Origin of the sequence: Agrobacterium leguminum (assembly GCF_015704895.1) — a bacterium.
Taxonomy (GTDB): Bacteria; Pseudomonadota; Alphaproteobacteria; order Rhizobiales; family Rhizobiaceae; genus Agrobacterium; species Agrobacterium leguminum.
Genome location: NZ_JADQWB010000005.1, coordinates 221131 through 328164, shown reverse-complemented (window position 1 = coordinate 328164; position 107034 = coordinate 221131). Strand labels below are relative to the sequence as shown.

Below are 107034 nucleotides of genomic sequence, written 5' to 3'. Positions count from 1 at the left end.
CAACTGGCGCAGCCGCGCGAGCTGCCCATGCTGCGCTCGCAACTGCCGCAGCCGCCCGAGCCGGAAGGCATGAGCGTCGAGGATGTCATTGCCGCCGCCGTCAACGGTTCCAAGCCGGGTGCGACGCTTGGTGCGGCCACCAAAAAGAAATCACCGCCGGCGGGTCAGATTGCCGTCAACGGCACTCCGGTTCCGACACCTCGGGCGCGTGTTTCCCGTCCCACAGCGGCTCCGGCCGTCTCCGCCGTCGCGGGCGATGAAACCGACGACATGGATGACACGATAACAGGATCGGTGAACCGCTGATGTCTTTTCTCTCCCGCGTCATGGTTTTGAAGAGCAAGGCTCATTTTTCCGCCAGCACCACCGGCGTCTATACCGATCATGCGGCCTTTGAAGGCGCGCGCAAGAAGCGCGCCGCCCAGGCGAAAAGCCGCGTCGGCCTGATCATTTTCGGTTTCGTGGCCTTTTACGCCGTCGTTGGCGGGCGTCTCGTGCAATATGGCATGGCGGAGCAGGAAACGGTGTCGAGCATCGCACCCGCCGACCGCTTGATGGCGTCGCGCCCCGATCTTCTCGACCGCAATGGCGAGGTTCTGGCCACCGATATTCGCACTGTCTCGCTGTTTGCCGAACCGCATCGCATCGTCGATATCGATGAGGCTATCGAGAAGCTGCGGACGGTTCTGCCGGATCTCGACCAGCGCAGCACCTATCAGAAACTCTCCTCCAATTCGCGCTTCCAGTGGCTGCGCCGCCAGCTGACGCCGAAGCAGCAGAGCCAGATTCTGGCGCTCGGCATTCCAGGCGTCGGCTTCCGCCCGGAAAAGCGCCGCTTTTATCCCGGCGGGCCGACCGCCGCGCATGTCGTCGGTCACGTCAACATCGACAATCGCGGCGTTGCCGGCATGGAACGTTACGTCGACAGCCAGGGCCTTGCCGATCTGACCGCGCTTGGCATGACCAGCGACCAGCCGCTGGAGCCGGTGAAGCTTTCCATCGATCTGCGCGTGCAGTCCATTGTCCGCGAAGTCGTGACCTCGGCCATCACCAAGTTCCAGGCGATCGGCGCCGGCGCGGTGGTTCTGGATGTGCATACCGGCGAAGTCCTCGCCATGGCCTCCGTGCCGGATTACGATCCGAACAACCCAGCGGAAGGCGCCAAGGAAGGCTGGCTCAACCGCATGTCGAACGGCACGTTCGAAATGGGGTCCACCTTCAAGTCCTTCACCATCGCCATGGGCCTCGATTCGGGCCGCGTCCGTCTCGGCGACACCTTCGATGCGCGTTATCCGATCCGCATCGGCGGTTTCACCATCAAGGACTTCCACGGCAAGGGCCGGATGCTTTCGGTGCCGGAAATCTTCCAGTATTCCTCCAACATCGGTACGGCCAAGATTGCCGACACGGTGGGAACGGAAGGCCACAAGGAATTCCTCACCCGGCTTGGCCTTTTGACCCGCATGCAGACCGAATTGCCGGAAGTGGCGCTGCCGTCGCAGCCGCGCGAATGGAAGAAGATCAACTCGATTACCATTTCCTTCGGCCACGGCGTTTCCACGACACCGCTGCAGACGGCGGTTGCCGGTGCTGCACTCGTCAATGGCGGCAAACTGATCGAGCCGACTTTCCTGCCGCGCACCCGCGAACAGGCGGATCAGGTGGCGAAGCAGGTTCTGAAACCGGGCGCCAGCAAGGACATGCGTTTCCTGTTCGAATGGAACGGTGTCAACGGTTCGGGCCGCAACGCGCGCGTCGATGGTTTCAACGTCGGCGGCAAGACCGGCACGGCCGACAAGGTCGTCAACGGCCGTTACGTGCACGACAAGAACTTCAACGCCTTCCTCTCGGCCTTTCCAATGGACGATCCGCAATATGTCGTGCTGTCTTTCATCGACGAGCCGAAGACGGACAAGGGCAATGGTGCGGCACTCGCCGGCACATCCGCAGCGCCGATGGTGCGCGATATCATCACCCGCACGGCGGCGGTGCTGGGCGTGAAGCCGAAGTTCGGCAAGGATGGCTCGGCCTTGCTCGTGTCTTATTGATTGTTAGCTTATGATGTTCCGGCGATTCGCGCCGGGGGGACAAGACGGACACAGTCGATGAATTTGCGAGATATATCCGGAAATGCGTTTCCGGAATTGAAAGAATTGCTCCTGTCTGAGATCGGGGCGATCGAAATCGGGGGGATCACCGCAGACAGCCGCAAGGCTGCGCCCGGCAGCCTGTTCGTGGCGGTTGCGGGCACCAGGGCGGATGGCGCGGCCTATGTGAAGGACGCGGTTGCCAAGGGCGCGGTCGCGGTCGTTTCCGGACACGCGCTGGATGCCGATGTGCCGGTGCTTTCCGTCACCGATCCACGCCTTTATCTCTCCCTTGCCGCTTCCCGTTTTTACGGAAAACAGCCGGAAACCATGGTCGCCGTCACCGGCACTGCGGGAAAGACGTCCGTTGCATCCTTCGTGCGGCAGATCTGGGCTTTCGCCGGCCATGCCGCTGCACAGATCGGCACGACAGGTGTGATTGCACCCGGCCGCGAGGATTACGGCGCGCTCACCACGCCCGATCCGGTGACGCTGCATGCGCTTCTGGCAGAACTTGCGGCCGAAGGTGTGACGCATGCGGCGATGGAGGCGTCCAGCCATGGTCTCGACCAGCGCCGTCTCGACGGAGTGAGGCTGGCGGCCGCCGGTTTCACCAATCTCGGCCGCGACCACATGGATTATCATCCCACCGTCGAGGACTATATGGCCGCGAAGATGCGGCTCTTCGATACGCTGATGGAAAAGGGCGCTCCCGCCGTGATCTTCGCCGACGATCCATGGTCGCAACAGGCGATCCGTGCGGCGCGCGAAGCCGGTCTCGATGTGCGCACGGTCGGTCGCAAGGGCGAATATCTGGCCCTGAAGCGTGTCGAGCACTTCCGTCACAAGCAGATGATCGAAGTGCATCATGACGGCGAGATTTATGAAGTCGACATCCCCTTGGCGGGTGACTTTCAGGTTGCGAACGCTCTCGTCGCAGCCGGTCTTGCCATGTCCACCGGCGTTCCCGCAGCAACCGCGCTGAAGGCGCTTGAAAAGCTGATCGGCGCTGCCGGCCGTCTGGAACTCGTAGGCCAGACGAAGAACGGCGCGCTTGCCTATGTGGATTATGCCCACAAGCCGGATGCGCTGGAAAATGTGCTCACCTCGGTCCGGCCCTTCACCTCGGGCCGCATCATCACCGTCTTCGGCTGCGGCGGCGACCGCGACAAGGGCAAGCGCCCGATCATGGGCGAGGTTGCGACGCGGCTTTCCGACATCGTCATCGTCACCGACGACAATCCGCGTTCGGAAGATGCTGCAACGATCCGTTCCGAAGTCATGGCGGCAGCGCCCGGCGCGTTGGAAATCGGTGACAGGGCGGACGCTATCCGCCATGCGGTGTCGCTGCTTTCGCATGGCGACACGCTGATCGTCGCGGGCAAGGGGCATGAAGAGGGGCAGATCGTCGGTTCGGTAACACTGCCGTTTTCCGATCATGAACAGGTGCGCGCTGCACTGGCAGGGCTGGAAGGATCGAAGATTTGAGCTGGTTATGGACAGTCGCCGACATGATCGCCATCACGGCAGGACGCCCCGTGGGCAACCTGCCGACCGGAATCACCGGCATTTCCATCGACAGCCGGACGGTCAAGCCGGGCGAAGCGTTCTTCGCCATCAAGGGCGACCGGGTGGACGGTCATGATTACACCAGCTTCGCCGTTGCGAACGGGGCGGGACTTCTGGTCGTCGCCGAGGCCAAGCTGCCGGCGCTCGGCCGCCTGACCGTGCCGATGATCGTCGTGGAAGACGTGCTTGCCGCACTCGGCAAGCTCGCCATCGCGGCGCGTGAAAGAACGTCGGCGCGCATCATTGCGGTGACCGGTTCGGTCGGCAAGACCACCACCAAGGAAATGCTGCGGCAGGCGCTCGCCCCTTCGGGCCGGGTGCATGCGGCGGTGGCCTCCTTCAACAACCATTGGGGCGTGCCGCTGACGCTGGCGCGCATGCCGGCGGACACGGAATTCGGTGTGTTCGAAATCGGTATGAACCATTCCGGTGAAATCCGGCCGCTGGTGAAGCTGGTGCGCCCGCATGTGGCGATCATCACGACCATTGCGCCGGCCCATCTCGGCAATTTCAAGAACATCGAAGAGATCGCCGCCGCCAAGGCGGAGATTTTCGAAGGTCTGGAGGAGGGCGGTTCCGTCATCCTCAACCGCGATAACGCCCAGTTCGAACAGCTTGAAGAAGCGGCGCAGGAACAGGGTATCGAGCATATCCTCACCTTCGGGCAGCATGCCAAGGCGGATTTCCGCCTCGCGGATTTCGAGAGCACGACGACGGGCTCGACGATCTGGGCGATCCTGAACGGCGAAACCAGCGAATTGCACATCAATATTCCCGGCCGGCACATTGCCGATAACGCCATGGCCGTGCTGGGCGCCGTTGCCGTCACCGGCGCCAATCTCGACCGCGCCTTCGAAGCGCTGGGAACGCTCGAGGCGGTAAAGGGGCGCGGCCAGCGTCATCAGTTGGCAATCAACGGCGGCACCTTCCTGCTGATCGACGAAAGCTATAATGCCAATCCGGCCTCCATGCGGGCGGCGATTGCCGTGCTGGCGGAAACGGAAACGCAGGGTCACGGTCGGCGCGTCGCCGTTCTCGGCGACATGCTGGAGATGGGCGAGTTTTCCGCGCAATTGCATGAAGAATTGGCCGGGCCGCTGCTTGCGGCCGGCATCGAACATGTCTGGCTGGCGGGGGAGGCGATGGCGGCGCTGCGCGACGCGTTGCCGGACAGCGTCACCGTCATCTGGTTCCCGACGACGGCGGAACTGACCGATTTCGCCCTGCAATGGGTGCAACCGGGAGACGCGCTGATGGTAAAATCGTCACTTGGCCTCGGTTTCGGCAAGATTGTCGCCGCCCTGCTTGACAAGTATCCGGCATTCCCCGAGACGGAACGCCAAGTCTGAAATAGCCTTTTGAAAGGGCAATTATGCTGATCTGGCTCGTCGAACTGTCGGATAAAATTCAAATCTTCAACCTGTTCCGGTACATCACCTTCCGGGCGGGTGCTGCGATGTTCACCTCTGCGTTGATCGTCTTCCTGTTCGGACCGGCGATCATCAATTCGCTGCGCGTGCGCCAGGGCAAGGGCCAGCCCATCCGCGCCGATGGTCCGCAGACGCATTTCAAGAAGGCCGGCACGCCGACCATGGGCGGGCTGATGATCCTTGCCGGTATTCTCGGCGGCTCGCTGCTGTGGGGCGATCTGTCGAACGTCTATGTCGTCGCCGTTTTGATGGTGACGCTCGGTTTCGGAGCCATCGGCTTCTACGACGATTATCTGAAGGTGACGAAGCAGAGCGACAAGGGCTTTTCCGGCAAGGCCCGTCTCGGCATCGAATTCCTGATTGCGGCGATTGCCGTGTTCTTCATGATGAAGATGGCGCTCGCTTCCGCCCCGCATGGCGGCACGCTCGGCAGCTCCATCGCCTTTCCCTTCTTCAAGGAATTCGTGATCAATCTCGGCTACTTCTTCGTACTGTTCGGTGCTTTCGTCATCGTCGGTGCGGGCAATGCCGTGAACCTGACGGATGGTCTCGACGGGCTTGCCATCGTGCCGGTCATGATCGCGGCCGCCACCTTCGGCGTGATCGCCTATCTCGCCGGCAACGCGGTTTTCGCCAATTACCTGCAGATCAACTTCGTGCCCGGCACGGGTGAACTCGCCGTCATCGTCGGCGCGGTCATCGGTGCGGGCCTCGGCTTCCTGTGGTTCAATGCGCCGCCCGCCGCCATTTTCATGGGCGATACGGGCTCGCTGGCGCTCGGCGGCCTGATCGGCTCCATCGCTGTCGCGACCAAGCACGAGATCGTCATGGTCATCGTCGGCGGTCTGTTCGTCATGGAAACCCTTTCGGTCATCATCCAGGTCTTCTGGTTCAAGCGCACCGGCAGGCGCGTCTTCCTGATGGCGCCGATCCATCACCATTTCGAGAAAAAGGGCTGGACGGAAAGCCAGGTGGTGATCCGTTTCTGGATCATCTCCGTTGGCCTCGCGCTGCTTGGCCTCGCCACCCTAAAGCTGAGGTGAGCGATGATCCCGGTCACGTCGTTCAAAGGTAAGAAGGTCGCGCTTTTCGGGCTTGGCGGTTCGGGTCTCGTCACGGCCCGGGCGCTGGTGGCCGGCGGGGCGGATGTCGTTGCTTTCGACGACAATCCCGACAGTGTCGCGAAGGCTGAGGCCGAAGGCATCAAGACGGCGGATCTTCGGACGATTGACTGGCCGAGCTTCTCTTCCTTCGTTCTGGCGCCCGGCGTGCCGCTGACGCATCCGAAACCGCATTGGTCGGTCGACCTTGCGAAAGCTGCGGGCGTCGAGATCATCGGCGATATCGAGCTTTTCATCCGCGAGCGCCGTGCGCACGCGCCGGATTGCCCTTTCATCGCGATTACCGGCACCAACGGCAAGTCCACGACGACGGCGCTGATCGCGCATATTCTCAAGGCGTCCGGCCGCGATACGCAGCTCGGCGGCAATATCGGTACGGCGGTGCTGAGCCTCGATCCGCCGAAGGCGCAGCGCTTCTATGTTGTCGAGTGCTCGTCCTACCAGATCGATCTCGCACCGACGATCAATCCGACCGCCGGCATTCTGCTCAATCTGACGCCCGATCATCTCGACCGTCACGGCACGATGCAGCACTATGCCGATGTCAAGGAACGGCTGGTGGCTGGCAGTCAAACGGCCATCGTCGGTGTTGATGACAGCCATTCGACGCTGATCGCTGACCGTATCGAACGCGCCGGCGTGAAGGTGGAGCGCATTTCCAAGCGCAATGTCGTTTCCGAAGGTCTCTATGCCGAAGGCAGCCGCATTTTCCGTGCGCATGGCGGCACTTCTTCGCTGCTCACCGATCTCGACGGTATCCAGACCCTTCGCGGCAGCCACAATGCGCAGAATGCTGCGGCGGCAATCGCCGCCTGCCTTGCCGTCGGGGTTTCCGAAGAGGAAGTTCGCGCGGGCCTGAAATCCTTCCCCGGCCTCAAGCACCGTATGCAGCCGGTCGGCCGACGTGGCAATGTCACCTTCGTCAACGACAGCAAGGCCACCAATGCCGATGCTGCGGCACCGGCGCTTTCAAGTTTCGACCGTATCTACTGGATCGCCGGCGGTCTGCCCAAGGCAGGCGGCATCACCAGCCTTTCGCCGCTGTTTCCGCGCATCGCCAAGGCCTATCTGATCGGCGAAGCGGCAGCGGAATTTGCGGCGACACTGGGCGAAGCCGTGCCTTACGAAATATCCGGCACGCTTGACAAGGCCGTGCAACATGCGGCGGCGGATGCGGAAAAAGATGCGACGGCCGGCAATATCGTGATGTTATCCCCGGCTTGCGCAAGCTTCGATCAATATAAGAACTTTGAGATCAGAGGTGATTCGTTCGTCGCGCAGGTCGCGGCGCTCGATGGCATGACGATGCTGGTTGACTCTGGAAAAGGGGGCTGAAGGCCATGGTAAGCCGAGTTGATCGCGGTCCGGTCGCGGAGTGGTTCTGGACCATCGACCGTTTCTTTCTGGCGGCGTTCATCGCATTGATGGGCATCGGTCTGATGCTGTCGTTCGCGGCCTCGCCTGCGGTTGCCGAGCGCATCGGCCTCAACAGTTTCTTCTTCGTCGAGCGTCAGGCGATGTTCATGGTGCCGTCGCTGGCGATCATGGTCGGCCTGTCCTTCCTGTCGCCGCGTCAAGTGCGGCGCGTCGCGGTCATCATGCTGATCGCCTCGCTGCTGATGATGATCTTCGCGCTATTCTTCGGCATCGAGGTCAAGGGTGCGCGGCGCTGGATTTCCATCGGCACCTTTTCCATCCAGCCATCGGAATTCATGAAGCCGGCCTTCGTGATCGTCTGCGCCTGGCTTTTCGCCGAGCGGGCACGTCATCCGGAAATTCCGGGCAACCTCTTTGCCATCATCACCTTCGGCATCGTGGCCGCATTGCTGATCGCCCAGCCCGACTTTGGCCAGACGATCCTGACCTCCGTGGTCTGGGGCGGCATGTTCTTCATGGCCGGCGTGCCGTGGTTCTGGATCATCATGCTCGGCGGTGTCGGCGTCGGCGGCATCATCTCCGCTTATCTGATGCTGCCGCACGTGGCCGGTCGTATCGACCGTTTCTGGACCGGCGAAGGCGATACGTTCCAGGTGGATACGGCGCGTGAGGCTATCATTCGCGGTGACTGGTTCGGACGCGGACCGGGCGAGGGCATCGTCAAGCGCATCATTCCCGACAGCCATACCGACTTCATCTTCTCGGTGGCGGCGGAAGAATTCGGCATCGTCTTCTGCATGTTCCTGGTGGCGATCTTCGCCTTCATCGTGCTGCGCGGCCTCTCGCACGCCTTCAAGGAAAAGGACGATTTCTGCCGCTTTGCCGTGGCCGGCCTTGTGCTGCAGATCGGCATGCAGTCGATGATCAATATCGGCGTCAATCTGGAATTGATGCCCGCCAAGGGCATGACGCTGCCGCTGATTTCCTATGGCGGTTCGTCGATGATGGCGATCTGCGTGACCGCCGGCTTCCTTCTGGCGCTGACACGCCACAGACCCGAAAAGCGGGCGCAGGAGCGGAGTTTCTTCCGCGTCGGTTCCGGCGTTCCCGCGGAGTAAACGATCATGAGCAAGGGTATTGTTCTTCTTGCCGCCGGGGGAACCGGCGGTCATGTCTTTCCAGCCGAGGCGCTCGCGCACACGCTGAAAGCGCGCGGTTATCAGGTGCACCTTGTCACCGACAGCCGCGCCGAGCGTTATGCGGGCAAGTTCCCGGCGGACGAAATCCATGTCGTGCCGTCCGCCACCATCGGCTCGAAAAACCCGATTTCCGTGGCGCGTTCGCTCTGGAAGCTGTGGGTTGGTCTGCGCGCCGCGCGCCGGCTGGTGGCGAAACTGAAGCCGGTCGCGGTTGTCGGTTTCGGCGGTTATCCCACCGTGCCGCCGCTTCTCGCTTCCACCGGACTTGGCGTGCCCTCCATCATTCACGAGCAGAATGCGGTGATGGGCCGCGCCAACAAGGCGCTGGCAGGCCGGGTTAAGGCAATTGCCGGCGGTTTCCTGCCGCCCGCCAACGGTCAATATTCCGACAAGACCGTGGCGACCGGCAATCCCGTACGCCCGGCGGTACTGGCGGCGTCGGAGATACCCTATACGCCCTCGCAGACGGGTGAGACATTCCAGCTTGTCGTTTTCGGCGGCAGCCAGGGTGCGCAGTTCTTCTCGAGCGCGGTGCCTGCGGCGATCTGCCTGCTGAAGGATGAGCAGCGCAAGCGCATCGTTGTCACCCAGCAGGCGCGGCCGGAAGACAAGGACAGCGTAATCGCCTCCTATCAGAAGCTCGGCGTGAAGGCGGATGTTTCGCCCTTCTTCGGCGACATGGCGTCGCGCATCGGCGAGGCCGATCTGGTCATCAGTCGCTCGGGCGCTTCGACGGTATCGGAGCTTTCGGTGATCGGCCGCCCGTCTATCCTCGTTCCCTATCCGCATGCGCTCGATCACGATCAGGCCGCCAATGCGGCAGCGCTTTCGGCGGCTGGCGGGGCAAGCGTCATCAAGCAGGCGGAATTGTCGCCGCAGAAGCTTTCCGGCCTGCTGTCCTCAGCGCTTTCGGAGCCGGACCGTCTTTCGGCAACGGCGGCGGCGGCAAAAGCGACGGGCAAACCGCATGCGGCGGATGTGCTGGCCGATCTGGTGGAGGCGATTGCTTCCGGTCGGTCCGTACAGGAATTCAAGAAAAAGAATGAAGGAGTTGGGGCATGAAGATGCCGAAAGCCATAGGCCTTGTGCATTTCATCGGCATAGGCGGGATCGGCATGAGCGGCATTGCCGAAGTGCTTCACAATCTCGGCCACCGCGTTCAGGGGTCGGATCAGGCCGACAGCGCCAATGTGCAGCGGCTGCGCGACAAGGGCATCGAGGTTTTCGTCGGTCATACGGCGGATAATATCGGCGATGCCGAGGTCGTGGTCGTTTCCACCGCCATTAAGAAGAACAATCCGGAACTCATCGCGGCGCGTGAAAAGCACCTGCCGATCGTTCGCCGGGCCGAAATGCTGGCCGAGCTGATGCGTTTCCGTAACGCCATCGCCATTGGCGGCACCCATGGCAAGACCACGACCACCTCCATGGTCGCGACCCTGCTGGAAGCCGGCAATCTCGACCCGACCGTCATCAATGGCGGCATCATCAATGCTTACGGCACCAATGCCCGCATGGGCGAGGGCGAGTGGATGGTGGTGGAGGCCGACGAGTCCGACGGCACCTTCCTGAAGCTGCCGGCCGATGTGGCCGTCATCACCAATATCGATCCGGAGCATCTGGATCACTACGGCAATTTCGATGCCGTGCGCGCTGCCTTCCGTCAGTTCGTCGAGAACGTGCCTTTCTACGGTTTCGGCGTCATGTGCCTCGATCATCCGGAAGTGCAGGCTTTGGTCGGCCGCATCGAAGACCGCAAGGTCATCACCTATGGCGAGAACCCGCAGGCCGATGTGCGGTTTTCGAATGTACGCATCGACGGCACGCGCTCGGTGTTCGACGTGGAAATCCGCCGTCGTCGTACCGGCAAGATATTTTCCTTCAAGGACCTCGTCCTCCCGATGCCCGGCCGCCACAATGTGTCGAATGCGACGGCGGCGATTGCGGTTGCCAATCGTCTCGGCATTTCGGAAGCCGACATCAAGAAGGGCCTTGCCTCCTTCGGCGGCGTCAAGCGGCGCTTCACGCTGACGGGCGAAGCCAATGGGGTGCAGGTCTTCGATGACTATGGCCACCATCCGGTCGAGATCAAGGCCGTGCTGAAGGCGGCGCGGGAGGCCTGCAAGGGCCGTATCATCGCCGTGCACCAGCCGCACCGCTACAGCCGCCTTTCCAGCCTGTTCGACGATTTCGCGCATTGTTTTAACGATGCCGACACGATTATCCTTGCTCCGGTCTATGCCGCGGGCGAAGATCCGATTGAGGGCGCAAGCTCGGAAGCGCTGGTTTCGGCCATCAAGGCCGCCGGCCACCGGGACGCCCGTTTTCTCGAGAAACGGGAAGATCTCGCCTCAGTGGTTGCAGGCATTGCGAATCCGGGTGATTTCGTGGTTCTCTTGGGGGCTGGAAATATCACGCAATGGGCAGCAGTACTGCCTTCGGAATTGAAGAGCATATCAGGAAAGTCTGAATGAGACAGGTCGATGGGGTTAAATTGCTGGGGAGGCTCGGCGACGGGGTAAATGAATTGCGGGGACGTCTGACACCGGATGCACCCATGGACCGCGTGACGTGGTTCAGAGCCGGCGGTCTTGCGGAAGTCATGTTCCAGCCGCACGATACCGACGATCTGATTGCCTTTCTGAAAATTCTGCCGGAAGACGTGCCATTGACCGTTGTTGGCGTCGGCTCGAACCTTCTGGTGCGCGATGGCGGCATTCCGGGCGTCGTTGTTCGTCTGTCCGCCAAGGGCTTCGGCCAGGTGGAGCTTGCCGGTGAAAACCGCATCAAGGCGGGCGCGATCTGCCCGGACAAGCATATTGCTGCGATGGCCATGGATAATGGCATCGGCGGTTTCCATTTCTATTACGGCATTCCCGGCTCCATCGGCGGTGCGCTGCGCATGAATGCGGGCGCTAACGGCGGTGAGACGCGCGAGCGTGTCGTGGAGGTCTATGCGGTCGACCGTCAGGGCAACCAGCATGTGCTTTCGAACGCCGATATGGGCTACAGCTATCGCCATTCCGGCGCCGATGCGGGCCTGATCTTCACGGGCGCGCTGTTTGAGGGCTATCCCGAAGACAAGGCGAAAATCCGTGCCGATATGGACGCCGTGCGCCACCACCGCGAAACCGTGCAGCCGATCCGCGAGCAGACGGGCGGTTCCACCTTCAAGAATCCCGAAGGTCATTCCGCCTGGGAACTGATCGATGAGGCGGGCGGTCGCGGTCTGGTCATCGGCGGCGCGCAGATGTCGTCGCTGCATTGCAATTTCATGATCAATACCGGCCATGCGACCGGTTACGATCTGGAATATCTGGGCGAGACCATTCGCAAGCGCGTGTTCGAAAAGTCGGGCATCCGGCTGGAATGGGAAATCAAGCGGCTTGGCCTTTTCATGCCGGGCCGTGAGGTGGAGCCTTTCCTCGGAAGCTGAAATCCGGTGTTGGCCGGTATGGTTGGCGACAAAACCTTGCGTTGATGCGGCCGTTGGCGTTTATCGTAACGGTCGATCAATGGTTATGGTCTATAGCAAGATGAAAGTGGAGAGGGTGTCGGCCCTCTCCAATATTTTAGACGATTTATATTAGAGTTTTCGACGACGTTAGATGATTGGGCGCTGCTGGGGATGGTATTGGGTCTCTGGAAAAAACTGATCGAGATGATGAGTTTTTCGATTGCGACGTCGGAGCGCCGCCGGCGGCTTGAACCGCTGGAATTTGCAATCCGGGTCGCCTGTGTCGTCACGGTCATAGCTGTTCTTATCTGTTTTTTCGGTCTGCTTCTGCTGGCGGAGTTCGGGCTGGTAACGGATCTCGTCAACGGGCTTATCCTTGGCATTACCCTGTCCGCCGCAATCTCGTTTACGATAACGCTGCTGGTTTGCTGGCTGAATGCCAGGGAAGTGAAGCTTCTGGCGCAATCGCATGAGCGATTTCTGTATCTGAGCCATACGGACGCCTTGACGGGCCTCAGCAATCGCCTTGGGCTTTATGCCGGATGTATCGATCTCGGCCCGCATTATTGCGTCGCCTTCCTCGATATCGATCATTTCAAGGCCGTGAACGACAGATTCAGCCATCTGGCAGGCGATGCGGTGATTTCCAGTGTCGCACAGCGGATAAGCGCCGCCTTCGCTGCCTCCGCCAGCGTTGCCAGAATGGGCGGTGAGGAGTTCGTTGTCGTGCAGGAAACCGGGCTGCAATCGTTCCTGGACGTTTGCGAAAGGCTGCGTGCGAGTATCGAGGCGGTGCCGGTCGATTATCAGGAGATGCGGATCGGTGTCACCATATCGATTGGCGTGGCTGTCCGGAAAGATGCCGAAGTCTTCGAAAAAGTCCTGCACAATGCCGATCTGGCGCTCTATCAGGCAAAGGGAACGGGGCGTAACCGCATCTGCGTGTCAGGCCAGCGCGACATCCGCCAATCCGTCGCCTAGCGTATTTCCAAACAAGGCCGGGAAGAGATGCGCTGTTGCGCTGTCGGGCGCAGATATGAAAAGGCCCGCGAAACCTCAAGTTCCGCGGGCCTTCTTGTATTTTGAACCCTGCGTTGGCTCAGACTTCGTCCTTGCGGGACAGAAGGATGCAGGCGAGCGTGATGAGCGCCGATACGCAGAGATAATAACCGACATAACCCATGCCGTAATTCACCTGCAGCCATGTGGCGATGTAAGGCGCGAGCGATGCGCCGAAGATGCCGGCCATGTTGAAGGTGATGGATGAGCCGGTGTAGCGCACGCGGGTCGGGAAGGGGGCGGCGAGCGCCGTTCCGATCAGGCCATAGGTCATGCCCATCAGCATCATGGCCAGAGCCGCGAAGACGAAGATCGAGCCTTCGCCTCCGGACATCAGGCCGGGCAGCAGGAAGGAAAACAGGCCGATCAGCACCGTCGTCAGGATCAGGATTTCACGGCGACCGAATTTTTCGGCAAGCTTGCCGGCGATCGGAATGAAGATGCCGAAAACGATGGAGCCCAGGATCTGCACTTCCAGCGCGTCGAGGAACGGGATTTTCAGGACCTTGACGTTGTAGGACAGAAGATAGGCGGTGCCGATGTAGAAGAGCACGAAGGTGGCCAGCGCCACGAAGGTGCCGAGCACGAGGCTGCGCTTGTGGTTGCGGAACAGTTCCGCGACCGGCACGGCCACACGCTCTTCCTTTTCGATTGCCTTCTGGAAGTCGGGCGTTTCGGTGATCGACAGGCGAACCCACATGCCGACCGCGATCAGGATGATCGAAGCGACGAAGGGAATGCGCCAGCCCCAGCTCAAAAGCGCTTCCTGGGACATGAAGTGCAGCAGGATCCAGAACACGCCGGACGAAAGGAACAGGCCAACGGGTGCACCGAGCTGCGGGAACATGCCGTACCAGCTGCGCTTGCCCGGAGGTGCGTTTTCCGTGGCGAGCAGAACGGCACCGCCCCATTCGCCACCGAGGCCGAAACCCTGGCCGAAGCGGCAAAGCGCGAGCAGCAGCGGCGCCAGAACGCCGGCGGTCTCATAGGAGGGGAGGAGGCCAATCACGACCGTGGAAACGCCCATCGTGAGCAGGGCGGCGACAAGGGTAGTCTTGCGGCCGACGCGGTCGCCATAGTGGCCGAAGACCACAGCGCCCAGCGGGCGGGCGAAAAAGGCGATGGAGAAGGTGGCGAAGGACGCCAGAAGCGCCGTCATCGGGTCATTGTTCGGGAAGAACAAAGTGGGGAACACGAGCACTGCGGCCGTGGCGTAAACGTAGAAATCGAAAAACTCGATGGTCGTGCCGACCAGGCTGGCAGTGAGAACTCGTGCAGGCGAATTTGTCTTTACAACGTTCGAAGTGTCAGCGGTCGGCGATACCGGAGATATCGCGTCGGTCATGGTATTGGTTCCATTTTGGATGATTGCAATGTCATGCCTTGGGAGGCGACGACTGCGTTAACGCAATTTTTGTTCTTATGGAATGCTAAAAAAGAAATAATGCAGATAATGTGATCCATCAGTGCGACACGTGTGGTTATGCCTCTCGGGGATGCTTCGGCGATTGAGAGACTGATTCAGGCCGCGGTTTTAAAACGCTGAAACGCCAGATAATTTTCCCTGGGGAATAATCCCGTCTGTTAACGTTTCGGGCTTGCCTTTATCGCGGAGCGGCAGACGCGCGAGCGCCGTTTTATTTCCGATCATTGAAAACCTGCATGTTGCAATCCATGCAACTCTCTGATTCCAAGGAGGGAATCCGGATCGGTGCTGATTCTTTAACGAAACTCGGCACGTTGGACGCGGCGGTTAACGAAAGTAAACGATTCATTAACCTTAATGGCGTTTAACTGATCTCAAGGGTCATGTGCCAGAATCACCGTTCGTCAAATTCGGTCGGTTCGGAGCGTGGTTCGTAACGGAGAGTTGGTGTCAGAGGTATCGATGAGCGGCAAGCACGTAGCTGTTCTTTTGGGTGGATTTTCGTCGGAGCGGCCGGTCAGCCTGTCGTCGGGCAACGCTTGCGCGCAGGCTCTGGAAGACGAGGGCTACAAGGTCACCCGGGTCGATGTGGGGCGCGATGTCGCCGCCGTACTTGCCGAGCTGCGCCCGGATGTGGCTTTCAATGCGCTGCACGGTCCCTTTGGCGAAGACGGCACCATTCAGGGCATCCTCGAATATCTCGCCATTCCCTATACGCATTCCGGCGTGCTCGCTTCCGCGCTCGCCATGGACAAGGCGCAGGCCAAGAAGGTTGCCGCTGCTGCCGGCATCCCGGTGGCTGCCGAGCGCGTCATGAACCGCTTCGATTTCACCAGCGAGCATCCGCTTGCACCCCCTTATGTGGTGAAGCCGGTGCGTGAAGGTTCGAGCTTCGGTGTCGTGATCGTCAAGGAAGACCAGTCGCATCCGCCGCAGATTCTCACCTCGTCGGAATGGCGCTACGGCGATCAGGTCATGGTCGAGCGCTATATTCACGGCCGCGAACTGACCTGCGGTGTGCTCGACGGCGAGGCGCTGGGTGTCACCGAAGTGGTGCCGCTCGGTCACAATTTCTATGATTATGATGCGAAATATGCGGCTGGTGGCTCGAAACATGTCATTCCCGCAGAAATTTCACCGAAAATTTACCAAAAAATTCAAACACTGGCGGTTATGGCGCATCGGGCGATCGGATGCCGTGGCGTAAGCCGTTCAGACTTTCGTTACGACGACCGTTTCTCAGAAGATGGCGAAGTTATCTGGCTTGAAGTGAATACGCAGCCGGGCATGACGCCGACCTCCCTGGTGCCGGAAATGGCGGCTCATGCTGGCCGCTCCTTTGGTAACCTTGTCAGCTGGATGGTGGAGGACGCTTCGTGTTTGCGGTGATCGGCAAAAAGTCGACAGCAAAAAAGCGCGAACAATTCGCGGCGGCGGCCAACGCCGACGACCGCATGGTATTGCCGCGTCCTCTGCGTCGCTTCGTGCGTTTCGGTGTCAGCCTTGCGACCGGACGCATTCACATTCCCGCCCATACCGGTACGATTTCGGCCGTCGCCTTTTACGCGGTGACCGGGCTTTACGGCATGTCTCTCGGCGGGCACACCAATATCGTCACCCAGACCACGACATCGGCAGCAGGCTTTGCGGTCGAGGACGTGAAGGTTTCCGGCAATCTGCAGACCTCCGAAATCGAAGTGTTCCAGCTTCTCGGCCTCGATGGCAGCACCTCGCTGATTGCGCTCGATATCGATGCGGCGCGCCGCAAGCTGGTGCAGCTTCCCTGGGTGGAAGATGTCGATATCCGCAAGGTGTACCCCAAGACCGTGGAAGTCCGGCTGAAGGAGCGTCAGGCCTTCGGCATCTGGCAGCATGGAACGGAACTGTCGCTGATCGAAAAAAGCGGCAGCGTGATTGCGCCGCTGCGGGACAATAAATTCGCCTCCCTGCCGCTCTTCGTTGGCCGTGACGCGGAAACGGGTGCTGCCGGTTTCGTCGAGCAGTTGGCCGACTGGCCGGAAATCCGCAACCGTGTCCGCGCCTATGTCCGCATTGCCGGCCGTCGCTGGGATCTGCATCTCGATAACGGCATCGTCGTCAAGCTGCCGGAAGAAAACCTGCCGCAGGCGCTGCAACTGCTGGCGCGGCTCGATCTCGAGGAAAAGGTGCTGTCGCGCGATGTCGCTGCCGTCGATCTCCGGCTTGCGGACCGCACCACGATCCAGCTGACCGAGGGCGCCACGGAGCGTCGCCAGGCCGCTGTCGATGCGCGCACCAAGGCTCTCAAGAAGGCGGAGAAGAACACATGAGCTTTTTCGGTTCTTCCCATTTCGGCCTGCCTCGCCTGAAGCCGCTTTCTTCCAAGCGCAGCCACATCGTTTCGGTGCTGGACATCGGCTCGACCAAGGTCGTGTGCATGATCGGCCGGCTGACGCCGCGCCAGGAAAGCGAAATCCTGCCCGGCCGCACCCATAAGGTCGAAATCATCGGCATCGGCCACCAGCGTTCGCGCGGCGTGAAATCCGGCGTGATCGCCGATCTCGACGCGCTGGAAGGCGTGATCCGTCTTTCGGTCGATGCGGCCGAGCGCATGGCGGGCCTTACCGTCGACAGCCTGATCGTCAATGTTTCGGCAGGAAGACTGGCGAGCGATATCTACACTGCGAGCATCGATCTCGGCGGCCAGGAAGTGGAAGCAAGCGATCTGCGCAAGGTTCTGGTGGCGGCAAGCCAGCAGTCCATGCGTCAGGACCGGGCGATCCTGCATTCTTTGCCGACGGGTTATTCGCTGGACGGCGAGCGCGGCATTCGCGATCCGCTTTCCATGTATGGCGATCTTCTCGGTGTCGACATGCATGTGGTCACGGTCGAGCGCACGGCGCTGAAGAACCTCGAACTCTGCGTCAACCGTGCGCATCTTTCCGTGGAAGGCATGGTGGCGACGCCCTATGCCAGCGGTCTGGCGGCGCTGGTGGACGATGAAGTCGAACTCGGCTGCGCGGCCATCGACATGGGCGGCGGCACCACGACGATCTCGGTTTTCGCCGAAGGCCGTCTCATTCACACCGACGCGATCGGCCTTGGCGGCCATCACGTTACGACAGATCTTGCACGTGGCCTCTCGACACGAATCGAAGATGCGGAGAGACTGAAGGTGGTGCATGGTTCGGCATTGCTGAATGGCGCGGATGAGCGCGACATGATTTCGATCCCGCCGATTGGCGAAGACGATCGCGATCAGCCATCGCAAGTTTCAAGAGCACTTGTAACCCGCATCGTGCGGGCGCGTATCGAAGAGACGCTGGAATTGATCCGTGATCGTATCCAGAAGTCCGGCTTCAGCCCCATCGTCGGCAAGCGCGTTGTCCTGACCGGCGGCGCAAGCCAGCTGACGGGGCTGCCGGAAACGGCACGGCGCATTCTCGCCCGCAACGTTCGTATCGGCCGCCCCATGGGTGTGGCCGGTCTTCCGGTGGCGGCGAAGGGACCGGCATTTTCAACCGCCTGCGGACTGATGATCTATCCGCAGGTGGCGGACATCGAAATTCATGCGGCGCAAGGCGGAATGTTCTCGCCGTTTGGTACGGGTAGCGGCCGGATAGCCCGGGTGGGGCAATGGCTGAAAGAGAGTTTTTGAGTGGCCTCGTGGCGTAAGCCGGAGGTTTCAGAGTTGAGTTTTCAAGAATCGGCCAGCGGGGCGATGCGGCCAGAGAAAGAAGGAATGCTAAAATGACGATACAGCTGCAAAAGCCTGATATCACCGAGCTGAAGCCACGCATCACTGTTTTCGGTGTCGGCGGTGGTGGTGGTAACGCTGTCAACAACATGATCACGGCCGGCCTCCAGGGCGTCGACTTCGTCGTCGCCAACACGGATGCGCAGGCGCTGACCATGACGAAGGCAGACCGGGTCATCCAGCTCGGCGTCAACGTCACCGAAGGCCTCGGCGCCGGTTCCCAGCCGGAAGTCGGCCGCGCCGCCGCTGAAGAATGCATCGACGAGATCATCGATCACCTGAACGGCACCCACATGTGCTTCGTCACCGCCGGCATGGGCGGCGGCACCGGCACGGGTGCTGCTCCGGTTGTCGCACAGGCCGCCCGCAACAAGGGCATCCTGACGGTCGGCGTCGTCACCAAGCCTTTCCACTTCGAAGGCGGCCGCCGCATGCGTCTTGCCGAACAGGGCATCGAGGAACTGCAGAAGTCCGTCGATACGCTGATCGTCATTCCGAACCAGAACCTCTTCCGTATTGCCAACGACAAGACGACCTTCGCCGACGCCTTCGCCATGGCCGACCAGGTTCTCTATTCGGGCGTTGCCTGCATCACCGACCTGATGGTGAAGGAAGGTCTCATCAACCTCGACTTCGCCGACGTTCGCTCGGTCATGCGTGAAATGGGCCGTGCAATGATGGGCACCGGCGAAGCTTCCGGTCCGGGCCGTGCGATGCAGGCTGCGGAAGCGGCAATCGCCAACCCGCTGCTCGACGAAACCTCGATGAAGGGCGCACAGGGCCTGCTGATCTCCATCACCGGTGGTCGCGACCTTACCCTGTTCGAAGTCGACGAGGCTGCAACCCGTATCCGCGAAGAAGTCGATCCGGACGCCAACATCATCCTCGGCGCAACCTTCGACGAAGCCCTGGAAGGTCTCATCCGCGTCTCCGTCGTGGCGACCGGCATCGACCGCGTTGCTGGCGTCGGCGAGCAGAACGTTGCCGATATGCGTGCCGCAGCAGCCGTTGCCAAGCCGCTTATCCGTCCTTCCGCGGCCGTTGCTTCCGCTCCGGCCGCAGTTCAGCCTGCTCCAGCAGTATCGCAGGCACAGAAGGCCGTAGACCCGATCGCCCAGACCATCCGTTCGGCGGAAGCCGAAATGGAACGCGAACTCGGTTTCGCCGCACACCAGCAGCCGGCTCAGGATTTCCGTCCGCAGAGCAAGCTGTTCGCATCTTCTCCGGCTGAAGCGCCGGCGGCTCTCCGTCCGGCTCAGCCGGTTCAGCAGGCCGCTCCGGCACCGGTCGCTCCGGCGCCCGTCTACCATGCTCCGGAACAGGTTGCCGCTCCGGCGCCGCGCATGCAGCAGCCGCAGGCTCCTGTTTATCAGGAACCCGCACCGGTTGCCCGCCAGCCCGAGCCGGTACGCATGCCGAAGGTCGAAGACTTTCCGCCGGTCGTGAAGGCCGAGCTGGACCACCGCACCCACGCCGCTCCTGCCGCCCAGGAAGAGCGTGGCCCGATGGGTCTTCTGAAGCGCATCACCAACTCGCTTGGCCGCCGCGAAGAAGAAGAAGTTCCGTCCGACATGATGGATGCGCCGAGCATGGCGCCGCAGCAGCGCCGCGCCCCGCTTTCGCCGGAAGCCAGCCTCTACGCACCGCGTCGTGGCCAGCTTGACGACCACGGCCGCGCAACGCCTGCATCGTCCAGCCACCACGATGACGACCAGCTGGAAATCCCGGCCTTCCTGCGCCGCCAGTCCAACTAAGGGCGATTCCATCCGCCTCTTCGAACGCCCGGGTTTCACGATCCGGGCGTTTTGTTTATTTTGCGTTATTAACACTAAATTAATTCGCATTTTCAAAGGTTTACGCGTGTAACAATCCGAAACGAACAGTGATTTGTCGTGGCACCTACATGTGCGTATGTATGAGGCTGGGTAAAGGAAAACACGGACTTGGCCGGTTGCCAAACCGGCTCGAAAACTTGAACGGCGCTCAAGCGGCGCGGTTTGCAAAACAAGGCATATTCGCATGACTATCGGACTGCTCGGATTTCAGACAACTATCGCAAATGCTGTTCAGCTCAAAGGCATTGGCGTGCATTCCGGCAATCCGGTCTCGATGACCTTCCAGCCCGCAGAAGCCGGAACGGGCATCGTCTTCCACCGCCTTCATGACAATGGCAGCGTTACCGAGTTGAAGGCGGTTTCGGCCAATGTCGGCAATACCGACCTGTGCACCGTGCTCGGCCGTTCGCTTTCCCAGTCGGTGGCGACGATCGAGCACGTCATGGCCGCCATCTACGCCATGGGCCTCGACAACCTCATCGTTGAAGTCGACGGTCCGGAAGCGCCGATCATGGACGGCAGCTCCGCACCTTTCATCGAAGCGATCGAATCGGTCGGCATCAAGAGCCTAGGCGTGAAGCGCCGTTATATTCGCGTCACCAAGCCGGTGCGCATCGATTCGGGCGCCTCCTGGGCGGAGTTCCGTCCCTATGACGGCACCCGTTTCGAGGTCGACATCGATTTCGACACGCCGCTGATCGGCAAGCAGTCCTGGAAGGGCGACCTGACGGCGGAGAGCTTCAAGAACGAACTGTCGCGCGCCCGTACCTTCGGCTTCATGCGTGATGTGGAGCGCCTGTGGGCTGCCGGTTATGCGCTCGGCTCCTCGCTTGAGAACTCGGTCGTCATCTCCGACGACAACAGCGTCATCAACATGGAAGGCCTGCGTTACGCCAAGGACGAATTCGTCCGTCACAAGACGCTGGACGCCGTGGGCGACCTGGCGCTTGCTGGCGCGCAGTTCATCGGCTGCTACCGCTCCTATCGCGGCGGCCACAAGGTCAATGCGAATGCGCTGAAGGCGCTTTTGAGCGACCGCACCGCCTATGAGATCGTCGAAGCGCCGGCTGCCCGCAACCAGATGGTGCGCGCCCGCGAATTCGTTGCGGTCAATATGCCGGAATTCGCGCCCTGGTCTGCGTGAATTCCTTTGCAGGCTATCAATTGACAGAGAAAGCCGCTCCCTTTGGGGCGGCTTTTTCGCGATGCGAACAAGAAGTTGCGTCATATCGCCTGATATTCATGCGATTGCACGGGTCGATGCCATAAAAATGCGTTAATGCGTCATCATTGCGTTGCCCTGCGGATGCTTTTATGGCTAGAACGCCAGTGCAAAGCCGATGCTTATGTATTTGCGCGGGAAGTGGGAACTGTCGAATGAAGCATGTAGGGTCTGGTGCAATGAAGGGTACGATGCGGGGGATCGCCGTCTCGTTGATGTTGGTCGGCGCGAGTGTCGCCGTCACGGCCTGCCAGTCCGATCCGGATATCGACATCACCAAGCTCGGCGTCGAGACCGATCCGCCGGATGTTCTGTACAAGCAGGGGCTTGCCAACATGAACGCCGGTAACATGACGGAAGCCTCACGCAAGTTCGAGGCGATCGACAAGCAGTACCCCTTCACCGAATGGGGCCAGAAGGCGCTGGTGATGCAGACCTTCATTGCCACGCGCACGAACAAGAACGATGTGGCCATTACCAATGGCAGCCGGTTCCTGCGCCAATATCCGCGTTCCAAGGATGCCGCTTACGTTCAGTACATGATCGGTCTTGCCTATTCGAAGCAGATTTCCGACGTGACGCAGGACCAGCGCGCCGCACAGCGCACCGTCGAGGCGATGAACAAGGTCGTCAACGACTATCCCGATTCGGAATATGTCGCCGATGCGCAGGCCAAGATCCGTTTCGCCCGCGACCAGCTCGCCGGCCGCGAAATGCAGGTCGGCCGTTATTATCTTGAGCGCAAGGAATATCTCGCCGCCGTTTCGCGTTTCCGCATCGTTGTCGAGCAGTACCAGAACACCAACCAGATCGAGGAAGCGCTGGCGCGTCTGACGGAAGCCTATTACGCAATGGGTCTGGTGGACGAAGCGCAGACCGCGGCCGCCGTTCTCGGCAACAACTATCCTGACAGCCAATGGTATTCGGATTCCTACAAGCTGCTGAAGGGCAGCGGGCTGGAGCCGCGGGAAAACAAGGGGTCCTGGATTTCGCGCGCCGGCAAGAAGCTCATCGGCGCCTGAGACGGGGCATAGGCCATGCTGGTCCAGCTCTCGATTCGCGATATCGTTCTCATCGAAAGGCTCGACCTCGGTTTCGAGGCGGGCCTTTCCGTGTTGACGGGCGAGACGGGTGCGGGCAAATCCATTCTTCTCGATAGCCTTTCGCTGGCGCTTGGCGGGCGCGGCGATGGCGGCCTTGTGCGGCACGGGGAAGAGAAGGGGCAGGTCACCGCCACTTTCGAAGTCCCGAACAGTCACCCGACACGGCTTCTCCTGCGTGAAAACGGTCTCGACGACGATGGCGACCTGATTTTCCGCCGGGTGCAATCCTCTGACGGGCGCACCAAGGCCTATATCAACGATCAGGCCATCAGCGTGCAGATGATGCGCCAGCTCGGACAATTGCTGGTCGAGATTCACGGCCAGCATGACGACCGCGCGCTTGTCGATACCGATGCACACCGCACGCTGCTGGATGCCTTTGCCGGTCTGAGCGATGAGGCTCGTGCCGTTCAGGGCCTCTATCGCACCTGGAAGGATGCTGACCGGGCCCTGAAGGCGCATCGCGCCAAAGTGGAGGCAGCGGCGCGCGAGGCGGATTACCTTCGCTCCTCGGTCGAGGAACTGGAAACGCTCTCGCCGCGCGACGGTGAAGAGGACGAGCTGGCGGAACGCCGGGCGGTGATGCAGAAATCCGAACGCATTGCCGGCGATATCGCCGAGGCAAGCGAGTTTCTGAACGGCAATGCCTCGCCTGTGCCTGTCATCGCCTCGATGATGCGGCGTCTGGAGCGCAAGAGCCATGAAGCGCCGGGATTGCTGGAAGACACCGTGCAATTGCTGGACGCCGCGCTCGACAGCCTTTCCAATGCGCAGATGGAAGTGGAGGCGGCGCTGCGCCGCACCGAATTCGATCCGCGTGAGCTGGAGCGGGTGGAGGAGCGGCTGTTCGCGCTGCGTGCCGCCGGGCGCAAATATAATGTTGCCGTGCCCGATCTGCCGGCTCTCGCCGAAAAAATGGTGGCCGATCTCGCCGATCTCGATGCCGGCGAAGAAAAGCTCGGCAAGCTCGAGGCCAATCTCGGCGTGGTGAAGGCCGATTTCGACCGTGCCGCGCAATCGCTTTCCGACAAACGCCGCCATGCGGCGGATGCGCTTTCCAATGCGGTGATGGCAGAACTGCCGGCGCTGAAGCTGGAGCGGGCGCGGTTTACCGTCGAGGTGACCTCCGATGCCGAACAGGCGACGGCCGACGGCATCGACACGGTGGAATTCCACGTCCAGACCAATCCGGGCACACGTCCCGGCCCGATCATGAAAGTGGCCTCGGGTGGTGAATTGTCCCGCTTCCTGCTGGCGCTGAAAGTGGCGCTGGCGGATCGCGGTTCGGCACCGACGCTGGTGTTCGACGAAATCGATACGGGTGTCGGTGGCGCGGTGGCGGATGCCATCGGCCAGCGGCTGCGCCGCCTGTCGAAAACCGTGCAGGTGCTGTCAGTTACCCATGCGCCGCAGGTGGCGGCACGGGCGGCGACCCATCTTCTCATTTCCAAAGGCCCATCCGGCGACGGCAGCGAGCGTATCGCCACGCGCGTAGCCACCATGGAGCCGAAACACCGCACCGAAGAGATTGCCCGCATGCTCGCCGGTGCGTCGGTGACGGACGAGGCGAGGGCTGCGGCGGCTCGCCTGCTGGCGGCCAAGGACTGACGGCTGCCCGCTGCGTCGGGCGAGCGGATTCGGCTTGTGAGTCCAGTGGCAAAACTGTTTTTAATGTTTGTTATTTCGGCTAAAAGCGTTCGGTAATTCCGAAAAGAGGCCGTCATGTCGAAAGACCAGAAATCCGTCGAAAACCTCACCGAGCTTGAAGCCTCTTCCGAGCTTGCGTTTCTGGCGGCCGAGCTTGCGCGCCATGATGCGCTTTACCATGGCAAGGATGCGCCGGAGATTTCGGATGCGGACTATGATGCGCTGAAGCGGCGTAACGATGCCATAGAAGTGGCTTTCCCGGCGCTGGTGCGGGCCGACAGCCCGTCGAGAAAAGTCGGCTTCGCGCCGCTTCCGACCTTTGCGCCCATCGTGCATGCGCGGCCGATGCTGTCGCTCGACAACACGTTTTCGGAAGAGGATTTGCGGGATTTCGTCAGTTCCGTCTATCGCTTCCTCGGGCATCTGCCGGACGATTCCATCGCCTTCACCGCCGAGCCGAAGATCGACGGGCTTTCCATGTCGATCCGCTATGAGAACCGCAGGCTGAAGACGGCGGCGACGCGCGGTGACGGCACCACCGGTGAAAATGTCACCGCCAATATCAGGACCATCAAGGAAATCCCGGACGAGCTGCCCGCCGATGCGCCCGATGTGGTGGAGGTGCGCGGCGAGGTCTATATGGCCAAGAGCGACTTTCTGGCGCTCAATGCCCAGATGGAGGCCGAAGGCAAGCAGACCTATGTGAACCCGCGCAACACGGCATCCGGTTCCCTGCGCCAGCTCGACGCCAATGTGACGGCGAAACGCAAGCTGCGGTTCTTCGCCTATGCGCTGGGTGAGGTCTCGAATGGCGGCCAGCCGGCGCGGATTGCGGATACGCAATATGGCATCGTGGAGAAATTCCGGGACTGGGGCTTTCCGGTCAACCCGCTGATGAAGCGATTCACCTCTGCCGAGCAATTGCTTGAGCATTATAATGAAATTGGCGTCGCACGGCCCGATCTCGATTATGATATCGACGGCGTGGTCTATAAGGTTGACCGGCTCGATCTGCAGGAACGGCTGGGCTTCCGCTCGCGCAGCCCGCGCTGGGCCACCGCCCATAAGTTTCCGGCCGAGCAGGCTTTCACCACGGTCGAGAATATCGAAATTCAGGTGGGCCGCACCGGTGCCTTGACGCCGGTGGCGCGTCTCACCCCGATCACCGTCGGCGGTGTCGTCGTCACCAATGCGACGCTGCACAATGCCGATTATATCGAAGGTATCGGCAATAGCGGCGAGCGCATCCGCCCGGAAGATCACGATATCCGCATCGGCGATACGGTCATCGTGCAGCGCGCCGGCGATGTCATTCCGCAGGTGTTGGATGTGCTGCTGGAAAAGCGCCCGACCGATGCGGTGAAATATGCATTCCCGGAAAAATGTCCGGTCTGCGGCAGCCATGCGGTGCGGGAGCGTAATGAAAAGACCGGCAAGCTCGATTCGGTCACGCGCTGCACGGGCGGGTTCGTTTGCCGCGCGCAGGCGGTTGAACATCTCAAACATTTCGTCTCGCGCAATGCCTTCGATATCGAAGGGCTGGGCACCAAGCAGATAGACTTCTTCTTCGAAAGCGACGATCCGGCGCTCTCGATCAAGACCGCGCCCGAGATTTTCACCCTGAAGGCGCGGCAGGAAGCCTCGCAGCTGACCAAGCTCGAGAATATCGACGGCTTCGGCAAGGTCAGCGTCAGAAAGCTGTTCGACGCGATCGATGCCCGCCGCGAGATCGATCTGCACCGGCTGATCTTCGCGCTCGGCATCCGCCATGTGGGTGAGACCACGGCGAAGCTTCTGGCGCGCTCCTATGGCACTTATGACCATTTCGAAGAGAGCATGAAGGCGGCGGCCGATCCGGCGAGCGATGCCTGGGCCGAACTCAACAGCATCGACGGCATCGGCGAGGTGGTGGCCCGCGCCATCATCGAATTCTACAAGGAGCCGCGCAATCTCGATGTCATCGACCGGCTGATACGGCAGCTTCGCCCGAAGGAAGCCGAAAAGCCCTCGACCGATGGCAGCCCGGTGGCGGGCAAGACGGTGGTATTTACCGGCTCGCTGGAAAAATTCACCCGTGACGAGGCCAAAGCGCGTGCCGAAAGCCTCGGCGCGAAAGTGGCCGGCTCGGTTTCGAAAAAGACCGATATTCTGGTGGCAGGACCGGGAGCCGGCTCCAAGCTTGCCAAGGCGACGGAACTGGGTGTGCAGACTATGGACGAGGACGAGTGGCTGGCCCTGATCGGCGGCTGATACACCGTCATGGCAATGTTGTTCTCTGCCGCTAGAGCTTTGCACCGGACACGGAGAGCACAGCATGGATGACCGCATTGTCGTCAGCACAGAGCAGGTCCGGGCGCTGGTTGACAGCCAGTTTCCGCAATGGGCGGGGTTAAATATCCGGCCGGTGGAACTGAGCGGCTGGGACAATCGCAGCTTTCGTCTTGGCGATGAGATGCTGATCCGCATGCCAAGTGCCGCCCGGTATGTTGCGCAGGTGGAGAAGGAGCATCGGTGGCTGCCGGCGCTTGCGCCGCTCCTGCCTTTTCCGATTCCTGCGCCATTGGCGCTCGGGCAGCCGGGACAGGGTTATCCGTTCCGCTGGTCCGTCTATCGCTGGCTTGAGGGCGAACCGCTTGCCCGGGATCTGGATCGCGTTGATCTTTCAACCATCGCCATCGATGTCGCCGCGTTTTTAAGGGCATTGCACGGGGTGGATGCTTCGGATGGCCCACCCGCAGGCGCGCATAACTTCCATCGCGGCGGCTCGCTTTCGGTCTATGACGGGGAGGCGAAGGCTTCGGCGGTGCGGCTTGCCGATGAGGTGGATCAGGCGCTGGCCATGGAGATATGGCAGCTTGCGCTTTCAAGCCATTGGCGGAAGCAGGGGGTGTGGGTGCATGGAGACATTGCCGAGGGCAATCTGCTGGTGAAGGACGGCCGGCTTTCAGCCGTCATCGATTTCGGCAGTTCCGGCGTCGGCGATCCGTCTTCCGATCTCATCCTCGCGTGGAATGTGCTCGATGCGGAAAGCCGTGCCGTTTTTCGCCGGGCGCTGGAGCTGGATGAGGCGACATGGCAGCGCGGGCGCGGCTGGGCGCTGTGGAAGGCTTTGATCGTGCTGGATGCGGAGCGTGGACGTAACGACAAAATGGCCGAATGGTCACGGCGGACCATTCGGGAAGTGTTTGCGGATCACTCCGCAGCCGTCTGAACCGCTATCGCAGACGCGCCATGCAATAGGCATCGATATACTCGCCGTCGCGGAAGGCGAAGGATTTGAGGTGTCCCTCGACCTCGAAGCCGAATTTGCGATAAAGCGCCAGCGCCGGTTCATTGTCCGTGAAAACGGTCAGTTCGATCCGTTTGAGGTCCAGCCAGCGATCGGCTATGGCGAGGATTTCGCCGATCATGGCGCTGCCGATACCGCGTCCCTTATAGGCGTCATGGACGCCCATGCCGATGCTGCCCGCATGCGCCCGGCGGTTGCTGTGGCGTGTCAGGCCGATATCGCCGACGATCTTGCCGTCGAGGATGGCGATCAGCGCAAAGCTGTTGGCCGGCTGGGTTTCGATCCCCTTGCGAATATCTTCCGGAGTGTGATGCGGCCAGCGCAGCGTCCCGTAGCGATATCCGGCCATATTGTGCAGTGCTGTTATCCCCGGCGCATCTGCCGGCGTGCGTGCGCGAATGCATAGGCCTTCGGGCCAGCGCGCGTCGGGGTCGAGTGGCGGGGAAATATCGAAATCCGGCATGTCTGCTCTCCTTCGTTTTTCAGCCGAGGCAGAGCGGAAACACCGCACCCTGCCAATATGCGGCAGGGTGGTGGACGGGATGACCGACTGACTAACGCGCCGATACCGCCACACGCCCTGCGGGGCGAATGGTTGCGGTGAGGTGCATATGGATAGCAGAACCGATCATGGCGGGCATAAGGCCAGAGGCGTCGCTCAGCGTCAAGACGGCAAGGCTACGTTCAGTCCCGGAAATTTCAGGACGAGGAACGTGAGGCCACCTTTTGTCGGAGCGGCCTCAGCTCTCCTGCCGTCACTGCGGCCTGGCGCGGGGCTGACGCCATCTGGAAAGCAGCCTGCCGTCGATCGCGGCAAGACCGGCGGCGATCATTGCCATGCCGGCGAAGTGCTTCATCTCCAGCTGCTCGCCGAGAAGCAGCGAACCGAGCAGGATGGCGCTGACGGGAATGAGGAAGGTAACGAGGGCGAGGTTGGTGGCGCCGGCGCTGGCGAGGATGCGGAAGAAGATCAGGTAGGCGAGCGCTGTCGACAAGAGGGCGATGCCGACAAGCGCGCCCCAGGTGCCGAGGCCCGGCATGGCGAGCGTCCATGGTTTATCGATGAGAAGGGCGGCCGGGATGAGCATCAATGTCGACGACGAAATCTGGCCGGTGGCGGTCATCAGCGGCAGCACGCCCATGGCTTTGAAACGGCGGCCGAATATGCCCGCGAAGGAATAGGAGATGGCCGCGCCGAGAATGGCGATCTGGCCCCAGAGGCCGGATGAGCCAGTGAAGGCGGCCGGGCCGATCATGGTCGCCACGCCGGCAAAGCCGATCAACACGCCGGTGAGTTTGTTGCCGGTCATCTTCTCGTCGGCGGTGAGAAAATGGGCGACGATGACGGTGAAGAGAGGCGTGGTGGCATTGAGGATTGAGGCTAGTCCGCTGGCAATATGGGTCTGACCCCAGACGATCAGGCAGAAGGGGATGATGTTGTTGAGCAGGCCCATGCCGAAAAAGGCGCGCCACACCGCCCATTCACGCGGCAGGCGAAGGCCCATGATGCGGCAGACGATGAGAAGCGCGATTGCCGCCAGGCTGACGCGCAGCGTGACGATGGTGACGGGCGGCAGTTCCTTGACGGCGACACCGATGAAAAAGAACGATCCGCCCCACAGAAGCGAAAGCGCGACGAGCATCGCCCATTCACCGGCATCCATCTGTTTCTGTATCGCCATCGTCATCTCCCAAAGCATGAGTATCGACATGATCGCAGGTGGGCTCGCCGCCATCCACCCGATATAGGTTGAGTTTGGCTCAAACTGGAGATGGGTGGTTTTAACTGCGTTTCAGGTCTTGTTGCGTCTATTTACTCTCTGTTTTATGGTGTTTTCAAACGATTGTTTCTCGTTCGATAATTGAGATGAGCTAAATCATGGCAGTCGAACTTCCTTCTTTGAAAGGGTTGCAGGCTTTCGAGGCCGCAGCGCGGTATCGCAGCGTCACGCTTGCTTCCAATGAGTTGAATGTCACGCCCGGTGCCGTCAGCCTGCAAATCCGGGAGCTGGAGGCGCGGCTTGGCGTGCAATTGTTTTTCCGCAAGCCGCGCAGCATCCAGCTGACGCGCGAAGGGGAGCGTTATTACGGGGCGCTTCGCACCGCCTTCCGGATGATGCGCGAGGCGACGGCGGAACTGACGGCGCGCTCCGAGATCACGGTTCTGACGCTGAGCTGCACGCCGACCTTTGCCGTGCAATGGCTGATGCCGCGATTGCCTGCCTTCCAACAGCAACATCCGCAGGTGGATGTCCGCATCAGCGTGACGAACCGGCTGGTGGATTTTTCGAGGGACGATGTCGATCTGGCGGTACGGCACGGGTTCGGTCGGTATGAAGGGCTGGAGAGCATTCGCTTCATCGATGACAGCACTCTGCCGGTCTGTTCGCCGCAGCTTCTGGAGAAATATGGGCCGCTCCAGGAGGCGGGGGACCTGAAATCCATTCCGCTTCTGCACGATGAAAACCGCAATGAATGGCGACGCTGGCTGGAGGCGGCGGGAGCATCGGACGTGGATGCCTCCGGCGGCACCGTCTTCATCGACAGCAACGGTGCGCTGGATGCGGCCAAGGCCGGGCACGGCATTGCGCTGACCCGGCGTTCGCTGGTTTCCCGCGAGCTTGCGGAAGGCGCATTGATTGCGCCCTTCGGCAAGGACATGGCCAGCACGCTCGCCTATTTCCTCGTTTATCCGCGTCGTATGCTTGATAATCCCGATCTGGTGACGCTCATCGACTGGATGCTTTCGGAAGCGGGTTCTGCCGAGGCCGGTTCTCTTTGACGTCAATCCGGTTTATGCCGGAATGAAACAACGGGAATCACTCTTGAAAACCATCGCCATCGATTTCGAGACCGCCAATGAGGAACGGGGCAGCGCCTGCTCCGTCGGACTTGCGTGGATAGAGGGCGGCGAGATCGTTCGCGTCGAGGAACGGCTGATCCGGCCGAAGGACATGCGGTTTTCGCCCTTTAACATCGCCGTGCATGGCATCCGCCCGGCCGATGTCGAAGATGCGCCGGAATTTCCCGAGGTGATGGAGGAGTTCATCGACGACTTCCACGGCGCCACCATGATCGCCCATAATGCCGCCTTCGATTTCAGCGTCATGCGGGCGTCTTTCGATAAATACCGGCAGTCCTATCCCGATCTTTCCTATCTGTGCAGCGTCAAGATCGCCCGGCATGTCTGGCCCAATCTGGCCTCGCACAAGCTGAATGTCATCGCCCATCATCTCCAGCTGCGTTTCGTGCATCACAATGCCGCCGAGGATGCCGTCGTCTGCGCGGCCGCTTCGATTGCGGCGGCCAAGGCCTTGCGCGTTGCCCATGTCCGCGAGCTGCCGGAAAAGATCGGCATGGTCGCGGGGCGTCTCACCTCCACCGGTTACCAGCCCTGCAGCATGAAAAAACGCGCCGTCTCCCGGGTTGCGTAACCGTTCCGCGCACTTATGTTTGAAGCAGCGTAACGGAGAAGATGCGATGACGATGAAAACTCTGTCGGGTTTGTTTGCGGGCTTTCTGGCATTGCTTCCGGTGACAGCGGCGCATTCGCAGGTGGTGGGAGAGGTCGGCGTCGACTGGATCGGCAACGATATCGTCATCGAGGCGATCGCCGATCCGAAGATCAAGGGCGTGACCTGCCATGTGACCTATTTCGAGCGCGGCGTCATCGACCGGCTGAAGAACGGCAACTGGTTCGAAGACCCTTCCAACAACGCCATTTCCTGCAGCCAGACGGGACCGGTGGAGATCGGCGATATCGATCTGTCGAAGGGCGGGGAAGAGGTGTTCCGGCAGGGCATGTCGCTGGTCTGGAAGAAACTCGTCGTCAGCCGCGTCTATGACAAGGCCAATGACACGCTGATCTATCTGGTGCATGCGCGGGAACTGACCGACGGCTCGGCCAAGATGGCGATTTCCACGGTGCCGCTTTATAACCAGCAGGTCACATGGCAAAAGGGCAAGCCGTAAGATTTTGTCCGACCCTGTCCGTCATGCCGGACTTGATCCGGCATCCAGCCACGGCGCGTCTGCGCCGTGAAAGAGTCTTTCGCGATCAAGGACTTGATCGCGCTGGACCCCGGATCAGGCCCGGGGTGACGGAGTACCTCTGAAACGGGACTGCCAGACTATGCAACCCGCGCCGCTTCGACGGCGCTGGCGCTAGGCGCTCCAAATCTTATCGAGAGGCAAGAGCCGGCTTAATCAGGCCGCTTCGCGCGCCAGCTCGTCGGCAATCACGGTGTCGAGGTTGAGGAAGCAGACCATGCTCTTTTCCAGCGCCACGATGCCGCGGCAGAAGCTGCGCTGCTCTTCCGGAATGATATCGGGCGCGGGCTGCAGGTCTTCGGAGCGGATGGTCATCATGTCGGAGACCTGTTCCACCAGGAGGCCGACCAGCTTGCCGCCGATATCGGTGACGATGATGGCGGAGCGTTCGGACGGTTCGGTCATCTTCATGCCGAGGCGGCCGGCCATGTCGATGACGGGAATGACGGCGCCGCGCAGGTTGATGAGGCCGAGAACATAAGGCGGGGTGTGCGGCATCGGGGTAACCGGCGCCCAGCCGCGGATTTCGCGGATCGCCATGATGTCGATGCAGAATTCCTGATCGCCCAGATGGAAGGAAACGATTTCGAGATATGCGCCGGATTGCTTGATGGCGTTGGACATGACGGCAGGTTTCCTCTGATGGCTCTCTAACAGGCCCGCGCAGGATTGAGCTTTATGCGGTGGCCGGAGAATGGACCGGGAGACATCATGTCGAGGCTTAAAAACCGCTATGGTCATAATGCACAGCAAGATTTTAAACTTTCCCTAACAATTGCTGCTGCCGCGCCGGCAAAACCCAGTATTTTGGCGGTTTTCGCGCTCACGCAAACAGGTTATGATAGGCATATGAACGCGCTCGTTTCCCATCCGCTGAAGTTTATTCTGGCTAGTCTTGCCGCTGTGGCCTCGCTTGCCATCGTGCTTCTTGCCTTTGACGGCTGGGTGCGGCACGGCACGGATATTTTCCTGTCCACGGTACAGAGCGGCATCGCCTGGTGCCTGTGACGCGTTTTCCGGCTGCGGATTTGTGACAAATCAGCGCGGTTCCCGCAAATACGCCCAGTTGATTTGCCGTCCCCGTCGCCTTTCGTTATCTGTCTGCCAGGGCCTGCGATATGCCGCCGGCTTTCGGGGTAGGATTGGACAATGAGAAATATTCGCATCGTATTGTGGGCTGTCGTGCTCGTTCTCGCCGGTGTCGTCAGCTGGTTGACGATCGAAATGACGAAGACGCGTAATGAAATGGTGGAGACGGCCTATGGCGTGCCCTTCCAACTCACGGCGCAAAACGGCCAGCCGATCACCGAAAAGGCCTTTCAGGGCAAGCCGACAGCGCTGTTCTTCGGTTTCACCCATTGCCCGGAAGTTTGCCCGACAACCCTTTTCGAGCTGAACGGCTGGATGGAGAAGGTGGACCCGGCCGGCGACAAGTTGCAGGCCTATTTCGTCTCCGTCGATCCCGAGCGGGATACGCCTGAAATCATGCAGCAATATGTCTCCAACGTCTCGAAGCGCATCACCGGCATCACCGGCCCGGCGGACAAGATCGCCGAAACGCTGAAGGGCTACCGCATCTATGCCAAGAAGGTGCCGGTGGACGAGAAGGATCCGAATGGCGATTACACCATGGATCACACGGCGTCCGTCATCCTGCTCGATGCCAATGGCCGTTTTTCCGGCACCATTGCTTATGGCGAAAACCCGGAAGTCGCCGAGCAGAAGCTCCAGAATCTTCTGAAGGGCTGATAGAGGCGGCATAATTGCGCCGGGCTTATTGGACTGGCCGAGGTTTTGTGGCAAAGGCAAGAACAATAACCTCATCCAGAGAAAGCAGCCCGCCGTGAGCGAAATCCGACTTTACGTCACCACGACCGAAATCCAGGCGGGTGAAATCCTCGATCTCATGTCGGACTATTTCGGCGAGGAGGATGTCGCGATTGCCACGACCGAGGTGGATGAGAAGCGCGATATCTGGGAAGCCTCGGTCTATCTGATGGCCGAGCAGGAGGAAGAGTTCCGCGAGCGTGTCAGCGCCCTGCTTGCTCCCGCCTTTCCCGATCTCGTCATCGAGAAGGAGACCGTTCCGGATGTCGACTGGATCGCCAAGTCGCTCGAGGGGCTGAAGCCGGTCAGGGCAGGGCGCTTCATCGTCCATGGCGCCCATGATCGCGACAAGGTGCGGGCGAACGATCTGGCAATCGAAATCGAGGCCGGACAGGCTTTCGGCACCGGCCATCACGGCACGACGGCCGGCTGCCTTGAGATGATCGAGGAGGTTCTGCGGGCGCGGACCGTGCGCAATGCACTCGATCTCGGCACCGGTAGCGGCGTTCTGGCGATTGCGGTGCGCAAGATGCGCCCCATTCCCGTGCTGGCGACGGATATCGACCCCATCGCCGTCAAAGTGGCGAAGGAGAATGTGCGGCTGAACGGCATCGTCTCCGGGATGGCGCTGGAGACCGCGCCGGGCTTCCACTCGGACGCCTTCCGCAAGCATGGCCCGTTCGATCTCATCATCGCCAATATTCTGGCACGGCCGCTCATCAAGATGGCGCCGCAGCTCGTCACGCATCTGGCGCCCGGCGGCACCGTCATCCTGTCAGGCATTCTGGCGTCGCAGCGCTGGAAGGTGCTTTCCGCCTATAATGGCGCCCGGCTTTCCCATGTCCGCACCATCTGGCGCAACGGCTGGGTCACGCTGCATTTGCGCAAAGACTGAACCAGCGGCAACATTCCTTTCGGGCAAAAGAAAAGGCGGCGCTTTCGCGCCGCCTGGAAACCCGCGAGCATGGGAGGAGCTTGCTCAAGCGGGTCGACGTATTCCTGTTCGGCACGGTGGAGGGAGGATCGCCGCGCCGGACGTCATCAGAATACGTAGCTGGACTTTGCCTTGCGACGCAGATCGGCGCGGTTCATGCCGAGCGCTTCGAGCGACTTGTCGTCGAGGTTCAGAAGGGCGGCGTTGACATGGCGGCTGACCTGACGCTCGCGTGCTTCAACGACGCGATCGAAGGCGGTGCGGAGGAAAGATTTTGCCATTGCTTCAAATCCTTGTTTGCCAGGAGAGTGTCTCTCTCGCTGTGTTGATCTGAAGATAAGCGATGTGTTTTTGTTTAGTTAGAGGGGATATCTCAGGGTAGATATGCATTTGGCGCATGTCACTTTGCCTTGAGTATTACTTATTTCGCAAAAGCTGCACAATTTATCGCCGCAATCCGGTCTGTCATATATGGCTTGAAACCGGCTTTGTCCGCATGGCATTGTCGTTGTGCGCCAATTATTTGACGGCGCAACCTTGCAGCTTTTCTCATGACAGTTCCCGAAAGACGCCCATGTTCCAGACCTTCGAAAACAAATCCGCGCCGCAATTTGGCAAGGCCCGCGTCGAGGCGCTGCGCGCCGGTTTCGATGCCCTTGGTATCGACGGTTTTCTGGTGCCGCGCGCCGATGAATATCAGGGGGAGTATGTGCCGGAATGCGCCGAGCGCCTGTCCTGGCTGACCGGCTTTACCGGTTCCGCCGGCATTGCGCTGGTGACGCGCACGGAGGCGGTGGTTTTTGTCGATGGCCGTTATACGACGCAGCTCAAGTCACAGGTCGATCAATCGATCTTCAGCGGCGGCGATCTGGTTGGCGCGCCGCCCTCCGTCTGGCTGGCCGAGCATGCTCCACAGGGTTTCCGGCTCGGCATCGATCCGTGGCTGCACACCGGCGCGGAGTTGAAGCGGCTGGAAAAGGTGCTTGCCGGCAAGGGCGGCTCGGTCGTTCTCCTGGAAAAGAACCCGCTCGATGCCCTGTGGCGGGATCGCCCCTCCGAGCCGCTGGAGCCCGTCGTCATCCAGCCCGAGGCCTTTACCGGCAGGCTGGCGAAGGAAAAGATCGCCTCGCTGGCGGAGACGGTCTCGGCAAAGGGCGCGGATGCCCTGCTGGTCACCGATCCGTCGTCCATCGCCTGGATTTTCAATATTCGCGGCAACGACGTGCCGCATACGCCGCACCCGCTCGCCCGCGCCATCATCTATGCCGATGGCAGGGCGGATATTTTTCTCGACAAGCGCAAGACCGGCATCGAGACTGAGGCCTATCTGGCGCAGCTCTCGACACAATTGCCGCCGTCGAAGATCGCTGACCGTCTGCATGCAATCGCCAGCGCCAAGGGCCGCGTCATGGTGGATGCCGATCTGACCCCGGTGGCGCTGACCGGCGCAATCACGGCGGCGGGCGGCTCGCTGATAGAGGAGGCCGATCCCGTTCGCCTGCCGCGCGCGCGCAAGAACAAGGCGGAGCTTGCCGGCTCGGCAGCCGCCCATGTGCAGGATGGCGCGGCCATGGTCGAATATCTCTGCTGGCTGGACCGCCAGCAACCGGGCAGCGTTACCGAAATTGCCGCAGTCAAGGCGCTGGAGGCCGCTCGGGTCAAGGTGGGGCAGGGGCTGCAAAACCCGCTCAAGGACGTGTCTTTCGATACGATTTCAGGCGCCGGCGAACATGCCGCCATCATCCATTACCGCGTCACCACCGATACCGACCGCACGCTTGCGGACGGCGAGATGTTCCTCGTCGATTCCGGCGCGCAATATGTCAACGGCACCACGGATATCACCCGTACCGTCGCAATCGGTGCCGTTCCGGAAGAGCAGAAGCGTTTCTTTACACTGGTGCTGAAGGGCATGATCGGCATCAGCACCGCACGGTTTCCGAAGGGAACGCGCGGTTGCGATCTCGATCCGCTGGCGCGCATCGCGCTCTGGAAGGCGGGCGCGGATTACGCCCATGGCACCGGTCACGGCGTCGGGTCGTATCTTTCGGTGCATGAGGGCCCGCAGCGCATTTCGCGGCTTTCGACGCAGGAGCTTCTCCCCGGCATGATCCTGTCCAATGAGCCGGGTTATTACCGGCCCGGCGCTTTCGGCATCCGCATTGAGAACCTCATCTATGTATGCGAGGCGGAGGAGGTGGCCGGCGGCGACCAGCCGATGTTCTCCTTCGAAACGCTGACCTGGTGCCCCATCGACCGCAGGCTGGTCGTCGCCGCTCTCCTGACCGATGAAGAACTGGGCTGGCTGAACGCCTATCACGCCGGGGTTCTGGAGAAGCTTTCTCCCTTGATCACCGACGAGGAGGTTAGGGCGTGGCTCGTTGCCGCGACGAAGCCATTGGGGCGGGTCGCTTAAAGCAGCCCGAAATGCCTGATGGCGATGACGATGGCCCAGCCGATGGCGAGCATCGTCAGGCCGGGAAAGCGCAGGCAGACCAGAAGGGCTGCCACCATGCCGATCTTCACCTCGTATCCGCCTTCGAAAAAGGCGGGTGCGACGAGCGTGGTCAAAACCGCGACGGGAACGGCGTTCAGTCCCGCTTCCATGCGCGGCGGGATGGATTTCATCCGCGTCATCAGCACATAACCGCCGATGCGGGTCAGATAGGTGGCGATGGCGGCGAGTGCGATCAGGATCAGCGTATCGGCGTGCAGCATGTCGCTCATGGCGTTTCCACCCTGCTTTCAGAATTCGTCCCGTCGTTCGGCTTCGGTGGATAGAGGACCGCGACGAGAATTCCGGCGACGGCGCCGAGGCTGACATGCCATGGCGAACCGACGATGTGATAGGCAACCGTTGCACCGACCGCGCTTGCCAGCATGACAGGGTAGAAATTCTCCCGCTGGCGGAAGCTCAAGACCATACCCATGAAATAGATCGGCAGCAGCACATCGAGACCGATGGCTTTGGGATCGCCGACCATATTGCCGAGCGATGCGCCGAGAATGGTCATGGCCAGCCACAGCACATAGACCGGCGCTGCAAAGCCCATGTACCAGGAAAAGCCGACCGTGCCGGTATTTTCGTATTTCCTGACCGATTCGGCGAATTGCGGATCGACCAGTACGAAGAAGCCCGCGGCCTTTTGCAGGAAAGACCAGTTCGAGATCATCCGGGCAATGGCGGCCGAATAGAGGATATGGCGGAAATTGACGGCGAAGACGGATAGAACGATCAGCCAGGGGGCAACCTTCTGGCCGAACAATTCGATACCCACGAGCTGGCTCGCGCCCGCATAGACGGTGCCGCTCATGATCGTGGCTTCGGTGACGCTGAGCCCGTTATCGACTGCGACCGCGCCGAACAGCGCACCGAAGGGGGCGGCGGAGAGGGCGATCGGGAAACCGCTCTTCAATCCCTCGCGAAAATCTGCATTGAACATTTCTGGAAACTCCTTGCCCGCCGCTCTATCGCCGTCCCGCCCGGCTGGCAAACGAATTGCATGAATGGATCGATTGATTCCCTTGAAGCTTCCGTTACGGTAACGCCCCATATGGCCGGTGCCGGACGGACGGTTTCACCGCCTTCCTCCCGTACCCCTCAACAGTCAGACGATGGAAGATCGATGCTGGAAAAGCAGGAAAAGGCCGCCCTGGCCGCACGTATCCGGGACTATCTTGCCCGGGAGACCGAAGCCGAAATCGGCCATCTGCAGGCGGAAATCTTCGTGGATTTTCTGGCCGAGGAGCTGGGGCACGTTTTTTATAATGAGGGGCTCCGGGATGCACATGCCGCGATCCTGAGACGCCTTGAGGATGCAGCAGGCGATATCGACGTGCTGGAGAAGCCGAAGCCGCGCTAAACTAGTCCCGCAATATGTCGCGGCTTTTGAGAATGGCCGCGCCTTTTTCCCGCATCGTCGAAATCGCGGCCTTGATGCCCTGCGGGTCGATGCCGCGGCTGGCATCTTCGATGAAACGGACATTCACACCGGGCAGCATGTCGAGGGCATCGAGCACCGAAAAACTGACGCAATAATCGGTGGCAAGGCCGCAGACGTCGAGTTGCGTGACACCCTGACGGCTCAGATAATCGGCCAGTCCCGTCATCGCGCCCTGGTCATTGTCGCGAAAGGCGGAATAGCTGTCGACGGCGGGGTTTTCGCCCTTTTGCTGAATATAATCGAAGGCGTCCGTCTTGAGGTCGGGATGGAATTCCGCATCCGGCGTGCCCTGCACGCAATGGTCCGGCCACATCATCTGCGGTTTGCCGGAGAGTTCGCCCATGTCGAAGGGCTTCTTGCCGGGATGCTGGGAGGCGAAGCTGCCGTGATTTTCAGGGTGCCAGTCCTGCGAGGCGACGATGAGATCGTAGCCGCCATTGTCGATCAGGGCATTGGCGATGGGCACGACCCTGTCGCCATCGGCAACGGCCAGATTGCCGCCCGGGCAAAAACCGTTCTGGATATCGATGAGCAGCAGCGCCTTCATGATGTGCCTCCCTTTTTAGGGCAGGATGCCAAGCCGGCTTTAACGGATCAAGCCCCTTTCGACCTATCCGGCAGGCACGGGTGTTTCGGGCAGGGGCTTGCCCTGTCGCAGTCCTGCCGCATTTGCAGCAAATTTCCGGCCAAGTCGGAATTTACCTGACAATGCGGCGACGGAAATTTTTTAGGCCGATGACGACCCTTTAAGGGGCATTTCCCGGGAAGATGCAGTGCGGATGCACGCAGTCTCGGCGCAAGTCATTGTTTTGCCTTCGCCTTACAATGCGCAGACCTTAACGAATTATTTTTGCAGGGACTCGTAAACACTTTGGTTACCATAATTCGTCATGCTTCGAACCAGTCAGTTCCGAAACCGGCGTGGTGTTTGCCCGCCCTTCGGATGTCCCAAAATCCCTCCGGCGTCGGCCGGGTGTGCGTGAACGGTTCGAGTAACGAGTATCATGGCGTTTTCTGCTGCGGCCTATAATGGCGCCGGTCTTGCCGGTTCGTCTTCCGTCAAGAGAGGCAAATCCTTCGCGTTCGGCCGAATGTCCGCCCTTCTCGGCGGCGGCGCCTTTGCCGGCCTTTTCGCCTTCGCCGCCTTTGCCTCGCTGCACGGCATGGCCGCCGCTTCGCATGGTGTCGGGCAGTTTGAAAAGACGTTGGTGACGCGATTCGCTTCCACTGAGACGGCAATTGCCCACGCGGCCGCGCGGGATATTCACGTGCGCAAGTTTTCCCGCCTGAGCGACCACAGCCATGGCCAGCAGAAGGCGGTTCGCCTCGCCGGCATCATGCCCGAGATCGGCGCGAAGGAATTCGGCGAGCGCTTCGGCGCGGCTGCCAACGCAAAAGGGCAGGCGACCGTGAAGCAGCTTGCCGCGCTCAAGCCGTCGGCGATCGTCGATTCGGCCCTGGGTCGCACCTCCGAGGTTGCCTATCAGAGCGCCGTTCCGCAGCACCCGGCATTTGAAGTGGCGTTGGCGCGGCCGCAGATCGAGGAAGAGGCAAGCAGCCTGCTGCCCGATGATGTGCCGCTGCCGAGCTTCCGTCCCGAGGTTGCGACGGCTCAGACGGTCGAGCCGTCACCGCGTCCCGCGACATCGTCCAAGACCGAGGAACATGTTCCGGTCGTCGCTTCGGCACCGGCTTTCGATGCGCCGGTTCCCCTTCGCGCGCCTGCGCCGCCGAAGCAGAGCACCGGCGCCATGCTCGCCTTTGCAAAGCCTGACAATCCGATGCGCGAGCCGAGCAAGATGGATGCGGTTCCATGGCCGGATCGCGGTAATGGCACGGCGATCTACGATATTTCCTCCGGCGTGGTGCACATGCCGAATGGCGAGAAACTCGAAGCGCATTCCGGCATCGGCAAGATGCGCGACAACCCCGATTATGTGCATGTGAGAATGCGCGGTTCGACGCCGCCTTCCAGCTATCGTCTGACGATGCGAGAGGCGCGGTTCCATGGCGTCGAGGCCATTCGCTTGACGCCGGAAAACGGCGTCAACCCGCATGGTCGCGACGGTCTTCTGGCGCATACCTACATGCTGGCGAAACGCGGCGAATCGAATGGCTGCGTGGTGTTCCGGGATTACCCGCGCTTCCTTGCGGCCTTCAAGCGCGGCGAAGTCAAGCGCATGGTGGTGGTGCCGAAGTTGAACGGCAACCGGCCGACGCTTGCGAGCAGCGGCGGTAAAAGCGGCGGCAAGACTCTGCTCGGCATGTTTTCGCGCGGCAGCGATTCCTGAGCTTTCCGCATTTTCCTGATGCAAAACCGCTTCGCACGTTTACTGGAAATGCTCTAGCGACCGCGCTGCTGTGTCAGCACCATGCCGGCGAAGATGAGCAGGATGCCGAGTGCGCTTGCCCAGAGTTTCGGCGGATGATCGCCAAAAAGATCGAGAACCACGCCTGAGACCATCTGGCCGCTGATGACCAGAAGGGCGGTATTGACCGCACCGATGCGCGGAATGAGCCAGCTTCCCGAAGCGATGAAGACGACGCCGATCGGCCCGCCGATAAAGGCAAGCCAGGGCGCATCGGCCGCGCCCGGCGGAATGAGGCCGCCGACGATGAGGCCGATGACCGTCAGCACGGCAAAACCGACAACGTGGTTCCAGAACGATGCGATGAGCGGCGAGTTGGACAGGCTGAGGCGGCCGTTGATCTGGCGGCTCAGCGCCACGAAGACGCCGCCGGTAAAGGCCATGGCGATCCAGACGATCATGCCGTTCTCCCGACAAGGATGATGAGGGCGCTGCCGCAGAGAATGAGCGCCACCGCCGCCATGTCCCGCAGGTCCGGCTTTCTTTTGGGCAGGCCGAAGAGGCCGAAAAGATCCGCCAGGAGGCTGAAGATCACCTGTCCGCCAAGCCCGAGCGCAATGGTGCCGGAAAGCGCCAGCGGCGAATTGACGGCGGTGGAGGTGAGGATGACGATGGCCGCACCCACGACCCCGCCGCAATAGGCCCAGAGCGGCGCTTTCGGTTTTTCTGCCGCGCCTTCATCTTTCTTCGGACGCATGATGGCGAGATAGATCAGCGCCGCCACCGTGCCGGTGCCATGCGCCGTCCAGGAGGAAAACAGCGCATTGCCGTAATGGGCAAGCTGACCGTTGAAATGCACCATCAATGTCAAAAGGCAGCCGCTGGCGAAGGCGGCGGCAAGATGCAGCGGGTTGAGGCGTGGATGCGTCGTGTCTGTCATGGCGGGCCGGAAAGCTGAAGATGGAGACGAGCTTTAGCCCATATGTGCCTGAAGCGGAATCGAATTGCACCGGCTCACCGTTTTAGACGACATTATCCTGTGCGTTGCGGAACAAGCAGTCCGGCCACGCATTATTCCACCATGAAGAAAACGACGCGCAAACCATTGAACCGGATGACGATTTTCGTCATTTCTATTTTCATTCTCGCAGCCGCGGTCGCGGCGATCTATCTCGTCGGCTTCACGCCCGGCGAAGTGTAAGACGGATCGATCAATGACCGGCCGGGGCGGTCTTGCCCTTGCCGCGCTCCATCGCAACGCACACTTTGGCGACGGCGAAGCGAATGCCACGCAGCAGGAACCGGCTGGTTTCCAGATAGGCGCGATAGGGCAGAACGGTGAAATAGCGCCAGCGCGGCAGGCGGTAGATGCGCAGATTGTTCTGGATCTGGCTTTCCCCATCCGCATCCTGCGTGGCGCAGAGCGGGTAGAGGAAGGCCGCCTTCAGCCCCGCGAGATATTCCAGATCGAATGCGATGTCATAAGCGAGCCGCATGGGGATCAGCTTCGATATCCATTTTCCGGCGCGACGGTTGACGAGATAGGCTCCCGACCCTTTTTCCCGCGTGATGGCAATGGCGAGCGAACGACCGTTGGAAAGCGGGCGGAACGGGAATTTCCGGCCATTGCTGACCGTCGTGAGCCGCAGCAAATCCCAGTCGCCGCCATTCAGCACCGCCTCGTCGATGGCGTTGAGAAAATCATCGTCGAAGACCACGTCATCCTCAAGGATGAGCGCGATATCGGCATCGCCCGCCATGAATTTATTGGCGCAGGCGACATGGCTGAGATAGCAGCCGATTTCCGGCGGCGAGGTGCGGCGGCCATGCATGAGCATGTAGGAAATCTCGCTGAATTCCGGGATGGGGTAATTCAGTTCCCTGCCATTGACGCCGGGGACACGCTCCGCCTTGAGCCCCATGGCGTCGAGGCGCGCGGTCATATCCGCGAGGCGTTTGGTGGCGCTGTCCATATTGATCAGGAAAACGGCGAGCCTGCGCTGGCTTTTCGGTAATATATGCAAAGCTGTCCTCGCCAGTTCCACTTCCCCATTGCAACTCCTTTATTGCAACGGCATGACGCGGGCTATGGAAAAAGCAGCCTTCAGGCACTCACGGTTGTCGAATCAGACCTTTTCCACAAATCCGTCCAGCACGCGCTTCTGGCCGGCGCGATCGAAGTCGATCGTCAGCTTGTTTCCTTCGATGGCGGAAATATTGCCATTGCCGAATTTGAGGTGGAAGACGCGGTCGCCGACAAAAAATTTCGATGGCGTGTCGGCGACGGATTTCGCCACCAGTTCGCCGTCGATCGTGCGGGTGCGCGGGCCGCTTTCGCCATAACCGATGCGTTCGACCGCATGGCCGGAGCGGGTGCCCCAATTGTCACGGGTGGCGTCGCTGCGGTTCTGCTGCGCGCGCTTCCAGCCGGGGGTGGAATAGTTGTTGGTGAAAGGATCGGCCTTGTCGAAGCGCGATTGGCCGTAGCCGCCGCGTCCGCCATAACCGCCGTAATTGCTGTCGGATGCCGCAACGTCCACATGGGCGGGCGGCAGTTCATCGAGGAAACGCGAGGGCAGGGTGGATTGCCACAGCCCGTGAATGCGCCGGTTCGAGACGAACCAGATATGGCAAAGCTTCTTGGCGCGGGTGATGCCAACGTAAGCGAGGCGGCGTTCTTCCTCCAGGCCGGAGCGCCCGCCTTCGTCCAGCGCGCGCTGGTGCGGGAACAGGCCTTCTTCCCAGCCGGGCAGGAAGACGGTGTCGAATTCCAGACCCTTGGCGGAATGCAGCGTCATGATGGAGACGGCATCGAGATTTTCGTTCTGTTCGGCATCCATGACGAGGGCGACGTGCTCAAGGAAGCCGCGCATGCTCTCGAAGGCCTCCATCGAGCGGATGAGTTCCTTGAGGTTCTCAAGCCGTCCGGGCGCTTCGGCGGTCTTGTCGGCCTGCCACATGGCGGTATAGCCGCTTTCGTCGAGAATCTGCTCGGCAAGCGTGGTGTGCTCGGTGTTTTCCAAGAGGCCCTGCCAGCGGCGGAAATCCTGCACCACATCGAACAGCGCCTTGCGCGCCTTCGGCTTCAGCTCGTCGGTCTCGATGATGTCGGCGGCCGCTGCCAGCATCGGAATATCGCGGGCGCGGGCATAATCGTGCAGGTTACGGATCGTCGTATCGCCAAGACCACGCTTCGGCGTATTGACGATGCGCTCGAAGGCGAGATCGTCGGCCGGCTGGCAGACGAGCCGGAAATAGGCCATGGCGTCGCGGATTTCGAGGCGCTCATAAAAGCGCGGACCGCCGATGACGCGGTAATTGAGGCCAAGCGTGACAAAACGGTCTTCGAATTCGCGCATCTGGAAGGAGGCGCGAACGAGGATGGCCATGTCGTTCAGCTTGTGGTTCTTGCGCTGGAGCTGCTCGATCTCCTCGCCGACGGCGCGGGCTTCCTCCTCGGAATCCCAGGCGGCATGCACCACGACCTTTTCATCGTCGGGGCTGCTGCGTTCGGTGAACAGCGTCTTGCCGAGACGGCCCTCATTATGGGCGATCAGATGGCCGGCCGCGCCGAGAATATGCTCCGTGGAGCGGTAGTTGCGTTCGAGCTTGATGACCTTGGCGCCGGGGAAATCCTTGTCGAAGCGGAGGATATTGTCCACTTCCGCGCCGCGCCAGCCATAGATCGACTGGTCGTCGTCGCCGACGCAACAGACATTCTGCGGTTCACCCTTGGCGCGCTGGGCAAGCAGCCTCAGCCACATATATTGCGCAGTATTGGTGTCCTGATATTCGTCCACCAGAATGTAACGGAACTTCTGGTGATACTCCTTCAGAATATCGGTGTGGCGGCGGAAGATGCTGATCGGATGCATCAGAAGGTCGCCGAAATCGCAGGCGTTCAGCGTCTTCAGCCGGTTCTGATAGGCGGTGTAAAGTTCGCGGCCCTTGCCGTTGGCGAAGGCGCGGCTGTCGCCCTCCGGAATGTCCGGCGGCGTCAGGCCCTTGTTCTTCCAGCCGTCGATCATGCCGGCGAACTGCTTTGCCGGCCAGCGCTTGTCATCCAGACCTTCTGCCTGAATGAGCTGCTTGATCAGCCGCACCACGTCATCCGTATCGAGAATGGTGAAATCCGATTTCAGGCCGACGAGTTCGGCATGGCGGCGCAAAAGCTTGACGCCGATGGAGTGGAAGGTGCCGAGCCAGGGCATGCCCTCGACAGCGCCGCCAACGAGAACGCCGATACGTTCCTTCATCTCGCGGGCAGCCTTGTTGGTAAAGGTCACGGCAAGAATCTGGCTCGGATAGGCGCGGCCGGTGGCGAGAATATGGGCGATGCGGGTCGTCAGAACGCGGGTCTTGCCGGTGCCGGCGCCGGCGAGCACGAGAACGGGTCCGTCCAGCGTTTCCACGGCCTCGCGCTGTTCTGGGTTGAGGCCGGAAAGATAGTCGGGCGCAGCACGCGTCTGATCGCGCGCCGCCATGGCGCGGGCGGCAATGCCGAGCCCGCCGCTGCTTTCCGCACCGGCATTGTTCGTTGCCCTGCGCGGTGCGGCGGGTTCCTCATCGAAGAACGGCATATCGTCAAAACTGTTGCTCATGCGGCCCAATGTAGTGATTCGGGATATAAAGGCCAGAACCGTGTTCTGCTTTTATTCCGGTATCAACCGTCAAAACGCCCATTCCAAGGCATTTTTTCGTTTCATATCTGCCTGTCAGCGTCGAAAGCGGCGTCAACGGGCACTTGCAGCGTCACCGCAAGCTGGTTGGTCTTGGCGGCAAGCGCGATGACGCGCAGCAAATCGGCATGCTGCTCTTTTGTCATGCCTTTCGCTTTGGCAGCGGCCGTGTGGGAATGGGCGCAATAGGAGCAGCCATTGGTGACGGAAACGGCGATATAGAGCATTTCCTTCACCACGGGATCGAGCGCTGAAGGTGTCGCCATCACTGCCTTGACCTCGCCCCAGGTCTTTTCAAGCAGATCGGCATCGAAGGCGAGGTAGAGCCACATATTGTTGATGAAATCCGATTTGCGGGTGGCGCGGATGTCATCGAACACCGCCTTGACGCGAGGATCAGTTTCCGGGTTCTCGGTCTTCGTCACGGTGCTCATCGCTTCCTCCGGTTATGGCGTCTCGGGGGCAGATTAGCCCAATGGCGGATATTTGCGACAGGAATGCGCGGCCCAGATTGCCGTTTGGCTGCGCCGAGCGGCAATTGCGCCCAAATTACAATTACGTAAGGAACGGATTTGTGCGTTGCCTTGCCTCAGCCAAGCAGGAATACTGCATCTGTCCCGGAACGTACGTTTTCGGGAATGCTTTATGCTGCGCGGATCAACCGGAGAAATATATGCGGGTCTGGAAACAGGTGGGTGTCAGTGTTGCCGTGGTGGGAGCGGGGCTCTGTCTCTGGGGCTTCTATTCGCCCGAAGCCCGCAATGTGCTCGCCAGCATGGGGCTTGGTAAAACGCCTGCCGGGGCGATTGAAGTCGCTGCATCCGGCGGCCCGGCAGCCGGTTCGTCCACAGGGCAGAATGCCGGCGGTGCGCGCCGCAACGGCAACGCTACCCTGGTGGTGACGGCCCCGGTGAAGAAAGGCACGGTCAATGACCGGCTGAACGCCATCGGTAATGGCGAGGCGATCCAGTCGGTCGTCGTCATGCCGCAGGCTTCCGGCACGCTTTCCGAAATTCGCACCTCCTCCGGTGCCCGCGTCGTGAAGGGGCAGGTGCTGGCGCGGCTCGATGATGAGGAGCAGGTGATCGAGCGCGACAAGGCGCAGGTCACGCTGCGCAGCGCGGTTGAAAAATCTAATTCCTACAAGAATCTGAAATCCGTTTCCCGGCTTGACGTGCTGGATGCGCAGATTGCCGAAGAGGCTGCCAAGCTTGCGCTGAGCACGGCCGAACTCAATCTCAAGCGTCGCGACATCGTCGCGCCGATCGAAGGTGTGGCGGGCATCGTTGCCGCCAATATCGGCGACAACGTCACCACGCAGTCAACCATCGTCAGCATCGACGACCGGTCCGAAATTCTCGTCAATTTCTGGGCTCCCGAGCGGTTCGCAACCGCGATCAAGGTCGGCATGCCGGTGGAGGCGACGTCCATTTCCCGGCCGGGTGAGACCTTCGAGGGCGAGATCGAGGCCGTCGACAACCGCGTCGATGAGGCGAGCCGCACGATCCGCATCCGGGCGAAGTTCGGCAATGAGAAGGACGAGCTGAGGGCGGGCATGTCCTTCGGCGTCACCATGCGTTTTGCCGGGGAAACCTATGCCTCGGTCGATCCGCTGGCCGTGCAGTGGGATGCGGAAGGCTCCTATGTCTGGCGTGTGGCCGATAATAAATCGAACAAGGTGCGGGTACAGATCGTGCAGCGCAATCCCGATGCCGTTCTCGTCAAGGCGGAGCTGGTGGATGGCGAGCCTGTCGTGATCGAGGGCCTTCAGCGTGTCAGGGAAGGCGGGGCGGTCCGCGTCGGCAGCCAGCCGAAGCCCGAAGAGGTTGCCAGCCAATGACGACGCAGCCGCCCTCGGTTAAGGATTCCAAGCTCGCCTTTACGGCATTGTTCGTGCGCCGGCCGATTCTGGCGGCGGTTCTCAACACGTTGCTGGTCGTTGCCGGCCTTGCGGCGCTGGTGGGCGTTGAAGTGCGCGAACTGCCTGACGTCGACCGGCCGACGATCAGCGTCCGGACAACCTATGAGGGGGCTGCGCCCGAAACCATCGATCAGGAAGTGACGCAGACCATCGAAGGTGCGGTGGCCCGTGTCAGTGGCGTCAAGTCCATCTCGTCCAACTCGCAGTTCGGCACCAGCCGCGTGACGCTCGAATTCGGCGACGATGTCGACCTGGCGGTTGCCGCTAACGATGTGCGCGACGCCATCGGCCGCGTCACCAACGAGTTGCCTGATGATGCCGACGAGCCGCAGATCATCAAGGCGGATTCCGACAGCCAGCCGATCATGCGCCTTGCCGTCACCTCCTCCACGCTCAGCATGGAAGACCTGACCAAGCTGGTGGATGACGAGATCATCGACCGTCTGGCCGCTGTCGACGGCGTGGCCGATGTGGAGCTTTACGGCGATCAGGAAAAGGTTTTCCGGGTCGATCTCAATCAGGCCGCATTGGCGAGCCGTGGTCTGACGGTGACCGACGTTTCCAATGCGCTGGCGAGCGCCGCCCTCGATGTGCCGGCGGGATCGCTGAAAAGCACGACGCAGGATATTGTCGTGCGCGCCACGGCCAGCCTGACGAAGCCTGAGGATTTTTCCAACCTTCTCATCAAGAACAATATCCGCCTGCGGGACGTCGCGACCGTCATGCTGGGGGCGGATGACGAATCCACCTCGCTGCGTTCCAATGGCGTGCAGGGCGTCGGTCTCGGTGTCATCCGTCAGGCGCAGTCGAACACGCTCAGTATCTCGACCGGCGTGAAGGCCGCCGTCGACACCATGTCGGCCAATCTGCCCGAAGGTACGCGCATCGTCGTAACCAGTGACGATGCCGTCTTCATCGAAGGCGCGCTGCACGAGGTCGAGCTGGCGCTCGGTCTCTCGGCGATCATCGTCGTCGTCGTGCTTTATCTCTTCCTGCGCGACTGGCGCGCCACCCTCATTCCGGCGATCACCATGCCGGTGGCGCTGATCGGCACCATCGTCGCCATCTATATGGTCGGCTTCTCGGTCAATATTCTGACGCTGCTTGCCATCGTTCTGGCGACCGGTCTCGTGGTCGATGACGCCATCGTCGTGCTGGAAAATATCGTGCGCCGCCGGGCGGAAGGCATGGGGCCGCGGGCCGCTGCCGTTCTCGGCACGCAGGAAGTCTTCTTCGCGGTTATCGCAACGACGGCGACGCTTGCCGCCGTCTTCATTCCGCTTTCCTTCCTGCCGGGCCAGCTTGGCGGCCTGTTCCGCGAATTCGGTTTCGTGCTGGCCTTCGCGGTGGGCTTGTCCTCCATCGTGGCGCTGACGCTCTGCCCGATGCTCGCATCGCGCATGCTGAAGGAGGGGCTGAAGGAGCCGACGGGACCGCTTGCATGGTTCGGCAATGTCTTTGCCTCCACCTACAAAACGACGCTTTCCGCCTGCCTCAACAATCCGCTGATCGTCATCGTCGTGGCGCTGATCTTTTCCGGCCTGTCGTGGATCGCCTTCGGCATGATCCAGAACGAGTTGACGCCGCGCGAGGACCGCGCCTCGATCATGATGCGGGTCACCGCGCCGCAGGGCGTCAGCCTCGACTATACCCGCGACCAGTTGCAGCGTATCGAGGAAAACCTGCAGCCGCTGCGCGACAGCGGTGAAATCCGCAATATCTATTCCATCACCGGCATGAACGGCTCGTCCAATACCGGTTTCATGGTGCTGACGCTCGCGCCCTGGGCGGACCGCGAGCGCACGCAGAACCAGATTGCCGCCGATGTCACCTCTGCCGCCAACAGGGTGCCGGCGTTGCGCGGCAATGCGATGCAGCCGAACAGCCTCAGAATTCGCGGTGCCGGCAATGGCCTGCAGATGGCGATGGTCGGCAGCAACTATGCGGCGCTGACCGAGGCGACGCAGAAATTGCTGCTTTCCATGGAGGAAAGCGGCCTGTTCGACACGCCGCGTTTCGACAACGAACCCAATCAGGCGCAGATTTCCGTGTCCATCGACCGCGAGCGTGCATCGGATCTCGGCATCGATATCACCGGCCTGTCGCGCGCCATGCAGTCGCTGCTGGAAGGGCGCTCGATTGTCGACGTCTTCGTGGATGGCGATGCGATCCCGGTGCGGCTTTTGTCTTCCACCCGGCCGATCAACGATCCGACCGATCTGGAAAACGTCTTCCTGAAAACCGGCGACGGCAAGATCGTGCCGATGTCGGTCATCGCCACGCTGAAGGAAAATGCGGTTGCGCCGCAGCTCAACCGCGAGCAGCAGCTTCCCTCCGTCGGCTTTACCGCCAACCTCAAGGATGGCGTCTCGCTGGGTGAGGCGCTGCAAAAGGTGAATGAGCTCTCGCAATCCGTCATGCCGCCCGGCGCCCGCCTGCTGCCGCTCGGCGAGGCTGCGACGCTGGAGGAAAATTCGAGCGGCATGTTGCTGACCTTCGGTTTTGCCATCGCCATCATCTTCCTCGTGCTGGCTGCGCAGTTCGAAAGCGTCTTGAGTTCGGTCATCATCATGACGACGGTGCCGCTCGGCCTTGCCTGCGCGGTCATCGCGCTGCTCGTTACCGGCTCGAGCCTCAACGTTTATAGCCAGATCGGGCTTGTGCTGCTTGTCGGGGTGATGGCGAAAAACGGTATTCTCATCGTCGAATTCGCCAATCATCTGCGCGATCAGGGCGCAACCGTGCGGGAAGCCATTGAAAAGGCCACCAGCATCCGCCTGCGCCCTGTCATGATGACGATGATTGCGACCATTCTCGGCGGCGTGCCTCTGGTGCTGGCGCAGGGCGCCGGCGCGGAAGCGCGCATCGCGCTCGGCTGGGTCATTGTCGGCGGCCTCGGTTTTGCGACGCTGGTGACGCTTTACATCACGCCGGTCTCCTACCTGCTGATTGCCCGCTTCGCCAAACCGCAGGCGGATGAGGAAATCCGCCTTCACCGCGAGCTTGAACTTGCCGCCCGCCGCAAGGCGCTGGAAGAGGACAAGCCGCTGCTGGCGGCGGAATGAAAAACGGTTGCCGCCAAACAGTGTTTGGCGCAATCGCGATGCTGGACAAAGCGTTAACCTTATCCCATACCACCTGACGGAATTTCGTAACGGATCGAATCCTTTACGGGCAGATGTTGCGGTGGAGACGGACGATGGCGCTGAAAGATGTGGTGGCGGGAAAGCGGAACGAAGAGGGTATCGCGTCTGCGCTCGCGGTGCTGAAGCAGCAGCTTGGAGACAGGCTCCAGACCGGACAGGCGTTCCGCGAACAGCACGGCCACACCACCACCTATCTGACGCTGCAGGCGCCTGACGGCGTCGTTTTTGCCGAGAGTGCGGACGATGTGAAGGCGGTGGTAAAGGTCTGCGCGCAACATAAGGTGCCGGTCATTCCCTTCGGAACGGGGTCTTCGCTGGAAGGGCAGGTGAATGCGCCGAACGGCGGAATCTGCATCGATTTCAGCCGGATGAATCGCATCATTGAGGTGAATGCCGAAGATCTTGACGTGACGGTGGAGCCGGGTGTGACGCGCGAGGACCTGAATGTCTATCTGCGCGATACCGGCCTGTTCTTCCCCATCGATCCCGGCGCCAATGCCTCCATCGGCGGCATGGCCTCGACGCGGGCCTCCGGCACCAATGCCGTGCGTTACGGCACGATGAAGGACAATGTGCTGGCCGTTACCGCCGTCGTTGCCAATGGCGAGGAAATCCGCACCGCACGGCGCGCCCGCAAGTCGTCTGCGGGTTACGATCTGACGCGGCTTTTCGTCGGTGCAGAGGGGACGCTGGGTGTCATTACCTCCGTTACGCTGCGCTTGCAGGGCATTCCCGAAAAGATCGCCGGCGGGGTCTGCACTTTCGACAGCATCAAGGCGGCCTGCGATGCTGTCATCATGACGATCCAGATGGGGGTTCCGGTCGCCCGCATCGAATTGCTGGACGAGGTGCAGGTGCGAGCCTGCAATGCCTATTCCGGCCTGAACTACGCGGAGAAGCCGACGCTCTTCGTGGAATTCCACGGCACCGAGGAAACGGCGGCGCTGCAATCGCAGCAGTTCGCCGAGATCGCCGCCGAATGCGGCGGCGTCGATTTCCGCTGGACCAGCGACGCGGCCGAGCGCAACAAGCTCTGGAAAGCGCGGCACGATGCCTATTGGGCTTCCCGCGCGCTTGCGCCGCAGCTCGACGGGCTTTCCACCGATGTCTGCGTGCCGATTTCGCGGCTCGCGGATTGCGTGGTGGAAACGCAGCAGGATATTCAGGAAAACGGCTTTCTCGCACCGATCGTCGGCCATGCGGGCGACGGGAACTTCCACGTCCTCATCCTCTTCGACGGCAAGGATGCAGAAAGCGTTGCGAAAACCGAAGCCTTCGTCGCCCGCCTCAATCGTCGCGCCATCGCCATGGACGGCACCTGCACCGGTGAACACGGCATCGGCCAGGGCAAGATGAGTTTTCTGGCCGAAGAGGCGGGAAATGCACTGGATTTGATGCGTGCCATCAAAACGTCGCTCGATCCCGATAACATCTTCAATCCGGGCAAGTTGTTCCGTCTTGTCTGATCATTCTCATATTTGATTGGTACAAAAGGCTGCTTGCCGTTAAGGCAGAAAAGAATAGGTTTGCAGCGTTCGCGAAGGGAGATGCAGGTCAGTGCTCGGACGTATTCTGGTTTTTCTGGGCGGACTGCTGGCCGTGGTGCTGTTTTCGGCGCTGCTTATTCCCTATTTCGTCGACTGGACGGATTTCCGCCGCGATTTCGAGGATCAGGCAAGCCGTATTCTCGGCAAGAAGGTGGTGGTGCATGGCCGTGTCGAAGCCCGTATCCTGCCTTTCCCCTCGGTGACATTGCATGATGTGCGTGCCGGAACGGATGCGGATGGATCGCCGCTCATTCAGGTCGCCCGTTTTTCCATGGATGCCGAGCTTGCACCTTTCCTCTCCGGCGAGGCGCGTATCTTCGACATGCGCATCGAGGAACCCAAGGCCAAGATACGGTTGCTGAAGGACGGCACGCTGGACTGGATGCGCGGAAGCCGCGCGGAAATTCCCGCCCGCACCGTGGTTCTGGAGAGCGTGCAGATCGAAGGCGGGCAGATCGAATTCATCGATGAGCAATCCGGCCGCAACCGCGTGGTAACCGGTCTTAACGCCGATATGTCCGCCAATTCGCTGGCCGGGCCGTGGAAGGCGGAGGGACGCGCCGCCGTCGACGGGCATCCGGGCTCCTTCTCGCTCTCCAGCAGCGAGCCGGATTATGCCGCCGGCCGCATGGGGCTCAGGGTGCGGCTGGTGCCGGACGAACATCCGGTCGAGGTCGATCTCGATGGAGCGATTGCCGCAACGGCGGGAAAGCCGGCCTATAGCGGTTCTTTCTCCTTCAGCTTCCGCGAAGACGAAAAGCAGAAGCAGCAGGCCGGACAATCGCTGTTTTCCTCGCCGCGCACCCGCGGCAGCTTTGAACTCACCAATGAAAGCGTGCGTATCCCGAGCTACCGCATGGAACTCGGCGGCAGTGAAAATCCCTATGTCGTGACCGGGGAAGCGACGCTCGATACCGGCGCCAAGCCGGAATTCCTGCTGACGGCCGATGGCCAGCAGATCGATGTCGCCCGCTTTGCGCCGCCCGTTGTGCAGGCGGGCAAGACCTCGCGCCAGCCCACCGCCTCGGTTCGCCAGCGTATCGAGGCCTTTGCGGCCATGGTGGCCCGCATTCCGGTGCCGCCGGTGCCGGGCAAGGCCAGCATCAGCCTTCCGGCGCTCGTTTCCGATGACACGACCATTCGCGACATCAGGCTGGATGTGCGCCCTGAAGGCAGCGGCTGGCAGGTGGTGAATGCCGTGGCGACCCTGCCGGGCCGGACGCAACTTGAGGCCAAGGGATCGTTGACGCTTCTCGGCGGCCCCGCTTTCAACGGCAATCTGCTTCTCGCCTCCAACCAGCCTTCGGGTCTGGCGAACTGGCTTTCCGGTTCCGTCGATCCGGCGATCCGCCAGCTCAATGCCGCCGGTTTTTCTGCCGATGTCTCGCTGACGACGCTCAACCAGCGTTTCGACAATCTGGAGCTTGCAGTCGGCGATGCGTCGCTGAAGGGTGAGCTGGAGCGGCGCTCCGACGGCAAGACCTCCAATCTTTCCATCGATCTTGCCGGTAACGAAATCGATCTCGATGCGCTGAAGGCGCTCGGCAGCCTGGCGCTTGGCGATCAGGTCGGCAGTTCCGTCCTCGACCACCGCATTACCGCAAAATTCAAGGCTGACCGGTTCAACATGGCCGGTGTGACCGCCAATCATGTCGAGACCGCCTTCACCATGGCGGGCGGCGTTCTCTCGCTGGAGAACATGACGGCCGGAGACATCGCCGGTGCGGAAGTCAGGGCAAGGGGTGAGCTGCAGGGTTCGCTGCTGAAATATGCGGGCAAGGGCACGGTGAATCTGCATGCGGCGGATATGCAGCCGTTCTTCACCATGCTGCAGCAGAAATTGCCGAACCATCCATTCCTCAGCCGTCTGGCGGCGAGCGCGCCGTGGTACGCCAATTCCGATCTGGCAATGGATGTTTCGGTCAATAGCGAAAATGGCGGCGCCAATGTCGCCGTTTCCGGCACCGTTAATGGCAGCCGACTGTCGGCCGTGGCCAAGATGCCGGATTTCCTGTCGATCACCGATGATACCGCCATGTCGCTGGAAGCGGTTCTGAAAAACCAGTCGACAGCCATCCTGTTCGGGCAGGCGGGGCTCGATCCGCTGCCCTTCGATGCGGATGGCGAGGGGCTTTTGTCCATCAAGCTCAACGGCACGCTCGGCTCGCCCGCCCAGACGGAACTGCGCTTCTCGACGGAGCGCACGCATTTTTCGATGAACGGTTCCTTTGCCGTTTCGTCCGCCAATTTCGGTGAGGGCAGCGCTGACGTGGCGCTCGAAAGCGCCGACATCGAGCCCTATCTCATCATGAACGCCGTCGGTCTGCCGCAGCTCGGCGGCGGCATGGCGTTGAAGGCCAATGCGAAAGTGGCGGTGGATGGGCAGAAGATCGCGCTTTCCTCGATAGGCGGGCAGGCGGGTGGAAATCCGTTCTCGGGCAATCTGACCTTCCAGCGCGCCGCGCCCTATCCCGTCACCGGCGATCTTGCGGTCAGAACGGCCGATCTCGCCTGGCTGGGTGACGCGATCTATGGGCCGGTGATCGATCCGGAAACCGGGGCGCTCAACGCCAAGCCGCTGGCCATGGCCGCCTTCCCGCAGCTCAAGGCTTCGCTTGCCTTGAAAGCGGAAAGCTTCGAGGCCGGGCCCTTCGGCACGGTCACGGGTGTTTCGGCCAAGGTCACGCATGATGCGGGCAGCCTCTCGCTCGACGATGTTGCCGGCACCTTCATGGGCGGCAAGCTCACGGGACGGCTTGCCATGTCGACGGGCGAGGGGGCGGGCATTTTCCGCACCAAGATCGCAGTGACCGACGCCAATCCGGAGCCGATCCTGTGGGCGAATGCCAATGGGCCGGTCGCGGCGGGCCGGGTCGCCATCGACCTGACGGCCGAATCGACCGGCAAAAGCGTCGGTGAAATGCTGAAATCGGCAGGCGGTTCGGGTGAAATCCGCGCCGGTGGGCTGGTGCTGAAGGGGCTCAATCCTGGCACCCTGCCGCCGATCCTGCAGGCGGCGGACGGCTTGCAGCAACCGATCGACGCGCCCAAGGTGCGGCCGCTGGTGGACCAGAGCCTGTGGCAGGGCGAAATCGGCCTCGGCGATGTGGCCTTGCCATTCTCGCTGAATGGCGGCGCGCTTCATTTCAAGAATTTGCGTGCGGGGATCGATCCGGTAACGCTCACGGCCGATGCGACGGTCGATCTCGCGGCTTCGACGGTGAACGGCGATCTCGATCTCCTGTTCAATCCCGGCACCGAAACGGTTGCGGGGGCCGAGCCTTCGGTGCGCCTGAACTATAACGGCCCGCTTGCCGCGCCGGCTTTGACGACCGACGTTTCGGCGCTCAGCAATTACCTGTCGCTCCGGGCTTTTGAAAAGGAGCGCCGCCGGGTGGAGGCCATGCAGGCCAGCGTTCTCGAAAAGCAGCGCCTGCGCCGCGAAGTGGCGCTTTATCGCTCTCAGGCGGCCGAGCGGCAGGCCGAGAAGGAACGGGCAGAGGCGGAAGCCAAGGCCAAGGCCGAAGAAGAGGCGCGTTTGAAGGCTGCGGCCGAAGAACGTCTGCGTCAGGAAAAGGAACAGCAGGAGCGGTTGCAGCAGCAACAGCAACAACAGGAACAGGGGCAACAACCGACGCCCGAGCGGCAATCCGCGCCGGTTCTGGTGGTGCCTCCGACGGAAAACGCCATCCGGCAACTGGCGCCGGAAAACGCTCCCGCCACGCCGTAAGCTTGCGTGGCAAGCGAGGCTGACTTCCTTTTAAGATAGTTGACGAACGGCGCGGGGCTTCCCTCCGCATGCCGCGTCATGCTCCGGCCTGTTTCTTAACGTGTTTAGATTTTTGGTGCAGTTCCGAGGACGTCGAACGAAAGTGCGTTCTTCACCGGTGACTTCAAGGGGACCGGACAGCAATGGTTTGACCTAGCGATAAGGCCAATCCGGCAAAGGTTTGCGGCCTTCCGCGGCGAGCATTTTGCGCTGCCCATCAATCGCTTTGACGGAAAAATCCCAGCGAAACTGTCAAACCCAGGTTTCGCGTTCGCCGAATGGCGTGTCGGCGTCGAAATTTTTGGTGCCGATCCTGGCGCTTTCACCGGAAAGGCTCGGCTTTTCCGCATTTTCGCTCGACGATGCCGATTTTTCGGCGCTGTTTTCGAGAGCTTCGAGCTGAGCTTTGAGGGACGCGATTGCGCTCTTCAGCTCTTCCTGTGCTTTTGCTTCCGTGGTCTCAGCAAGCTCCGACTGCTTTTCGGCAATCTGTGCTTTCAGTTCGGAAACGCTTGAAGACGATGTGGATGAAGAAGAAAGCAGGGAAACAGCGCTCGTTCCCGAAACGGCAGAAACCATGGTCGCCTCGTGGCGGATGTGTGGAATGGAAGGATCTGAAACAAAATCTGGAAGCAAGGCTACGCAATACGGGGATGCCTTGGAGCGCAGATTATGCCGCTAATGTTTAATGAATACTTTCACGGCGTTACGAGTTTTCGGCGGAATTTTTCGTAGTGGCTGGATGGGTAAAATCCGGCGGGCGAGATGCCCGCTCGTGGCCGGAGCGTCTTTGACAGGAAAGCTTGCGGAAGGTCAGCGGGTTTTCAGCCAGTTCAGCACATAAACCCTCAGCGACGAGGACAGATTGCTGTCGGCGGAGCGGTTGTCGTCTATTTCAGCAAGTAGGGCCGCGAAACTGATCTTGCGTCTTTCCGCAATGGTCTTCAGCTCGTCCCAGAAGGCATCCTCGAGTGAAATGCTGGTGCGGTGGCCGTGCAACGTCGCGGAGTGCTTGCGGATCATCAGATCGGTCTCCGGTGAAACCGGTTGGAGGTCTGAATCATGTCTCCCCGGCAAGTCCCTGTTTTGCGATTCTTTTCCGACAGTCCCGAAATCCGCGACGGTCGGCCGGCCTGTCAGTCTTTGCCGGTCGCGTCATCGTTTTTTTCGAGCCGCCCCTGATCGAGCGCCTTTTCGGCCTTTTCGTTCAGGGCCGAGGTAAGATTTTTTTCGGTCTTGGTGCGGCCGAAGGACAGGCGGTTCTGCTCCGCCTGCTTTTCTTTTTCGCTACGGGCTTTCTGTTTGCGAAACTGACGCAGATTGACGATATCGGCCGCCATGGGGATATGTCTCCTCGGGTTTCGTAAGCTCGGCGTAAAAGCCGTTATTGCTTCTTGCGGAAGGCATCCAGCGAAACGACCGAGCCTTCCTTCTTTTCCTCGCCGGATTTGGGCGTCTCGGAAGCGGCAGCGGGCTTTGCCTCATGGGAAACGGGATAAGCGGTGATCTCCGCGTCTTCGATTTCTTCCTCTTCGGCCAGAGGCACGTCGAATTCGAGCTCGAAATTGACGGAAGGATCGTAGAAACCGCGAATGGCGTTATAGGGAATAACCAGCTTTTCCGGCGTATCCGAGAAGGACAGGCCGATTTCGAAGCCGGTTTCGGTTACCTTCAGGTCCCAGAACTGATGCTGGATAACGATGGTCATCTGCTCGGCATATTTCGCCTTGAGGTGCTGGGAAATCCGCACGCCCGGCGCGCCGGTCAGGAAGGTGATGAAGAAGTGGTGGTCGCCGGGCAGACGGCCGGTTGCGGCCACTTCACCCAAAACCTTACGAATAACGCCGCGAAGGGCATCCTGTGCGAGAATGTCGTAACGGATATGATCCTGCCCCATGCGGTCCTGTCTTTCCCTTATTCGAACGTCTTTTCATGCACGGCGCGGCTTGCGCGCCAAGGACGCTGTAACACTTTGAATCTTCGCGTAATCCTTGAGCCGGGATCATTTCCGATCCTGACGCTCACGCGTTGGCCAAGTATACGCAATGTCCTGAACGGCAGCAACGGAAAAGCCGATGCCGATTGCGAGTCAGCTATCATATAACCAATTCAGGCAAAATGGAGAAGGTGGAGGTTTCTGTTGCCAGGTACCTCCGAACCCCGCCTCACGGGGCTAACCGTGAGGACTTTAGAGCGGAATTCCCGCACCGCCATTAGGCAGCGAGAGCATATTCCTTAGCGTTGTTGTCGTTTGCAACTACACTTGTGACCCGATAACGGCGGTATCATGCCGAGCAAAAGTTCGATCTTTACGCCCTTGTCGATCCTATTTCGCCCCCATCAAAAGCCGGCCTTCGTTTCATGAAAGTCCGCCGGTTTTTGGTGGAGGCGCCGGGTACCGCCCCCGGGTCCAATAGGTTTATTACACCGACCGTTTATCGCCATAGCCGGGTTGCCCCGGCAAGGCTCATATAGGCGTTTCGACCGCCTGAGAAAAGGGGGGTGATGACAATTCCATGAAAAGGTTTCGTGATTGCGGTCCGCACTTTAGACAATTCTTGACGACGAGGGATTGCTGTCCCATTGTCCATGCAACCGGTCACCAGAAGCAACACCGGGCCGGGGACACACGAAGGAGTGGACATGACTGACTATCTCGCAGATGTGAAGAAATACGACGCAGCAGCCGACGAAGCCGTGGTCGGCAAGATCGTCAAGCATCTCGGCATCGCCCTGCGCAACCGGGATTCCTCGCTGGTGTCCGCTTCCGATCCGGAAGAGCTTGCACGTGTGAAGGCGAGCTGGTGCGGCAAGAAGCTCGGCGTGACCGACGGTACGGCCGATCAGGCAATCGATGCCGTTGCCAAGGCCATGGCAGCGGACCGCTCCAAATCGCGCGTGACCTTTTATTACCTGGTCGCCAAGGAACTCGGGAAACTGCAATCTCTCTGATTTTTCCTGAAAGGCGGGGATAAGCGTTTCCCCGGTGATTGGTTCTGCCGCCCTGTGCTATTATATTCCCCTGGTATCAGGGAATCGGCGGCAGAACGCATGAAACAATATCTCGATCTTCTCCGGCATGTGATGGAAACCGGCTCCGACCGCGGAGACCGCACCGGCACGGGTACGCGCTCGGTGTTCGGTTACCAGATGCGTTTCGACCTCTCCGAAGGTTTTCCGGTTCTCACCACCAAGAAGCTGCATCTGCGCTCCATCATTCATGAACTGCTGTGGTTCCTGAAGGGCGATACCAATATCGCCTATCTCAAGGAAAACGGCGTTTCCATCTGGGACGAGTGGGCCGACGAGAACGGCGATCTCGGTCCGGTCTATGGTGCGCAGTGGCGCTCGTGGCCCGCACCAGACGGTCGCCATGTCGACCAGATCGCGCTTTTGATCGAGAGCCTGAAAACCAATCCGAACTCCCGCCGTCATATCGTTTCGGCCTGGAACCCGGCGCTGGTGGACGAAATGGCGCTGCCGCCCTGCCATTGCCTGTTCCAGTTCTATGTTTCGGATGGCAAGCTGTCCTGCCAGCTCTATCAGCGCTCGGCCGACATTTTCCTCGGCGTGCCGTTCAACATCGCGTCCTATGCGCTGCTGACGCTGATGGTGGCGCAGGTCACCGGCCTGAAGCCGGGCGATTTCGTCCATACGCTCGGCGATGCGCATATCTATGCCAACCATTTCGAGCAGGCGAAGCTGCAGATGACGCGCACGCCGAAGGCCCTGCCGACGATGCGCCTCAACCCGGATGTGAAGGATCTTTTCAGCTTTAAGTTCGAAGACTTTACGCTGGAAAACTACGAGGCCGATTCAAGCATCAAGGCGCCGATCGCGGTATGAGCGAGCCGCGCGTCACCATCATCGTCGCGGTGTCCGAAAACGGCGTCATCGGCCGCGACCTCGACATGCCGTGGAAACTCTCCACCGACCTCAAGCGATTCAAGGCGATGACGATGGGCAAGCCGCTCATCATGGGCCGCAAGACATTTTTGTCCGTCGGCGAGCGTCCATTGCCGGGCCGCCCGCATATCATCGTCAGCCGCAATGCCGATTACCGGCCGCAAGGCGTGGATGTCGTCTCCGCGCTGGATGAGGCTTTGAAGCTTGCCAGAAGCAAGGCTGTGGAGTTGGGTGTTGATGAGGTCTTCGTGGCCGGTGGCGGTGAGATTTATCGGCAGGCCATGCCCTTCGCCGATCAACTTTCCGTCACCCATGTCGCGGTAAAGCTCGATGGCGACACTTTTTTTCCGGAAATCGATCCTGCTGTTTTTGAGAAAATCGAGGAAATCCCCGCTCCCGCAGGGGAAAAGGACAATTATCCGGTTCTGTTTACCACTTATGTGCGAAGAGCCGCGTCAAAGTGAACTATTTACCCTGATTGGGTATTTAGTTACCACCTCTGCGTTGAAACGGACGCTTCTCCTTCCTATAACGGGTCGATATTCCCGCCGCACGCGAGCAATCGCTTTCGAACGGAACCGGGAGAGGCTTTTATAAAGAGGTATTGATGCCCTGGAGCAATCAGAATGGCGGCGGCGGCCCTTGGGGCGGCGGCGGTGGAGGAAACAACCAGGGCGGCGGTGGCGGCCCATGGGGGCAGGGGCCTAACCGGCCTCGCGGCGGTGGCGGCGGCAATGGCGGCCCGCCCGATCTCGAAGAGATCATCCGGCGCAGCCAGGACCGTTTCAAGAATGTGCTGCCCGGCGGCTTCAACGGCGGCGCAGTTGCCATCGTGGTTCTCGTCGTGCTGGTTTTCCTCGGCATCCAGTCCATCTATACCGTCCAGCCGGACGAGCGCGGCGTGGAGCTGCGTTTCGGCCGCCCGAAGGACGAAATCTCGATGCCCGGCCTGCATTTCCATCTGTGGCCGATCGAGACGGTTGAAATCGTCAAGGTTACCGAGCAGCAGCAGAATATCGGTTCGCGCGCCTCGTCGTCTTCGTCGAGCGGCGTGATGCTGACGGGCGACCAGAACATCGTCAACGTGCAGTTCTCGGTGCTCTATACGGTTTCGGATCCGAAATCCTATCTCTTCAACGTCGACAGCCCGGCCGAAACCCTGCAGCAGGTTTCCGAAAGCGCCATGCGCGAAGTCGTCGGCCGTCGTCCGGCACAGGACATTTTCCGCGATAATCGTCAGGCGATTGCGGCGGATGTGCGCACCATCATCCAGTCCACCATGGACGGTTATGGCGCCGGCATTTCCATCAATGCCGTGGCCATCGAAGATGCGGCGCCGCCGCGCGAAGTGGCCGATGCCTTCGACGAAGTGCAGCGTGCCGAACAGGACGAAGATCGCTTCGTTCAGGAAGCCAACCAGTACGCCAACCAGAAGCTCGGCGCCGCTCGCGGTCAGGCCGCGCAGATCCTCGAAGAAGCGAACGCGTACAAGTCGCGCGTCGTCAACGAGGCGCAGGGTGAGGCGCAGCGCTTCGTCTCCATCTATGACCAGTATCGCACCGCGCCGGACGTGACCCGCCAGCGCATGTTCCTGGAAACGATGGAACAGGTTCTGAAGGGCTCCAACAAGATCATCATCGACGAGAAACAGGGCGTGGTGCCTTATCTGCCTCTGAACGAGATCATGCGCAACAATCCGGGCGCAGCACAGCAGGGAGGCAACTGATATGGGTAACCGTCTTTCTGCCATTCTCGTCGGCCTCGCCGTCGTGCTTTTCCTCGGTTACTCGTCGATCTTCGTCGTCAACGAGCGCCAGCAGGCCATCGTCGTCCGCTTCGGTGAAATCCAGGATGTGAAAACCGCGCCGGGCCTCTATTTCAAGCTGCCCTTCGCCTTCATGGATGCCGACCGGGTGCAATATATCGAGAACCGGGCGCTGCGCTTCGATCACGACAATATCCGTGTTCAGGTTTCCGGCGGCAAGTTCTACGAGGTCGATGCCTTCGTGGTCTATCGCATCACGGATGCGCGGCGCTTCCGGCAGACGGTCTCGGGTGACCAGATGTCGGCGGAATCGCGCCTGCGTACCCGTCTCGACGCATCGCTGCGCCGGGTCTACGGTCTGCGCGGTTTCGAATCGGCGCTTTCGGACGCCCGTGCATCGATGATGCAGGAAGTGCGTGACGATCTGCGTCCCGATGCGGAATCGCTTGGCATCAGCATCGTCGATGTCCGCATCCGCCGTACCGACCTGACGCAGGAAGTCTCGCAGCAGACCTTCGAGCGCATGAAGTCGGAACGTCTGGCCGAGGCCGAACTGATCCGCGCCCGCGGTAACGAAGAAGCGCAGCGCCGCCGCGCCATCGCCGACCGTCAGGTCGTCGAACTGGAATCCGACGCCCGCCGTCAGTCCGAAGTGCTGCGCGGTGAAGGCGATGCGGAGCGCAACAAGGTGTTCGGCGAGGCTTTCCAGCGCGATCCGAACTTCTTCGAGTTCTATCGCTCCATGTCGGCCTATGCCAATGCGCTGAACGGCAACGGCACGACGCTGGTTCTGTCCCCGGACTCGACCTTCTTCCGTTATTTCAACAATATCGACGGTGCGGCTCCTGCCGCTCCGGCTGCCCCGCAGCCAGCACCGGCGAACTGATAGCGGATAAAATGATTTTGGAGGGGCCGGTTTTACCGGCCCTTTCTTTTGAGCCTTTGCGGTGTGACGTTCATAAAATTGTGAGTCAGCGACAATAATCTTCGATCTTTAATAGTCTGAAAGAATGGAAGATGCTGCGCGCACTTGGGCATGATCGAGACAATTATATAGCTGCTTTTACTTTTGCCATACTTGGATTTGCAGCTTTTTCATTGATGGACGCCGCTTCAAAAATTCTCAGCGGTTTGCACTCTCTTCCTCAAGTGCTTTTTTTCTCCGGAGTTTTTGCCGTCTTTTTTGGTTTGTTGCTTGCCAAGCCATTGGGTGGATTCAAAATTAACTCGGTGAAGGGATGGGCGGTGGTGTCCGCGCGGGGACTCATGTCCGTCGCCATGATATGGCTGACGCTCTATGCGATCGCGCGTATGCCAATCGCCGATGTTTATTCGATCCGCTTTACGAGTCCGATCATCACGATATTGCTGGCTCTGGTGTTTTTGAACGAGCGTCCTGTCAGCCTTCAATGGTTGTCCGCTGGTCTCGGCCTTGCCGGCGTCCTGCTCGTTCTGCAGCCGAGTGGCGCAATGGACAGCCTGGCCGTTGTCCTAGCCTTTGCTGCCGCTTTTGCACAATCCGCATCGACGATCATGGTGAGACGATGGAGGGCCCAGTCGACTCCGCTGGCGGATACCCTGCTGCCTGTCGTCATTCTCGTTCTCATCACCGGAATCCTTCTCCCGGAACGCTACACGCCTCCGACACCGATCGAATGGCTCTTTTACATTGGGGCAGGTGCGTTGCTCGCAATCGGAAGATTGTGCCTGACGCTTTCGATCCGGATGGCGCAATCTTCTGTCATCGCGCCTGTTCAATATACCCAATTGCTCTGGAGTTTATTATTCGGCTACCTATTTTTCTCGGAGCGGCCCATTCTGGTTTTGTGGGTCGGCTATTGCCTTGTTCTCGTGAGCGGTGCTGTTGGGATAATAGCCAGCCGGAAGGCTGCGTCCGCACGATGATTTCCGCGTATGCTCTGCGTTTTTCTCTGGAAACGATTACAATTGACAATAGGTGTTTGCCTCGCGCACGCTTTTCTGTACGGCTTTGAGGCGCGCGAAGAGGTGCTGGAATCAATTGCCTGTTCACGAAAAGGTATTTTTACACTTCATCATTCCGCCTTATGCTTTGCCGATATATGCAGGGCAAGACTATTTGAAACGCGAGGACGCTTATGGCCGTGACCCTTCTTTCGCCTTTTCGCAGCAGCATCGCCGCAGTCGCGGGCATCGCGCTTGTGGCAGGTAGCCTGACGGCACCGGTTGCTGCGAGAGCGCAGAGCCATGGGCCGGAATCGGTGGCCGATCTCGCCGAGCCGCTTCTCGATGCGGTGGTGAATATTTCCACGTCGCAGAACGTCAAGACCGAGGGCAAGGGCCCGGTTCCGCCGCGGCTGCCGGAGGGCTCGCCCTTTCAGGAATTCTTCAAGGATTATTTCGACAGCCAGAAGCCCGAGGGCGGCGAAAAGGTGAGTTCGCTGGGCTCGGGTTTCGTCATCGATCCGGCTGGATACGTTGTCACCAACAACCACGTCATCGAGGGCGCTGACGCCATCGAGGTGATTTTCCCGAACGGCTCGAAGCTCAAGGCAACGCTGGTCGGCACCGATACCAAGACCGACCTTTCGGTGTTGAAGGTGGAGCCGAAAACGCCGCTGAAGGCCGTCAAGTTCGGCGATTCGCGCAGCATGCGCATCGGCGACTGGGTGATGGCCATCGGCAACCCCTTCGGGCTTGGCGGATCGCTGACAGTGGGCGTCATTTCCGCGCGGGGCCGTAACATCAATGCCGGTCCCTATGACAATTTCATCCAGACGGATGCGGCCATCAACAAGGGCAATTCCGGCGGTCCGCTCTTCAACATGAAGGGTGAGGTTATCGGCATCAATACGGCGATCATTTCCCCGAGCGGCGGTTCGATCGGCATCGGTTTCGCCGTGCCGACGGAGCTTGCCCAGAATATCGTCCAGCAGCTTATCGAGTTCGGCGAGACGCGCCGCGGCTGGCTCGGCGTTCGTGTTCAGCCGGTCACCGACGATGTGGCGGCAAGCCTCGGCATGGACAGCGCCAAGGGTGCGCTGATCTCCGGTGTCGCCAAGGGCGGACCGGTGGAGAACGGCCCGATCCAGGCCGGCGATGTCGTGCTGAAATTCGACGGCAAGGATATTCATGAGATGCGCGACCTCTTGCGGATCGTGGCGGAAAGCCCGGTCGGCAAGGAGGTCGATGTGGTGATCCTGCGTGACGGCAAGGAGGAAACCGTCAAGGTCAAGCTCGGGCAATTGCAGGATACGACCGACGAAAAGGCCTCGGCCGAAGATCAGCAGAGCGAAGACGGCGATAGCGGTGTGGTTGCACCGGAAGATGATGGAGGCGCCGACGATCAGGCGCAGGACCAGACGCCGGAAGTGCGCGAGGCGCCGCAGAGCGTGCTCGGCATGAACCTCGTGGTGCTGAGCAACGAGTTGCGCACCGAAAAGGGCATTGCCGAAAGCGTCGAAGGCGTGCTGGTGGCGAGCGTCGATCCGGGTTCGCCCGCCGAGCAGAAGGGCATGAAGGCCGGCGATATCATCGTCGAGGTGGGGCAGGACTTCATGGAAGTGCCGGGCGACGTGCTGGTGCGCGTCAACGGCCTGAAATCCGAAGGCCGCAAGAATGCGCATATGATGGTGGCCGATGCGCAGGGCAATCTGCGCGTCGTGGCGCTGCCGCTGGAATAAGGCGCTTTCCGCCCGATCAGGCAGGAATCGGGTGGTTGTGATCCTGGCTGCTCTCTAATTCTTGGTCTCCATCGAACGGAGGCCAAGGATATGAAATTACTCGAAAACAAGGTTGCCATCATCACCGGCGCGTCATCCGGCATCGGCCGGGCGACGGCGATGCTGTTTGCCGCCGAAGGTGCGGCCGTTGTCATCAATGCGCGCGGCGAAAAGGCCCTGCATGAGGTTGCCGCAGACATTCGTGAGGCCGGCGGCCGTGTCCACACGGTTGCCGGCGATGCCGGTGTTGCCGAAACCCATGCCCGTTTGGCGGATGCGGCCATAAGCGTCTTCGGCGGCCTCGATATCGCCGTCAACAATGCCGGTGCGGTGGGAGCCATGAAGCCGCTGGCGGAGATTTTGCCTGCGGAATGGGATCATGCGCTCAATGTCAATCTCACCTCCGCCTTTCTGGGCGCGCGTTACCAAATACCGCCGATGTTGATGCGGGGTGGCGGTTCCATCGTCTTCACCTCGAGCTTTGTCGGCACCAGCGCCGGCATACCGGGCATGGCGGCGTATGGCGCGGCCAAGGCGGGGTTGATGGGGCTGGTGAAAGGCATTACCGCCGATTATGCCGTGAAGGACATTCGCGCCAATGCGCTGCTGCCCGGCGGGGTCGATACACCTGCTGCGGGAGACGACGCCCAGAAGGAATGGGCCGCCGGCCTGCACGCGATGAAACGTATCGCTGAGCCGCCGGAAATTGCGCGGGCAGCGCTTTTCCTCGCGAGCCCCATGGCGAGCTTCGTCGCCGGTGCCGCTCTGTTCGCCGATGGCGGCAATGCCGCCGTGAAATGACCTTGGGAACTGGCGGGCAGGTGTCTTATCGCGCCCGCCATTCCTCCAGCGTCAGCGCATAGGTGACGTGCGGCCGTAGATGCGGATGCGTGTCTTCCGGCACGCGCGGATGGTCGAAGTCGCGGGAAGGATCGCGCTTCAGGCCGATGCGCTCCATCACCGCCGTCGAACGGTGGTTGTTGTGGACGGCGAAGGAGACGATTTCCGGCGTTTCCTTTTCATCGAAGGCCATGACGAGCAGCGACTGCGCCGCTTCCGTGACATAGCCGTGCCCCCAGAAGCGGGTGGCGAGCCGCCAGCCGATCTCCATGGTGCCGACCGGGAAGGGCGGATCGAGGTTCATGACGGGGGAGATGCCGCAGAAGCCCATGACCTCGCCGGTTTCGCGCAGTTCCATCGCATAAAAGCCATAGCCGCTGCCGCGGATCATGCCGTTGATGGTTTCCAGCACGGCGTCCGCTTCCGCATGGCTGCGGCGGAAGGGGAAAAACTCCATGACCTTTTCGTCGGCGTTGATTTCGCGGAACAGGTCACGGTCGCTCTCCTTCCACTCGCGTAGAATGAGTCGTGGCGTCTCTCGGATGATCATGGAGTGACAAAATCCGTCTTGCGGTAGCCCTGGATGTAGAGAAGCGCGGTCAGGTCACCATGGTCGATGCGCATCTGCGCCTCGGCGGCCACGGCCGGCTTGGCGTGCAGGGCAACGCCTGCGCCGGCCAGATGCAGCATGCCCAGATCGTTGGCGCCATCGCCGACCGCCATTGCCTCTTCCGGCGAGATGCCGAGCCTTGCGGCAATATCGTTCAGCGCATCCACCTTGGCCTGTTTGCCGAGGATCGGTTCGGCAACGGTGCCGTCAAGCTCGCCATTGGCTTCGCCGAGCAGATTGGCGCGGTCCTCATCGAAACCCAGCATGGCGGCGACGCGGCCGGTGAAGACGGTGAAGCCGCCGGAAACGAGGGCGGTGTAATAGCCCTTGGCCTTCATGGTGGCGATCAGCTCCCTGCCGCCGGGGGTAAGCGTGATGCGCTTTTCGATGACATCGTCGATAACCGAGACAGGCAGGCCCTTTAGCAGCGCCACACGCTCCCGCAGTGCGGGTTCGAAGGCGATCTCGCCATTCATGGCGCGGGCGGTAATAGCGGAAACTTTTTCCTTCAGCCCGACTTCGGCGGCCAGCTCGTCAATGCATTCCTGGCCGATCATGGTCGAATCCATATCGGCGATCAGCAGTTTCTTGCGGCGCTGATCCTGCTCCTGAATGACGATATCGACTGGCTGGCCGGCAAGCGTGGCTGCAATGGCGCTCCGCGCCTGTTCGGCTGCGGTGCCGGAGGGCAGGGCGATATCGCAGGCAATGCCATCGGCCAGCCAATAAAGGCCCGATGCGTTGACGGCCTTTGCGGCGGCTTCGCCGAGGGCCGGTGTCAGAACAGGATTTGACGGATTGGCGATAAGCGTGGCAACGAGAGCCATGATGAAAAACCTTGATGAGAATTTTGATGCGATCCTGATAACCGGCCCGACGGCAAGCGGCAAGTCCGCGCTTGCGCTTCGTCTGGCGCGGGAGCGGGACGGCGTCGTCATCAATGCCGACAGCATGCAGGTTTACGACACGCTGCGGGTGCTGACCGCGCGGCCGTCCGAAGACGAGATGGAGGGCGTGCCGCATCTTCTCTACGGCCATGTGCCGGCGAGCAGCCTCTATTCAACGGGCGAATGGCTGCGGGAGATTTCCGCCCTGCTTGCGGATTTGCGCGGGCAGGGGCGTTTGCCCGTCATCGTCGGCGGTACGGGACTTTATTTCAAGGCGCTGACGGGCGGGCTTTCCGACATGCCCGCCATTCCGGATGACATCCGCGATGGGCTGCGTGCCCGGCTGATCGGGGAGGGAGCGGCTGCGCTCCATGCCGAACTCAAACGGCACGATCCGGCCATGGCGGATATGCTGCAGCCGGGAGACGGCCAGCGTATCCTCCGGGCGCTGGAGGTGCTCAAGGCGACCGGAAAGTCTATCCGGGATTTTCAGCGCGCCAGCGGCCCGATGATCGTCGATCCCGACCGGGCGCAAAAATTCGTCGTCCTGCCGGAAAGGCCGGTGCTGCATGACCGCATCAACCGGCGTTTCGAGATGATGATGGATAGCGGGGCGGTGGAGGAGGTGCAGGCGCTTCTCGCGCTCAACCTCGCATCCGATGCCACCGCAATGAAGGCGATCGGCGTTGCCCAGATCGCCGATATGCTGGCCGGGCGTATCGGCGAGGCGGAGGTGATCGAAAAATCGGCGGCCGCGACCCGTCAATATGCCAAACGGCAGATGACCTGGTTCCGCAACCAGATGGGCGACGACTGGACACGTATCCAGCCGTGAGCGCCCATCAGTCTTTCCGGTAGAGACTGCCGAGCGGCTTCTTCAGCAGGCTTTCGCGGAGCGAAGGACGTGCATCGCCGGGCGGCGGGCCATTCTGTGCCTGCATCTGGAAACTGGCCTTGCGCAACTCGTTGACGGCGCCGGAGGCGGCATCGGGTGCCGCCGGATTTGGCGATGCGGAGAGCGTGCGGCCGGGCAGCATGTCCGGGCGGTAGGGCTCGTATCCCTCCGGTGCGGCCGTTCCCAGTTCCCGCTTCCAGCGGTCGATGTCGTCCGTCTCCCGTGGTGCGGCTGCCGGCTCCGGCAGATCGGAAAAGGCTGCTTCGACGCTTTGCTGGAAGCCGGTGATAACAGGCTTGGCCGTGGCGCGCATGCGGGTGACGATGTTGTTCAGATCGACCGTGTCAGGGGTTTCATGGTTCGTATGGCTGATGGTGCCGCTTGCTTTCGGCAATTTGGCCGTGGCCACGCGATCGAAACGCATGCGCATCGGTACATTGACGGCCTCGCCGAAGGCGATGGCCTCGCCATTGCCGATGGAAGACAGAAAGCTGGTGGTCGAGGTCGATGCGTTCGGTACGGCGGAGAGAATGATCTTCTGGTCGATCTCGTTCGACAGCCGCATGGCGAAAACGGTCGAGCATTGCGACAGGATGGTCTGGTCCAGCTCGCTTGGCCGCTGGCTGATGACGCCGAGCGAAATGCCGTATTTGCGGCCTTCCTTGGCGATCTGGGCAATGGATTGCCGGGTGGGGAAAAAGCCGCGCTCGGGGTCGGCAGGCACATAACGGTGCGCTTCCTCGCAGACGACAAGCATATGCAGCGAGCCGCGCGCCAGCACCGCCAGTTCGAAGGACATGCGGCAGAGGACGGAGACCACCGAATTCACCACTTCGGAGGGGATGCCGGAGAGCTGGAACACCGAAATCGGCTTGCCTTCCCCGGGAATGCGGAAAATATGCGCGACCGTCTCCAGAATGGTGTCGCTGATCGTATTGCTGGAGAACATGAAATTGTAGCGCGTGTCGTTGATGGCCGAGAGAATGCGGCCTTTCAGCGAGCGCAGCGCGGGTTTTTCGCCACGCCCTTCCAGCCGGCCGATACGTTCGTCGATGAGGGCGAGAAGATCGGCCATGCGATAGGGCACCGGCGTATCCGGCGTGATCGCGCTCTTGTCGGAGGTGCGGCGCACGGCGGAACCTTCGGTGCCGCGAAATGCTTTTTTCGCTTCCGGAACGAGGTCGCGAAGGACATCCATTTCTTCCGGCACGGGTTTGCGGCCGCGGAAAATCACTTCCGCAAATTCCTCAAGGCGCATCAGCCAGAAGGGAAGATCCAGCGTATCGGTGTCGATGACGACCGAATGATCGGGAAAGGCGGCCGCGAATTCATTATGCGGATCGAGAATGAGGACACGCAGCTTCGGGTCGGCCTCGATCGCCTTGTTCAGAAGCAGCGAGACGGCGGTGGTCTTGCCCACGCCCGTCGAGCCGACGACGGCGAAATGTTTGGCGAGCATCTGGGGAATGCTGATGGTGGCGTTGATCGTGTCGTCCTGCGTCAGCCTGCCGATCGTGCAGGCGTCGCGCTTGCCGCTGTCGTAAATCTTGGCAAGATCGCTGGTGCGGATGCGATGTGCCACTGCACCGAGATAGGGGTAACGGGAAATGCCGGTGGAAAAGCGCTCGCTGCCGTCCTCGGTGCGATAGACTTCGCCAACCAGTTCAACCTCGATCAGCAGCCTGTTCGGCCTGTCCGCCGCCCAGTAGTCCTCGCCGGTTCGCATGGAAAAGACCAGCGCCGCCACACGGCTCGTACCCATTTCGATGGAGATCAGGCGTCCGACGGACCAGAGCTGCGAGACATCGGTGGTGCCGGGTTCCGTTTCGGCGGCGATGGTGGCATGCGCACCGTTACAGGCGATGACGCGGCCCAGCATGCGGTTCGCCGGCTGCTGGCCGGATCGCCGTTCGTTTTCGTCCATGCGGGACGCATTATGAAACGTGTCGTTACTCACATTTTTTCCCGGTACATGCGGATGATCGCGGTGGTTCGGGCAGTATCTGCGTTCTCGATATTAAAAGATTATGCTTAACAACATGTGTATCGGCTGCGTTCGAAAATTTCGCGCAAGCAGCCTTTCGAGTAATAAAAGAAGGCGGCGGCGATTTTTTCCTGCAATATGCGTTGACGGCTGGCGCTTTTGTGGCTAACACTCCGGCCCATGAAAAATCTTAACGTACTTATCGTGGTGGGACGGCGCATGGGCAGGATGGTGTAACCATCCGGCGAAAGCACCCATGCGCTGAACGAGGCTCCTCTAGGGGCCTTTTTTTATGTCTTCAAACAGGCCCTCGGGCTCCTCGATATCCAAAGCCAAAGCGGGATGGAAACAGGCAATGACGGATAAGGACAATACGGAAAACAGCAATCGCATGACAGGTGCGGAGATCGTTCTGCAGGCGCTGAAGGACAATGGCGTCGAGCACATCTTCGGTTATCCTGGCGGTGCCGTGCTTCCGATCTATGACGAGATTTTCCAGCAGGAAGACATCCAGCATATCCTCGTGCGCCACGAGCAGGGCGCTGGCCATGCCGCCGAAGGTTATGCCCGTTCCACCGGCAAGGTCGGCGTCATGCTCGTCACCTCCGGCCCCGGCGCGACCAATGCGGTCACGCCGCTGCAGGATGCACTGATGGATTCCATTCCGCTCGTCTGCCTGTCCGGCCAGGTTCCCACCACGCTGATCGGTTCCGACGCCTTCCAGGAATGCGATACCGTCGGTATCACGCGCCCCTGCACCAAGCACAATTGGCTGGTCAAGGACGTCAACGAACTGGCGGGCATCATCCATGAAGCCTTCCGTATCGCGCAGACGGGTCGTCCCGGTCCTGTCGTCGTCGATATTCCGAAGGACATCCAGTTCGCCACCGGCACCTACACGCCGCCCTCCGCCGCCACCCAGCATGAGAGCTACAAGCCGAAGGTTCAGGGCGATCTGAACGCCATTCATGCCGCCATCGACCTGATGTCGAAGGCGAAGAAGCCGGTTTTCTATACCGGCGGCGGCGTCATCAATTCCGGCCCGGAGGCAACCCGGCTGCTGCGCGAACTGGTGGAGCTGACCGGCTTCCCGATCACCTCGACGCTGATGGGTCTCGGCGCCTATCCGGCTTCCGGCAAGAACTGGCTCGGCATGCTGGGCATGCACGGTTCCTACGAAGCCAATATGACGATGCATGATTGCGACGTTCTGGTCTGCGTCGGCGCGCGTTTCGACGACCGAATTACCGGCCGCATCAATGCGTTCTCGCCGAATTCCAAGAAGATCCATATCGATGTCGACCCGTCCTCGATCAACAAGACGGTTCGCGTCGACGTGCCGATCATCGGCGATGTCAGCCATGTTCTGGAGGATATGGTTCGCCTGTGGCGCGCTCTGCCGAAGAAGGTTGAGAAAGCGCAGACGGCCGACTGGTGGGCGCAGATCGAACGCTGGCGCGCCCGCAATTCCTTCGCCTACAAGAACTCCAACGATGTCATCATGCCGCAATATGCCTTGCAGCGGCTTTATGAGGCTTCGAAGGGCCGCGACACCTATATCACCACCGAAGTTGGCCAGCATCAGATGTGGGCGGCGCAGTTCTTCGGTTTCGAGGAGCCGAACCACTGGATGACCTCGGGCGGTCTCGGCACCATGGGCTATGGCCTGCCGGCGGCCATCGGCGTTCAGGTCGCGCATCCGGATGCGCTGGTCATCGATATTGCCGGTGACGCCTCGATCCAGATGTGCATTCAGGAAATGTCCTGCGCCATCCAGTACGGTCTGCCGGTGAAAATCTTCATCCTCAACAACCAGTATATGGGCATGGTGCGCCAATGGCAGCAGTTGCTGCATGGTAACCGCCTGTCCAACTCCTATACGGAAGCCATGCCCGATTTCGTCAAGCTGGCGGAAGCCTATGGCGCGGTCGGCATGTATTGCGACGATCCGAAGGAACTGGACGACAAGATTGCAGAAATGATCGCGGTCAAGAAGCCGGTCATTTTCGATTGCCGCGTCGCCAATCTTGCCAATTGCTTCCCGATGATCCCGTCTGGTAAAGCCCATAACGAGATGCTGTTGCCGGATGAGGCGACGGATGAAGCGGTTGCCAACGCCATTGACGCCAAGGGCCGTCAGCTAGTCTGAGCCGGGAGAGGAAAAGGACATGAACGCACACCTACAACCCACCGGCTCGGCCTATTTCATCCAGAAGGAAACGGCTGCCGTCGAAAATCACACGCTGTCGGTTCTCGTCAGCAACGAGCCGGGCGTTCTCGCCCGGGTCATCGGCCTGTTTTCCGGCCGCGGCTACAACATCGAAAGCCTGACGGTTTCGGAAACGGAACATGAGGCGCATCTGTCGCGCATCACCATCGTTACGCGCGGCACACCCATCGTGCTGGAGCAGATCAAGGCGCAGCTTGAGCGGATCGTGCCGGTGCACCGGGTTCTCGATCTCACCGTTCGCGCCCGCGAATTCGGTCAGGAGCGGCCTATCGAGCGCGAAGTGGCGCTCATCAAGGTCGCCGGTTCCGGCGAGGACCGCGCTGAGACGCTGCGCCTTGCCGATGCGTTTCAGGCCAAGGTAGTGGATGCGACGGTGGAGCATTTCATCTTCGAGATCACCGGCAAGTCGTCGAAGATCGACCAGTTCGTGGCGATCATCAAGCCGCTCGGCCTGATCGAGATTTGCCGCACCGGTATCGCGGCGATGAATCGCGGCCCGCAGGGGATGTAACCTCCATATCCGGAGCATATGTTGGAATATAAGCCCGCGGTTCGCCGCGGGTTTTTTTATGGCTTCGCCCGGATCGGCAGATATTCAACCATATGGTTGACTTTTCGGGTCGGCAGTCTATATTCAACAACATGGTTGAATTATCCGCTTCACATCTCGATACCGTCTTTCATGCCCTTGGCGACGCCACGCGCCGCACGATGCTACGCGATCTTTCCCTTGGTGAGCGAACGGTGAGCCAGTTGGCCCGACCGTTCGACATATCGCTCGCCGCCGCCTCGAAACATATCAAGGCGCTGGAAAATGCGGGGCTTATCCGCCGCGAGGTGAGGGGGCGCATCCATGTCTGCCGCCTTGCGCCGGAACCCTTGGCAGAGGCGCATGAATGGCTCGATTTCTACCGACAGTTCTGGGGCAGCCGCCTCGATATTCTTGAGCAGATGCTCAGGGAGGATGATCAGGGAAAAATCCCTGCAGATGGAGGAAATGACAATGGCTGATATTGCAATGCCTGACGCCTATGGCCGTCTTGTCGAACCGACGACCCTGAAGATCGAACGGCTGCTGCCGGGGCCGATCGAGCGGGTATGGGCCTATCTGACACAAAGCGAGCTTCGCCGCCGCTGGCTGGCTTCCGGCGAAATGCGGCTTGCGCCCGATGCGCCGTTCGAACTCGTCTGGCGTAACGATGAGCTTTCCGATCCGCCGGGCCGTCGCCCGGAAGGCTTTTCCGAAGAGCACAGAATGGCGTCCCGCATCATCACCGTCGTTCCGCCGCACCGCCTTGTCTTCAGTTGGGGCGAGGGCGCGGAAGTGTCCATCGAGCTTCAGGCTCTGGGCAAGGACGTGCTTCTGACGCTGATCCATCGCCGACTGGCGGATCGCACGACCAAGCTCAATGTCAGCGCCGGCTGGCACGTGCACCTCGATATTCTCGCTGCCCGGCTTCAGGAAGAGGAGCCGGGACCCTTCTGGGATACCTGGCTGGGGCTGAAAGAGGAATATGAGCATCGCATACCGTAATGAAGCGCGGTGCGTTCTCATGATCTGACGGCGCGGCCTGTCGCGCCGTTTCTTCCGGTCCGGGACTGATGACGCATCCCTGAACAATGGGCCTGCTTTTCGGCCTGGCGTTCACATTCCGATTCAACCGCTTGAGCGATTGATTCTGAAGTGTTTCGTAACCCTCTGTTACCTCACAGCATTTCCAGCGATGTCTTGCGCGTTGGCGGCGGGAAGACGGCATCCAGCGCCGCCCAGTCTTCCTCGGTTATTTCAAGATCGGTCGCGCCGCGATTTTCCTCGACACGGGAAACGCTGGCGGATTTCGGGATGGCGATGACGCCGTCCCTTTCCAGAAGAAAGGCGAGCGCCAGTTGCGCCGGTGTCGCCTGATAGGCCTTGGCGATGCGGATGAGTTCGTGGTTCTTCAAGATGCGGCCCTGCTCGATGGGGGAATAGGCCATCAGCGGCACGCCGCGCTCCTGGCACCAGGGCAGCAGCGAAAACTCCGGCCCACGCCGGGACAGATTGTAGAGAACCTGATTGGCCGCGCAGTTCTTGCCGCCGGGAACCGCGAAAAGCTCCTCCATGTCGTCGGTGTCGAAATTGGAGACGCCCCAGTCGCCGATCTTGCCGTCGCTCTTCAGCCTTTCGAAAGCCGCCACGGTTTCCGCAAGCGGGTGCTCGCCGCGCCAGTGCAGCAGATAGAGGTCGATATGGTCGGTGCCGAGCCTTGCAAGGCTGCGCTCGCAGGCCTCCGCTGTGCCTCTGGCGCTGGCGTTCCAGGGGTAGACCTTGCTGACCAGAAACACGTCCTCCCGACGACCGGCGATGGCCGCGCCGACCACCTCTTCCGATCTGCCGTCCGCATACATTTCCGCCGTGTCGATCAGCGTCATTCCGAGATCGATCGCCTTGCGGATGCTTTCGACCTCCTGCGGCGCGGATGATCTCGTCTCCCCCATGTTCCAGGTGCCGAGGCCAAGGGCCGGAACCTCTTTTCCGGAGGGCAGGGTGACGGAAGGAATATCGTCATACATGGGTTCGCTCCAGCGGTTGGTGATCGGACAATAGAACTTTGTTCCGACTTCTCAAAGTCGGCATGGAGAGGATCGATCCATCAAAAAAATTGACCTCGGCCATCGATCCGGCGGGGTGGCCTGATGTTGGCTCGACGGATAGGATTTCGGCTTAAGGAGAATTCATGACTGTCGAAACTCTTGTCGCGCTGGTGCTGTTTGCCTTCACCACATCCATCACGCCCGGCCCGAACAATATGATGCTTTTTGCCTCCGGCGTGAATTTCGGTTTCCGCCGCACCATCCCGCATATGCTGGGCATCGGGGCGGGGTTCCTGTCGCTGCTGATCGGGGTCGGCTTCGGTCTCGGCGCGTTGCTGCATTCGGTGCCCGTGCTCTACACCGGGCTGAAATTCGCAGGCGGGCTCTATCTCGTCTGGATCGCGTGGAAGATCGGCACCTCCCGCAGCCTGAGCGAAGGTTCGGCCGCATCGGAGCCGATGAGTTTCCTTGCCGCGGCCGCTTTTCAGTGGGTCAATCCCAAGGCGTGGGTGATGGCGGTGACGGCAATGGCGACCTATACGGATGAGCGGCAATATTTCCTTACCGTCCTTCTCGTCGGCGTGGCCTTCGCCGCGGTCAATCTTCCCAGCGTTTCCACCTGGGCGGGTTTCGGCTCTGCCTTGCGGGAATGGCTGGCTGTGCCGGTCCGGCTCAAATGGTTCAATATCACCATGGCCGTGCTTCTCGTCATCAGCCTCTGGCCGATGCTGAAATAACGGCCTTCACGTCGGGAACTGCCGGTAGCATTCCTCGGCGATTGCCTGCACCTCGTCGCGCGTCAGCTCGGCGGACACGGCGTAACCCAGTTCATTGTCGATCCAGTAGAAGGTCTCGATGCCGTCGGCGCTGGCCATGCGGAAGCTGGTGGTGCGGTTTTCCTCGTTGTGGCCGATCAGCACCGTCACCCGACGGCCGGTCTTGTCCTGATACATCAGCATCGCGCCCGGTTTGCCGCTGACGGGGATAAGACGCCCGCCGACGAGGTCGTATCCGATCTTCGAGAGATCGGGGATGGTGAAGGGGTAACCGAGCCGCTTGCCGAGCCATGTGGCGAGATGCTGCTGTTCTCCCGCGCCGACTTCGACGGGATGGCGCACCTCGCTCGCATAGATGAGATAGGCGGATTTCGCCTGCGCCGGAATATCCGTCGTCAGCGACGCCAGGGTCACGTCCTGCGGCGTGGAAAAAGACGACGGCAGAAGCCTGCCCGCCGCGGCACCCGCCACGAAGATCAAAAGGGCGACTGCTGTTTGCAGGAGAACCGGTTTTGCCCGCCATGCCCGGTCCCTCGTTTGCGGGCTGAGCATCGATGCGTCATGCGGATGCGCGGCGGCATAGGAGGCGAAGGCATTGCGCAGAATATCGGCCTGTTTTCTCCATTCCTCCACACGGGCCTGCTCTTCCGGCCTTTCCGTCAGCCAGACCTCGACAGCCGCGCGGTCATCGTCGGAAAGAAGTCCGTCGACATAGGCGTGCAAATCGTCTTCGGTTATGGCCTCTAGCCGTTTCATCTTGGTCTCCGCAGGGGTATGATATTATCCGCCGCCAGATGCTGGCGAAGGGTTTCGCGGGCGCGGGACAGTCTGGACATGACAGTGCCGAGCGGGATCGCCAATGTCTCGGCCGCCTCCTGATAGCTGTAGCCTTCCACCGTCACCAGCATCAGCACGGCGCGCATGTCCGGCGAAAGAAGGGCGAGTGCGCCGTGCAGCCGGTCGTTCTCCAGCGTGTCGGAGAGCGTCTCCGCGCCGGCGATGCTCTCATGGCCGTCCAGGCTCTCGGACGGGTGGCGTTTCTCGGCGCGGTGGCGGTTGCGATAAAGATTCGTCATTATCGTGTAAGCCCATGATTTCAAACCCGTTCCGCGCCATTGCCTTTTATTGGCCAGCGCCTTTTCCACGCAGTCCTGCAAGAGGTCTTCGCCATCGGCATCTGAACGGGAAAGGCTGCGGGAATAACGGCGCAGCATGGGCATCAGCGCCAGCATTTCGGTTTCGAAACTGCCGGCTGCGGGGGAATGGTTCCCCCGCTTTTCATCCGTCATGCCATCAGGGTTTTGCGGCATCCCATACACCGTTCATACCGTCGCCGGTGGCGTCGCCTTTTTTCGTGTCCTTGACCCAGTAATAAAGCGGCATGCCATCCTTCGCCCATTGCATCTTGCCGTCCTTGCGCTTCACGAGGGAATAGGCGCCCTCGGCCTTGTCGCTTGCGGCTGCGAAAAACGGCGGCCAGTTCACCGCGCATTTGTCATAACAATTGGATACGCCCTTCTTGTCGTTCTTGAAAGTGTAGAGCGTCATGCCTTTTTCGCCCGCCAGCACATCGCCCTTGGCGGTCTTGACGGTTTCGACCATAGGGGCGGCATAGGCCGTTCCGGCAAAAGCCAGAACGAGGGCGGGAACGATAAAGCGGATCTTCATGGACATATCCTCCTTGGTTCGGGCGGCCTCTGCCGCCAGCACATCAAGAGACACCGCAGCCCGATGGATTATTCCCTGCGGCAACGAATTTTCGCGATTTTTAAACTTATCCATTGAGCTAACTATTTCGATATGATAGTTAGCCTTATGGAAAACTATTCAGACGCGCTCAACGATATCTTCCAGTCTCTTGCCGATCCGACCCGCAGGGCGGTGATCCTGAAGCTGGGCGGCGGGGAGGCGAGCATCGGAACGCTGGCCGAACCCTTCGACATGGCCCTGCCATCCTTCATGAAACATATCCGCCAGCTGGAAGAGGCGGGGCTGATCGTGACGCGCAAGCAGGGGCGTGTCCGGTTCTGTTCCCTGGAGAAACAGAGGTTCTCCATGCTCGATGGCTGGTTGTCGCAACAACGCGCCATCTGGGAAGGCCGCACCGACCGGCTCGAACAATTCGTCATGGCGCAACAGGACAGGATGTCCAGTAAAGGGGAGAATGACCAATGACCGAGACTTTCAATCCCGATCTCGACCTGAAGATTTCACGCATCATCAGGGCGCCGCGCCGGCTTGTCTGGAATGCCTGGACGGACAAGGCCAGCCTCGAACAATGGTGGGTGCCGCATCCCGGCCAATGCCGGGTCGACCGCATGGAGCTCCATCCCGGCGGCGCCTTCGAAACGCGCTATAGCGAGGACGGCACGGCCTTCGGTCCGCATGTCAAAGGATGTTTTCTGGCGGTGGATCATGAGCAGCGTCTGGTTTTCACCGATGCGCTGACGGCGGGTTTTCGCCCCTCCGCCCAGCCGTTCCTCACCGCCGTGATGACATTTCGCGATCACCCCGACGGCATGGAATATGTGGCCTATGCCATGCACAACAATCTTGAGGATCGCGACAGGCACGCGGAGATGGGTTTCTTCGACGGTTGGAACACGGTTGCGGAGCAGCTGGCGCAGCTTGTCGAGAAGCAGGCGGTCAATTGAGCCGCATCAGCCGAACAGGGGAATATCCGGCTTGTTGAGCATGAGCCAGATGATGCCGAGAACCGCGAAAAAGGCGGGAAAACCGCAGGCGAACCAGATGCGGTAAAGCCGGAACCATTGTGCCGGCAGGGCCTGTCCGGTGGCGGCGCAGTCGCGGGCGATATCGCGCAGTCTGATCTGTATCCACACCACCGGCAGCCAGAAAATGCCGGTGAAGACATAAAGGGCAAGCGAAAGCGCGATCCAGCCTTCGGTCAGCGGCCAGCCGATGATGCGCGCGAGAAAATATCCGGTGACCGGCTGGATGATCGCGGCGGTGGCGGTAAAGACCGTGTCGGCGATGACGACAGTGCCTGCGACATGGGCGATCAGCGCCGGGCTGGCCGTCCGCCGTGCCATCACCATGAAAAAGGCAATGCCCGCGCCGGTGCCGAACAGCACCGTCGCGCCGATGACATGGGCAAGCCGTAGCAGTTCCTCAAGTGTCATCAGCGTTCATCCAAGGTGGCGAGGGCAACGAGCGTCAGGGCGACGGAAGGCAGAACCTTGACCAGAGGACCGAGCGGATCGAGCCAAAGGGTCGGTTCCAGCAGGCTGCCGCCGGCCAGATAAGCGGCGCTGACCAACAGCATGCCGACAAGCGCCTTTCTGGCGAGCGGCCGCAGCAGGACGGCGATGCCGAGGGCTATATCGATGAGGCAGGTGGCGAGCGTGAGAATGACAGCCAGCGTTTGCGGCATAAAGGGCAGGAAATGCGCCGCTGCTCCGGGGATATTCAGCAGCGGTATGAGACCGGACAGCAGCCAGAATAAAGACAGGCAGAGAACGATCAGGGGTTTCAGCAGATATAATCTGGCAAACCACAGGTCCTGCACGCCCGAAGGGTGAACGGCCAGCGTCTGTTCCAGGGTCTTGAGTGACGCCATCGCCGGTCCTGCTTCATTCTCCGTCACGATGCCTTCCGACATGACCGTCATGGCGGTCGAACGCAGCGGCGACCGCCAGCCGAGTTTGCCTGCGGCATCCGCCACGAGGGCGACGGGGCGCATGAAGGCGGCGGGAAGATTTATGACCGGAGCACGGCGCAGGCCCAGCCATTGCCGGTGTCTGGTGACCACGTCCTGCAATGTCAGCGTTTCCTTCGCGGCGAGTTCGAGATCGCTGCCCGGCGGGATTTCGCCGTCGATCGCCGCGCATACCACGGTTGCCACATCCTCCACCGCGACCGTCCGGACGGCGATTCGTCCATTGACGAGCGGCACCACGAAGGGAAAGCCTGCAAGCGCACGCACGAGTGCCGTGCCGCCGTGCGCGTTTCGCCCAACCACCAGCGCGGGGCGCAGAATGACGTGAGGCAGACCGCTTGCGGCGAGCGCCTCATCGGCGCGGCGTTTGGTGGCGAGGAAGGGCAGGCCGGATGCTGCCCCCGCCGTGCGGGCCGATATCTGGATTATCCGTCTGCCGCCCGTCTGCGCCGCTGCTTCATAGAGCGCCAGCATCGCCTTTTCCTGCGTCGCGGCAAGGTCATCCGACAGGCCGTCCTGCAGCGCGCCCGCGCAATTGACAATGGCGTCATGGTCATGGACGAGCGATGACCAGTCTGTCGCGCGCGTCATCCTGGAAAGATCGGCTGAGACCCAGTTGGCGAAAGGCCATTTGTCGCGGGCGGGGGTGACCGAACGCGCCAGCCCCGTCACGGCATGCCCGCGGAGGTGAAGGCTTTTGAGAACCTCCGAACCGATGAAACCTGTTGCGCCGAGAATCAATATCTTCATACGAGGGATGATAGCGACCACGGTTTAAAAACCAGCCGTGTTTTATTGCCGCATTATCACGTAGCGATTCATCTTTCGTTCTTTTTCTGTTGCGCATGACGCTCGAATCCTGCGATGAGGGCGCATGTTATTTTCACCGCAACAGGACGAAGCGCTGAAGGCTGTTTCCCGCTGGCTGAAGGAAGGCCGGACGCCGGTTTTCCGGCTGTTCGGTTATGCCGGAACGGGCAAGACGACGCTTGCCAAACATTTCGCGGAAAATGTCGATGGTGAAGTGTTGTTTGCGGCCTTCACCGGCAAGGCGGCGCAGGTGCTGCGCTCGCGCGGGGCGACCAATGCCCGCACCATCCATTCGCTGATCTATCGCCCGCGCGGCGAAGAAACGGTGGAAGACGAGGAAACCGGCAAGACTTCGATTGCGCCGATGTTCTCCATCAACCGCCAGAGCCCGCTCGCCAAGGCGGCGCTCATCATCATCGATGAATGTTCGATGGTGGATGAGCAGCTCGGCAAGGACCTGATGAGCTTCGGCACGCCGATTCTCGTGCTCGGCGATCCCGGCCAGCTGCCGCCGGTTTCTGGCGGCGGCTTCTTTACCGAGCAGGAGCCGGATTATCTGCTGTCGGAAATCCATCGCCAGGCCAAGGACAATCCCATCATCCATCTCGCCATGGATGTGCGGGAAGGCCGGGAGATCATGCGCGGCGATTACGGGACCGCGCAGGTGATTTCCAAATCCGAGGTGACGCAGTCGCTGGTTCTCGATGCCGATCAGGTGCTTGTCGGCACCAATCGCACCCGCCGCCGTTACAATCAGCGGCTTCGCGAGCTGAAGGGTTTTACCGCCGATTACCCGCAATCCGGCGACAAGCTGGTCTGCCTCCGGAACGACCCGGCCAAGGGGCTGCTCAACGGCTCGCTCTGGCAGGTGATGAGTTCTTCGCGCGAGACGGTGAAGCCCGGCATCAACCTGATGATCCGGCCTGAAGACGACGATATGGATCGTGGTGCTGCCAAGATAAAACTGCTGAAGGCGGCCTTCGAGGATGTGGAGACGGAAATTCCGTGGTCCACGCGCAAGCGGTATGACGAATTCGATTTCGGCTATGCGCTGACCGTGCACAAGGCGCAGGGTTCGCAGTGGAACAACGTGGTTCTCTTCGACGAGAGCTATGCTTTCCGGGACTCGCGCGAGAGGTGGCTTTACACCGCCATTACCCGTGCGGCAGAGACACTGACCATCGTTCGTTGATTGTGACTATGCACGGATGACGCCGAGCAGAACCGCCTTGGCGACCGCCTGAAAGCGGTTGCTGGCATTGAACTTGCCGATGATCTTCGCCTCGAGAACATTGAGATCGCTGCCCGAAAGACCAAGCGCGCGGGCGAGTCTCACCGGGGCGTAACCCTCCGCCATCAGTTCCAGACATTTTCGTTCGGTGTCGGTGAGGGCGATGTCCTTGGCGGGCGCCCGTTCCGCGACATCCATGCCGTCCGCATCCGTGTCGGTGACCAGCAGTTCCTCGATCTGCTGGGCCTGGCGCTGAAGGGTGGAAAGCTCGGCCGTCAATTCCCGCTTCCGCTGCCGCAGCGCGGCGTGGAATATATCGTCCGCCTCGCCCTGCGAGAGCGAACGGACGAATTTTTCCATGATTTCGGTAATGGCGGCGACGGAAATGCCCACTTCGCGGCAGACGTTGATGACGGCCATGCGCTGGACATTGCGGTGGGTGTAGACCCGCATCTGGCCGATGCGCTTCGAGGTCAGCAGCGCCTTTTCCTCGTAAAAATGCAGCGTCCGATGGGTCACCCCGAAGATATTGGCCATGTCGGCGATGGGCACGGGTTCAGCGGGCAGGGAGGAGGGCAGGCTTATATCCGGTAGAAAGCTGCTGATCCTTAGATTGGGTTTGTCCTCGTCGCCGTGACTTTCGAACGGCATCCGGCCATCCTGCATTGTCTCCCCCTTCGCGCTCTTTGACAGTGTGCCTGCCTTTTTAAAGGTGCCCGTTGCTTGTTCCCCCAAGACGGGCATGTTTTCCGATCAAGACCTCATGCCAAACGCTACATCAGAACCGTAACGTGTATTGCCTGTTTTCGTTCCCGCAATAATAAAAAATTCGCCGGCCTTCTTGCGATTGGCCTCAACCTGCGTGAAACAGGATGTCAATTCCGAACCGGAGCCCCGATGCCATGCCCGCAAAACTTTCTGTCAATCTGAACGCAATTGCCATGTTACGCAACCGCCGCGATCTTCCATGGCCGGATGTCGCGCATTTCGGGCATATTGCACTGGCGGCGGGGGCAAGCGGGCTGACTGTACACCCGCGGCCGGATCAGCGCCATATCCGCTTTTCCGATCTGCCGGTGCTGCGCGCCCTGATCGACGACAGTTTCCCTGACACGGAATTCAACATCGAAGGTTATCCGACCGAGGATTTCCTCGTTCTTTGCGAAAAGACCCAACCGGAGCAGGTGACGCTGGTGCCCGACGATCCGTCGCAGGCAACCTCCGACCACGGCTGGGATTTCCGCAAGCACGGCGTTTTCCTGAAAGACGTGGTGGGACGCCTGAAGGCGGGCGGCATGCGCGTCTCGCTTTTTGCCGATGGCGATGGCGAACGCGAACCGGTGGAACTGGCCGCCGAGACGGGTGCGGCGCGCATCGAACTTTACACCGGCCCCTATGGCGGCTGTTTTGACGATCCGCAAAAGGGTGAGGCGCTTCTCGAAAAGCTCGGGCAGACGGCGGATCATGCCAGAGCGCTCGGGCTTGCCGTCAATGCCGGCCATGACCTCACCGTCGCAAACCTGCCCAAGCTAATGAAACGTATCCCTTATCTGGCCGAGGTTTCCATCGGTCACGGGCTGACGGCGGATGCGCTGGAATATGGCATGGCTGAAACAGTCCGGCGTTTTTGTCACGCCTGCGGTCAGGCTATTTCATAACCAAAGTCAATTTTTTCGCCTATGCTTTGGCTGCGCATGCTCCGTGCGCGAGCTTTTGAAGGCAGAAGACATATGCAAGAACATCATGTTGTCGTCGTGGGTGGAGGCTTCGGCGGTTTGCAACTGGTACATGGGCTGGAGGGGGCCCCTGTCCGCATCACATTGATAGATCGTCGCAATCACCACCTGTTCCAGCCATTGCTTTATCAGGTTGCGACGACGGCTCTGGCGACATCCGAAATCGCCTGGCCGATCCGCCATCTCTACCGCGACCGCAAGGAGGTCACGACCCTGCTTGCGGAGGTGACCGGCATAGACCGGGCGGCGCGGACCGTGCATTTAAGTTCGGGTCAGGTGATCGGTTTCGATACGCTGGTGCTGGCCACTGGCGCCCGCCACGCCTATTTCGGCCGCGACGAGTGGGAGCGTTCCGCCCCCGGCCTCAAGACGCTCGAAGATGCGACGACAATCCGCCGCCGCCTGCTTCTGGCTTTCGAGCGGGCCGAACTCGCCACCAGTGAAGAAGAACGGCAGGCGCTGCTGACCTTCGTCATCATCGGCGCAGGCCCGACGGGCGTGGAAATGGCAGGCATGATCGCCGAGCTGGCGCACAAGGCGCTGCCGGCGGAATTCCGTAATGTGGATACCAGAAAGACCCGGGTGCTGCTCGTCGAGGCCGGCCCTCGCGTTCTGCCGGTCTTCACGGAAGATCTTTCGGCCTATGCGAAGGAAGCCCTCGAAAAACTTGGTGTCGAGGTTCTGCTCGGCACACCGGTGACGGCGTGCAGCGATGAGGGCGTGACGGTGGGCGAGACCTATTACCCCTGCCGCACCGTTGTCTGGGCCGCCGGCGTGCAGGCGTCGCCCGCCGCGAAATGGCTCAATGCCCCCGCCGACCGGGCGGGACGTGCCGTTGTTGGGCCGCATCTTCATCTGGAAGACGACCCGAATATCTTCGTCATCGGCGATACGGCCGCCGTCAATCAGGAAAACGGCAAGCCGGTGCCGGGCATCGCACCCGCGGCAAAGCAGCAGGGCGCCTATGTCGCGAAAGTCATCAAGGCGCGGCTGGCCGGCCAGCCGTCACCGCCGCCGTTCCGCTACAGCCATCAGGGCAATCTGGCGACTATCGGCAAACGCGCGGCGGTGATCGATTTCGGCAGGTTCAAGCTCAAGGGCGTGCTGGCGTGGTGGATATGGGGGCTTGCCCACATCTACTTCCTGATCGGGACGCGGTCGCGGCTTGCCGTGGCGTGGAGCTGGCTGTGGATTTACTTGAGCGGCCAGCACAGCGCGCGGCTGATTACCCAGAAAGAGACGCTGAAGGACGAGGCCTGAGGGCAGGGGTAAGGCAAAGGGCGGGAAGCCTGCGCTTCCCGCCCTCGTGCTTCTGTAGGCGCCCCAACCTCTCCTCCGTCATGCCGGACTAGATCCGGCATCCAGCCACGGCGCGTCTGCGCCGTTAAAAGAGTCTTTTTCGATCAAAGACTTGATCGCGCTGGACCCCGGATCTAGTCCGGGGTGACGGAGTGGGGATGTGGCGAGCCTGCCCAATCCAAAGCTCAAGCGTCGAGCGACGCCATATCGATGACGAAGCGATACCGCACATCGCTTTTCAGCACGCGCTCATACGCTTCGTTGACGTCCTGGATGTTGATCGTCTCGATCTCCGAGACGATGTTGTGCTCGCCGCAGAAATCCAGCATGTCCTGGGTTTCCTTGATCGAACCGATCATCGAACCCGACAGGTTCTTCGCGCCGATGATGAGCGAGAAGGCGTGCACCGGGATCGCATGTTCCGGTGCGCCGACGACGACCATGCTGCCCTTGGGCTTCAGGAGGCCGAGATAGGCATTCCAGTCGATGGCGACGCCGGCCGTGCAGATGATCAGGTCGAAGGTGCCGGCCAGCTTCTCGAAGGTCGAGGCGTCGCTGGTGGCGTAATAGTCCTTCGCACCGAGCTTCAGACCGTCTTCCTTCTTCGACAGCGTCTGCGAGAGAACGGTGATATCCGCGCCCATGGCCGCGCCGAGCTTGACGCCCATATGGCCAAGGCCGCCCATGCCGACGATCGCGACCTTCTGGCCGGGACCGGCATTCCAGCGGCGCAGCGGCGAATAGAGCGTGATGCCGGCGCAGAGAAGCGGTGCGGAAGCATCGAGCGGCAGGTTGTCCGGGATCGACAGGACATAACCTTCCTTGACGACGATCGAGTCGGAGTAACCGCCATGGGTCGCGGTCTTCGTGAAGGGATCGACGTCGTTATAGGTCTGGACGAGGCCGGGCATGTAATGCTCGTTGTCCAGATCGCGTGTGGCGCAGCCGACGCAGGAATCGACGAAGCAGCCGACGCCGACATGGTCGCCGACCTTGAACTTCGTGACCTTGGAACCGACAGCTTTCACGACGCCGGCGATCTCATGGCCGGGAACGATCGGGTAGACGGCGTTCTTCCATTCGTTGCGGACGGTGTGGATGTCCGAGTGGCAGATGCCGGCATATTTGATGTCGATGACGACGTCGTCATCGTTCGGCTCGCGGCGTTCGAAGGTGAACGGGGTAAGCGGCTTCGACGCATCGGTCGCAGCGTAACCTCTAGCAATAGCCATCTGAATATCCTTTCGGGAGTTGGGGACGACGGAATATGCGATGGAAGCGCGAGGCGGCGTTAGAGCGATCCTCCGAGCTTTTTGCACGATCCTGCAAAAATATGGTGGCGCACTCTTTGCGCGGGCCGTGCGGCTTTCTAGATAAAAGACATCAGCCGCATCTCTTCCTTCAGTTAAGGGATTTCCCCTATGTCCTTGCCGTTTAATGTCTATCAGGAGATCGCCTCCATCGCCGCGCGGCATGCCACCCAGGACGGCGAGGTACAGACGGCAATCGACTCCCTCGGCATCAGCCGGCGTACGACGCCGAGCGCCCCATGCCACGGCAGCTATCGCCCCTGTCTCGCGCTGGTGATCCAGGGTTCGAAAAGCGTTCAGCTGGGAACCGACACCATCAATTATGGCGCGGGGGATTATCTCCTGACCTCGCTTGACCTGCCGGTAGCGTGGCGGGTGGTGGAGGCGAGCAGGGAGGTGCCGCATTTCTGCATCGCGCTTGCCATCGACAGCGAAAAGCTGCTCGATCTCATGCGGCGTGTGCCCATCGATCCGCCCGCCGAGCCGGCGAACGCCCAGCGCGGCATCGTCGTCAATACGGCCACGCCGGAACTTCTCGACGCGGCCATCCGCCTGTTGCGCCTGCTCGACCGTCCGACGGATATTGCTGCCATGGCGCCGCTGATCGAACAGGAAATCCTCTACCGCATTCTGACCGGGCCGGCCGGCGGACAGCTTATGAACATCATCGCGGCCGGCAGCCATGGCAACCGCATCGCCCGCGCCATTACCTGGCTGCGCGCGAATTTCGCACGCCAGCTGCGCATCGAGGATCTCGCCGATCATATCGGCATGAGCGTCTCGTCCTTCCACCATCACTTCAAGACGATCACGGCCATGACGCCGGTTCAGTACCAGAAGCAGCTGCGCCTGCATGAGGCGCGGCGGCTGATGCTGCTGGAGCGGCTGGATGCGGGCACCGCCGGCCATCGCGTCGGTTATCAGAGCCCGTCGCAGTTCAGCCGCGAATATAGCCGCTTTTACGGACTATCGCCGTCGCGGGATATCGATGCATCGCGGGAGATCAGTGCGGCTGGGTAGATTGGGTCTTTGGGAAGGTTGTTTATTGATAGCGGACTGAGGCGCGTGGGGCTTACCCCCCTCTGCCCTGCCGGGCATCTCCCCCTCAAGGGGGGAGATCGGCATGAGGCCCTACCACCGCTCCATTCGCAAACGTTGAGATGGGCGAGACCCAACCACGAGTCGATCTCCCCCCTTGAGGGGGAGATGCCCGGCAGGGCAGAGGGGGGTGAAGCCCCGCCCACCTCGGTCTGCTATCCACGCAAAATTCCCTGGAGGTTCACCTCAAGCTTGCAGTCATACTCCGGGGCACCGCGTCAATTCTCATCCTCCCCCGAAGAATCCGCTTGACGGGCAAGCAGCCTCCGCTTAAATGGCGCTCGAACCGTACCGTACGGTACATTAATCGAGCCCCTGGAGTGGAAAGACTTGGCTTCCGACCCGATCACAGCGCAGGAATTTTCGCCGCGCCAGAACGCCGTTCTGGACCAGGCATTGCGTCTATTGGTCGAGGGCGGCGAGAAAGCGCTCACCACATCGGGGCTGGCGCGCGCCGCCAACTGTTCCAAGGAAAGCCTCTACAAGTGGTTCGGCGACCGGGACGGCCTGCTGGCGGCGATGATCACCTTTCAGCAGAGCAAGGTCCGCACCTTCGAAAAGGCGGGCGACCGCGTTTCCGCACCGCAGCTTGCCGATCACCTCGAGGTTTTCGCGCATGATCTGCTGGATGTGCTGGCGGGTGACGTGTCGCTGGCGCTTAACCGTCTGGCGATAGGGCAGGCGAGCCGTGACGGCTCGAAGCTCGGCGATCTGCTGCTGGAACGCGGCCGTCGCCAGATCGACCGGCGGGCGCGTGGGCTGATCGAAGCGGGTCGCCGTTCCGGCTATCTGCGTTTCGATGATGCCGAGGAGGCATATCGCAGTTTTTACGGCCTCATCGTTTCGGATCTGCATGTGCGCATGCTTTTGGGCGAGGCGCCGGACAAGGATTTTTCCGCCCGGGCGAAGAAGGCGGTCGTCGCCTTTCTGACCCTCTACGGCACGGAAAAGGTACATTCGGAACTCAGCGGCAAACCCGCCTGACATTCCGGTTCAGACAACTGAGAGACAAGCATTAGGGAAGGACCATAAAATGCGCGTTTATTATGATCGTGATGCCGATCTCAATCTCATCAAGTCCAAGAATGTCGTCATCGTCGGTTACGGCTCCCAGGGCCGCGCCCATGCGCTGAACCTCAAGGATTCCGGCGCCAAGAACGTCGTCATCGCTCTGAAGGCCGGTTCGCCGACCGTCAAGAAGGCCGAAGCCGACGGCTTCAAGGTCATGACCGTTGCCGAAGCCGCCAAGTGGGGCGACCTCCTGATGATGGCGACGCCGGACGAACTCCAGGCCGACATCTACAAGGCCGACATCGCCGGCAACATCCGTGATGGCGCAGCTATCGCTTTCGCACACGGCCTCAACGTTCACTTCGGCCTCATCGAGCCGAAGGCATCGCTCGACGTCGTCATGATCGCACCGAAGGGCCCCGGCCACACGGTTCGCGGCGAATACCAGAAGGGCGGCGGCGTTCCCTGCCTCGTTGCCGTTCACCAGAACGCTTCGGGCAACGCGCTTGAACTCGCTCTCTCCTACGCCTGCGGCGTTGGCGGCGGCCGTTCGGGCATCATCGAAACCAACTTCAAGGAAGAGTGCGAAACCGACCTCTTCGGCGAACAGGTCGTTCTGTGCGGCGGTCTCGTCGAACTGATCCGCGCCGGTTTCGAAACCCTGGTCGAAGCCGGTTACGCACCGGAAATGGCCTATTTCGAGTGCCTGCACGAAGTGAAGCTGATCGTCGATCTGATCTATGAAGGCGGCATCGCCAACATGAACTACTCGATCTCCAACACGGCCGAGTGGGGCGAATACGTCACCGGTCCGCGCATCATCACCGCCGACACCAAGGCTGAAATGAAGCGCGTTCTGCACGACATCCAGACCGGCAAGTTCACCTCCGAGTGGATGCAGGAATGGAAGGCCGGCGCTGCCCGCTTCAAGGGTATCCGTCGCAACAATGACGCCCACCAGATCGAAGAAGTCGGCGCCAAGCTGCGCGGCATGATGCCCTGGATCGGCAAGAACAAGCTGGTCGACAAGGCTGTCAACTAAGCTTCATTGACTGGTAGAGAATAGGAAGGCCGGAGCGAAAGCTCCGGCCTTTTTGTTTTCGATGTGCTATCAAACGATGGTGTCGTCTTCCTCGACAACCACCGAAACGGGGAAGTGATCGGAAAAACCGCCGAGATTGACGTTTTTGACCGCATCGCCTTTCGACAGGCCGAAGCGGATCGGCCCCTCATTCTTGCTGTGGCTGACCATGGCGGCAATGGCTTCGATTTTTGCCGTCTCCTCACGCGCCTTGAAGCCGCTGCTGCCGGTCAGAAGCGATCGGGAAACGAGGATCTGATCGAAGATATTGGCATCGCCGTTGAAATAGAGCGTGCCGTAGATCGTTCTTGCCGTGCCGACGGAATCGACCACCGGCTGGCGCAGGTAATTCCAGGTTAGATTGTAGAACATGGCCGAATGCGAGTTTTCGACATCGTCGCGCTCGCGGGTGGAATTGGCGTGGTAGCGCAGCGAGGCATCGGAAGGATCGTCGTTGAAGTCGCCGAAGGCGATGACGGCGATGTCGTTGCCTTTCTCTTCCCTGATACGCTGATGCCAGTAGCCCAGCGTTTCACCGGCCGTCATGCGAAAACCGGCGCTTTCCACCGCGCCGCCAGAGCGCGACGGCCAGTGGTTGGAGAGCGCGATAAGCTGGCGGCCGCCCTTGGTGATGAAGGTGCATTGTGTAATGTCGCGCGTGCCGGTGCGGCGCATCACGAAATGGCTGAAAATCTCGTTCTCGTTGATCAGCAGCTTTTTGCTGTCATAGATGAAGGCGGTATCGATGCCGCGCTGGTCCTTGCTGGAATCGGCATGCACGACACGATAAGAGCGCGCGGGCATGAGGTCGTTCAGATGTTCTGCCAGCGTCTCCAGAACGAAACGGTTCTCGACTTCGCACACACCGAGCAGATCCGGTCCCGCGCCGCCGATCTGGCTTATGATCAGACCGAGCTGCTTGACCTTGGTTTTGAACAGGTCCTCGGTCCAGCCTTTCAGATCGTTCTTCAGCCGTTCGGCAATCCACGGCTCACGCGCCGGATAACCCTCCGGCGCAAACAGGTTTTCGACATTCCAGAACGCCAGGACATATTGGGTCATGATCCGCACACCTCCGGTTGGTTTTTCAAGCCTAGTGGAAGTTTTTGCCATAACAACTTGAAATTGTCATGAAGGTGGGCGGCCGGCGCAATTTTCCCGTTTTTGGCCTTACGTCGCCGGCGGGATGACACCCTTCGTCAGAAGGAAGCAGCCATAAAACCGGGTTTCGCCCGTGGTGATGACGCAATAGGCTTTTTTCGCCTGTTCGTAGAAGGCGAAGCGCTCGATGCCATACATGGGCGCGGATTTTCCCTCCGCCGCGTCGATTTCCTTCTGCACTTCCAGCTGTACCGGCTCCAGCTGATCCGGCGCGCCCATTACTTCCATGCGGCCGACGGAAGGCTGCAGCGGCGTGTCGAGCGGCAGGACGGAGAGGATCGCCTTCATGGCGCGAGCTGCGGAGACGTTGTCGATATGCAGCACCTTGCCGACGGTCGTGTGGCGGGCAACCGAATCGGAGGGGAAGTTGGTGTCGGAGATCACCAGCGTATCGCCGTGACCCATGGCGCGCAGCGCGTGCAGGACATCGGCATTCAGTGCCGGGTCGATATTTTTCAGCATGTCGTCAAACTCCCATGATGCTTTCGCCGTGTTGCGGCGCGCGCGCAATCCAGCTGGAAAACCATGCCGCGTCAATCGCAAAGGTGTGATTGTGAAGCTTTGCGCAAGGGTGTATTTGGCTTTGTCCGCAAAATCGGGCCTCGAGGCAGGTCGGTTGCGGGCAAGGTGCAGGGAGGCAGAAATAATTCGAAAAACTGATAAGTCAGTATTGCTGACGTATCGACATTTCTGTAAAGATGCACGCATAAAAACGACACAAGAGGAAACGTACCCATGCTCAATTGGGAACAAATTTTCGCCACGCGCTCTTCGCGCATGAAAGCGTCCGAAATCCGTGAGTTGCTGAAGCTGCTCGAGCAGCCCGATATCATCTCCTTTGCCGGCGGTATTCCGGACCCGGCTCTTTTCCCCGCAGAGGAGTTCCAGCAGGCTTATGCGGAAATTTTTTCGGGTTCGCAGGTAAACTCGGCGCTGCAATATTCGGTGAGCGAAGGTTACAAGCCGCTACGCGAATGGCTGGCAGGCGAAATGGCAGAGATCGGCATCGACTGCACCGCCGACAATGTCTTCATCGTTTCCGGTTCGCAGCAGGGTCTCGATTATCTCGGCAAGCTGTTCCTGTCGCCGAAGGATACGGCGCTGGTCACCTGGCCGACCTATCTTGGCGCGCTTTCCGCCTTCAACGCCTATGAGCCGAATTACGACCAGCTCAATCCGGGCGGTAACCGCACGCCGGAGGCCTACCGCGAAACCGCCGCCAAGCTCGGCGGTGCGGTGAAGTTCGCTTATCTCTCGGCCGATTTCTCCAACCCGACCGGCGAAACCGTCGATCTGGCCGGCCGCGAAAAGGTTCTGGCGCTGGCCGATGAGCTGGATATCGCCGTCATCGAAGATGCCGCCTATCAGTCGCTGCGTTACGATGGCGAAGCTGTTCCGCCGATCATGGCGCTCGATATCGCCCGCTCGGGCGGCATTGAGAACACCCGCACCATCTATTGCGGCAGCTTTTCGAAGACGCTGGCACCCGGCCTTCGCGTCGGTTACATCGTCGCTTCCGCGCCGGTCATCCGCAAGCTGGTGCTGATGAAGCAGGCCGCCGACCTGCATTCCTCCACCATCAACCAGATCGCCATCGAACGTGTTGCCTCGCGCGGCTTCGACAAGCAGGTCGCCAAGATCAAGGCCGCTTACAGCGCCCGCCGCGACGCGATGCTGGCCGCGCTCGACAGATACATGCCGAAGGGCACGCGCTGGACGAAGCCGGAAGGTGGCATGTTCATCTGGGTGACGTTGCCTGAGGGAATGGATGGCGCGGCGTTGCTGGCGAAATCCATCGCCACGGAAAAGGTGGCCTTCGTTCCCGGTCGCGCTTTCTTCGCGGATGGCTCCGGCACGAATACGCTGCGCATCAGCTTCTCCTGCGCCAACGAGGCGATGATCGAGGAAGGCATGAAGCGGCTTGGCCGGTTGATCGCAACGGCGCAGGCGGAAACGGGTGAGGCGCTGCCGGCGATTTGAAGGCGGCGGTTCTCGGCAGTGATGGAGGGTGTGGCTTCACCCCCCTCTGTCCTGCCGGACATCTCCCCCACAAGGGGGGAGATCGACCTGTGGAAAGGTCTCGCCCATCTCGATGCTTGAGAATGAAGCGATGAGAGGGCTTCTTGCCGATCTCCCCCCTTGTGGGGGAGATGCCCGGCAGGGCAGAGGGGGGTATGCCCCAGCCTCTAAGAGAACTTGCGTTCTTCCGCCCGTTGCTCTCAACGTTGGAGCGATCCCACCCCAAAAATCCTGCCTGTCACATACATGTTATGCAATCATGTTTTAGCGGTCCCACCAAACAACAGGGACTGGACCCATGAAAACGCTGCTCTCCGCTTTCACCGCCATCGTATCGCTCGGCTTCATCGCCACCGCCGCCAATGCCGCCGATCTGGTGCTTTACACCAGCCAGCCCAACGAGGACGCGCAGGCGACCGTTGATGGTTTCAAGGCCGCCAATCCCGGTCTCGAGGTTGAATGGGTGCGTGATGGAACGCCGAAGATCATGGCCAAGCTGATGGCCGAGATCAATGCCGGCAATCCGGTTGCCGACGTGCTGCTGATCGCCGATACCGTGACGCTGGAGCGTATGAAGCAGGCTGGCCAGCTTCTCGCCCACAAGTCCGCGGAAGCCAAGAATATCGACGCCTCGCTCTACGATGCGGACGGCTTCTATTATTCCACCAAGCTCATCACCACCGGCATCATGTACAACACAGCCGCCGCGATGAAGCCGACGAGCTGGAAGGATCTGGCCAAGGCGGAAGCCAAGGGTCTGGTGACCATGCCGAGCCCGCTGACCTCGGGTGCGGCGCTGATCCATGCACAGACGCTCGCCGCCGTTAAGGATCTCGGCTGGGATTATTACAAGCAGCTTAAGACCAATGAAGCCATTGCCGGCGGCGGCAACGGCGCGGTTCTGAAGTCCGTTGCATCGGGCGAAAAGGCCTATGGCGTGGTTGTCGATTACATGCCGATCCGCGAAAAGGCCAAGGGCGCGCCGGTTGAGTTCGTCTTCCCGGAAGAGGGCGTTTCGGCCGTCACCGAGCCGGTTGCGATCATCAAGGGCACCAAGCATGAGGAAGCGGCGAAGAAGTTCGTCGATTACGTGCTGTCCGAAAAGGGCCAGCAGGGCTTCGTCAAGCTCGGTTACATCCCGGTTCGTGCCGATGCCGGTATGCCGGAAGGTTTCCCGGCCCGCGACAAGATCAAGGTTCTGCCGCTCAACGCTGCCGATGCGCTGAAGAATTCCGAACAGGATCTGAAGACCTTCTCCGACATCTTCGGCTCCAAGGGCTGATATAGCGGCATGTCCCGTTCCAATGCCTATGGAAACAGCCAGCCGCGCTGGCTGTTTCCTTTTGTGGTCAGCGTTGTTTTTGCGCTCAGCGCCCTGCCGCTCGGGCGGCTCGCCTATACCGGCATCATATCGTCACTTAATGGTGACATATGGCGACTTCTCGCCGATCCGGCCCTTTGGGATGCGGCGCTGAACACGCTCTCCACATCGTTTTTCGGCATGCTGATTTCGCTCGGCATCGGCGGCGCCTTCGCGCTTTCGCTGACGCTTTGCGACATCCGCGGCAAGTCGATCCTGAGCTTCCTGTTCATGCTGCCCATGATGATCCCGCCGCAGGTGACGGCGCTGTCGTGGATCGGCATGACCGGTCCCTCGAGTACACTGTTGAAGGCGATTGGCCTTGCGCCGCCGATGGGATCGCCGCAGCCGCTTTATTCGATTGCGGGCATCGCGCTTCTGCTCGGCGTGCAGCATGCGCCGCTCGTCTATCTGTCGCTGCGCGCCGGTCTGCTCGCCTTGCCGCAGGACGGCATCGAGGCAGCCAAGCTTTCCGGCGCGTCGCCGCGCCGCGTGCTATTCGATATCATCCTGCCGCTGTCGACGCCGGGGCTGATCGCCGGGGCGGCGATCTCTTTCGTCTCCAGTGTGGGCAATTTCGGCATTCCGGCGATCCTCGGCATTCCAGCCTCGATCTTCACCCTGCCGACGCTGATCTACAGCCGTTTTGCCAGTTTCGGCACCAGCACCTTCGGCGATATCGCCATTCTCTCCACCATGATCGCCATCATCTCCGTGGCCGGGCTTGCGCTTCAGGAACGGGCGATGAAGGGCAGGGATTATCGCATCATCGGTCTTTCCGGCAAGGCCGCGACCTTCGGGCTGGCGCGCTGGCGGGCCCCGGCAGAGTTTGCCCTGTGGCTCGTGCTGTTCTTCATGCTGGTGGCGCCGCTCGCGGCACTGGTGGCAAGCTCGCTCGCGCCTGCTTATGGCGTGCCGCTCAGCCTCAAGACCGCGACGCTGCATGCCTATGAGGAATTGCTTTACCGCCAGAGCGTGACGCGTACCGCCTTCCGCAACTCGTTGTTCCTAGCGACCGCCACCTCGCTTTGCCTGCTGGCGGTGACGGTGCTGACGGCCTATTTCCTGGTGCGCGGCAAAAGCCGCTTCATGTTCCTGCTCTCGGCGCTGGTGGATATTCCCTATGCGCTTCCGGGGGTGGTGATTTCCGTTTCCTTCGTGCTGCTTTTCGCGGCTCCCATTCCGCTTGTCGGCATCACGCTCTACGGCACGATCTGGATCATTCTGCTCGCCTATTTCTCCTCCTTCTTCGCCGTCAGCCTGAAACCCATGGTCAGCGCCTTCCTGCAATTCGATCCGTCACTGGAGGAGGCGGCGCGGCTGTCCGGCGCCGGTTTCTGGCGACGGTTGAAGGATATCATCCTGCCGCTGGTCGGGCCTGCGGCGGGGGCTTCGGTCATCCTCGTTTTCCTCATCGCCTGCAACGAGCTGACGGTCTCGGCGCTGCTGTGGTCGGCCGGCACCCAGACGCTCGGCGTGCTTATCTACAATCTCGATGACAGCGGCAGCTTCGATCTTGCCTCCGCACTTTCGGTGCTTGTCGTCATCATGGTGATTTTCCTCATGGCTCTGCTGGAAATTCTGGGGCGCTATCTGCCGAAAGGAGTGGTCCCTTGGCGAAACTGATCCTCAACCGCCTGTCGAAAAGTTTCGGTGCCGGTTCGAAACCAGCCGTGGACGATGTGTCGCTGACGGTGCGTGACGGCGGTTTTCTCGCTCTGCTCGGCCCTTCCGGCTGCGGCAAGACGACGGTGCTGCGCATGATCGCCGGTTTCGAACAGCCGACTGACGGTTCCATCCTGCTCGGCGAGCGGGTGCTGGCCGATGCCGGCAGCATGGTGCCGCCGGAGCGGCGTAACATGGCGATGGTGTTCCAGTCCTATGCGCTGTGGCCGCATATGTCGGTTGCCGACAATGCCGGTTATCCCTTGAAGGTGCGCGGTATTTCGGGTGAGAAATATCGTGACAAGGTGCGCCAGGCGCTTGCCGCCGTCCGCCTCGAGAGCTTCGCCGATCGCCGTCCCGCTGAATTGTCCGGTGGCCAGCGGCAGCGAGTGGCGCTCGCCCGCTGCCTCGTTACCGAGCCCGACGTGGTGCTGCTCGACGAGCCGCTCGCCAATCTCGACCGGCATCTGCGGCAGGAGATGGAGGAGACATTCCGCGAGTTCCATATTCGCTCGGGCGCAACGATGATCTATGTCACCCATGATCAGGCGGAAGCCATGGCGCTGGCAACCGATGTCGCCGTGATGTCGCAGGGCAAGCTGTTGCAGGTCGCGCCACCGGCGGCGCTTTATGCGCGGCCCGAAGGCAGGCTGGTCGGCTCGCTGGTGGGGCAGGGGGCGATCTTGACCTTGCCGGTGCCGGAAGGGGCTTCGCGCGACCTTGATTGGGCAGAGCTTCGGGCAACGATGGAGAGCGGCAGGCGATTGCCGCAGGCGGATATTCTCGTGCGGCCGCAGGATGTGGTGCGGGATGCGGAGGGCATTGCCTGCACCGTCACCTCGGTTCTCTACGAGGGCGAGCGTTATGCCCTGCGTCTCGACCTGCCGGATGGGCAGGCGCTCAGAGCCTATTCGCGCGAAGCGGTTGACGTCGGAGACCGTCTGCCGGTGGCCATTCGCGCGGCGTGGCGGCTTTAGTGCGATAAGTGTACTTCCCTCATCCCTGTGCTTGTCACAGAGATCCAGCCGACGCGCGTCTGCGCGGCGAAAAGAGTCCTTTCAGCCCAAGGACTTGGGCTGACTGGATTCCTGTGACGAGCACAGGAATGAGGGAGGGTGAAGGACGTGGCCCTAGCTACTGGCGAGGCGGCGCGACACCAGCTAAGCTTCCCCTGTAGCAATGGGATTGATTCATGTCGCTTCGGCTTGCCACCTTCAATATCGAAAATCTCCTCACCCGTTTCGATTTCACCGGCTTTCGCAACCAGACGCGGCGCGACAGGGCGATCCAGCTTTTCGATATCAGGGACGAGGCGACCTATCAGGCGCTGGAAAGCGCGCGGATGGTCTCTTCCACAGACGATACGCGCCAGCTTTCGGCGCTCGCCATCGCCGATGCGGATGCCGATATTCTCTGCCTGCAGGAAGTGGACAACATGGCCGCGCTGCAGGCCTTCGAATATGGCTATCTCTATCGCATGGTCGGCAATGGTTACCTGCAGAAATATCTGGTCGAGGGCAATGACAGCCGCGGCATCGATGTCGCCGTCGTCATGCGCGAGGAGACGCGGGACGGCGACAGGATCGAGGTGGTTGATATCAAGAGCCATGCGGCGCTGACCTATCGCAATCTCGATCTCTTCAATCCCGCGCTTGCCGCCACAAACCAGATCGACGACAAGATTTTCAAACGGGATTGCCTGGAAATCGATCTGAGGATCGGCGGCAAGCCGCTGACGCTTTACGTCACGCATTTCAAATCCATGACCAATGCCCGCGATGCCGTCGACGCCCGCATCGCCACCATGCCGATCCGTGAGGCGGAGGCCATGGCCGTGCGCCGTATCATTGAAAACCGCTGGGGTGTGGGCAATACCCGCAACAAGAATTTCGCGATCTGCGGCGATCTGAACGATTATCAGGAGCGTGTCGCGATTTCCGGCGACAGGCGCAGCGGTTACAGCTTCACGCCCGTCGAAGAGGAGCGCAGCGCGCTCGATATCCTTTCGGCCGATGGTTTCGTGGTCAATCCGATGATGCGCCGTGATGTCATGGATCGCTGGACGCTTTACCATTCACGCGGGCCGCAGGAGCAGCATCTGTGCCAGCTCGACTATATCTGGCTGTCCCCGCGTCTGGCGGAGACGAACGCCACGCATGTTCCCGAAATCATTCGCAATGGACAGCCTTTCCGGACGATATTCCCGCCGGGGCAGGAGGTCGAACGTTATCCCCGCACCGGCTGGGATCGCCCGAAGGCTTCCGATCATTGCCCCGTGGTCATGACGCTGGATTTGATCTAGTCGAGGCGAAGTCCGCCGCCGGCGATGTTCTTAGCCGTTCGCGACCTTTGGGAAATAGGTTGCCCAGACCCGGTTGCGGCCCGCACGCTTGGCTTCGTAAAGCCGGTCGTCGGCGATGGCGATCAACTCGTCCCAGCTATTGATCGCGCGCGCTTCCTGCCACACCACGCCGAAACTTGCCGTCAGCGACAGGCTGCTTTGCTCGTCGATGGTCTGGGCTTCGATCAGGCGGCGAAGGCGGTCGGCCGTGGCCGTCGCCGTGGCGTGGCTGACATCCTGCAGCACGACGACGAATTCCTCCCCGCCATATCGGGCAAGAATGTCGTCCTTGCGCAATGCGCTGCGTAACAGGCCCGCGGTCTTCTGAAGCGCGATGTCACCCATGGCATGGCCATAACGGTCGTTGATCGATTTGAAATGGTCGATATCGACAATCATCACGCCGAGCGACTGACATTGCTCCTCGCCCGTCAATATGGAGCGAACCGCCTTTTCGAGTGCGCGGCGGTTGAAGACGCCGGTCAGCGCATCGGTTTCGGAAAGGGTGCGCAGCTGTTCGGCCAGCGCACGCTGCTGGTTTTCCATTTCGCCCTTCTGGCGAAGCTGTTCACGCAGGAAATCCAGTTCCTCGAACATCTTCTTCACTTCCGGAGCAACCCTGTCCTCATGATTGCTCTCGGAAAGATCACCGCCGGCGATGGCGGCGATCTGCGTCTGGACGGATTGCATGGGCCGGAACAGCGCGGTTTTGTAGACGGATGTCAGCCGCAACAGCACCAGCACAGCGATGCCGGCGAGAAAGAGCGAGGTTCCGCCGTAGATCAGGGCCTCCTGCTTTTTCTTTTCGATCCGCGCGCGCGTTTCGGACAGAATAAGATCGCGCAGGGTGTCGGACGACCGCATGCCCTCGATATAGTTTCTGGAGAATTCAAGTGCGCTTGGCTGGGCGGATGGTACGGCCATCACGATCGTATTCTGCGCGTAACGCAAAGCCTGACCGAAATATTGGGTTTCAAGATCGCGCAATGCCCCGTCCAGTCGCGGCGTCGAGAGATAGGCGGCGGTATAATTGATCAGCGATGCCCTCAGTGACAGCAGGCTCTGCATCTCGGTATCGAACTTGGCGCGATAACCGAGCTTTTCCTGCCTGTTCGCCTTGAGACTCATGATCACATAGGAACCGAGGCGGCCGATCCGGTCCCGCATCACGCCCGCCGTGCCCGTCAGTGCAATGTCAATCGCCACGTCGGGCGTCACCTTGATGATGGCGCGTGCGGCCCTGCCGCGCAGCAGATTGACGCTGTCCGCCGCCTTGAACATCGATGAAATCGCGTTGGACATCGCGCCGTGGTTACGCGCATCAGGAGGGAGCGCGGCAACCTGATCGACCAGTTCTCGCGATTGCTCGAGCTTCTGGCGGGTTTCAGCAAGTGACTTCGCCAGTTCAGGCTGTGTCCTGATATCGTCGGCGAAGGATTTCTCCAGCTCTGACAGCTTGTCGTCCGTTGCCTTTCGCGCGGCGGCAAGCCCTTCGGCCAGCCTTGCATCCGGCACGGATGCGCCCATCAGATTATTGGCGGGGCCTCGCTCGGCCGACACCAGCCATGCGGACTGGAGAGCGGTTTCAAAGCGGGTGAGCTGCGTGGCATTGGTGCGATAACGCAGAAAATTGTAGACGCTGGGCAGCGCGGCAAGGGTTGCCAGCAGGATGGAGCTTACGGCGATGATGATCGTGCCCGTCAGCTGGATTTTCTGTATGCTCGCGCGCATATGATGCGTTGTTCTCACTGGAATGGTTATGTTTCATCGCCATTCTAGTGGCGCTGCGTAAATACTTCGCTTATTTTCCGGGCCTTTTGCTACAATTGCGATCATGCGGACAGCCCGGCCGGCCACGGTGTGGAAAAGCGGTCTGTCGATGCCACAGCGTTAGTTTTTGCTTTACACCAAGTCAGAATCTGATAGTTGGCAAGGCACTGGCTTGCCCTTGTAGCTCAGTTGGTAGAGCACCTGATTTGTAATCAGGGGGTCGCGGGTTCGAACCCTGCCGGGGGCACCAGTAAAATCAATCGCTTAATCTTGAAATCTATTCGGTTGAATGCACCGGGTGGCGCTTTGCGTCTGCCGCTGCCGATGGTTGAGCCCTGATAAAATTGGAATTCCCTGCTTCGGCCTGCCAGCCCGGGAGACTCTCGCATCAGGAAGCCGGCTCAGCCCACTGTAAGGCGAGATCGGGAAGGGCGCGGTATCCGCCAGAGTTGTAAAGCTCGAAGGTTTAAGCATATTGTTCGGCGGATAAGTTGAGCAACAGCGGGCGCTTTCAATGGATGCATATGGTCATTTGCGGATATTGGTAAGCCTCATCCTCGGCCTGGCCATTACCAGGGTGTTGTCCGGACTTTCCAGAAGGCTGCAGGAACCGCAGAAAACCGACCGCATGCACGCGCAGATCGTCTGGTCGATTGTCCTGCTTCTTGGAGCTGTCCATTTCTGGTGGTGGGAGTTTGCCCTGCGGCTGATCCACAACTGGAATTTCTGGATTTACATTTTCGTTCTGGTCTACACGTCGCTGTTCTTTTTGATGTCGACGCTGCTTTATCCCGATCACATTCAGGAATTGTCCGAACGGGAAAGCTTTTTCGTGCGCAGGCGACATGCGTTCTTTGCCCTGTTTGCGGCCTCGTTCGTCTTCGATCTGGTGGACACTTACATCAAGGGCAGGGAACACTTCGAACAGCTGGGGCCATGGTATCTGGCAAGGATAGTCGGCGGTCTGCTTATCGCGATTGTGGCGATGAGAACCGATAGCAGCCGCAAAATCATGTGGCTCGGTGTTATCTGGCTCTTCTTTAACGCGCTCTGGATAACGGCGATCTACAGCGACCTGTTCTAGCTCCTCAGCGGCAAAATAACCGGATCGCGAGCCGAGGCTGCGAGTGGAACGCGCAAGCGCACAATGCGGGGTGGCGGTTTCGATGATCGCCTAGGGTTTTATGTGATAGAGCTTGTGCACGATCGACCAGTTGCCGTCGCGTTCCAGCAGGGAGAGATATTCGTAAAAATCCATACCGTCGAAACGGGTCGTCAGCTTCACCGAGGCGCTGTCGCCTTCCTTGTCGATGCCCATGATTTCAAAAGCGGGATCGTGATCGGGGAGGCCGCGTTCGCTTTTGCGCATCTGGTCGACGAAGTCCTCCAGGGACAGCCATTCGATTTCGCCTTCGAAGGTTCCGACGATGCTGGCGCGCGGGTCGAAAACGTCACGCATCAGGCTCTCATCCGCATAGGCCATGGCATGGACATAGTCCGTGACGGTCTGGGTAATCGTTTGCGGCATCGGATCATCCTCCCTTCTAATCCAAAGGCCAAGCTTACACCCGTTGACGTCTTTCCACCATAACCCCCTGAAAACGCGCCGGTTACGCTTTTCTCCCTGGTGTTTTCCGGCCGGTTGCGGCAGGCGCGGTGCGAAACCGTGCGGGATGTTTTGCCGCCGCTTTCCACAATTTTGTCCTGCCTGTCATTATAGTCGCCTTGGGTCCGACAAATTTCGGCATCAAGGGCTTTTTCGCCCGCTCCGATGCGGCGCGCTGCGAGGCTTTGTGTGGGCTTTGCCGGTTTAACCGCCGGGGCGGGGTGCCGCGCCGGGCGGAATTGGCCTATGATCCGCCCGCGTGCCAGACGGCAGCGGTGTTGGGCATGCGGGTAACAGTTTGCGTTTGAAGGTGTTTTTGTGATTGATCCCTATGTTTTGCTTGGCGTGGAGCGCGATGCCGACGAGGCGGCGATCAAGTCGGCCTACCGTAAGGTGGCCAAGGCCGCGCATCCCGATAGCGGCGGCGATGCCGAGCAATTCGCGCGCCTGCAGACGGCCTATGAGCTGCTGAAGGATCCGGTGCGCCGTAAGGTATTCGACGATACCGGCTACGATCCGCAGCTTGCCGACGCCAAGGACCTCAAGGGCCTGCTGATGCTGGAAACGCTGGTGAATGAATTCATTCTGGACGAACGCGAACCCGGCAGTTTCGACCCCGTGGCCGCCATGCGCCGCAAGCTGACCGACGATATTCTGAAAAGCCGTTTCCATATTCTCGAGCTGGAACGGCACCGCACGCGGGTTCGCAAACATATGGACCGTCTCGGCCGCAAGCCGGAAACCGATGTGCTGAGTTCGATGCTGCGCGCCCGCAGCCAGTCCATCGCCGAAGCCATCCGTAATGCCGAAGCCCAGATCGAGGCAATCGAACAGGCCTATACGATGCTCGAAGGTTATTCCTACGAGCTGGAAAGCGTGACGCTGGCCGAGCCCTTGCTGAAAGGCGAGGCGGCGGAATAGGCGGCCGTTCAGGGGCCGTTGACGAGGGCGAGGATGAGTTGATGCACCCGTCCACCGGGGGAAAGCTCGTCCCGGTCGAAATCGCGGCCGCGCTGGCGCTGTTCGTTGGAAAGCTCACCCAGACGCTGTTGCAGAACGGCGCGCACCTTCTGGCATTTGGCATCGTTCTCCGCCCTCAGCCCGATGCTGAAGGCCTCGATCTTTTTCACCATGTCGAGAATATGGTCACCATGGACGCGTTCATGGGTTTCCACGCCGGAGATGAATGTCCTCCAGCTGGCGGCGACGGCGGGCGGCAGACTGGCCGGCGCTTTCGGCCAGGTGTAGATGATGGTGAGATTGGGCCTTGCGGTGGCCAGCACGCAGGCACCATCCGGCTGCGGACGGTAATCCCGCCGCCATGTGAGCTTGAAGGTGGTGTGGGCAATGGCCTGCACGCCGGCGGTCGGACCGCGTTCGCCAATCGATTGATAAAGCGCACCGCCCGTATTGCCGTTGATGGCATAGGTTTTTATCTGCTCGGCCGGTTTCCAGTCGGCCGCCTGCGCTGACAGAGGCAGGGCGCTGAGCGTGATGGCGGTGCTGATGGCAAAGGAAAAGAGGCTATTGGCGGGCACGCAGCGATCCTTGGTGATTTGCGCGCCGAAGATAGGCGAGAGGCGCGCCGTCAGGCAAGGGCCCTCCGGTGGGGAGCGTCGGGTTTTCCGATAGGGCGCCACATATGAAAACCCCCGCGACAGGGCGCGGGGGGACAAGCTTGCGGACTGCAGGGGTAATCAGTCGTCCAGCTTGTCGTAATCGAGCTTCGGAGCGTTCTGAAGCGCTTCTTTGGTGGTGTCGACATAGGCCTTCCAGGTGCCGTTGTCGTTGTGGACCGCAACGGAGGCCGGGTCGAGCACCACATAGCTCTTGTCGATGCCGAGGAAACCGCCGACGCTGGCTACAAGGCCGATCACGGACTTGCCGTCGCCGATGACGACATCCTCGATTTCGCCGATGTTTTCGTTCTGGGCGTTATAGATGTCCATGCCATCGAGTTGGGAGGCGGTGAGGTCGGTCTTCTGGACATTGACGAACTTCAGCGGGCCGCTGGCCTTGGTGCCCATGGTAATGCCGGGGCCGGACAAAGTGGCGTCCGCGCCGGCAGCAGGAGCAGTAGTGGCCGTCTGGGCAAAAGCCACGGAAGAGGAGAGCGCTGCTGCCGCAGCGAGAGCGATGACATTGATTTTCATGATGTTTCTTCCCTTTGTATGCTGAACGTTGCGTTCGGGGAGGAAACGACGGGAGGCGGATTTGGTTCCAAACTGAAACTCAATTTAGAAGAGGGATTAAGGTTGTTGGCGGCCGTTTCACCACTTGAAAGGGAATTGGTGAAATGGCATATACAGAATATGGGGGTTCCCAGACGGAAGAGAGGAGTAATCCGATCCCGGATCACGGTAACGCGTGAGTCAAGTGTTTACACTGTCAATAGGGAAGACGGTTTCGTGCAATATCATATGGATGATTCCTGCGATTTGTGACGATGACTTATTCCTCAACATGATGCCGACAAACGACATCAGCTTGATGACAGTATATACTATACAGTTGGATAGGGACTTTAGTGGCGCAAATGCCATGATGAATTGGCGGAGGTGGTAATAGTACGTGCCCAGCGTTGTTGCTGCCTCCACTCATCTTCTCTCCAGTGCTAACTGGGAGCCGAGAGAAAAAGATTTAAAGAAATACCTCCACTTTGACAGAAGTATTGGCAAAGATGAGCTTTCCACGCTTGCCAATGATCCCGCCGCCGTAGCCAGACACGCATTCTTTCCTCTGATCAGATTTCATGAAACATGGACAAAATTCAGAAGGGACGGGAAGCGCACAAAAAAAGTGCGGCCTCTTCGGTATGCAGCGAGAATAGATGCAGCAATTTATTCTAGGTATCGCTCTATTCTTTCTATGGCTTACGAAGAAGAGCTGACACGCCGTTCACTTTTAGATGTGCCAGTGGCTTATAGAAAACTACCAAAGAGTGGTGGTGGTAATAAATGCAATATCGAGATATCCCGTGACGTTTTTTCTTTTATTAAGCGCACGGGAGACTGTGTCGTAACGGTAGTAGATATTAAATCATATTTTGAAAGTCTTAGTCATTATCGCATTAAGGAAACTTGGGAGATGCTTTTAGGATCTCCAATGTCTGCTGATCACGCAGCGGTTTATCGAAATCTTACACGTTACTCCGTGGTAGATTACGACAAAATAATCACCAGACTTAAACTCTATGAAAAACCATTTGCAGGATCAAGAGTAAGTAGGCGTCGGCGCGTTATAGATGATATGAAGTCAAGTCGCCTTAAGCAGCTTTGCACCCCTGCTGATTTTCGGAAGCTTATAGCGGGTTCTGATCCAAGCACTCCCAGCCTGATACAAAAGAATGGATTTAATTTCGGTATTCCGCAAGGAACGCCCATTTCTGATCTTGTTGCGAATTTTTATCTCATTGATTTTGACCATGAAATTAATAAATGGGTGAATGAACTCGGAGGACTCTACAGGCGTTACTCTGACGATATAATAGTAGTTCTTCCTGCAGTCGCAACGAAGGCACCACTTGAAACGAAGACGTTTCTGCAGGAGCGAATACAGCACTATGGCGATAGGCTTATTATTCAAGATAAGAAAGTTAGTGTAGTCCGGTTTGAGCGATTGGGGAGCGCGATAAAGTTCTCTCATGTATTTGGGTCGTCATCGCGTAATGGGTTGGAGTATCTTGGTTTCGAGTACGATGGCAATCGAGTAAAGATTCGAAACTCGACGTTGTCCAACGCTTGGCGCAAGATGAAGCGGCAAGCCTATGGACACGCGGCGAGCTTCGTAAAGCGGTATCGTGAGAAGGGAAAAAGTTGGATAATTTCGAACTATCCGGCGCAACAAATGGAAACTCACATTTTGCGGGACGTGACTTATAAGCAGGATGAAGGCTACAAAAGCTGGACCTTTATCAAGTATGTGCGCCGCTCTAGTAGGGCTTTCATTGGGTTTAACCCCATTTTTTCTGCGCAAACTAAAAAGTACCGATATTATACGAAATTAATGATTCAAAAATCTCTCCAAAAAGCGTTAGATGTCCATCTCAAGTAACCCCTATCTTACCACTCCCCATCGATGAACTTCAGTGCATCGATAATCGAGACCTTCCACACCGACCAGACGTGATCGCCATCGGTCACGCGCAATTCGGATTTGCGCTTGTCGGCCTGCAGCGTCTCATGCAGGGCGATGGCGCCGCGCCAGAGGAAGAAGCCGTCATCGTCGCCGACGGTCAGATAGGTGGCGGGCAAATCCTGGCTTTCGGCGACATGCTGCGCCACGAGGGTGAAGACGTTCTTTTCGTTGAAGAGCCTTGCATCGAAAGGTGTGCCGAAGGCGCCGGAGAAATGGTCGCCGGTTGAAGGAAGCACGATGCCGCTGGTGACGGTGGTGCGGTCGACCCGGTGGAAAAAGGCGCTGTCCTGAATGAGCTTGAGTTCGGCCGGCGTCTTGTCGAGATCGGAGGCGGGGACATTCTGCCAGATAGCGCCCGACAGGCTGGCGACGGCGCCATAGAGGTCTTCATGGCCATAGGCGAGATGCAGGGCGCCGAAACCGCCCATGGAGAGGCCGGCGATGGCGCGGCCTTCCCGATCTTTCCGCACCGGCAGCGTTTTTTCGATCCGGTGGCGCAGATCGCCGGTCAGGGCGGTTTCGTAATCGCCGGGGCCGCCGACAGCGGCGGAATCCACATACCAGCTGTTTTTGACGCCGGGTATGACGACAACCAGCGGACGGATGGCGCCGGCAGCGATGAGCGTATCGAGCGTCTTTTCGATATTGCCGAGATCGCGCCAGCTGTTCTGGTCGCCATCATGGCCGTGCAGGAGGTAAAGTACCGGCCAGCCGTTTTCCGGCGGCGCGCCGTCCGGGCGATAGATGTTGACGGGAAGCGGCGCGTTCAGGGCGGGACTATGGAAGGTCGCATCCTCGATCTGTCCGGCAAAGGTCGGGGTGCAGGTGACGAGGAGGCAGAATGCCGCCAGATTTTTTCGATACATGCGGTCGCTCCCTGCTGCCATTCCTAGAACATATCAACGTGCGCGCGCACTGGGCGTTCCGGAACCCATAATGTTGCGGCAATGTCGCCCGCGCAAGTTTGCGCGCGATGCAACGGCTTCGGAAAACCCGATCCGGCGGCCCTTCCGCATCGCTGCAGCTTTTCAGGTTTTGATCATGATAAAATTGACTTTATCGCATTTCACACGATTGCTTGTTTTGCTCCTGCTTCTTTCCGGCTGCATGACAGTGCCGATTTCCAGTATTCCCAAGCTCATGCGGCTCGATTTTCTGACGATGAATTTCGAGCATGTGCGGGTGGGGTTGCAGCTTCCTGCCCATCTGTCGTTAGGTTCCAGTGATGCGGTGATGATTATTCGTAGCGCTACAGATGGCGTAAAGGGCGAGACTGTCGAGACATTTGCGTTGATCGAGGATGCAGACGCGGCTGCCCGCGCGCAGTTCCACGTGGAAAAGCGGGCGGGAACCGCCACAAGCGTGTGGAGAATAAAGCCCGAGGAGGTTTCAAGGCTTACAACATTACAGGAGAAGGTGCGCCGTTCCCGCATCGAGGGGCCACGCATCAGGGGAAGCACGGAGATCGAGATATTGCGCGCCTGTGTCGCGGGCGTCCTCCCGACCGGGCCGATCTATTTCTCGACTTACATCAAACCGGCGGAAAATGAGGACTATATTGCCATGGCTCTGGATGCCGATCTGGTGAAAATTTTTGGTGCGGGCCAGGTCGCAGCGCGGATCAGGCAGTGCGAAAGCTGATCGCCGTTGCCGGAGCGCGCGGGTGCTCCGGTCATGTTTTTCGCAATAGACATGCCTGGCGTCGAATATCGCCGATGCGTGTATCAGCGCCCCGGCCGACCCGTCTTGCCCTTGGTTCGGCTCTTGCGCTTCTGCTCGCCGGCATCCTCATAGGAACCCGCGCCGATCTTGCCGCGCACCAGCGGTCGGGGATCGTCCGTCGCGCGCTCCGGCTGGCCTTCCAGCAAC

At 60.3% G+C, this 107034-nt stretch carries 99 protein-coding genes, 1 tRNA gene, 1 other RNA gene and 1 pseudogene (1 of these 102 only partly in view); 65 read left to right on the top strand and 37 right to left on the bottom strand.

Translation table 11 applies throughout. From position 1 onward, the window contains the following. The 11 genes and pseudogenes from I3J13_RS10900 to I3J13_RS10850 form a co-directional block, all read left to right on the top strand. Positions 1-306 (top strand): annotated as a pseudogene (locus I3J13_RS10900) (cell division protein FtsL); the annotation flags it as partial. Further along, positions 306-2048: a peptidoglycan D,D-transpeptidase FtsI family protein gene (locus I3J13_RS10895; protein WP_003522193.1), complete on the top strand. Its 1743-nt coding sequence runs from the start codon at positions 306-308 to the stop codon at positions 2046-2048. The pseudogene I3J13_RS10900 and the gene I3J13_RS10895, both read left to right, overlap by 1 nt. Positions 2049-2105: 57 nt before the next feature. Beyond that, positions 2106-3575 (top strand): UDP-N-acetylmuramoyl-L-alanyl-D-glutamate--2,6-diaminopimelate ligase, encoded by a 1470-nt coding sequence (locus I3J13_RS10890; RefSeq protein WP_035263157.1) that lies wholly within the window; start codon positions 2106-2108, stop codon positions 3573-3575. Continuing rightward, positions 3572-5005 carry a UDP-N-acetylmuramoylalanyl-D-glutamyl-2,6-diaminopimelate--D-alanyl-D-alanine ligase gene (locus I3J13_RS10885; RefSeq protein WP_035263158.1) on the top strand — a complete coding sequence of 478 codons (1434 nt, stop codon included), beginning with the start codon at positions 3572-3574 and terminating at the stop codon, positions 5003-5005. The genes I3J13_RS10890 and I3J13_RS10885 overlap by 4 nt, the downstream gene beginning before the upstream one ends. A 23-nt stretch (positions 5006-5028) precedes the next feature. Then, on the top strand, positions 5029-6129 hold the full coding sequence (mraY, locus tag I3J13_RS10880; RefSeq protein WP_003522196.1) for a phospho-N-acetylmuramoyl-pentapeptide-transferase: 1101 nt from the start codon (positions 5029-5031) through the stop codon (positions 6127-6129). Positions 6130-6132: 3 nt separating this feature from the next. Beyond that, positions 6133-7542, top strand: a complete 1410-nt coding sequence (gene murD / locus I3J13_RS10875; protein ID WP_196378779.1) for a UDP-N-acetylmuramoyl-L-alanine--D-glutamate ligase — start codon at positions 6133-6135, stop codon at positions 7540-7542. Between the two features lie 5 nt (positions 7543-7547). Then, positions 7548-8702, top strand: a complete 1155-nt coding sequence (gene ftsW / locus I3J13_RS10870) for a putative lipid II flippase FtsW (protein WP_003522198.1) — start codon at positions 7548-7550, stop codon at positions 8700-8702. Positions 8703-8708: 6 nt separating this feature from the next. Next, entirely contained in the window at positions 8709-9845 is a 1137-nt protein-coding gene (gene murG / locus I3J13_RS10865; protein WP_003522199.1) for an undecaprenyldiphospho-muramoylpentapeptide beta-N-acetylglucosaminyltransferase, read from the top strand. Continuing rightward, complete coding sequence (gene murC / locus I3J13_RS10860; protein WP_003522200.1) at positions 9842-11257, top strand: UDP-N-acetylmuramate--L-alanine ligase; 1416 nt, start codon at positions 9842-9844, stop codon at positions 11255-11257. The genes murG and murC overlap by 4 nt, the downstream gene beginning before the upstream one ends. Next, the gene (murB, locus tag I3J13_RS10855; RefSeq protein ID WP_020810676.1) at positions 11254-12219 is read left to right on the top strand and encodes a UDP-N-acetylmuramate dehydrogenase; all 966 of its coding nucleotides are present in this window, start codon (positions 11254-11256) and stop codon (positions 12217-12219) included. Before murC ends, murB begins: the two co-directional genes overlap by 4 nt. Positions 12220-12411: 192 nt before the next feature. Next, positions 12412-13221 (top strand): GGDEF domain-containing protein, encoded by an 810-nt coding sequence (locus I3J13_RS10850; RefSeq protein WP_196378778.1) that lies wholly within the window; start codon positions 12412-12414, stop codon positions 13219-13221. Between the two features lie 118 nt (positions 13222-13339). Here I3J13_RS10850 and I3J13_RS10845 read toward each other — a convergent pair whose 3' ends face one another. Then, entirely contained in the window at positions 13340-14644 is a 1305-nt protein-coding gene (locus tag I3J13_RS10845) for an MFS transporter (RefSeq protein WP_003522203.1), read from the bottom strand. A 543-nt stretch (positions 14645-15187) separates the two neighbouring features. Here I3J13_RS10845 and I3J13_RS10840 point away from each other — a divergent pair. From I3J13_RS10840 to I3J13_RS10800, 9 genes are all read left to right on the top strand, one after another. Next, a complete protein-coding gene (locus I3J13_RS10840) occupies positions 15188-16114 on the top strand; it encodes a D-alanine--D-alanine ligase (protein WP_003522204.1) in 927 nt (308 codons plus the stop codon). Next, on the top strand, positions 16102-17034 hold the full coding sequence (locus I3J13_RS10835) for a cell division protein FtsQ/DivIB (RefSeq protein ID WP_196378777.1): 933 nt from the start codon (positions 16102-16104) through the stop codon (positions 17032-17034). Before I3J13_RS10840 ends, I3J13_RS10835 begins: the two co-directional genes overlap by 13 nt. Then, positions 17031-18362 (top strand): cell division protein FtsA, encoded by a 1332-nt coding sequence (gene ftsA, locus I3J13_RS10830; RefSeq protein WP_003513208.1) that lies wholly within the window; start codon positions 17031-17033, stop codon positions 18360-18362. Before I3J13_RS10835 ends, ftsA begins: the two co-directional genes overlap by 4 nt. A 92-nt stretch (positions 18363-18454) precedes the next feature. Then, entirely contained in the window at positions 18455-20215 is a 1761-nt protein-coding gene (gene ftsZ / locus I3J13_RS10825) for a cell division protein FtsZ (RefSeq protein ID WP_020811994.1), read from the top strand. A 265-nt stretch (positions 20216-20480) separates the two neighbouring features. After that, positions 20481-21440, top strand: coding sequence for a UDP-3-O-acyl-N-acetylglucosamine deacetylase (gene lpxC, locus I3J13_RS10820; protein ID WP_003522208.1), 960 nt, complete (start codon positions 20481-20483; stop codon positions 21438-21440). Between the two features lie 233 nt (positions 21441-21673). Further along, a complete protein-coding gene (locus I3J13_RS10815) occupies positions 21674-22540 on the top strand; it encodes an outer membrane protein assembly factor BamD (protein WP_003522209.1) in 867 nt (288 codons plus the stop codon). A 15-nt stretch (positions 22541-22555) separates the two neighbouring features. Further along, the gene (gene recN / locus I3J13_RS10810; protein WP_196378776.1) at positions 22556-24229 is read left to right on the top strand and encodes a DNA repair protein RecN; all 1674 of its coding nucleotides are present in this window, start codon (positions 22556-22558) and stop codon (positions 24227-24229) included. A 114-nt stretch (positions 24230-24343) separates the two neighbouring features. Then, positions 24344-26518, top strand: a complete 2175-nt coding sequence (ligA, locus tag I3J13_RS10805; RefSeq protein WP_196378775.1) for an NAD-dependent DNA ligase LigA — start codon at positions 24344-24346, stop codon at positions 26516-26518. A 64-nt stretch (positions 26519-26582) separates the two neighbouring features. Next, positions 26583-27479 (top strand): aminoglycoside phosphotransferase family protein, encoded by an 897-nt coding sequence (locus tag I3J13_RS10800; protein WP_196378774.1) that lies wholly within the window; start codon positions 26583-26585, stop codon positions 27477-27479. A 4-nt stretch (positions 27480-27483) separates the two neighbouring features. On the opposite strand, the gene I3J13_RS10795 is transcribed toward I3J13_RS10800, so the two are convergent. Next, the gene (locus tag I3J13_RS10795) at positions 27484-28020 is read right to left on the bottom strand and encodes a GNAT family N-acetyltransferase (protein WP_196378773.1); all 537 of its coding nucleotides are present in this window, start codon (positions 28018-28020) and stop codon (positions 27484-27486) included. A gap of 292 nt (positions 28021-28312) precedes the next feature. Continuing rightward, positions 28313-29239: a DMT family transporter gene (locus tag I3J13_RS10790; RefSeq protein WP_196378772.1), complete on the bottom strand. Its 927-nt coding sequence runs from the start codon at positions 29237-29239 to the stop codon at positions 28313-28315. Between the two features lie 197 nt (positions 29240-29436). Here I3J13_RS10790 and gcvA point away from each other — a divergent pair, with 197 nt between their 5' ends. From gcvA to I3J13_RS10775, 3 genes are read left to right on the top strand one after another with little or no spacing between them, the layout of a single operon-like run. Continuing rightward, the gene (gene gcvA, locus I3J13_RS10785; protein WP_196378771.1) at positions 29437-30339 is read left to right on the top strand and encodes a transcriptional regulator GcvA; all 903 of its coding nucleotides are present in this window, start codon (positions 29437-29439) and stop codon (positions 30337-30339) included. 43 nt (positions 30340-30382) lie between these two features. After that, a complete protein-coding gene (locus tag I3J13_RS10780) occupies positions 30383-30991 on the top strand; it encodes a 3'-5' exonuclease (RefSeq protein WP_196378770.1) in 609 nt (202 codons plus the stop codon). A 46-nt stretch (positions 30992-31037) separates the two neighbouring features. Next, a complete protein-coding gene (locus I3J13_RS10775) occupies positions 31038-31529 on the top strand; it encodes a CreA family protein (protein ID WP_035220532.1) in 492 nt (163 codons plus the stop codon). 234 nt (positions 31530-31763) lie between these two features. Here I3J13_RS10775 and I3J13_RS10770 read toward each other — a convergent pair whose 3' ends face one another. Further along, positions 31764-32231 carry a chemotaxis protein CheW gene (locus tag I3J13_RS10770; RefSeq protein WP_003522339.1) on the bottom strand — a complete coding sequence of 156 codons (468 nt, stop codon included), beginning with the start codon at positions 32229-32231 and terminating at the stop codon, positions 31764-31766. A gap of 87 nt (positions 32232-32318) precedes the next feature. Here I3J13_RS10770 and I3J13_RS10765 point away from each other — a divergent pair, with 87 nt between their 5' ends. The 3 genes from I3J13_RS10765 to I3J13_RS10755 all read left to right on the top strand — a co-directional run bounded on the left by I3J13_RS10765 (position 32319) and on the right by I3J13_RS10755 (position 34329). Then, positions 32319-32615, top strand: a complete 297-nt coding sequence (locus I3J13_RS10765; protein ID WP_236000872.1) for a hypothetical protein — start codon at positions 32319-32321, stop codon at positions 32613-32615. Positions 32616-32756: 141 nt separating this feature from the next. Continuing rightward, positions 32757-33356 carry a cytochrome oxidase assembly protein Sco gene (gene sco, locus I3J13_RS10760; RefSeq protein WP_003522341.1) on the top strand — a complete coding sequence of 200 codons (600 nt, stop codon included), beginning with the start codon at positions 32757-32759 and terminating at the stop codon, positions 33354-33356. Between the two features lie 94 nt (positions 33357-33450). Further along, positions 33451-34329, top strand: coding sequence for a 50S ribosomal protein L11 methyltransferase (locus I3J13_RS10755; RefSeq protein ID WP_065655958.1), 879 nt, complete (start codon positions 33451-33453; stop codon positions 34327-34329). A gap of 146 nt (positions 34330-34475) precedes the next feature. Here I3J13_RS10755 and I3J13_RS10750 read toward each other — a convergent pair whose 3' ends face one another. After that, positions 34476-34649: a hypothetical protein gene (locus I3J13_RS10750; RefSeq protein WP_003522343.1), complete on the bottom strand. Its 174-nt coding sequence runs from the start codon at positions 34647-34649 to the stop codon at positions 34476-34478. A gap of 293 nt (positions 34650-34942) precedes the next feature. On the opposite strand from I3J13_RS10750, the gene I3J13_RS10745 reads away from it, so the two are divergent. Beyond that, positions 34943-36784, top strand: a complete 1842-nt coding sequence (locus tag I3J13_RS10745; RefSeq protein ID WP_196378769.1) for an aminopeptidase P family protein — start codon at positions 34943-34945, stop codon at positions 36782-36784. On the opposite strand, the gene I3J13_RS10740 is transcribed toward I3J13_RS10745, so the two are convergent. Together I3J13_RS10740 and I3J13_RS10735 are read right to left on the bottom strand one after the other, a co-directional pair. Beyond that, entirely contained in the window at positions 36781-37095 is a 315-nt protein-coding gene (locus I3J13_RS10740; RefSeq protein ID WP_196378768.1) for an AzlD family protein, read from the bottom strand. The genes I3J13_RS10745 and I3J13_RS10740 overlap by 4 nt on opposite strands. Next, complete coding sequence (locus tag I3J13_RS10735; RefSeq protein WP_174057057.1) at positions 37092-37811, bottom strand: AzlC family ABC transporter permease; 720 nt, start codon at positions 37809-37811, stop codon at positions 37092-37094. Before I3J13_RS10735 ends, I3J13_RS10740 begins: the two co-directional genes overlap by 4 nt. A 183-nt stretch (positions 37812-37994) precedes the next feature. Between I3J13_RS10735 and I3J13_RS10730 the strand changes: the two genes are divergently transcribed. Continuing rightward, the gene (locus tag I3J13_RS10730) at positions 37995-38231 is read left to right on the top strand and encodes a DUF2164 domain-containing protein (RefSeq protein WP_003522348.1); all 237 of its coding nucleotides are present in this window, start codon (positions 37995-37997) and stop codon (positions 38229-38231) included. 1 nt (position 38232) lies between these two features. Here I3J13_RS10730 and pncA read toward each other — a convergent pair whose 3' ends face one another. Next, positions 38233-38859, bottom strand: coding sequence for a bifunctional nicotinamidase/pyrazinamidase (pncA, locus tag I3J13_RS10725; RefSeq protein WP_196378767.1), 627 nt, complete (start codon positions 38857-38859; stop codon positions 38233-38235). A 457-nt stretch (positions 38860-39316) separates the two neighbouring features. Between pncA and I3J13_RS10720 the strand changes: the two genes are divergently transcribed. Beyond that, positions 39317-40603 (top strand): DUF2778 domain-containing protein, encoded by a 1287-nt coding sequence (locus I3J13_RS10720; RefSeq protein ID WP_196378766.1) that lies wholly within the window; start codon positions 39317-39319, stop codon positions 40601-40603. 53 nt (positions 40604-40656) lie between these two features. Here I3J13_RS10720 and I3J13_RS10715 read toward each other — a convergent pair whose 3' ends face one another. From I3J13_RS10715 to I3J13_RS10695, 5 genes are all read right to left on the bottom strand, one after another. Beyond that, on the bottom strand, positions 40657-41082 hold the full coding sequence (locus I3J13_RS10715; protein ID WP_196378765.1) for a DMT family transporter: 426 nt from the start codon (positions 41080-41082) through the stop codon (positions 40657-40659). After that, a complete protein-coding gene (locus I3J13_RS10710; protein ID WP_196378764.1) occupies positions 41079-41561 on the bottom strand; it encodes a DMT family transporter in 483 nt (160 codons plus the stop codon). Before I3J13_RS10710 ends, I3J13_RS10715 begins: the two co-directional genes overlap by 4 nt. A 271-nt stretch (positions 41562-41832) precedes the next feature. Continuing rightward, positions 41833-42645: a glycosyltransferase family 25 protein gene (locus I3J13_RS10705; RefSeq protein WP_196378763.1), complete on the bottom strand. Its 813-nt coding sequence runs from the start codon at positions 42643-42645 to the stop codon at positions 41833-41835. A gap of 102 nt (positions 42646-42747) precedes the next feature. Then, positions 42748-45222 carry an ATP-dependent helicase gene (locus I3J13_RS10700; protein WP_196378762.1) on the bottom strand — a complete coding sequence of 825 codons (2475 nt, stop codon included), beginning with the start codon at positions 45220-45222 and terminating at the stop codon, positions 42748-42750. 101 nt (positions 45223-45323) lie between these two features. Next, a complete protein-coding gene (locus I3J13_RS10695) occupies positions 45324-45734 on the bottom strand; it encodes a carboxymuconolactone decarboxylase family protein (RefSeq protein ID WP_196378761.1) in 411 nt (136 codons plus the stop codon). A gap of 239 nt (positions 45735-45973) precedes the next feature. Here I3J13_RS10695 and I3J13_RS10690 point away from each other — a divergent pair, with 239 nt between their 5' ends. The 4 genes from I3J13_RS10690 (at position 45974) to I3J13_RS10675 (ending at position 55644) form a co-directional block, all read left to right on the top strand. Continuing rightward, positions 45974-47140: an efflux RND transporter periplasmic adaptor subunit gene (locus I3J13_RS10690; RefSeq protein ID WP_196378760.1), complete on the top strand. Its 1167-nt coding sequence runs from the start codon at positions 45974-45976 to the stop codon at positions 47138-47140. After that, complete coding sequence (locus I3J13_RS10685; protein WP_059756702.1) at positions 47137-50286, top strand: efflux RND transporter permease subunit; 3150 nt, start codon at positions 47137-47139, stop codon at positions 50284-50286. Before I3J13_RS10690 ends, I3J13_RS10685 begins: the two co-directional genes overlap by 4 nt. Before the next feature lie 134 nt (positions 50287-50420). Then, positions 50421-51833: an FAD-binding oxidoreductase gene (locus I3J13_RS10680; RefSeq protein ID WP_196378759.1), complete on the top strand. Its 1413-nt coding sequence runs from the start codon at positions 50421-50423 to the stop codon at positions 51831-51833. A gap of 91 nt (positions 51834-51924) precedes the next feature. Beyond that, positions 51925-55644 (top strand): AsmA family protein, encoded by a 3720-nt coding sequence (locus I3J13_RS10675; protein ID WP_196378758.1) that lies wholly within the window; start codon positions 51925-51927, stop codon positions 55642-55644. Between the two features lie 291 nt (positions 55645-55935). Here the strand turns inward: I3J13_RS10675 and I3J13_RS10670 are convergent, their stop codons facing one another. The 5 genes from I3J13_RS10670 to ssrA form a co-directional block, all read right to left on the bottom strand. Then, positions 55936-56262: a hypothetical protein gene (locus I3J13_RS10670; RefSeq protein ID WP_196378757.1), complete on the bottom strand. Its 327-nt coding sequence runs from the start codon at positions 56260-56262 to the stop codon at positions 55936-55938. A gap of 234 nt (positions 56263-56496) precedes the next feature. Then, positions 56497-56706, bottom strand: coding sequence for a ribbon-helix-helix domain-containing protein (locus tag I3J13_RS10665; RefSeq protein ID WP_003522362.1), 210 nt, complete (start codon positions 56704-56706; stop codon positions 56497-56499). Between the two features lie 113 nt (positions 56707-56819). Continuing rightward, entirely contained in the window at positions 56820-57023 is a 204-nt protein-coding gene (locus I3J13_RS10660) for a DUF4169 family protein (RefSeq protein WP_196378756.1), read from the bottom strand. Positions 57024-57067: 44 nt separating this feature from the next. After that, entirely contained in the window at positions 57068-57580 is a 513-nt protein-coding gene (locus I3J13_RS10655; protein ID WP_020812051.1) for an SspB family protein, read from the bottom strand. A gap of 229 nt (positions 57581-57809) precedes the next feature. Continuing rightward, positions 57810-58184: a transfer-messenger RNA gene (ssrA, locus tag I3J13_RS10650) on the bottom strand. 142 nt (positions 58185-58326) lie between these two features. On the opposite strand from ssrA, the gene I3J13_RS10645 reads away from it, so the two are divergent. From I3J13_RS10645 to I3J13_RS10610, 8 genes are all read left to right on the top strand, one after another. Continuing rightward, complete coding sequence (locus I3J13_RS10645) at positions 58327-58635, top strand: DUF2853 family protein (protein ID WP_003522365.1); 309 nt, start codon at positions 58327-58329, stop codon at positions 58633-58635. A gap of 99 nt (positions 58636-58734) precedes the next feature. Then, complete coding sequence (locus I3J13_RS10640; protein WP_104679532.1) at positions 58735-59529, top strand: thymidylate synthase; 795 nt, start codon at positions 58735-58737, stop codon at positions 59527-59529. Continuing rightward, entirely contained in the window at positions 59526-60053 is a 528-nt protein-coding gene (locus tag I3J13_RS10635; RefSeq protein ID WP_196378755.1) for a dihydrofolate reductase, read from the top strand. Before I3J13_RS10640 ends, I3J13_RS10635 begins: the two co-directional genes overlap by 4 nt. A 143-nt stretch (positions 60054-60196) precedes the next feature. Further along, the gene (gene hflK / locus I3J13_RS10630; RefSeq protein WP_003522368.1) at positions 60197-61315 is read left to right on the top strand and encodes an FtsH protease activity modulator HflK; all 1119 of its coding nucleotides are present in this window, start codon (positions 60197-60199) and stop codon (positions 61313-61315) included. Between the two features lies 1 nt (position 61316). After that, positions 61317-62240 carry a protease modulator HflC gene (gene hflC, locus I3J13_RS10625; RefSeq protein WP_174057047.1) on the top strand — a complete coding sequence of 308 codons (924 nt, stop codon included), beginning with the start codon at positions 61317-61319 and terminating at the stop codon, positions 62238-62240. Between the two features lie 131 nt (positions 62241-62371). Then, positions 62372-63259, top strand: a complete 888-nt coding sequence (locus I3J13_RS10620) for a DMT family transporter (protein ID WP_196378754.1) — start codon at positions 62372-62374, stop codon at positions 63257-63259. A 212-nt stretch (positions 63260-63471) separates the two neighbouring features. Continuing rightward, positions 63472-65016 (top strand): Do family serine endopeptidase, encoded by a 1545-nt coding sequence (locus I3J13_RS10615; protein WP_059756718.1) that lies wholly within the window; start codon positions 63472-63474, stop codon positions 65014-65016. 90 nt (positions 65017-65106) lie between these two features. Beyond that, positions 65107-65856 (top strand): SDR family oxidoreductase, encoded by a 750-nt coding sequence (locus I3J13_RS10610; protein WP_196378753.1) that lies wholly within the window; start codon positions 65107-65109, stop codon positions 65854-65856. Positions 65857-65881: 25 nt separating this feature from the next. Here the strand turns inward: I3J13_RS10610 and I3J13_RS10605 are convergent, their stop codons facing one another. Both I3J13_RS10605 and serB read right to left on the bottom strand, forming a co-directional pair. Then, a complete protein-coding gene (locus I3J13_RS10605) occupies positions 65882-66445 on the bottom strand; it encodes a GNAT family N-acetyltransferase (RefSeq protein ID WP_059756722.1) in 564 nt (187 codons plus the stop codon). Next, positions 66442-67332 (bottom strand): phosphoserine phosphatase SerB, encoded by an 891-nt coding sequence (serB, locus tag I3J13_RS10600; protein ID WP_020812045.1) that lies wholly within the window; start codon positions 67330-67332, stop codon positions 66442-66444. The genes I3J13_RS10605 and serB overlap by 4 nt, the downstream gene beginning before the upstream one ends. Here serB and miaA point away from each other — a divergent pair. Next, positions 67331-68227, top strand: coding sequence for a tRNA (adenosine(37)-N6)-dimethylallyltransferase MiaA (gene miaA, locus I3J13_RS10595; protein ID WP_196378752.1), 897 nt, complete (start codon positions 67331-67333; stop codon positions 68225-68227). The two genes, serB and miaA, sit on opposite strands and share 2 nt — an antisense overlap. A gap of 7 nt (positions 68228-68234) precedes the next feature. Here the strand turns inward: miaA and I3J13_RS10590 are convergent, their stop codons facing one another. Then, positions 68235-70244: an ATP-binding protein gene (locus tag I3J13_RS10590; protein ID WP_196378751.1), complete on the bottom strand. Its 2010-nt coding sequence runs from the start codon at positions 70242-70244 to the stop codon at positions 68235-68237. A gap of 382 nt (positions 70245-70626) precedes the next feature. Here I3J13_RS10590 and I3J13_RS10585 point away from each other — a divergent pair, with 382 nt between their 5' ends. From I3J13_RS10585 to I3J13_RS10570, 4 genes are all read left to right on the top strand, one after another. Further along, positions 70627-72420: an acetolactate synthase 3 large subunit gene (locus tag I3J13_RS10585; protein ID WP_196378750.1), complete on the top strand. Its 1794-nt coding sequence runs from the start codon at positions 70627-70629 to the stop codon at positions 72418-72420. A gap of 19 nt (positions 72421-72439) precedes the next feature. Continuing rightward, positions 72440-73012 carry an acetolactate synthase small subunit gene (ilvN, locus tag I3J13_RS10580; RefSeq protein WP_196378749.1) on the top strand — a complete coding sequence of 191 codons (573 nt, stop codon included), beginning with the start codon at positions 72440-72442 and terminating at the stop codon, positions 73010-73012. Between the two features lie 131 nt (positions 73013-73143). Beyond that, on the top strand, positions 73144-73512 hold the full coding sequence (locus I3J13_RS10575) for an ArsR/SmtB family transcription factor (protein ID WP_031233868.1): 369 nt from the start codon (positions 73144-73146) through the stop codon (positions 73510-73512). Beyond that, positions 73505-74035: an SRPBCC family protein gene (locus tag I3J13_RS10570; RefSeq protein WP_031233869.1), complete on the top strand. Its 531-nt coding sequence runs from the start codon at positions 73505-73507 to the stop codon at positions 74033-74035. Before I3J13_RS10575 ends, I3J13_RS10570 begins: the two co-directional genes overlap by 8 nt. Positions 74036-74208: 173 nt before the next feature. On the opposite strand, the gene I3J13_RS10565 is transcribed toward I3J13_RS10570, so the two are convergent. Further along, complete coding sequence (locus I3J13_RS10565) at positions 74209-75054, bottom strand: aldo/keto reductase (protein ID WP_196378748.1); 846 nt, start codon at positions 75052-75054, stop codon at positions 74209-74211. Between the two features lie 164 nt (positions 75055-75218). On the opposite strand from I3J13_RS10565, the gene I3J13_RS10560 reads away from it, so the two are divergent. After that, entirely contained in the window at positions 75219-75812 is a 594-nt protein-coding gene (locus tag I3J13_RS10560) for a LysE family translocator (protein ID WP_080818672.1), read from the top strand. A 6-nt stretch (positions 75813-75818) separates the two neighbouring features. Here I3J13_RS10560 and I3J13_RS10555 read toward each other — a convergent pair whose 3' ends face one another. The 3 genes from I3J13_RS10555 to I3J13_RS10545 are packed head-to-tail and all read right to left on the bottom strand — an operon-like array spanning position 75819 to position 77525. Continuing rightward, a complete protein-coding gene (locus I3J13_RS10555) occupies positions 75819-76607 on the bottom strand; it encodes an anti-sigma factor family protein (RefSeq protein WP_196378747.1) in 789 nt (262 codons plus the stop codon). Then, on the bottom strand, positions 76604-77161 hold the full coding sequence (locus I3J13_RS10550) for an RNA polymerase sigma factor (protein ID WP_065655851.1): 558 nt from the start codon (positions 77159-77161) through the stop codon (positions 76604-76606). The genes I3J13_RS10555 and I3J13_RS10550 overlap by 4 nt, the downstream gene beginning before the upstream one ends. Then, positions 77145-77525, bottom strand: coding sequence for a COG4315 family predicted lipoprotein (locus I3J13_RS10545; protein ID WP_078051963.1), 381 nt, complete (start codon positions 77523-77525; stop codon positions 77145-77147). Before I3J13_RS10545 ends, I3J13_RS10550 begins: the two co-directional genes overlap by 17 nt. A gap of 141 nt (positions 77526-77666) precedes the next feature. On the opposite strand from I3J13_RS10545, the gene I3J13_RS10540 reads away from it, so the two are divergent. Together I3J13_RS10540 and I3J13_RS10535 are read left to right on the top strand one after the other, a co-directional pair. Next, positions 77667-78026, top strand: a complete 360-nt coding sequence (locus tag I3J13_RS10540; RefSeq protein ID WP_196378745.1) for an ArsR/SmtB family transcription factor — start codon at positions 77667-77669, stop codon at positions 78024-78026. Then, the gene (locus tag I3J13_RS10535) at positions 78023-78505 is read left to right on the top strand and encodes an SRPBCC family protein (RefSeq protein WP_196378744.1); all 483 of its coding nucleotides are present in this window, start codon (positions 78023-78025) and stop codon (positions 78503-78505) included. Before I3J13_RS10540 ends, I3J13_RS10535 begins: the two co-directional genes overlap by 4 nt. A gap of 6 nt (positions 78506-78511) precedes the next feature. Here I3J13_RS10535 and I3J13_RS10530 read toward each other — a convergent pair whose 3' ends face one another. Then, positions 78512-78994, bottom strand: a complete 483-nt coding sequence (locus I3J13_RS10530) for a DUF2269 family protein (protein WP_065655853.1) — start codon at positions 78992-78994, stop codon at positions 78512-78514. Next, positions 78994-80280: an SDR family oxidoreductase gene (locus tag I3J13_RS10525; protein WP_196378743.1), complete on the bottom strand. Its 1287-nt coding sequence runs from the start codon at positions 80278-80280 to the stop codon at positions 78994-78996. Before I3J13_RS10525 ends, I3J13_RS10530 begins: the two co-directional genes overlap by 1 nt. Before the next feature lie 124 nt (positions 80281-80404). Between I3J13_RS10525 and I3J13_RS10520 the strand changes: the two genes are divergently transcribed. Beyond that, a complete protein-coding gene (locus I3J13_RS10520; RefSeq protein WP_059756749.1) occupies positions 80405-81532 on the top strand; it encodes an ATP-dependent DNA helicase in 1128 nt (375 codons plus the stop codon). Between the two features lie 6 nt (positions 81533-81538). Here the strand turns inward: I3J13_RS10520 and I3J13_RS10515 are convergent, their stop codons facing one another. Next, the gene (locus I3J13_RS10515; RefSeq protein ID WP_196378742.1) at positions 81539-82237 is read right to left on the bottom strand and encodes a MerR family transcriptional regulator; all 699 of its coding nucleotides are present in this window, start codon (positions 82235-82237) and stop codon (positions 81539-81541) included. 236 nt (positions 82238-82473) lie between these two features. Between I3J13_RS10515 and I3J13_RS10510 the strand changes: the two genes are divergently transcribed. Continuing rightward, complete coding sequence (locus I3J13_RS10510; RefSeq protein ID WP_196378741.1) at positions 82474-83229, top strand: pyridoxine 5'-phosphate synthase; 756 nt, start codon at positions 82474-82476, stop codon at positions 83227-83229. Between the two features lie 72 nt (positions 83230-83301). Continuing rightward, positions 83302-84567, top strand: coding sequence for an NAD(P)/FAD-dependent oxidoreductase (locus I3J13_RS10505; protein WP_020811165.1), 1266 nt, complete (start codon positions 83302-83304; stop codon positions 84565-84567). A gap of 224 nt (positions 84568-84791) precedes the next feature. Here the strand turns inward: I3J13_RS10505 and I3J13_RS10500 are convergent, their stop codons facing one another. Beyond that, positions 84792-85838 carry an NAD(P)-dependent alcohol dehydrogenase gene (locus I3J13_RS10500; protein ID WP_142779439.1) on the bottom strand — a complete coding sequence of 349 codons (1047 nt, stop codon included), beginning with the start codon at positions 85836-85838 and terminating at the stop codon, positions 84792-84794. A gap of 189 nt (positions 85839-86027) precedes the next feature. Here I3J13_RS10500 and I3J13_RS10495 point away from each other — a divergent pair, with 189 nt between their 5' ends. The 3 genes from I3J13_RS10495 (at position 86028) to ilvC (ending at position 89067) form a co-directional block, all read left to right on the top strand. Continuing rightward, on the top strand, positions 86028-86936 hold the full coding sequence (locus I3J13_RS10495; protein ID WP_196378740.1) for an AraC family transcriptional regulator: 909 nt from the start codon (positions 86028-86030) through the stop codon (positions 86934-86936). Between the two features lie 408 nt (positions 86937-87344). Beyond that, on the top strand, positions 87345-87998 hold the full coding sequence (locus I3J13_RS10490; RefSeq protein WP_003507581.1) for a TetR/AcrR family transcriptional regulator: 654 nt from the start codon (positions 87345-87347) through the stop codon (positions 87996-87998). A 49-nt stretch (positions 87999-88047) separates the two neighbouring features. Further along, positions 88048-89067 (top strand): ketol-acid reductoisomerase, encoded by a 1020-nt coding sequence (gene ilvC, locus I3J13_RS10485; RefSeq protein WP_035260000.1) that lies wholly within the window; start codon positions 88048-88050, stop codon positions 89065-89067. 69 nt (positions 89068-89136) lie between these two features. On the opposite strand, the gene I3J13_RS10480 is transcribed toward ilvC, so the two are convergent. Both I3J13_RS10480 and I3J13_RS10475 read right to left on the bottom strand, forming a co-directional pair. Further along, on the bottom strand, positions 89137-90168 hold the full coding sequence (locus tag I3J13_RS10480; protein ID WP_196378739.1) for an endonuclease/exonuclease/phosphatase family protein: 1032 nt from the start codon (positions 90166-90168) through the stop codon (positions 89137-89139). Positions 90169-90276: 108 nt separating this feature from the next. After that, the gene (locus I3J13_RS10475; RefSeq protein WP_196378738.1) at positions 90277-90729 is read right to left on the bottom strand and encodes an RbsD/FucU family protein; all 453 of its coding nucleotides are present in this window, start codon (positions 90727-90729) and stop codon (positions 90277-90279) included. Positions 90730-91002: 273 nt separating this feature from the next. Between I3J13_RS10475 and I3J13_RS10470 the strand changes: the two genes are divergently transcribed. From I3J13_RS10470 to I3J13_RS10450, 5 genes are all read left to right on the top strand, one after another. Continuing rightward, on the top strand, positions 91003-92247 hold the full coding sequence (locus I3J13_RS10470) for an aminotransferase-like domain-containing protein (RefSeq protein ID WP_059756777.1): 1245 nt from the start codon (positions 91003-91005) through the stop codon (positions 92245-92247). 337 nt (positions 92248-92584) lie between these two features. Then, positions 92585-93568: an ABC transporter substrate-binding protein gene (locus I3J13_RS10465; RefSeq protein ID WP_196378737.1), complete on the top strand. Its 984-nt coding sequence runs from the start codon at positions 92585-92587 to the stop codon at positions 93566-93568. A gap of 9 nt (positions 93569-93577) precedes the next feature. Further along, positions 93578-95272, top strand: coding sequence for an ABC transporter permease (locus tag I3J13_RS10460; RefSeq protein ID WP_196378736.1), 1695 nt, complete (start codon positions 93578-93580; stop codon positions 95270-95272). Further along, a complete protein-coding gene (locus I3J13_RS10455; RefSeq protein WP_196378735.1) occupies positions 95260-96288 on the top strand; it encodes an ABC transporter ATP-binding protein in 1029 nt (342 codons plus the stop codon). The genes I3J13_RS10460 and I3J13_RS10455 overlap by 13 nt, the downstream gene beginning before the upstream one ends. A gap of 215 nt (positions 96289-96503) precedes the next feature. Next, positions 96504-97613: an endonuclease/exonuclease/phosphatase family protein gene (locus tag I3J13_RS10450; protein ID WP_003522405.1), complete on the top strand. Its 1110-nt coding sequence runs from the start codon at positions 96504-96506 to the stop codon at positions 97611-97613. 30 nt (positions 97614-97643) lie between these two features. On the opposite strand, the gene I3J13_RS10445 is transcribed toward I3J13_RS10450, so the two are convergent. Continuing rightward, a complete protein-coding gene (locus I3J13_RS10445) occupies positions 97644-99383 on the bottom strand; it encodes a GGDEF domain-containing protein (RefSeq protein WP_196378734.1) in 1740 nt (579 codons plus the stop codon). Positions 99384-99596: 213 nt separating this feature from the next. Here I3J13_RS10445 and I3J13_RS10440 point away from each other — a divergent pair. Beyond that, positions 99597-99672: transfer RNA gene (locus I3J13_RS10440), tRNA-Thr, on the top strand. 264 nt (positions 99673-99936) lie between these two features. Beyond that, positions 99937-100506, top strand: coding sequence for a hypothetical protein (locus tag I3J13_RS10435; RefSeq protein ID WP_003522434.1), 570 nt, complete (start codon positions 99937-99939; stop codon positions 100504-100506). Between the two features lie 90 nt (positions 100507-100596). Here the strand turns inward: I3J13_RS10435 and I3J13_RS10430 are convergent, their stop codons facing one another. After that, positions 100597-100950 carry a nuclear transport factor 2 family protein gene (locus tag I3J13_RS10430; protein ID WP_003522435.1) on the bottom strand — a complete coding sequence of 118 codons (354 nt, stop codon included), beginning with the start codon at positions 100948-100950 and terminating at the stop codon, positions 100597-100599. 396 nt (positions 100951-101346) lie between these two features. Here I3J13_RS10430 and I3J13_RS10425 point away from each other — a divergent pair, with 396 nt between their 5' ends. After that, entirely contained in the window at positions 101347-101949 is a 603-nt protein-coding gene (locus I3J13_RS10425; RefSeq protein ID WP_003522436.1) for a J domain-containing protein, read from the top strand. A gap of 8 nt (positions 101950-101957) precedes the next feature. Here the strand turns inward: I3J13_RS10425 and I3J13_RS10420 are convergent, their stop codons facing one another. After that, positions 101958-102566 carry a DUF922 domain-containing protein gene (locus I3J13_RS10420; RefSeq protein WP_196378733.1) on the bottom strand — a complete coding sequence of 203 codons (609 nt, stop codon included), beginning with the start codon at positions 102564-102566 and terminating at the stop codon, positions 101958-101960. A 159-nt stretch (positions 102567-102725) separates the two neighbouring features. Further along, positions 102726-103181: a PRC-barrel domain-containing protein gene (locus I3J13_RS10415; RefSeq protein WP_065655866.1), complete on the bottom strand. Its 456-nt coding sequence runs from the start codon at positions 103179-103181 to the stop codon at positions 102726-102728. Between the two features lie 418 nt (positions 103182-103599). On the opposite strand from I3J13_RS10415, the gene I3J13_RS10410 reads away from it, so the two are divergent. Continuing rightward, a complete protein-coding gene (locus I3J13_RS10410; RefSeq protein WP_196378732.1) occupies positions 103600-105081 on the top strand; it encodes a reverse transcriptase family protein in 1482 nt (493 codons plus the stop codon). 8 nt (positions 105082-105089) lie between these two features. Here I3J13_RS10410 and I3J13_RS10405 read toward each other — a convergent pair whose 3' ends face one another. Beyond that, on the bottom strand, positions 105090-106031 hold the full coding sequence (locus I3J13_RS10405; protein WP_196378731.1) for an alpha/beta hydrolase: 942 nt from the start codon (positions 106029-106031) through the stop codon (positions 105090-105092). Here I3J13_RS10405 and I3J13_RS10400 point away from each other — a divergent pair. Beyond that, positions 106030-106806 (top strand): hypothetical protein, encoded by a 777-nt coding sequence (locus I3J13_RS10400; protein WP_236000868.1) that lies wholly within the window; start codon positions 106030-106032, stop codon positions 106804-106806. The genes I3J13_RS10405 and I3J13_RS10400 overlap by 2 nt on opposite strands. A gap of 83 nt (positions 106807-106889) precedes the next feature. Here I3J13_RS10400 and uvrB read toward each other — a convergent pair whose 3' ends face one another. Next, positions 106890-107034, bottom strand: the end of a protein-coding gene (gene uvrB / locus I3J13_RS10395) for an excinuclease ABC subunit UvrB (RefSeq protein ID WP_196378730.1). The gene runs 2822 nt beyond the window's last position; 145 of the gene's 2967 nt are visible here — the last part of the coding sequence; its start codon lies off the right edge, out of view; it ends in the stop codon at positions 106890-106892.

What these genes read in the sequence shown, in the direction of transcription:
- I3J13_RS10895 (WP_003522193.1), top strand. Translation starts at nt 306, where the DNA reads ATGTCTTTTCTCTCCCGCGTCATGGTTTTGAAGAGCAAGGCTCATTTT.
- I3J13_RS10890 (WP_035263157.1), top strand. Translation starts at nt 2,106, where the DNA reads ATGAATTTGCGAGATATATCCGGAAATGCGTTTCCGGAATTGAAAGAA.
- mraY (WP_003522196.1), top strand. Translation starts at nt 5,029, where the DNA reads ATGCTGATCTGGCTCGTCGAACTGTCGGATAAAATTCAAATCTTCAAC.
- murD (WP_196378779.1), top strand. Translation starts at nt 6,133, where the DNA reads ATGATCCCGGTCACGTCGTTCAAAGGTAAGAAGGTCGCGCTTTTCGGG.
- ftsW (WP_003522198.1), top strand. Translation starts at nt 7,548, where the DNA reads ATGGTAAGCCGAGTTGATCGCGGTCCGGTCGCGGAGTGGTTCTGGACC.
- murG (WP_003522199.1), top strand. Translation starts at nt 8,709, where the DNA reads ATGAGCAAGGGTATTGTTCTTCTTGCCGCCGGGGGAACCGGCGGTCAT.
- murC (WP_003522200.1), top strand. Translation starts at nt 9,842, where the DNA reads ATGAAGATGCCGAAAGCCATAGGCCTTGTGCATTTCATCGGCATAGGC.
- murB (WP_020810676.1), top strand. Translation starts at nt 11,254, where the DNA reads ATGAGACAGGTCGATGGGGTTAAATTGCTGGGGAGGCTCGGCGACGGG.
- I3J13_RS10850 (WP_196378778.1), top strand. Translation starts at nt 12,412, where the DNA reads ATGGTATTGGGTCTCTGGAAAAAACTGATCGAGATGATGAGTTTTTCG.
- I3J13_RS10845 (WP_003522203.1), bottom strand. Translation starts at nt 14,644, where the DNA reads ATGACCGACGCGATATCTCCGGTATCGCCGACCGCTGACACTTCGAAC.
- I3J13_RS10840 (WP_003522204.1), top strand. Translation starts at nt 15,188, where the DNA reads ATGAGCGGCAAGCACGTAGCTGTTCTTTTGGGTGGATTTTCGTCGGAG.
- ftsA (WP_003513208.1), top strand. Translation starts at nt 17,031, where the DNA reads ATGAGCTTTTTCGGTTCTTCCCATTTCGGCCTGCCTCGCCTGAAGCCG.
- ftsZ (WP_020811994.1), top strand. Translation starts at nt 18,455, where the DNA reads ATGACGATACAGCTGCAAAAGCCTGATATCACCGAGCTGAAGCCACGC.
- lpxC (WP_003522208.1), top strand. Translation starts at nt 20,481, where the DNA reads ATGACTATCGGACTGCTCGGATTTCAGACAACTATCGCAAATGCTGTT.
- I3J13_RS10815 (WP_003522209.1), top strand. Translation starts at nt 21,674, where the DNA reads ATGAAGCATGTAGGGTCTGGTGCAATGAAGGGTACGATGCGGGGGATC.
- recN (WP_196378776.1), top strand. Translation starts at nt 22,556, where the DNA reads ATGCTGGTCCAGCTCTCGATTCGCGATATCGTTCTCATCGAAAGGCTC.
- ligA (WP_196378775.1), top strand. Translation starts at nt 24,344, where the DNA reads ATGTCGAAAGACCAGAAATCCGTCGAAAACCTCACCGAGCTTGAAGCC.
- I3J13_RS10800 (WP_196378774.1), top strand. Translation starts at nt 26,583, where the DNA reads ATGGATGACCGCATTGTCGTCAGCACAGAGCAGGTCCGGGCGCTGGTT.
- I3J13_RS10795 (WP_196378773.1), bottom strand. Translation starts at nt 28,020, where the DNA reads ATGCCGGATTTCGATATTTCCCCGCCACTCGACCCCGACGCGCGCTGG.
- I3J13_RS10790 (WP_196378772.1), bottom strand. Translation starts at nt 29,239, where the DNA reads ATGGCGATACAGAAACAGATGGATGCCGGTGAATGGGCGATGCTCGTC.
- gcvA (WP_196378771.1), top strand. Translation starts at nt 29,437, where the DNA reads ATGGCAGTCGAACTTCCTTCTTTGAAAGGGTTGCAGGCTTTCGAGGCC.
- I3J13_RS10775 (WP_035220532.1), top strand. Translation starts at nt 31,038, where the DNA reads ATGACGATGAAAACTCTGTCGGGTTTGTTTGCGGGCTTTCTGGCATTG.
- I3J13_RS10770 (WP_003522339.1), bottom strand. Translation starts at nt 32,231, where the DNA reads ATGTCCAACGCCATCAAGCAATCCGGCGCATATCTCGAAATCGTTTCC.
- I3J13_RS10765 (WP_236000872.1), top strand. Translation starts at nt 32,319, where the DNA reads ATGTCGAGGCTTAAAAACCGCTATGGTCATAATGCACAGCAAGATTTT.
- sco (WP_003522341.1), top strand. Translation starts at nt 32,757, where the DNA reads ATGAGAAATATTCGCATCGTATTGTGGGCTGTCGTGCTCGTTCTCGCC.
- I3J13_RS10750 (WP_003522343.1), bottom strand. Translation starts at nt 34,649, where the DNA reads ATGGCAAAATCTTTCCTCCGCACCGCCTTCGATCGCGTCGTTGAAGCA.
- I3J13_RS10745 (WP_196378769.1), top strand. Translation starts at nt 34,943, where the DNA reads ATGTTCCAGACCTTCGAAAACAAATCCGCGCCGCAATTTGGCAAGGCC.
- I3J13_RS10740 (WP_196378768.1), bottom strand. Translation starts at nt 37,095, where the DNA reads ATGAGCGACATGCTGCACGCCGATACGCTGATCCTGATCGCACTCGCC.
- I3J13_RS10735 (WP_174057057.1), bottom strand. Translation starts at nt 37,811, where the DNA reads ATGTTCAATGCAGATTTTCGCGAGGGATTGAAGAGCGGTTTCCCGATC.
- I3J13_RS10730 (WP_003522348.1), top strand. Translation starts at nt 37,995, where the DNA reads ATGCTGGAAAAGCAGGAAAAGGCCGCCCTGGCCGCACGTATCCGGGAC.
- pncA (WP_196378767.1), bottom strand. Translation starts at nt 38,859, where the DNA reads ATGAAGGCGCTGCTGCTCATCGATATCCAGAACGGTTTTTGCCCGGGC.
- I3J13_RS10720 (WP_196378766.1), top strand. Translation starts at nt 39,317, where the DNA reads ATGGCGTTTTCTGCTGCGGCCTATAATGGCGCCGGTCTTGCCGGTTCG.
- I3J13_RS10715 (WP_196378765.1), bottom strand. Translation starts at nt 41,082, where the DNA reads ATGATCGTCTGGATCGCCATGGCCTTTACCGGCGGCGTCTTCGTGGCG.
- I3J13_RS10710 (WP_196378764.1), bottom strand. Translation starts at nt 41,561, where the DNA reads ATGACAGACACGACGCATCCACGCCTCAACCCGCTGCATCTTGCCGCC.
- I3J13_RS10700 (WP_196378762.1), bottom strand. Translation starts at nt 45,222, where the DNA reads ATGAGCAACAGTTTTGACGATATGCCGTTCTTCGATGAGGAACCCGCC.
- I3J13_RS10695 (WP_196378761.1), bottom strand. Translation starts at nt 45,734, where the DNA reads ATGAGCACCGTGACGAAGACCGAGAACCCGGAAACTGATCCTCGCGTC.
- I3J13_RS10690 (WP_196378760.1), top strand. Translation starts at nt 45,974, where the DNA reads ATGCGGGTCTGGAAACAGGTGGGTGTCAGTGTTGCCGTGGTGGGAGCG.
- I3J13_RS10685 (WP_059756702.1), top strand. Translation starts at nt 47,137, where the DNA reads ATGACGACGCAGCCGCCCTCGGTTAAGGATTCCAAGCTCGCCTTTACG.
- I3J13_RS10680 (WP_196378759.1), top strand. Translation starts at nt 50,421, where the DNA reads ATGGCGCTGAAAGATGTGGTGGCGGGAAAGCGGAACGAAGAGGGTATC.
- I3J13_RS10670 (WP_196378757.1), bottom strand. Translation starts at nt 56,262, where the DNA reads ATGGTTTCTGCCGTTTCGGGAACGAGCGCTGTTTCCCTGCTTTCTTCT.
- I3J13_RS10665 (WP_003522362.1), bottom strand. Translation starts at nt 56,706, where the DNA reads ATGATCCGCAAGCACTCCGCGACGTTGCACGGCCACCGCACCAGCATT.
- I3J13_RS10660 (WP_196378756.1), bottom strand. Translation starts at nt 57,023, where the DNA reads ATGGCGGCCGATATCGTCAATCTGCGTCAGTTTCGCAAACAGAAAGCC.
- I3J13_RS10655 (WP_020812051.1), bottom strand. Translation starts at nt 57,580, where the DNA reads ATGGGGCAGGATCATATCCGTTACGACATTCTCGCACAGGATGCCCTT.
- I3J13_RS10645 (WP_003522365.1), top strand. Translation starts at nt 58,327, where the DNA reads ATGACTGACTATCTCGCAGATGTGAAGAAATACGACGCAGCAGCCGAC.
- I3J13_RS10640 (WP_104679532.1), top strand. Translation starts at nt 58,735, where the DNA reads ATGAAACAATATCTCGATCTTCTCCGGCATGTGATGGAAACCGGCTCC.
- I3J13_RS10635 (WP_196378755.1), top strand. Translation starts at nt 59,526, where the DNA reads ATGAGCGAGCCGCGCGTCACCATCATCGTCGCGGTGTCCGAAAACGGC.
- hflK (WP_003522368.1), top strand. Translation starts at nt 60,197, where the DNA reads ATGCCCTGGAGCAATCAGAATGGCGGCGGCGGCCCTTGGGGCGGCGGC.
- hflC (WP_174057047.1), top strand. Translation starts at nt 61,317, where the DNA reads ATGGGTAACCGTCTTTCTGCCATTCTCGTCGGCCTCGCCGTCGTGCTT.
- I3J13_RS10620 (WP_196378754.1), top strand. Translation starts at nt 62,372, where the DNA reads ATGCTGCGCGCACTTGGGCATGATCGAGACAATTATATAGCTGCTTTT.
- I3J13_RS10615 (WP_059756718.1), top strand. Translation starts at nt 63,472, where the DNA reads ATGGCCGTGACCCTTCTTTCGCCTTTTCGCAGCAGCATCGCCGCAGTC.
- I3J13_RS10610 (WP_196378753.1), top strand. Translation starts at nt 65,107, where the DNA reads ATGAAATTACTCGAAAACAAGGTTGCCATCATCACCGGCGCGTCATCC.
- I3J13_RS10605 (WP_059756722.1), bottom strand. Translation starts at nt 66,445, where the DNA reads ATGATCATCCGAGAGACGCCACGACTCATTCTACGCGAGTGGAAGGAG.
- miaA (WP_196378752.1), top strand. Translation starts at nt 67,331, where the DNA reads ATGATGAAAAACCTTGATGAGAATTTTGATGCGATCCTGATAACCGGC.
- serB (WP_020812045.1), bottom strand. Translation starts at nt 67,332, where the DNA reads ATGGCTCTCGTTGCCACGCTTATCGCCAATCCGTCAAATCCTGTTCTG.
- I3J13_RS10585 (WP_196378750.1), top strand. Translation starts at nt 70,627, where the DNA reads ATGACGGATAAGGACAATACGGAAAACAGCAATCGCATGACAGGTGCG.
- ilvN (WP_196378749.1), top strand. Translation starts at nt 72,440, where the DNA reads ATGAACGCACACCTACAACCCACCGGCTCGGCCTATTTCATCCAGAAG.
- I3J13_RS10575 (WP_031233868.1), top strand. Translation starts at nt 73,144, where the DNA reads ATGGTTGAATTATCCGCTTCACATCTCGATACCGTCTTTCATGCCCTT.
- I3J13_RS10570 (WP_031233869.1), top strand. Translation starts at nt 73,505, where the DNA reads ATGGCTGATATTGCAATGCCTGACGCCTATGGCCGTCTTGTCGAACCG.
- I3J13_RS10565 (WP_196378748.1), bottom strand. Translation starts at nt 75,054, where the DNA reads ATGTATGACGATATTCCTTCCGTCACCCTGCCCTCCGGAAAAGAGGTT.
- I3J13_RS10560 (WP_080818672.1), top strand. Translation starts at nt 75,219, where the DNA reads ATGACTGTCGAAACTCTTGTCGCGCTGGTGCTGTTTGCCTTCACCACA.
- I3J13_RS10555 (WP_196378747.1), bottom strand. Translation starts at nt 76,607, where the DNA reads ATGAAACGGCTAGAGGCCATAACCGAAGACGATTTGCACGCCTATGTC.
- I3J13_RS10550 (WP_065655851.1), bottom strand. Translation starts at nt 77,161, where the DNA reads ATGCCGCAAAACCCTGATGGCATGACGGATGAAAAGCGGGGGAACCAT.
- I3J13_RS10545 (WP_078051963.1), bottom strand. Translation starts at nt 77,525, where the DNA reads ATGTCCATGAAGATCCGCTTTATCGTTCCCGCCCTCGTTCTGGCTTTT.
- I3J13_RS10540 (WP_196378745.1), top strand. Translation starts at nt 77,667, where the DNA reads ATGGAAAACTATTCAGACGCGCTCAACGATATCTTCCAGTCTCTTGCC.
- I3J13_RS10535 (WP_196378744.1), top strand. Translation starts at nt 78,023, where the DNA reads ATGACCGAGACTTTCAATCCCGATCTCGACCTGAAGATTTCACGCATC.
- I3J13_RS10530 (WP_065655853.1), bottom strand. Translation starts at nt 78,994, where the DNA reads ATGACACTTGAGGAACTGCTACGGCTTGCCCATGTCATCGGCGCGACG.
- I3J13_RS10525 (WP_196378743.1), bottom strand. Translation starts at nt 80,280, where the DNA reads ATGAAGATATTGATTCTCGGCGCAACAGGTTTCATCGGTTCGGAGGTT.
- I3J13_RS10520 (WP_059756749.1), top strand. Translation starts at nt 80,405, where the DNA reads ATGTTATTTTCACCGCAACAGGACGAAGCGCTGAAGGCTGTTTCCCGC.
- I3J13_RS10515 (WP_196378742.1), bottom strand. Translation starts at nt 82,237, where the DNA reads ATGCAGGATGGCCGGATGCCGTTCGAAAGTCACGGCGACGAGGACAAA.
- I3J13_RS10510 (WP_196378741.1), top strand. Translation starts at nt 82,474, where the DNA reads ATGCCCGCAAAACTTTCTGTCAATCTGAACGCAATTGCCATGTTACGC.
- I3J13_RS10505 (WP_020811165.1), top strand. Translation starts at nt 83,302, where the DNA reads ATGCAAGAACATCATGTTGTCGTCGTGGGTGGAGGCTTCGGCGGTTTG.
- I3J13_RS10500 (WP_142779439.1), bottom strand. Translation starts at nt 85,838, where the DNA reads ATGGCTATTGCTAGAGGTTACGCTGCGACCGATGCGTCGAAGCCGCTT.
- I3J13_RS10495 (WP_196378740.1), top strand. Translation starts at nt 86,028, where the DNA reads ATGTCCTTGCCGTTTAATGTCTATCAGGAGATCGCCTCCATCGCCGCG.
- ilvC (WP_035260000.1), top strand. Translation starts at nt 88,048, where the DNA reads ATGCGCGTTTATTATGATCGTGATGCCGATCTCAATCTCATCAAGTCC.
- I3J13_RS10480 (WP_196378739.1), bottom strand. Translation starts at nt 90,168, where the DNA reads ATGACCCAATATGTCCTGGCGTTCTGGAATGTCGAAAACCTGTTTGCG.
- I3J13_RS10475 (WP_196378738.1), bottom strand. Translation starts at nt 90,729, where the DNA reads ATGCTGAAAAATATCGACCCGGCACTGAATGCCGATGTCCTGCACGCG.
- I3J13_RS10470 (WP_059756777.1), top strand. Translation starts at nt 91,003, where the DNA reads ATGCTCAATTGGGAACAAATTTTCGCCACGCGCTCTTCGCGCATGAAA.
- I3J13_RS10465 (WP_196378737.1), top strand. Translation starts at nt 92,585, where the DNA reads ATGAAAACGCTGCTCTCCGCTTTCACCGCCATCGTATCGCTCGGCTTC.
- I3J13_RS10460 (WP_196378736.1), top strand. Translation starts at nt 93,578, where the DNA reads ATGTCCCGTTCCAATGCCTATGGAAACAGCCAGCCGCGCTGGCTGTTT.
- I3J13_RS10450 (WP_003522405.1), top strand. Translation starts at nt 96,504, where the DNA reads ATGTCGCTTCGGCTTGCCACCTTCAATATCGAAAATCTCCTCACCCGT.
- I3J13_RS10445 (WP_196378734.1), bottom strand. Translation starts at nt 99,383, where the DNA reads ATGCGCGCGAGCATACAGAAAATCCAGCTGACGGGCACGATCATCATC.
- I3J13_RS10435 (WP_003522434.1), top strand. Translation starts at nt 99,937, where the DNA reads ATGGATGCATATGGTCATTTGCGGATATTGGTAAGCCTCATCCTCGGC.
- I3J13_RS10430 (WP_003522435.1), bottom strand. Translation starts at nt 100,950, where the DNA reads ATGCCGCAAACGATTACCCAGACCGTCACGGACTATGTCCATGCCATG.
- I3J13_RS10415 (WP_065655866.1), bottom strand. Translation starts at nt 103,181, where the DNA reads ATGAAAATCAATGTCATCGCTCTCGCTGCGGCAGCAGCGCTCTCCTCT.
- I3J13_RS10400 (WP_236000868.1), top strand. Translation starts at nt 106,030, where the DNA reads ATGCGGTCGCTCCCTGCTGCCATTCCTAGAACATATCAACGTGCGCGC.
- I3J13_RS10405 (WP_196378731.1), bottom strand. Translation starts at nt 106,031, where the DNA reads ATGTATCGAAAAAATCTGGCGGCATTCTGCCTCCTCGTCACCTGCACC.